Consider the following 112557-nt stretch of genomic DNA (forward strand, 5'->3'; position numbering starts at 1 on the left):
AGCTAAGCCTCACAGCGCCGATGGTACTGCAGGGGGGACCCTGTGGGAGAGTAGGACACCGCCGGACTTCCTTTAACAGAAAGGCCACCCAACGCAGGGTGGCCTTTCTGCATTTCTGGGTCTGATCGATTCAAGGCCGCCCTCACGGGCGGCCTTTTTTCGTGCGTGCGCAGGCCCGCGACCTCCGCCGCTGCGCGGCGGGATTCGCGTGCCCGCGCCCGCCCGGCGGGGCGCCGGCGCTCTCCGCCCGCCAGGCATCGACGTCGCGGCATGACGGGGCTACCCTGTCGTCAGACGGGTGGTTCGCCCGCCTTCCCGGTGGACGAAGGAGCTCGTGATGGACGCGATGATGATGGACTCGATGAAGAGCATGGACATGATGCCCGGCATGGAGGCGATGGACATGTCGCTCATGCAGGCCTGCATGGATGCGTGTTCGGCGTGCGAGCAGGCCTGCACGGTGTGCTCGACGCAGATGATGGACTGCTCGCCGGCCTGTATGAACTGCGCCGACATGTGCAACACGATGATGCGGTCGATGATGCGCATACAGGGGATGACCCCGGCGGTCATGATGTCGATGCTGGACGCCTGCATGGCGATGTGCCAGCTCTGCATGGACATGTGCATGCAGCACGAGGCGCACAGCGAGGTCTGCCGGATGTGCGCGGCCGCGTGCAAGGCGTGCATGGACGCCTGCATGGCCATGCGCGACTCGATGATCGCGGCGTGAGGCCGGGTCCTTTCGGCTCCCTGTGATCAGGGGTGCCGTAGGATCAGAGCATGCTCGTCGTTCATGACGCCCGTGCGGTGTCGAAGGAGGTCACCGGCGCTTTCCGCGCCGGTGGCAGAGGCTGACGCCCCGCCGGTGAGGTCCCTCACCGGCGCGTTCGTCGAGCCCGCGTGAGGAGATCCGCGGGTCCTTTCTCCGGTTGCGATCCGCAGCCGACCTCCGCGCCTGCCCGGCAGGCGTAACGACATCTCACAGAGAGCACGACATGCTTCCCATCGACGAGCGCGCCATCCGCGCTTCCTTCCGCAACGCCTCCCGCAAGGAGGCTTCCTCCCTGACCCTGCCGCCCGGCTTCGGCGAGACCGACTTCTCGGTTCTCGATTACCTGGGGTGGTCGGATCCCAAGATGCCCCGGCGCGCGTACATCGTCGCGCAGCGGGATGATGGCAGTTCGATGTCCGTGCTGCTGCAGCAGGCCGAGCAGCGCACGCTCGCCCGAGCCCAGTGCTCCTGGTGCGAGGACGTCACGCTCCGCAACGACGTGCAGTTCTTCGCGGCGCGCAAGGCAGGGCCGTCGGGGCGGCAGGGGAACACGCTCGGCGTGCTGATCTGCGCCAACTTCGGATGCTCTGCGAACGTGCGCCGACTCCCGGCACTGGCGTATGAGGGTTATGACCGCGAAGCGGCAAGGACGCAGCGGATCCTCCGTCTCCAGGAGCATGTGCAGGGCTTCCTGCGTGAGCTCGAGGCCTGAGCCCCGGGAGCGGGTGGCGCCGTGTCGTCGCCCGCTCCGCGGGTCGGCGCCGTGTGGGCGGAGGCGGTCAGACGCGGGCGACGTTGTAGCGCAGCGCGCCGATCGCGAGCACATCCCAGCGGGTGTGCACCGCCACGGGCTGCCCCGGCTCGACCTCGAGAGCCGCGCCGCCGGCGTTCCACAGCGACAGCGCCTCGCCGTCGAGCGTCGTGACCCGTAGGGTACCCGCTGCGCGGTCGACGTCGGTCACCAGGGCGTCGGTCCAGCCGGCAGCCGTGGCCGCCGCGAGACGCGCCTGGATGAGGTGCAGCGCGTGCCCTGGGGCGAAGGAGGAGCAGACGTCGCCGTGGTCGCACATGCACGCCACAGCCTGTCGCGCCGGAACGGGCGAGAGCTGAGCGCGGGGCGTGGTCACGGTGTTCTCCTCACAGGATCGGTCCGATCAGGCTACGTCCGGGCGTGTCGAGGCGGAAGCGGGCGTGAAACGTGCCGAAACATGGGGCGTGACACCCGTCGAACGCGAGGGCCGGATCAGCGCGTGATGAGGGTCGTCTCGATCGTGCGGGGATCCCGGTCGATGTCGTAGTCGCGCATCCACTCGGGCCGGATCGCGATGACGACGAAGCCCTCGGCGAGCGAGCGCGAGCCGGGGAACTGCGCGTCGTAGGCGGCGCCGAGCGCGCTCCGGTCGTCTCCCTCGAGCAGCTGGGTGCGTCCCTCGACCTGAAGACTGCGCACGGGTCCTGCGCCGATGACGAGGGCCGCGCGCGGCTCACGGCGCAGGTGCGCGACCTTGCGCGCCGACGAGGGCGCGTTCACGATCAGGGTGCCGTCGTCGAGGACGGCGACACCCACGAGCGCGGCCTCGGGAGCGCCGTCCGGCGCGGTGGTCGCCAGCACTCCCCGTCCTTCCCGGCGCACGGTCTCGACGAGGGTGCGCAGGGGAGCGGAGTCCATGCGCTCACGATAGCGCGGTCGCCTCCCGGCGCTCTCGGGAGCCGTCGCGGCGCCTCAGAGGCGGGGTGTGCGCGGAGGAGTCGTGCGGCGGTCGCCGGTCGCCTCGAAAGCGGCGGCGAGCTGCAGCAACCGGGTGTCGTCGTAGGCGCGACCGGAGATGGTCAGGCCCACGGGCATCGCGATGTCCGACAGCGTGCCCATCGGCACGGTCACCGAGGGGATGCCGAGGTGCCGCGGCACGATGTTGCCGTTCGCGACCCAGACGCCGTTGCGCCAGCCCTGGTCGGCGGAGGCCGGGTTGACGTCCATGTCCGCCGGGCCGATGTCGGCCATCGCCGGGTAGAGCACGGCGTCCAGGCCGAGCTCATCCATCCACTGCTCGAGGTCGACGCGACGGGTCTCCTCCAGGCCGCGCAGGCCCGCCTCCATGTGCGGGATCGCGGTCAGATCGGTCACCGGGTTCGCCCGGAACAGGTCGGGCAGCTCGTTGATGTCGTCATCGAAACCGGTGTAGCGGTCGGGCAGGGCGCCCGGGGGAGCCGGGAAGATCTCCGCCCCGTCGACCTGGGCCAGCGTGTTCAGCGCCGGATCGCCGTTGGCGCCGAGGAAGTCGTCCCAGCCCCAGGCGCAGAGCTCGATGACCTCGCTGCGCAGGAACGCAGGCGGCACGATCCCGCGGGTCGCGATCGTCGGCGCGCCGGCGCGGTCCCCCTCGTAATTGGTGACGGCGGGGAAGTCGACCTCGACGATCTCCGCTCCGGCCGCCTCCAGAGCGGCCCGGGCCGCGCGCCAGAGCTCCATGACCGTCTCGCGGGTCTCCACGCGCCGACCGGTCGGGCCGCCGATGCCGGTGCCGGTGCCCGCGTCGGGATCCGCGTTGATGTACATCTTCGGGACGCCGAACCGGACGCCGCGGAGATCCGCGGGCTCGAGTGCGACATAGGAGTCGGGTCGCACCTCGGATGCCGCCGGCAGCGGCACCCACGGCTGCGCCCGCCAGAAGTCGCCGCGCGTGGTGTGGTCGTCGGCGACGACGACGTCGAGGATCTCGAGCAGATCGGCGACCGAGCGCGCGTGCGGCACGACGACGTCCTGGGTCGGCACGAGCGGCCAGTTGCCGCGGACCGAGATGACCCCGCGGCTCGGGCAGTAGGCGACGAGCGCATTGTGGGACGCGGGGGCACGCCCGCTGGACCAGGTCTCCTCGCCCAGGCCGAAGGCCCCGAAGGACGCCGCGGTCGCGGTGCCGGAGCCGTTCGACGAGCCCGACCCGAACGCGCTGGTCAGCCAGTCGGCGTTGTACGGGCTCTCCGCGCGGCCGTAGACGCCGCGCTGCATGCCGCCGTTCGCCATCGGGGGCATGTTCGTGAGACCGAGGCAGATCGCACCGCCCGCGCGCAGCCGCTCGATCGTGAACGCGTCGCGCTGGGCGACGAGCTCGGCGAACGCGGGGGATCCGGCGGCCGCGGTCAGGCCGCGCACGAGGTAGCTGTCCTTGGCCGTGTACGGGATCCCGTCGAGCGGTCCCAGGACCTCGCCGCGGGCGCGGCGGGCGTCGGAGGCCTCGGCCTCGGCGCGCGCCTCCGGGTTGCGCACGACGACCGAGTTCAGCGCGGTCGCCGTGTCCGGGCCGTCGTAGGCGTCGATGCGCGCGAGATAGGCGTCGACCAGTTCGACCGACGTGGTCTCGCCTGCCTCGAGGGCGGCGCGCAGGCGGGCGATGGGGGTCTCGACGACATCGAACATGGGCGGATCCTTCGGGTGCGTTACCGCCTGTCCGCATCGAGGCGCCGGTCGTGCGGGCGGCCGGTCGATGCGGACGGGCGGAGAGGACGAGGGGTGAGCGGGTCAGGCGGTGAGCGTCGGCTGCTGCTGGGTGATGCAGTGGATGCCGCCGCCGCGGTCGAACAGGGGGCGGGCGTCGACGGTGACGACGCGGCGACCGGGGTAGGCGTCGGCGAGGATCTCCCGGGCGCGGGCGTCCGCGGTGTCGTCGCCGAACCCGCAGGCGATGACGCCGTCGTTCGTGACGAGGTGGTTGACGTAGCTCCAGTCGACGAAGCCCTCCGCATCCCGCAGGGTCGACGGCGCCGGAAGGTCGATGATCTCGAACGGGCGGCCGGCGGCGTCGGTCTCGGCGGACAGGTGCGCGCGCAGCGCGGCGGACACCTCGAAGTCGGGGTGATCCGGATCCTGCTGGGCGTGCAGGAGGATCTGGCCGGGGGAGGTGATCGCGGCGACGATGTCGACATGTCCGTTCGTGCCGAACTCGTCGTAGTCGCGGGTGAGTCCGCGGGGCAGCCAGACGGCCTTGGTGGCGCCGATCGTGCGGAGCATCTCCGCCTCCACGCGCCGGCGGTCGAGGTAGGGGTTGCGGCGGGGGTCGAGCTGCACCGTCTCGGTGAGCAGCACGGTTCCCTCGCCGTCGACGTGGATGCCGCCGCCCTCGTTGACGAGCGTGGACGAGACCAGTTCGGCGCCGACCTGCTCCGCGATGATCCGCGCGTGCTCGCCGGACTTCGTCCACGACGCCCAGGAGTTCGCGCCCCAGCCGTTGAACACCCAGTCGACGGCGCCGAGGACGCCGGGGCGGTCGGCGTCGACGACGAAGGTCGGACCGGAGTCGCGCATCCAGAACTCGTCGACGCCCGCCTCGAGGATCGTGATGTCGCTCGACAGCATGCGGCGCGCGCGGCTGAGCTCGCTCGGGTCCACGAGGATCGTCACCGGGGTGAACGCGCTGACGGCGTGGGCGACCGCGGTCCAGGTCGCGTAGCCCTCCTCGCGCAGGGCGTCGGTGTCGCCCAGAGTCTCGCCTTCGGCGGGGAAGGCCATCCAGACGCGGTCGTGGCGGGCGGTCTCGCTGGGCATCTGCCAGGGCATCGGTGCTCCTCGGATCGGTTCGCGGCACTTATTGAACAAGTGACCAACTAGCGATACGGTATAGCCTCATGAGCACCTCGTCAACCCCTCGGCCGAAGCGGATGCCGCCGGAGCAGCGGGAGCGCGCGATCCTCGACGCGGCGATCGCCCTCGCCCGGCAGAACGGGATCGCCGGGCTCACCGTGCGCACCGTGGCCGCCGCGGCCGGGGTGACGCCGGCGCTGGTCGCCCACTACCGCCCGAGCATGGACGCGTTCGTGGCCGACGTGTTCGGCGCGATCGTCGAGGCCGAGCGGGTGGAAGTCGTCGCGGCCGGGCGCGCGATCTCCGGCCTGCGGGGGCGCATCACGCGCATCGTGGAGACCCTCCTCGACGGCGAACGCGATGACGTGACCCTGGTCTGGGTGCAGGCCTGGGCCGACGGCGCGCGCAACGACGAGCTCGCCGCCCGGGTGCGCCGGGAGATGGACGGCTGGCAGCGCGACCTCGAGGCGATCGTCGCCGAAGGGATCGCGGCGGGCGAGATCTCCGCCGCGCACGCGGAGGGGGCGGCGTGGCTGCTGCTCGCCACGGTCGACGGCATGAACGCGCACTCGCTGGTGAAGTGGGCGCCCGAGGACCGGGCGGCGCTGGCGCGGCGCACGGTCGCGGCCGTCCTCGGGTAGCCTCCGCCTCTTTCGGTGCGGACGTCGCTCAGCGGGCGGGAGGCGTCACGGGTGCAGGATCCGCAGGGCCGCCGCCGTGTCGGACACCGTCAGCTGCGGCGGATAGAGCCCCATGACCGTGAGCGCTGCGGCGTGGTTCTCGGCAGTGGATCCCGCGCAGGCATCCGCGGCGATCGTCACGCGAGCACCCGCGTCCGCGGCGGCCAGTGCCGTGGAGACGACGCAGCAGTCGGTCGAGACCCCGGTCAGCACGATCGGAGCGGATCCGAGGATCTGCCCGATCGCCGCACCCCACTTGCCGAACGTCGGCAAGTCGAGCGTCGGGTGCGGCGAGAGCTCCCGCGCCCCGGGCACGAGATCGAAGAGCGGGTCGTCGGCCGGACGGTCGGCGAACGGCCATTCCGCGAAGTAGTCCCCCCAGGCGGTGCTCCGGTCGGCGGTGGGCAGCCAGCGGGTGACGAGCACGCGTCCGCCGGCGGCCGCCGCGAGTCGCCGGATGTTCTCGAGCGCCGCGGGGAACATCGGCGAGCCCCATGCCGAGTCCGGGGCCGCGAAGATGTTCTGCGGGTCGATCACCACCAGCCAGGGCAGCTCGGCGGGTTCCGCGCGGCGCGCCGTTTCGTCTCGGTCGCCTCCGGCGTCCTCGCTCAACGACCCCGGGGAGTCAGCCGCATCCGTCACGCCTGCTCCTGACGGCGGATCCTGCCCACCCGGCCGAACCAGGTGACGACGAATCCGAGCACGAGAGCGAAGAAGACGCCGAGGTTGGCGTAGGCCCAGTCGCCGTCCTTGCCGCCGATGAGGCCGAGGAAGTACCCCTGCCAGTTGTTCCACGGCGCCGCGTCGGCGAACCCGTTGATCACGAAGCCCCAGCCGATGATCGATGCCACGACGAGCGTGGCGATCGAGAGGACGTCCCAGGCGCCGTAGCGCCCGCTCGGGTCGAACAGCGCCGCCTCGTCGTAGTCCTTGCGACGGCGGAGGATGTCGGCGATGAGGATCCCGGCCCATGCGGCCATCGGCACGCCGAGCGTGATGAGGAACGACTGGAAGGGGCCCAGGAAGTTCTGCGCGAAGAACACCACGACGATCGTGCCGATGGTGAGGATCACGCCGTCGACCGCCGCTGCGGCCGGCCTCGGGATCCGGATCCCGAGGCTGAGCAGGGTGAGACCCGACGAGTAGATGCCGAGCACCGCGCCCGAGACCAGCGTGAGGATCGCGACGATGAGGAACGGGAACAGCGCCCAGTCCGGGAGCAGCGAGGCGAGCGCCCCGATCGGATCGGCCGCGACGGCGGCGCCGAGCTTGTCGTCCGAACCGGCGAGGAGGAGACCGAAGAACACCAGCACGATCGGGGCGACGGATCCGCCGATCGTGTTCCAGGCGACGATCTGCGTGTCCGACGCGGTGCGCTTCTGATAGCGGGACCAGTCGGCGGCGATGTTGATCCAGCCGAGCCCGAAGCCGGTCATCACCATGACGAGCGCTCCGATGGTCTGGGCGAGGGTGCCGTCCGGGTGCGAGAAGGCCTTGTCCCAGTGGATGCTCGAGAACGTCAGGATCAGGAACAGCACCGTGAACGCGCCGGTCAGCCAGGTGAGCACCGACTGGAGCCGCATGATCGTGTGGTAGCCGAGCACCGATGCGCCGACGATGAGAGCGGCCACGAGGATCGTCGCGATGATGTTCACGGCGACGTCGCCGCTCTCGCCCACCCAGCCGAGCCGGTGCAGGACCGTGGTGGTCGCGAGCACGGCGGTGATGGTGAGCGACGTCTCCCAGCCGATCGAGGTGAGCCACGACACGATGCCGGGGATCTTCTGCCCCTGCACGCCGAACGCGGCCCGCGACAGCACCATGGTCGGCGCGGATCCGCGCTTTCCGGCGATCGCGATGAGCCCGCACAGTGCGAACGACACCACGATGCCGATGATCGCGACGACCGTCGCCTGCCAGAGCGAGATGCCGAAGCCGAGCAGGAACGAGCCGTAGGACATGCCGAACACCGACACGTTCGCGGCGAACCACGGCCAGAACAGGTCGCGGGGCCGCGCGGTGCGCTCCGATTCGGGGACGATTTCGATGCCCCGGCTCTCGATGAGGGTGCCGGCTCCGGTGCTGCGCTCTGCGGACATGGCAACATCCTGGCAGGCAGGAGGGTGACGGAGGCGGATCCCGGCGGTTTTCGGGGGCGGTCTTCGTCGTACTGACGCCCCGTTCGGCGCAGACGGAGTTCCTCGAGAACCCGATCGCCGTCCGATGCGGCGAGGCGGTACGATAACGCCGACCCGTTGATCCGGCGCGGCATCTCTGCTCGTGACCGGGCGCCCGTAGGCTTCCGGGTCGGAAGGATCCGCCATGGACGCCGCGCGCATGCATGCCGCCTCGCCCGAATCCGCCGCGATCGTCGACGCCGTGCTCGACTACTCCCGCCGCCGGATGCTCGCCACCGATGTGCCGCTGGACAAACCGCAGCCCGAAGCCGAACTGCGACGCCTCGTGGGCGCGACGATCACCGACGCCGGGCTCGGCGGCCAGCGCGCGCTCAGCGTCTTCGAGCACATCCTCGCCCCGGCCTGCCTCACCACGAGCCACCCCAACTACCTCTCCTTCATCCCCAACGCGCCTACCGTGGCGGCCATGGCGTTCGACCTCGTCGTCTCGGCCTCGGGGCTCTACGGCGGCAGCTGGCTCGAGGGCGCCGGAGCGGTGCACGCCGAGAACGAGGTGCTCTCGTGGCTCGCCGCCGAGTTCGGGCTGCCCGAGAACGCGGGCGGCGTCTTCGTGCAGGGCGGCACGATCGGCAACCTCTCGGCGCTCGCCGCGGCGCGCGACAAGGCCGGACGGCGTCTCGACGCGGCCGGCACGCCCCGGCCCGCACGGTGGAAGCTGGTCTGCAGCCTGGAGGCGCACTCCTCGAACAAGTCGGCCGCGAAGATCATGGACGTCGACGTGATCGCGGTGCCCGCGGGCGCCGACGGCAAGCTGCACGCCGACGAGGTGCGCGCCGCCCTGGAGGAGCACGGGGACGCGGTGTTCGCGGTCGTGGCGACCGCCGGATCCACCAACTTCGGCATCCTCGACGACATCGCCGGCATCGCGGCGCTCAAGGACGAGTTCGAGTTCTGGCTGCACATCGACGGTGCATACGGGCTGACAGCCATGCTGGCGCCGGAGGCCAGGGCGTGGTTCGCCGGCGTCGAGCGGTGCGACTCGCTCGTCGTGGATCCGCACAAGTGGCTGTACGCGCCCTTCGACTGCTGCGCGCTGCTGTACCGGGATCCGGCCGACGGCCGTCTGGCGCACACGCAGCACGCGGAGTACCTGGACACCCTCACCGACACGGATGAGTTCAGCCCCTCGGACTACTCGATCCAGCTCACCCGGCGCCCGCGCGGACTGCCGCTGTGGTTCTCGCTCGCGACCTACGGCGTGGCGGCGTACCGGGAGGCCGTGAGCTCGACGCTCGCGCTGACCCGGCGGATCGCCGATGAGATCGCCTCCCGCCCCGAGCTGCGCCTGGTGCGCGACCCCGAGCTCTCGGTGGTCGTGTTCGAGCGCGAGGGCTGGGAGCGCGCCGACTACGACCGCTGGTCGGACGAGCTGCTGCAGTCGCAGCGCGCCCTGGTCGTGCCGAGTTCGCACGCCGGCCGGGTCAACACGCGCTTCGCGATCCTGAACCCGCTGACGACCTTCGAGGATCTCGTCGGGATCCTGGACACGATGCGCTGAGTCGCGGCGGGGTGGTTCCGCGATCGGCCTCCCCGAGCAATTCCGCAGGACGGATCCACTTCCAGAGGACGAATCGCGAGGATTCATCCTTCAGAAGTGGATCCTTCCTGCGGGTTGAAAGCGGATCCGGCAAGGGCGCCGGCTCAGCCTGCGAAGAAGGCCTTGGCGACGGCGGTGAGGTCGTGCAGGTCGCTCACACCGGCGAGCTCGCGGGCGGAGTGCATCGACAGGATCGGGATGCCCACGTCGACCGTGCGGATCCCCAGCCGGGTGGCGGTGATCGGTCCGATCGTGGATCCGCAGGGCACGTCGTTGTTCGAGACGAACTCCTGGGTCACCACACCGGCGGCGTCGCACCAGCGGTGCCACGCGGCCGCGCCCACCGCATCGGTCGCGTAGCGCTGGTTCGCGTTGATCTTCAGGATCGGACCGGATCCCAGCACCGGCTGCACGACCGGGTCGTGCCTGCCGGCGTAGTTCGGGTGCACCGAGTGCCCGACATCGCTGGACAGGCACCAGGAGGCGGCGTACGCGCGGTGCACATCGACGGCGTCGGCACCGAGCCCGGCGTAGATGCGCTCCAGCACATCCTCCAGGATGGGGCCGGCGGCCCCGGAGCGGGATCCGGATCCGAGCTCCTCGTGGTCGAAGGCGGCCAGCACCGCGATCGCCCGCGGCTCGTCGTGCGCGGCGATCTCGCCCAGCGCCACGACCCCCGCGTGCACCGAGGCGAGGTCGTCGAGTCGTCCGCTCGCGAAGAACGCGTCGTCCTTGCCGAACACCGCGCCGCGGGCACTGTCGGCGGTGACGACGTCGAAGCCGCGGATCTCGAGCGGATCCACCCCCGCTGTGTCGGCGAGCTCTCCGAGGACGTCCGCCGACTCCGGGTCGCCCAGGCCCCAGACGGGCTGGGTCTCGACCTGCTTGTCCAGCGCGAGGCCGTTGTTGACGCCGCGGTCGAGGTGGATCGCGAGCTGCGGCAGGCGCAGCAGCGGTCCGGTCGCGGCGAGCACGACCCGGCCGTCGGCGAGGGCGAGGCGGCCGGCGAGGCGCAGCTCGCGGTCGAGCCACGAGTTCAGCAGCGGTCCGCCGTAGACCTCGACGGCGGCCTGCAGCCAGCCGCGGGATCCGGTCGTCGGACGGGGCTTGAGCTTGAAGCCGGGGGAGTCGGTGTGCGCGCCGAGCACGTGCACCGGGGTGGTCGCCGTGGCCGCCGGCGGCACGACCCAGGCGATCGCCGCGCCGTCGCGCACGATCACGAACCGGCCGCCGGGCTGCGCGGGCCAGGCCTCGGTCTCGTCGAGCCGGGTGAAGCCCTGGCCCTCGAGGCGCCGGGCGACCTCCTCCGCCGCGTGGTAGCTGGAGGGAGAGGCGCTGACGAAGTCGGCCAGATCCTCGACGTGCGTACGGGGGTGGGCGGCGTGGGACATGAGGATCCTTCCGAGGGCGTCCTTCGATCGTAGCCGCGCCCTCCGAAAGCTCCCGTCGCGGAAGATGTCGCGCCGATGACGGGAAAGCGGCAGAAAATGCGACGGGAGCGGATCCTGGGGGACCGCTCCCTGCACTTCCAGGATACCGCCCGGGGTGGGGCTTGCGGCAAGGGCCCCCCGCCGAGGCAGACTAGGTGGCTTCGCCCTGGAATCGGAGGATCCGTGCGCCCTGAAACCCACCCCGACCAGCCCTTCGCCGCCGCCCCGTCGCCCCGCGCCCCGCAGCCGCCGGACACCCGGTCGGTCTTCGCCCTCCCGCCCGTGCTCGCCCGCAAGTCCGCCCCCGCGCTCATCGCCGCGGACGACGCCCACCTCGCCGCCGTCCGCGGACGGCTCGCGGAGGAGATCGCCGCGCTCGAGGATCGCCTCACCCGCCTGCGGGCCACCCACGCGCGGCTCGGCCAGGAGACTCTCGACCGCGACCTCGAGATCCACCGCACCACGTCGCGGCTGCAGCTGCTGCGCCGATTCGGCGTCGACCTCTGCCTCGGGCGGATGGTCGTCGCCGGATCCGGCGAGCGGCCCGCCGAGCGGATCTACATCGGACGCATCGGGCTGTCGGATGCCGCCGGGCGCCGGCTGCTCGTCGACTGGCGGGCGCCCGCCGCCGAGCCCTTCTTCGCCGCCACCCACGCCGACCCGGCGGGGCTGGTCAGCCGTCGTCGCTACCGCTGGAGCTCCGGCCCCGGGAACGAGCGACGCATCACCGACTACTGGGACGAGGTCTTCGACCCGTCCGCGGACGGGGCGGGGGACGCCGCGGCGGCGCTCGACGACCAGTCCGCCTTCATCGCGAGCCTCGGCGCCTCGCGCTCGCCGCGGATGCGCGACGTGCTCGCCACCATCCAGGCCGACCAGGACGCGATCATTCGCGCGTCGTCGCGGGACGCCCTCGTCGTCGACGGCGGACCGGGCACCGGCAAGACCGTGGTCGCGCTGCACCGCGCCGCCTATCTCATGCACGCCGAGCAGCGGCTCAGCCACGGGGGGATCCTCTTCGTCGGCCCGCACCGTCCCTATCTCGCCTACGTCGAGGATGTGCTGCCGAGCCTCGGCGAGGACAGCGTGCGGGTGTGCACCGTGCCCGACATGGTGCCCGAGGGACGCGACGGCGACCGCATGGCGGAGGAGCCCGACCCGCTCTGCCGCTCGCTCAAGTCCGGCTCACGTCTGCTCGATGCGGTGGCCGCCGCGGTGCGGTACCACGAGCAGGCGCCCCGCGATCCGCTGCTCGTGGAGACGCCCTGGCGGGACGTGGTCATCGAACCGGATGCGTGGGCCGAGGCGTTCGACGCGCCGGCACCGGGCACCGCGCACAACGACGCCCGCGACGAGGTGTGGGACGCGCTGATCGGAGCGCTCGTCGAGGACCACGCCGACGACGACCTGCCCGCTCGGGCCCTGGACCGGTCGCTGCGGCAGAACACGGCGCTGCAGCGGGCGTTCGTCGCGGCCTGGCCCGTGCTGGATCCGGCGGGCGTCATCGCCGATCTGTGGGCGGTGCCCGCCTTCCTGCGCGTCTGCGCGCCGTGGCTCGGCGACGCGGAGCGGGAGGCGCTGCGGCGCGAGGACGCCCGCGCCTGGACCCGTCAGGACCTCCCGCTCCTCGACGAGGCGCGCGCGCTCATCGGCGATCCGGCGGGGGCGCGCCGGCGTCGACGCCAGGAGGCGGTCACCGCCGAGGAGCGGGAGTATCGCGAGCGCGTGCTGGACGAGCTGCTGGCCGCCGACGACGACAAGGAGAGCGCGATCACCGGGTTCTTCTTCGGCGAGGACAGCGCCGGGGTGCGCGAGATGCTCCTCGACGAGGAGGCCCTGCCCCGCCGGGATCCGGATGCGCTCGCAGGCCCCTTCGCGCACGTGATCGTCGACGAGGCGCAGGAGCTCAGCGATGCGGAGTGGGCCATGCTGCTGCGCCGTGCGCCGTCGCACAGCCTGACCATCGTCGGCGACCGCGCGCAGGCCCGGCACGGGTTCGGGGAGACCTGGGCCGACCGCCTCGCCCGGATCGGCCTGCGCCGGGTCGCCCAGGCGTCGCTGCGCATCAACTACCGCACGCCGGAGGAGGTCATGGCGGCCGCCGAGCCCGTCATCCGGGCCGCGCTGCCCGATGCCAACGTGCCCGTCTCGGTGCGCGCGAGCGGCATCCCGGTGCGATACGCGTCCGCGGCGGAGCGCGACCGGATCATCGCGGAGTGGCTGGCGGCGCACGCCGAGGGGATCGCCTGCGTGATCGGCGACGACAGGCCGTACCGGGACGCCCGGGGCGCCGTCGAGCCGCGGGTGCGCCTGTGCACGCCGCTGACGGCGAAGGGCCTGGAGTTCGACCTCGTCGTGCTCGTGGATCCGGAGCTCCTCGGCGAGGGGATCGAGGGCGCCGTCGACCGCTACGTGGCGATGACCCGCGCGACTCAGGAGCTCGTCGTGCTCACCGGGGAGCGCTGACCGGCGGAAGCGAGGACGACCGCCGCGGGCTCACAGGTCGGCGCCGACGAGCGCCTCGCCCAGCGGCGTGCGCAGGTGCATCATCCGGGCGCCGTCGCGGGTGCTGTCGATCAGGCCCGCATCGCGCAGCACCGTGAGGTGGTGGGAGGCGGTGGAGACCGCGATCCCCGCCCCCACCGCCACCTGGGTCGTGGTCCGCGGCACGTGCGCGGCGAGCAGGATCCCCGCGCGCACCGGCCCGACGAGGGCCTCCAGGGCGCGCACCCGGTCCTCGGTGTCGGCCGCCCAGCCGGCCGTCACTCCGTGCGCGGGGTAGAAAAGCGTCGGCTGGGCCGGCGGCTCGGTGAGCACCATGCAGCCCCAGGACGACATGACGGAGGGGACGAGCACCAGGCCGCCGCCCCGGCAGTCCACGTCCTCGCTATGCCGTCGCAGCCGCACGCGCACGGAGCCGTCGCCCCATCCGACCTGGGGGTGCAGGGCGGATGCCATGGCGGCGAGCCCCTCGGTCGCGATCGTGCGGGACCGCACGGCGATGTCGGATCTCAGGATCCGCTCCAGCTGCGGCCAGACCGGCGCCATCGTGCAGTCCCAGACCTCCTCCCAGGCGTCGGCGATGATCGCGCGCGCCCGCGCCGGGTGCTCCTGCATGCGGCGCAGGGACTCCTGGCGACGGCCGGAGGAGCGCGCGATCATCTTGCCGAGGTCCACGCGCATGCCGGCGAGCGGGGCCTCCCGCAGCGCCGCGAGCTCGTCGTCGGGCCCCAGGTCCCAACGGGCGGTGGTCGTGACGAAGTCGGGCATGTAGCCGTCGGCGCCGATCACCGGCGCGAGCACGTCGAACGCGTGGCGGGGCAGTCGCCCGCGCACGCACTTGAGCCAGCCCCAGGCGAGCGGATAGTGCTCCGGGCGCAGCAGCACGCGCACGGCGTGGGCGAGCTCATGGCCGGGCGAGACGCCGAACCGCACGGCCTGGATGTCGCCGGGGCTCAGGCGGAAGTCGACCCGGTGGTGCTCCCACTCGACGCCCTCCATGTTTCGATCCACATCGAAACTCTACGACGTGGATCCGAACCCGGGGAGAGTGGGAGCACGCCACCGAGAGGAGCACGACATGAGCATCATCGCACCCGAGATCGCCGTGATCACGCCCGAGGAGATCCGCCTCGGCACGGGCGACGGACGGCGCTTCGAAGGCGCCGAGCACGGCGCCGCCGTCTCGTACTTCTACGTCGACAACCAGCCCGGTCAGGGGTCTCTGCTGCACTGGCACCCCTACCCTGAGACCTGGGTCGTGATCGAGGGCGAAGTCGCCTTCACCGTCGGCGACCGCATCATCACCGCGACCGCGGGCGACACCGTGACGGGGCCCGCCTTCGTGCCCCACCGCTTCGAGAACGTGGGATCGGGCACCATGCGCCTGATCGGGATCCACGCCTCGGCCGTGATCATCCAGACCGTGGTCGACTGACCACAACCGCAGAGGAGCAGAACATGTCGTTCCAGGCATATCTCGACGCCGTCGAGACCAAGACCGGGCTCACGCCGCGCCAGATCGTGGACCTCGCCGAGGCGCAGGGCTTCGGCCCCGGCACCAAGGCCGCCCCGATCCTCGAATGGCTCAAGAGCGAATACGACCTCGGACGCGGACACGGCATGGCGATCGTGCACGTGATCACCAGGGGCCCGACGATCAGCACGAAGCACGTGGGAACCGATGGCACGCACCGGGATGCCAGCGATACGCTCTGGCTCGACGGCAAGGATTCGAATCCGGACCGCGCCTGAGACCCCGTTCGTCCCCGTTCAGCAAGGAGACCGGCACATGGCCGTTCGCGCCGACCTCAACATCTCCCTCGACGGGTACGCGTCGACCACCGATCAGACCCCGGAGAACCCCTTCGGGGACGACTGGGGCCGCCTCGTCGCGGCCTACACGGCCACCCGCACGTTCCGGGAGCGCGTGCTGGGCGACCTCTCCGGCGCGGGGACCACGGGCGTGGACGACCGCTACGGCGCCGAGTACTTCGAGGACATCGGCGCCGAGATCATGGGTGCGGGGATGTTCGGCCTCCACGACTTCCCCGACGATGCGGAGTGGCGCGGCTGGTGGGGCGACGAGCCGCCTTTCCGCTGCCCGGTCTTCGTCCTGACGCACAGCGCGGGCCGGGAGCCGATCGCCTTCGACAACGGCACGGAGTTCCACTTCCTCGACGCGCCGCCGGCCGAGGCGCTGGCGCTCGCGACCGAGGTCGCCGGCGACGCGGACGTGCGCATCGGGGGAGGGGCCAGCACGGTGCGCGCGTTCCTGGCCGCCGGCCTCGTCGACCGTCTGCACGTCGGCATCACCCCGATCCTGCTCGGTCGCGGGCAGAACCTCTGGGCCGACCTGCGCGGCCTCGAGGACGGCTACACGGTCACCAGCGAGGTCGCCGAGAGCGGTGTGGTGCACGTGACGTTCGCCCGCGGCTGAGTCTGCGGGCGGCCGGGACACGACGGGTCGAGGCTGCGCTCGCGGTGTGTGCGGGGAGCGCCGGGGCCGGGCCAGGCCGCGTGACGGGATCCGGCGTCGCGTCAGGCCGCGTGCCGGGATCCGGCGTCGCGTCAGGCCGCGTGCCGGGATCCGGCGTCGCCGGTGCCGTTCGCTTCCGGCCTGTCGGCCGCGGGCTCCTCGGCGTCCTCGACGTCCTCATCGGACGGAGCGGATCCGGCCTTCGGGGGGCGCGACTCGCGCCGGGCGTAGATCGCCCTCGATGCGTCCGACAGCGGGCTGCGCAGGAACAGCAGCGAGACGCTGATCCCGATGAGCGCGGCGAACAGGGCCGCGAGCCACCAGAACTCCCGGAAGATCGGGAAGAAGAACCACAGGATCCCCAGCGGCACGAGGAACGCCAGCAGGCGCAGCACCGAGTACACGAGAAGGGGAGGAAGTTTCACGACCCCAGTCTAGGAGGGCGCGTTCGGCGCGCGCTGTGAGGGCGCTATGCCGAGCTTCTCCATCGGATGTGCGGCAGCCGGGCGTTCGCCGCACGCGGGCCGCCGGGCCGGGACACGACCTAGACTGGAACCGTGGCACGTTTCCTCGTGATCGGCGGTTTTCTGGCCGCGGTCTTCTGGGTGTTCAGCATCGTCGACTGCGTCGTGCAGCCGGCGAGCCGTCACCGCGGCGTGCCCAAGGGCGTGTGGATCGCGATCGTCGTGCTCATCCCGGTGATCGGCGGACTGCTCTGGTTCACGATCGGGCGCACCCGTCGTGGGCGCACCGCCGACGAGGAGCGGTACCTGCCGCTCGACGACGCGGATCCGGCCCGTGCGAATCCGGCCCGTCGCATCAGCGCGGCCGAGCAGGAGCGGCTCATCAAGGAGCTCCAGGACGAGCTCTCCCGCCTCGACGATCGCGGCGACACCGATTCGGCCGGCCCGCGCCCGTGACGGCGCCCTCGCACGCTCCTGCCGCCGACGCGGCCGTGCGGCTGCTGACGACGCTCGTGGAGCACGGCGTCCGCGACATCGTGCTCTCGCCGGGCTCCCGGTCTCAGGCGTTCGCGCTCGCCGCCGCCGCCCTGGCGCGCTCCGGATCGCTCCGCGTGCACGTGCGGATCGACGAGCGGGTGGCGGGGTTCACCGCCCTCGGGATCGGTCGTGAGTCCGGCGCTCCCGCGGCCGTGATCTGCACCTCCGGGACCGCGGCGGCGGGGTACCTGCCCGCGGCGATGGAGGCGTTCCACACCGGGGTCCCGCTGATCCTGCTCACCGCCGACCGACCGCCGGAGCTGCGCGGCGTCGGCGCGAACCAGGCCACGGTCCAGCCGGGGATGTTCCGCCCGTGGGCGCGGCTGAGCGTGGACGCGCCCGTGCCCGGCGACGCGGATCCCGCCGTGTACGCCGCACTCGCGGAGGAGGCCGTGACCGTCGCCCTCGGAGCCGCGGGGGAAGGACTCGACGGCGTCGCCGGTCCCGTGCACCTGAACCTGCCGGTGCGGGAGCCGCTCTCCGGCACGCTCCCGGATCCGCTGTCGGCGAGCGCCGGCCCGCTGCCGCGCCCCACCGGGGCGGAGCCGATGCGGATCGCCGCCGGCGGGCGGACCCTGGTCGTGGCGGGCGCCGATGCCGGCCCCGACGCCGAGCGCCTCGCCCGCGAGGGCGGGTGGCCGCTGATCGCCGAGGTGGTCAGCGGAGCCCGTTTCGGGCCGCACCTCGTGCCCGCGTACCGGGAGCGCCTGCGCGACGCCCCGCTCGCCGACCGGATCCAGCGGGTCGTCGTGCTCGGGCATCCGACGCTCAGTCGCGAGGTCGCGGCCCTGCTGCGCCGCACCGACCTCGAGATCATCGCGGTGCGCCGAGGCGGCGAGCGGCTGAATCCGTCGGGCACCGCGGTCGACGCGCGGGCGATCGAGGTCGAGCCGGGACCGGCGGACGCGGAATGGCTCGCGGCGTGGACGGCACCGACGGCGGTCGGCGGCGGGGCGGCGGATCCCGATGCGGGCTCCTCGGCCGACGTACCCCTGGACCGGCCCGCCCTCGTGCGGGCGGTGTGGGCGGCGACCGGCCCCGCCGACCGGCTGCTGTTCGGCTCGTCGCGGATCGTGCGCGTGGCGGACCAGCTGCTCGACGGCGCCGAGGCGCGCGTGCACGCCAACCGCGGGCTCGCCGGCATCGACGGCACGACCGGCACGGGCATCGGCATCGCCCTCGCCGCGCAGGCAGGGGGCGCCCCCGGCACGGTGCGCGTGCTGCTCGGCGACCTGTCGCTCCTGCACGACGTCGGATCCCTCCTCCTCCCGGCCGATGAGCCGGCGCCGCGGGTGCAGGTGATCGTCGGCAACGACGGCGGCGGCACGATCTTCGACGGCCTCGAGGTCGCCGTCTCGGCCCCGTCGGTCGATCTCGACCGCGCGTTCTACACGCCGCAGTCCGTCGCGCTCGGTCCCCTCGCCGCCGCCTACGGATGGACCCACGTGCGCGTCGGCACCGTCGCCGAGCTGGAGCACGCGCTCGCCGCGGAGGTCGGAGGGCCGCAGCTGATCGAGGTGCCCCTGGCCCGCTGAGCGGCGTCGCTCCGTCGAAGGCGCGCGGCTTCGTCGAGGGCTCACGGGGACCCGGGCCGGTGCGGAACTCAGTCGATTCCGCGGGCGGCGCGGTCTCCGAGGCGCGCGTTCGGTTCTGACGGAGTTCCGCACCCCGTGCCGTCGTGTCCGGCATCATGGGGGCATGAGCCAGCACTCCGCCGGGTGGACCGCCCCCGCCGCAGAAGTCCTCCGCGTCCCCTCCGCCGGACTCGCCGGGGTCGACCCCGATGCCACTCCGGGGTTCCAGGGGGAGAAGGCCGACGGTGCGGCGTCGCTGGCCACGGGGCTGGCCGCCCTCGGCGACCTGCAGGAGCGGCTGTTCGCGCGGTCCGCGGTGGGCGAGGCGCAGGCGAGCGTCCTGCTGGTGCTGCAGGCGATGGACTCCGCGGGCAAGGGCGGGATCGTCCGGCATGTGGTCGGCGGCGTGGATCCGCAGGGCGTCGAGCTCGCGGCGTTCAAGGCGCCGACCGCCGAGGAGCTGCAGCACGACTTCCTCTGGCGCATCGAGAAGCGCCTGCCCGCCGAGGGCAAGATCGGCGTGTTCGACCGCTCGCACTACGAGGACGTGCTCATCGGCCGGGTGCGCTCGCTCGCCCCGGCCGAGGAGATCGAACGCCGCTACGACGCGATCGTCGACTTCGAGAAGCGCGTCGTCGAAAGCGGGACGCGCATCGTCAAGGTGATGCTGGACATCTCCCGCGACGAGCAGAAGAAGCGCCTCATGGAGCGTCTGGCCCGGCCTGAGAAGCACTGGAAGTTCAACCCCGGCGACACCGACGAGCGCCTGCTCTGGGACGACTACATGGCCGCCTACGACACCGTCTTCGAGCGTACGTCGACCGACGCCGCGCCCTGGTACGTGATCCCCGCGAACCGCAAGTGGTACGCCCGTCTCGCCGTGCAGGAGCTGCTGCTCGCCGCCCTCCGGGACATCGATCCGCAGTGGCCCCTCGCCGACTACGACGTCGACGCGGAGCGCAAGCGGCTCGCCGCGAGCTGAGGCGGATCCTCTGCCCGCGGTTCAGGCCAGGGCGTCGACGATCGGGCGGAACTTCACCCGCGTCTCGAGCATCTCCGCCTCGGGGTCGCTGCCGGCGACGATTCCCGCTCCGGCATAGGCGGTGAGCCCGATCGGCGCTCCACGATCGGACCCGGCGACGTCGAACTGGGCGCAGCGCAGGGCGATCGCCCATTCGCCGTTGCCCTGCGCGTCGATCCAGCCCACGGGGCCCGCGTAGCGTCCCCGGTCGAAGGGCTCGAGCTCGCGGATCGCCGCGATGGCCGCGTCGGTCGGCGTCCCCGCGACGGCGGCCGTCGGATGCAGCGCCGCGGCGAGGTCGAGGGCGGACGCGCCGTCGCTGAGGCGGGCGCGCACGTCGGTGGCGAGATGGAACAGGTTCGGCAGCTCGAGGATGAACGGTCCGCCGTCGGCGTCGAGCGCGGTCGTGTGCGGGGCCAGCGACGCGACGACGCTGCGCACCGCGAACGCGTGCTCGTCGTTGTCCTTGGGGCTGTCGGCCAGCGCGGCGGCCGCGCGGGCGTCGGTGACCGCATCGGCTCCGCGCGCGGTGGTCCCGGCCAGCACCCGGGCGGTCACCACGCCGTCCTGCGCCGTCACCAGGGTCTCCGGGCTCGCGCCGATGAGGCCGTCCACGGCGAACGCCCACGTGTCGGGGTACTCGGTGCTCAGCGCCCGCACGAGCCGGCGCAGATCGGATCCGGCGGGCACCGTGCCGACGAGGTCGCGCGCGAGCACCACCTTGCCGTACCGGGCGTCGGCGATCGCGGAGAGGGCCGCCCGCACGGACGCCTGATAGCCCTGCGCGGTCTGAGCGCCCGGGCCGAGGGTGCCCGCCCAGTGCGGGCCGAGCGCGGTGGGGGCCGGGGCGGTCGCGGCGCCCGCGTCGGCGTCGGCGTCGAGGCCGGGGTCGTCGGCGTCGCGGATCCGCGTGATCCAGGTGCGTCCGCCGTGGCGCCCGATCACGGTGCGCGGCACGATCAGCACGCTGTCGGCGGCCGACGCCTCGTCGAACACCAGTGCCGCGAAGGCGACCAGCCCGGTACCGGGCAGCCGCACCCCGTCGTCGACACGGGCGGATCCGCGGATCTCATCCCAAGCGCGACTCAGGGCGGCGGTGCGGGGCTCGGCGCCCCGCGACACGCGCACGACCCGGGCGACGTCGGCGCCCGCCGCGACGATCCCGTCGCCCCGGCGCAGCCAGGCGCGGGGATCCGCTGGGTCCGCATAGCCGAGCAGGTCGTCGGCGAGGTCGAACTCTCGCGTCTGAACGACCAGGCCGGCACTCACGGATCCAGCCTATTGCGTGCCGCGCCCCCGCCGTCGCGCCCGGCCTCCGACCGCGAGACCGATGCCTCGTCACGAGACCGACGATAGGCCGCAGGGTCTCGTGACGCAGGATCGGTCTCGCGGTGACCCGCGCCGCCGGGAGGCGACCCGCGCCGGCGGGAGGGTGACCCGCGCCGGCGGGACGATGACCCGCGCCCCCGGGAGGGTGACCGCGCCGGCGGGACGGTGACCCGCGCCCCGGGAGGGTGACCCCGCCGCCTAGAGTGTGACCGTGACTGCCGAACGCCCTGCATCCGGAACCGAGATCGTCTTCCAGTGGCGCAAGTGGGACGGATCCCCGCACTGGCGCCACGAGTGCGTGTACCTCGGCGCCGACGACTGGGGGGACTGGGTGGGGCAGCCCGCGGGATGGGGCAGCGAGCGCCCCGCCCGCTCGTTCACGGCCCCGGGGCCCAACGTCACCCTGGTGCCGCCGAGCGGCGACTTCGCCCTGACGGTCAACCGCGACCACCCCCACGGCATGCGCATCTACATCGATCTCGCGTGGGACCTGCGCGCCGTCGCGGAGCAGGATCCGGAGGCGTCCACCGCCGGTGTCCCGGTGCTCTTCACCGGCATCGACATGGATCTCGACGTCGTGCGCGTCGAGGGGGAGCGCGGCACCTGGATCGATGACGAGGACGAGTGGGACGAGCACCGCGTGCACTACGGCTATCCCGCCGAGGTGCAGCAGCGGCTGGAGGCGCTCGCGGCAGAGCTCGAGCAGCGCGTGCGCGCGCAGGTGCCGCCGTTCGACGACGCGACGGCCGATGTCTGGCTGGACCGGCTCGCCGCGCTCGCTCTGCCCTCCATTCCGAGTCGTCTCCCTGAGCACGAGCTATAGGTCGTGCTCAGGGAGACGACTCGGAATGGACGGCCGCGTAGGCTGGACGGGTGAGTGCGAACGAGCAGCCCAACCGCGCCGACCTCGGCAAGGATCCGTCGCGCGTCAGCGGCATGTTCGATCAGGTCGCGGCCGGCTACGACCGCACCAACACCGTGATGACGGTCGGCAACGACGCGCTCTGGCGGGCGGCCACGACCCGCGCGGTCGCCCCGAAGAAGGGCGAGCGGATCCTGGATCTCGGGGCGGGCACGGCGTCCTCGTCCGCCTCGCTCGCGCGCAGCGGCGCCGACGTGGTCGCGGCCGACTTCTCGCCCGGGATGCTCGCGGAGGGGAAGCGCCGGCACGGCGACCTGCCGAACCTCAGCTTCGTCGAGGCCGACGCCATGAACCTCCCGTTCGAGGACGCGAGCTTCGACGCGGTGACCATGTCGTACAGCCTGCGCAACGTCCAGGAGCCGAAGAAGGCGATCGCGGAGCTGTTCCGGGTGACGAAGCCGGGCGGACGCGTCGTGATCAACGAGTTCTCCACGCCGCCGGCGAAGCTCGTGCGCGGGTTCTACAAGCTCTACAACTCCCAGGTGCTGCCGCGCGTGGCCCGCGTCGCCGGCACCAACGGCGAGGCGTACGACTACCTCAACGAGTCGATCCGGGAGTGGCCCGACCAGCGCACCCTCGCCGCGTGGCTGCGCGAGGCCGGGTGGATCGACGTGGCCTGGCGCAATCTGTCCTTCGGGATGGTGGCGCTGCACCGCGCCCGCAAGCCGCGCGCCTGACGGGCCGCGCTCACCCTCCGGCGTTCGCAGGTAGGCTGGATCCGTGACTTCGAGCTCCGCCGCCACGGGTTCGCGCCTCGCGAGCCGTCTCGGTTTCAGCGACCGCGTCTTCGTCGGTCCCGCCGCGCGCAAGCTCGCCCGCGAGGTCGAGGCGGGCCTCGACCTCGTCGAATCCGGTCTCGCCGAGGATCTGCACGTCGCCGACGCGCTGGCCGATGCGACCAGCCGCTACCTGTACGAGGCGGGCGGCAAGCGGGTGCGCCCGGTGCTCGCCCTGCTCACCGCGCAGCTCGGCGGGGGCAATCTGCCCGCCGTCGTCGACATCGCCAAGGCGCTCGAGCTGACGCACCTCGGATCGCTCTACCACGACGACGTCATGGACGGCGCCGACCGCCGTCGGGGCGTACCCGCGGCGCACGCGGTGTGGGGCAACAACGTCGCGATCCTCACCGGCGACATCCTGTTCTCCCGGGCGCTCAAGCTCATGTCCGGCCACGGCGACCGTGCGATCCGGCTGCAGGCCGACACCTTCGAGCGTCTCGTGCTCGGTCAGATGCACGAGACGGTGGGCCCGCAGGAGGACGACGACCCGATCGAGTTCTACATCCAGGTGCTCGCGGACAAGACCGGATCCCTCATCGCCGCGGCGACGCAGGCCGGCGTGATCTTCTCCGGCGCCCCCTCCGCCTTCGAGGAGCCGCTGCGGGTCTACGGCGAGAAGGTCGGCGTCGCATTCCAGCTGCTCGACGACGTGATCGATCTGTCGTCCAAGCCCGAGGACACCGGGAAGGTGCCGGGGACGGATCTGCGCGCCGGCGTGCCGACGATGCCGTCGCTGCTGCTCGGCGTCGAGACGGATCCCGTCTCGGTCGCCCTCGCCGCCGAGATCGACGAGGGCGTGCAGCGCATCGCCGCGGGCGAGGATCCGTCGATCCTCGACGACGCCCTCGCGCGCCTGCGCGATCACGACGTCACCCGCAAGACGCTCGACCTGGCCCGCAGCTGGACCCAGGGCGCGATCGACGAGCTCGACGTGCTGCCCAAGGGTCCGGTGCGCGAGGCGCTCACCCGATTCGCGCAGTCGCTCGCCGACCGCAGCAGCTGACGCACGCTCCGCCCGCATCCCGGGCAGCCGAAAGGATCCCCATGACCAAGCTCAGGCTTGCCATCGTCGGCGCCGGCCCCGCCGGCATCTATGCCGCCGACCTCCTGCTGAAGGCCGAACGCCGCTTCGACGTGTCGATCGACCTGTTCGAGAAGCTGCCCGCGCCCTACGGCCTGGTGCGGTACGGCGTCGCCCCCGACCACCCCCGGATCAAGGGCATCATCACGGCGCTCCGGGACGTGCTCGACCGCGGCGACATCCGCCTCTTCGGCAACGTGGACTTCGGCACCGACATCACGCTCGACGATCTCAAGCGGCACTACAACGCCGTGATCTTCGCGACCGGGGCCCGCCGCGACACCGACATGGACATCCCGGGCGTCGACGCGATCGGATCCTACGGCGCCGCCGACTACGTCAGCTGGTTCGACGGGCATCCCGACGTGCCGCGCGAATGGCCCCTGGACGCCGCGAGCGTCGCGGTGATCGGCAACGGCAACGTGGCCCTCGACGTGTCGCGGATGCTGGCCAAGCACGCGGAGGACCTGCTCGTCACCGAGGTGCCGGCGAACGTGTACGAGGGCATGAAGGACAGCGCCGTCACCGACGTGCACGTGTTCGGACGCCGCGGCCCGGCCCAGGTGAAGTTCACGCCGCTCGAACTGCGCGAGCTCGGCGAGCTGCGCGACGTCGACATGGTCGTCTACGACGAGGACTTCGACTACGACGACGCCTCGCGCGACGCGATCGCGAGCAACAAGCAGGTCATGGTCATCGACCGCGTCCTGCAGTCGTGGCGCAAGCGCGATTCGGTGAACAACGCCGGAGGCACCGCCTCGCGTCGGCTGCACCTGCACTTCTGGGCGCGCCCGGTCGAGGTCCGCACGGACGACGCGGGCCGCGTCGCCGCCCTCGTCTACGAGCGCACCCAGCCCGACGGCAACGGCGGTGCGGTGGGCACGGGCGAGCTGCGCGAGGTGCCGATCCAGGCGCTGTACCGAGCGGTCGGGTATTTCGGATCCCCGCTGTCGGGAGTGCCCTTCGACAAGAAGCACGGCGTGATCCCGAACCGCGAGGGACAGGTGCTCGCGAAGGACTCGAACCAGCGCGTCCCCGGCATCTACGCGACGGGCTGGATCAAGCGCGGACCCGTGGGACTGATCGGGCACACCAAGTCCGACGCGATGGAGACCGTGCGTCACCTCATCAACGACCAGGGCTCGTGGTGGCAGCCGGAGGACCCGTCGGAGGCGGCGATCCCCGCGCTGCTCGCCGAGCGCGGCGTGCGCTGGACCGACCTCGACGGCTGGCACCGCCTGGACGAGCACGAGATCGCCCTCGGCGCTCCCGAGGAGCGCGCCAGGATCAAGGTCGTGCCCCGCGAGGACATGGTCCGCATCTCCCGCGGGGAGTGACCCGCTCGCACCGCACGCCTTCCGGCCCGGGCCGGGATCGACGCGACGCTAGTTCTTCGCGGTCACCACGACCGTGAACACGACGTGCGCGCCCGATGCGCTGTTGTCGAGCGTCACCGTCGTCGTGCCCGTGGTGATCGGGGAGAGCCCGGGGTTGAACTGCGCGGATCCGTCGTCCTTGCCGGGCGTGAAGGACACGATGGTCGGATCCTCGATCTTCGCGGTCCAGCTCTTGAAGTCCTCCGTGTCGCCGGTCAGCACGATCACGTTGTCGAGCGGCACGGACACGGTGGTTCCGTCGACCGTCTTCAGATCGGCCATGATCGGCGGCAGCTGCTGAGCGCTCGGGCTGGGGCTCGCGGACGACGAAGCCGCCGGCGTCGTGGTGGCGGGGCTGCCGGCGCTCGAGCAGGCGGCGAGGCCGAGACCGGCGGAGGCGATGAGGACGCCGGCCAGCAGGGCGGACGGAAGGTGCGGACGGCTCATGGATCCTCCTCGGTGCGGTTCTGGCCCCAGCGTAGAGGACACGCCCTGCCCGGGGGAGTGGTCCGACGGCCTCCCTTCACAGGACGGCGCCCGGCCGCGTCGCTACGCTGGGGGCATGACCGTCGCATCGGATCCGCAGACGTGGATGCCCGACGTGCTCGGCGACGAGTTCGAGCAGCTCACCCTGCCGCTGGGCTCCGACGACGAGGGCGAGGTCGTCGCGACGCTGGTGCGGGCGCTGCCCGAGCGCACCGTCTGGCGGAGACTGTTCGGGGACGGGCGCGCGCTCGCCGACACCGATGTGCTGTACGTGCACGGCTGGTCGGACTACTTCTTCCAGAAGCGGCTGGCGCGGTTCTGGACGGCGCGGGGCGCGCGCTTCTTCGCCCTCGACCTGCGCAAGTACGGCCGGAGCCTGCGGCCGGGGCAGACGCCCGGGTTCATCTCGGATCTCGCGGAGTACGACGCGGACATCGCCGCGGCGCTCGCCGCGATGCAGGCGGAGCAGCCCCGGGGGGCTCCGCGTCGTCTGGTGCTGCTCGGACACTCCACGGGCGGACTGACGCTGAGCCTCTGGGCGGCGCGCAACCCCGGCATGGCGTCGGCGGTCATCCTGAACAGCCCGTGGCTGGAGTTCCAGCTCTCCCGCTTCACCCGGGAGACGCTCGCCCCGCTCGTGAGCTTGCAGGCCAAGCGGCGCCCCCTCGATCGCGCCCCGCAGGTGGACCTCGGGTTCTACACCCGCGCGCAGAACGCGGTCGCGGATCCGGACGACCCGGTGGATGTGAACCTGGCCTGGCGGCCGGAGCAGACCATGGCCGTGCACGCCGGGTGGCTGAACGCGGTCCTCGCCGGGCACGCGGCGGTCGCGTTCGCCAGGATCACGATCTTCTCGCCGCTCCACGCGATCGATGCGCCGACGCCCTTGAAGTCGTAGCGCTGCTCGATCTCCTTGCGGGCCTGGTTGAGGGCGTTGTCGGCCTCCTGGCGATCCACCTTGGACACGATGTCGAATGAGCTGTCAGCCATACAGGCAGTGTAACGAGCGGCGGCGCGGCGAGTAGCGTGAGGGAGCGTGACCGACCTCCTCCCGCACCACGACGGATCCGCGCTGCACGTCTCGGACGACGCCCCGGCCCTCGGCGACGTGGTCCGCGTGCGTCTGCGCGTGCCGGCGGGCTACGGCCCGCTCGCCGCCGTGCGCACCCGCTCGAACCCCGACCACGAGCCGGAGTGGACCGACGCCGAGCTGCTCGGATCCGCCGACGGGTGGGACTGGTGGGAGGCGCCCGTCACCGTGCGCAACCCGCGGCACGGCTACCGCTTCCTGCTGCAGCACGAGGACGGCCGGATCGAGTGGCTGAACCAGACCGGGATCCACCGGCTGGAGACCCTCGACGCCGAGGACTTCGCGCTCGTCGCCGAGCCCGCGCCTCCGGCCTGGCTGCACGGGTCGGTGATGTACCAGGTGTTCCCCGATCGTTTCGCGCGGTCGGCGCAGGCCGACGCGCACCCGACGCCGGACTGGGCCGTCCCGGCCGCGTGGGACACCCCGGTGGATCCGGTCATGCCCGGTCGCGTCCACCAGTTCTACGGCGGCGACCTGCCCGGGATCGTCGAGCACCTCGACCACCTCGTGCGGCTCGGGGTGAACCTGCTCTACCTGACCCCGGTGTTCCCCGCCGCGTCCAACCATCGCTACGACGCCTCGAGCTTCTCACGCGTGGATCCGCTGCTCGGCGGCGACGAGGCCTATGCCCGCCTCATCGCCGAGGCGCACGCCCGCGGCATCCGGGTGATCGGCGACCTCACCAGCAACCACTCCGGCGACCGCCACGAGTGGTTCCGCGCGGCGTTCGGCCACCCCGGCGCGCCGGAGGAGGAGTTCTACTACTTCACCGACGCGGACAACACCGAGTACGAGTGCTGGCTGGGCGCGAAGAGCCTGCCCAAGTTCGACTGGTCGAGCGAGGAGCTGCGCGCGCGCTTCATCACCGGCGAGGACTCCGCGGTCGCCCGCTGGCTGAAGCCGCCGTTCGGCGCCGACGGCTGGCGCGTCGACGTGGCGAACATGACCGGGCGGCTCGGCGCGATCGACCTGAACGCCGAGGTGCGCCGGCTGCTGCGCGACACCGTCCGGGGGATCAACCCCGACGCCATCCTGCTCGGCGAATCGACGAACGACGCGACGAGCGACCTGCAGGGCGACGGCTGGGACGGTGCCATGACCTACCCGTCGTTCACCCGTCCGGTGTGGGCCTGGCTCAGCGCGCCGACCGGCGCGCCGTATCTCACCGCCGAGGGCGAGGAGCGCACGGAGAGCTGGTTCTTCGGGATGCAGGTGGGCGGGATCCCGCGATACACCGCGCGCGACTTCGTCGACTCGATCACGCGCTTCACCGGGGGGATCCCCTGGCGGGTGCGGCTCGGCAACATGCAGCCGCTGGACACGCACGACACCGCGCGGTTCGCGACGAACGCGGCCGCCGGCACCGTGCCGGTCGCGGTCGGCCTGTCGGTGACGCTGCCCGGGCTGCCGGTGGTGTTCGCGGGCGACGAGTTCGGCCTCACCGGCGCGGACGGCGAGTCCAGCCGCACGCCGATCCCGTGGGGCACCGAGGACGAGGCGCACACGGCGGAGCGCATCGCGCTGTACCGCGATCTGGTGGGGCTGCGCCGTGCGCACCCGGTGCTCGGCACGGGCGGGCTGCGCTGGCTGCACGTCGACGACGAGTGCGTCGTGTTCGTGCGCGAATCGGCGGCGGAGACCGTGCTGGTGCTCGCGGCTCGCGGGGATGCCGATGTCGAGCTCCCGCCGGGTGCGCTCGCGGGTGCCTCGGCCGCCGCGCCGCTGTTCGGCGATGCGACGCTTGCGGTGGCCGGGGACGGCGCTGTCGCCCTGGTCGCGGAGGGCCCGGCGTTCGCGGCATGGGCGCTGCCCGGCGTGGCGACTCCCGGCCCCCGCTGAGCGCGCCCGACGCGCCCCGCGCGCCCTCCCGCTCGGACGCGGGAGCGCTCGTAGGCTCGAGACATGGCTCGGATCGGCGGTCGCAGCACTCCGCTCGCGTGGCTCGCCGGCGTGGTCTGCGCGGGCGTCGTGGCCGGCCTCATGTACCTCGCGGCGCCCATGGGCCCCGTGATGCTGAAGTATTTCGGAGATCTGCTGGGGCGCTGACGCCGGTCCACCGGTCGCGGAAGGAGTGCGGGGCGACGTCCGGCATCAGCGGTTCCCGGCATGCCTGCGCCCTGCGGCGACGAGCCGGAGTTAGCCTCGGAGCACCGCATCCGCGATGGAGGAGCACCCATGAGTGACCACGAGGTTTCGAAGCCGGCGCAGGCGCACGACGTCGACGACGCCGTGGCCGCCGCGTCCGAGGCGGACGCCCAGGCCGCCGCCGACGCGCAGGACGCCGCGCCGACCCCGGCAGACCCGACCGCCGAGGCGTCGCCGGAGCCCGAGGCAGAGGCCGCGCCCGTGGCCGAGCCGGTGACCGAGCCCGAGCCGGTGGCCGAGTCCGAGCCCGCGCAGCCCGACCACGCCGCTGTCGCGCAGAGCGCCAACGAGAGCCTCGCCGAAGCGGCGCGCGCCGCCGACGCCGCCTCCGAGGCGGGCGGCGCGGCGACCGAGCAGGCGCCTGCGGAGCCGAAGCCGGTGGAACCGAAGCCGGTGGATCACGACCTCGCCGCCTTCGAGGAGGCCGAGGCCGCGTACCCCGGAACCTTCGGCGGCACGTTCACCCCGCCGGCACCCACCGTGGCGGAGACGACCGTCATCGAGAGCCCGACCACCGCCGTCGGCGTCGATGACGACGCCCGCACCCAGGTGCTCGTCCCGCCGCCGGCCACCGTCGTGGCCCCCGCGGTCGTGGCCCCCGCCGCGGTGATCGACGCGCCCCCGATCTTCGTCCAGGCGCCCGAGGCGCCCCGGGAGCGCGGCAACCGCGGCGCGATCTTCGGCATCGGCCTGCTGGCCGCGATCGCGTTCGCGATCCTGTACCTGGGCACCGCGCTCGGCATCGCCGCGATCAACGGCACCGTCACGACGGACAACGTCGGCACGGTCGTGCTCGACCAGCTGAGGACCGCGGGGCTCTGGGTTCCCGTCGCCGCCTTCGCGATCGGCTTCTGGCTGCTCGGCGGCATCATCAACCGCGGACGCTGGGGCTTCTGGGTCGTCTTCGGCATCATCGTCGGCGTCTTCGCCTACGGCGGGCATGTGCTCGGCGCGATCGGATCGGTCGAGTTCTGGAAGCTCGGCGGATCCGAGATCTCGGGTCTCGCCGCCGCTCAGCTGCTGTCGCCGCTCGCGATCGCCGCCTTCGTCTTCGGGCGCGAGCTCACGATCTGGTTCGGCGCCTGGGCTGCGCGCACCGGCGCCCGCCGCACCGCTCAGAACGAGGAGGCGCAGCGCGAGTACGAGCGCGTCCTCGAAGCCGGTCCCCAGCTGCCCTAGCGGCCGGATCCGGCCCGCACGGCCAGGAGTGCATCACGGACGACATCACGCCGAACCCCCGCGAGCCGGAGCCCGCGGGGGTTCGCCCTGTCCTCGCCTGGGTGATCGGCGTCGTGTCCTTCTTCGCGCTCGTGATCATGGGCCTCGGGGCGCTGAGCCTCTTCGCCGAGCAGGACATCATCTCGGTGCCCCGGCTCGGTCAGCTGCCGGGCGTGCTGGGCATGGTGCTCGGCGTGCTCGTGTTCGCGCTCGCCCTGTGGGCCGTGCTCGCCGACCGGCGCCCGTCGTTCGTCGCGACCGTGTTCCTCGCCCTCGGGGCGGCGCTCGCGCACCTCGGCGGAGTGTGGGCGGCGGCGGTGGCCGAGGGCGCCGGTGCGGTCGGCGCGACCGCCGCCGCGGGACAGCTCGTGCTGGGAGGCGCGAGCGCGGTGATCGTCGTGGCGGCGCTCATCGCGGCCTGGCTCGCGATCGCGCTGCGGCGCACGGCGGCGCGCGCACCGCGCTGGCCCTGGGAGAAGGACGACGACGGGGCGTGAGCATCCCGCGCCCCGGGATCCGCGGCATGTCGTCATCCGCCCGGGATCAGGTCCGTTGACCGGGAGAGGGCGGATCCGGCCGGATCCCCCTGTTCTGGGTCGATCGACCTCCTCCCGGTCAAGACGTCCACCGGCCGCCGGCAGCTTGCCACCCGGTCGAGACGTCCACCGGCCGCCGGGCGCCGGGGACCGGGCAGGGGGCCGTGTCGCGGATCTCGCGTGCCGCCGCCTCCCGGGCGTGTCCGCCCCGTACGCTGGAGGCGTGGAGCGCTCGCTGGAGACGCAGGTGGACCAGGCCGTCGAGGCCTGGCTGCGCTGGGTGCCGCGCTGGGAGCCCGCGACGCATCGCGGGCGGGTCGCTCCGTGCCGTCGCTGCCTGGGATCGCCGGTGCTGTCCGCCGCAGGCATCGGGGCCAACGTGCCGCACGGCGTGCAGCACGGGCTGTCCACCCGGATCAAGGGCATCGTCGACCACGCCGTCGCCGAATACACCGCGCGGAACCTGCCGATGCTGCAGGGCGAGCTCGACCAGCAGGCGGCCCGCAACCGCGCTCGCGCCTATCGGCCCACGGAGGACCTCGAGCCGGAGTACGAGGGCATGCCGCTGGATCCGGATCCGGTGCCCGGCGCCCCGTTCCTGTTCACGCTCGCCGGGATGGCGGACGAGGACGCGGGGGAGCTGCCGCCGCTGCCGCCGCTCAGCGATGAGGCGAAGGCGGCCCTGCGCCACGAGGTCGCGCTGGCCGACGACTACGCGAACGTCGTGGGCCGCGAGATCTGCGGCCTGCTGCTGCGTCACCGGCTGCGCGTGCAGGCCGCGATCTCGGAGTACGTGGAGCCGCAGATCGAGGCGATGCTCGCCGAGCTCACCGAGGCTCTGGACTCGCCCTTCGATCCCGACACGCTCTGACGCCCTTCGATCTCGGCACGCTCTGACGCTCCGGGGTGGCGAGCGGGTCGGATCCCTCGCCCGGGTGGCGCGATCGCGCAGCCGAGCGTTCGCTGGGAGTCCGGGGTGCGGCTGGCGTCGGCGTGTTCGCATGGCTATCGTTTTTCGATAGATACAGATCGCTTTTCGATAGGAGCCCCATGCAGCCCCGGATCACCGCCTCGCTCAAGGCGCTCATCGTCGTCCTGCTCGCGCTGCTGCTCTCCACCCAGGTCTTCCTCATCCCCGGCGTCGCGCTGCTCGCCGCCGAGCGCAACCCCGACCTCGCCTACTTGGCGGTGCCGGGCATCGTCGGAGGCATCGTGCTCGTCGCCCTCATCGAGATCGTGCTGATCTGCGTCTGGCGGCTGCTCTCACTCGTGCGCGAGGACCGGATCTTCAGTCAGGACGCGTTCCGGTACGTGGACGTCATCATGGCGACGATGGCCGCGTCCGCGGTGCTCATCGCCGGTGCGGTGGTGGTGCTCGCCTTCGGCCGGGCCGTCAACCCGTCGATCCTCCTGCTCGGCGTCGTCGGAGTCGTGATCGGCATCGCCCTGGCCCTCCTCGTCGGCGTGATGCGCGGTCTGCTGCGCAAGGCCCTCGAGCTCGAGCAGGATCTCTCCGAGGTCGTCTGATGCCCATCGTGATCGATCTCGACGTGCAGCTCGCGAAGAAGAAGATGAGCGTGCAGGAGTTCGCCGACGCGATCGGGATCACTCCCGCGAACGTCGCCGTGCTCAAGAACGGTCGCGCCAAGGCCGTGCGCTTCACGACGCTCGACGCGATCTGCCGGGTGCTGGAGTGCCAGCCGGGTGAGATCCTGCGCTGGATCCCCGAGGAGGACGCATGACCGCGCCCTGGGCGGCCGACGCGATCTCGCGGCTGGACGACGACACCCGCTGCCCGGTCTGCGGCGCCGGGGTGACCGGATCCTCATGCACCGTCTGCGGGGCCGACTTCCGCGGGCCCGAGGCGCTGGGCGTGTGGCGGGCGTCGCGCGACGCGGCGGAGGCGCTGCGGCGCCGGGAGCTTCTCGTCGCCGGCCTGCCCCGGGTGAGTCCCGCGGACCGAGACGCCCGGGCAGGCGCCCCGGGAGGCGCAGCGCAGGTCCAGGGCGTCGACTCCGTCGCGGGCGGAGCCGGTGGCGAGGTCGGTGGGTCGTCGCCGTCGCCGTCGCCGTCGGCGTCGGCGTCGACGATGCTCGGGCCGCGGCCTGCTGCGAGCGGCGACTCCGGGGGAGATGCCCCGCTGCAGTCGCTGCTCTCGCTCGCGGGCGCGGGACTGGTCAGCACGGCGGCGATCGTGTTCAGCTTCTTCACGCCGGATCTGCTCGAGGCGGTGCGCACCGCGATCGTCGCGGCGACCGGGGCGCTGTTCGCTCTCGGCGCCGTCGTGCTCGCCCGTCGCCGGCTGCGCTTCTCGGCCGAGACCGTCGCCGGCCTGGCCCTGGTGTTCGTCGCGCTCGCGGCGCACGGGGTGGTGACCGCGGCGACGGGCATGGACCCCTGGATCCTCGGCGCGCTGCTGACCGCGGCGGCGTCGGGGACGCTTCTCGCGTTCGCCGGACGCGCCGGCCTGCGTCTCTGGCTCTGGGCGGGGGTGGTCGGGCTCTCGCTGGCTCCCGCGATGCTCGCCGGCGTCGCCGGGGCCGGAGACTGGGCGCCTCTCGCGTTCATCGCCGCCGCGTTCGTGGCGAGGGGAGAGGTCGCCCTGCTGCCGCGGATCGGGGCGCGCTTCCCGGATCCGCGCGCCGAAGGCTCTGCGGCGGCGATCGTCGACGATGCCGCGACACCGCCGGGCGCACGGAAGGAGCCCGCGCCGGCGGATCCGGCGCGGGAGGAGCTCCCCTCGTCGCCGTCCGCCGAGACGGCGCCCTCGCGCCGCCCCACGGCCCCGTTCGCTGTCGAACGCGGCTCGCTGATCGCCGTCCAGGCCTTCGCGATCGCCACCGTGCTCGCGATCAGCGCGGGGCGCCTGGTGCTGTTCTCGGGCGGTGTGCCCGTGCTCGCGCTCGCCGCGGTGCTCGTCTGCGTGCATGCGCTGCTCTCCGCCCGGCAGGGGGCTGCGGCGGGATGGAGCATCGTGGCCGGCGTCGCCGGTTCCGGCGCACCGGTGCTCGTCGCCCTGAGCGTCGCGCCCGGGATGAGTGTCCCCTGGTTCCTCGTGATCTGCGCCGCCGGCGTCGGACTCGGGCTCGTGCTGCTCGGCGCGGTGCTGCCGCTGCCGCGCGGGGTGCGGCCGGTCGCGGTCGCCGCCGGGGCGACGGGGGTGCTGGCGGTGGCGCTGCTTCCCGGGGTGATGTTCGCGGCGTTCGCCGGCGTGACCACGCTCTCGCGACTCGCCGTGCGGTCCGAGTCCCCCGCCGCCGTGCCGGTGCCGGAGGGCGGGTGGGCGTTCGTCGCGAGCCTCGCCATCGGGGCCGCGGCGCTGGGGGGCGTCGCGGTGCTGTCCGGGCGCCGGAGGAGCGCGATGTTCCGGAGGACCTTCGCGACCCTGGCGATCCTGCCCGCGGCGCTCGCCGTGCTGGCCGTCGGAGGGTCGGGACTGCTTCCCGCCTGGTTGCGCATCGGCATCCTCCTGGCCGCCGGGGTCGCGATCGCGCTGGCCGTGCGCGTGCCGCGGCCGCGGGTCGGCGAGCTCGCCCGGGCGCTGCTGATCCTGGTCGCCCATCTCGACGTGCTGCTCGCCGCTCTCGTCGGCGCCGCGGATCCCGTCCTCATGCCGCTGGCCGGGACGGTCACCATCGCGGCGCTCTTCGCCCTCGGCGCCGCACTGCCGCCGGGCTGGCGGTTCGGGCTGGTCGGCGTCGGGTTCGGCTACGCGCTGGTCGTGCTCGCGGCGGCCCTCGGCCAGGCGGGGCTCGACGGCGTCGCGCTGCTCAGCCTCACCGCGACCGCGGGGCTGCTCGCCGTCGCGGTCATCACGGTGCTGCCCTTCGTCCCGGCGCGCTCGTGGCTGGCGGCGCTCGTGGTCGCCGCGGCGCCGTTCGCGATCGGGGTCGCCCAGGTGGTCGTGGAGCGCAGCGGATGGACGGCTCTGCCGACGGCCGCCATGGCGGTGCTCGCGGTGCTGCTCATGGCCACGGGGCGCGACGGCGCCGTGCCGGCGGTGCGGCTGCTCGCTGCCGCGGTGCTGGTGCCGTCGCTCGCCGTCTCCGTGCTGTGCCTGGGGGCGCAGCTGCTGCCGACGAGCGCCTCGCCCGTGGTGCTGCCGCTCATCGCCGCGCTGGTCGCCGGCGTGCTGCCGTGCACGCGCCGGATCCGCGTCGTGCTCGCGGAGCGCGGGGTGGGACGGATCCTCGCGGCCCAGCTGCAGCACGCGCTCGAGGCGGGGACGCTGCTCACCGGCGCGGTCGCCGTGCTGCTGGCGGTGGTGCGGCCGGCGGCGGGATTCGGCACGGCCTGCCTCGTGCTCGCCGTGCTGGCGGCGGGGGCCGGCCTCGCCGCGATCACCACGCGACGGCGCCACCTGCGCGCGGTCGCGGCGGCGGCCGCGACGGGCGCGCTCTGGTCGGCGTGCGCCGCGGCGGGGGTGACGCTCGCGGAGGCGTATCTGCTGCCGCCGTCGCTCGTGGCGATCGCGCTGGGGATCGTCCGGGCGCTGCGCGGCGGACGCGGGGGAGCGCTGGTCGCGGCGGGGGCGGGCGGCGCGGTGCTGCCGATGCTGGTGCTCATCAGCGTGGGCGATGCGGCCGGCTCGGCCTGGCGCACCGGTCTGCTGATCGCAGCGTCCTGGGGGATCGCCGCGGCGGGGCTGCTGCTCCGGCGCCGCCTGCGGACCGACGACGGGGACGGAGCCGCCGAGGGGACGTCGATCGTGGCACGACGGCTGCGGTCGGCGGGGTCGTGGCTGTGCGCGGCGGCGATGGCGGCCGGTCTCGCGGGGACGTCGCAGGCGATCCTGCTGGCGCGGGGGAGGGGAGTCGCGCCGCTGCTGCCGGAATCGCTGCCGCCGGCGCCGCTCTTCCTCGCCTGCCTCGCCCTCTCCGCGGCGGGCGGGACCGGGATGGCGATGGCCGCCGCCGGGCTGCGCGGCATCGCCTCCGATGCCGCCGTGCGCGGCGCGCGATGGCTGTCCGTCCCCGCGGCGCTGGCCGTGACGGCCGGCGTCTGGCCGGCGATCCGGCGCGACTGGTTCTCGATCTGGGGGATGTGGGCGCTGATGATCGTCGTCCTCGTCGCCCTGGTGATCGCCGCCCGACGGGCCGCACGCGGGGACCGCGCCGCGGTGCCGGTGTGGGTGCTCTTCGGGCTCGCCTTCGTGACCGCCGTCGTCGCGTGGAGCCCCCGCGATCTGCGGGTCGAGTGGTTCTCCCTCCCGCTGGGGCTGTTCCTGCTTGCGGCGGGGATGCAGGCCGGATCCGCGCGCGCTGCGTCGACGGCGGCGGCCTCCGCACCGGCGGGGCCCTTCGCGGGCCTGCACGACTGGCCGAGCCGAGCCCGCGGATCCTGGGCGCTGCTCGGACCCGGGATCGTCGTCACCCTGCTCGCATCGGTCGTCTCGACCTTCACGGATCCGCTCACCTGGCGGGCGATCCTGGTGATGGGCCTCGCCCTGGTCGCGATCCTCGTGGGGGCGACGCGGCGGCTCGCCGCCCCGTTCCTCATCGGCCTGATCGTGCTGCCGATCGAGAACGTCTTCGTGTTCGCGGTGCAGATCGGGCGCGGGATCGAGTCGATGCCGTGGTGGATCACGCTCGCGGTGATGGGCGCGGTGCTGCTCATCATCGCGACGACGGCGGAATGCCGCGCCGAGCACGCCACGATGACCGCGCGGCTGCGCGATCTGCGCTGAGCGGAGCGGACGCCCCGGGACGCCGGCGGGGTCGGGAGACGGCCCGGCCGGCACGGGTTCGCCGCGACCCGGCGCGCCGTGTCCCGTCCATTTGACCGCCGTGTTACCGCGCATTACCATAGAGCGGGTATGCGTGCGTCTTGACGCGCGCGTACCGGGCACCGGCATTCGCCGGTTCCGCCCCCACGGCATACCCACCATCCAAACGCGCACCGTCATCCGGCGTGCGGGTGGGTCTGATGTGAAACCCATCACGCTGTCACCGTGCAGCACAACAAGGAGAAGCAGTGCCAACTATTCAGCAGTTGGTTCGCAAGGGTCGTTCGCCGAAGGTCACCAAGACCAAGGCTCCCGCCCTGAAGTCGAACCCGCAGCAGGCCGGCGTGTGCACCCGCGTGTACACCACCACCCCGAAGAAGCCGAACTCGGCGATGCGCAAGGTCGCTCGTGTGAAGCTCCGCAACGGCACCGAGGTCACCGCGTACATCCCCGGTGAGGGCCACAACCTGCAGGAGCACTCGCTGGTGCTCGTGCGCGGTGGTCGTGTCAAGGACCTCCCCGGTGTCCGCTACAAGATCGTCCGTGGCGCCCTGGACACCCAGGCCGTCAAGAACCGTAAGCAGGCTCGTTCCCGCTACGGCGCGAAGAAGGGTTGAGTTAGATGCCTCGTAAGGGCCCCGCCCCCAAGCGCCCCGTCGTCAACGACCCGGTCTACGGCGCACCGATCGTCAGCCAGCTGGTCAACAAGATCCTCATCGACGGCAAGAAGTCGCTCGCTGAGGCCATCGTCTACGGCGCCCTCACCGGTGTCGAGGCGAAGAACGGCCAGGATGCCGTCGCGACGCTGAAGAAGGCTCTCGACAACATCCGTCCGACCCTCGAGGTCAAGAGCCGCCGCGTCGGCGGTTCGACCTACCAGGTCCCGGTCGAGGTGAAGCCGCACCGCGCGAACACCCTCGCCCTCCGCTGGCTCGTCAGCTACGCCAAGAGCCGTCGTGAGAAGACCATGACCGAGCGTCTCCAGAACGAGATCCTGGACGCCTCGAACGGCCTGGGTGCCGCGGTCAAGCGCCGCGAGGACACTCACAAGATGGCCGAGTCGAACCGCGCCTTCGCGCACTACCGCTGGTAATCACCAGTCGGGCCGGGATCGGATCCGCAGAGGATCCGGTCCCGGCACCCCACACTTTCCTTCGTCGCGTGACGACAGCAAGAAGATAAGGACACCCCGTGGCACAAGAAGTGCTCACCGACCTGAGCAAGGTCCGCAACATCGGCATCATGGCGCACATCGATGCCGGTAAGACCACGACGACCGAGCGCATCCTGTTCTACACGGGTGTGAACCACAAGCTCGGCGAGACCCACGACGGCGCCTCGACGACCGACTGGATGGAGCAGGAGAAGGAGCGCGGCATCACGATCACGTCCGCCGCCGTGACCTGCTTCTGGAACAAGAACCAGATCAACATCATCGACACCCCGGGTCACGTGGACTTCACGGTCGAGGTGGAGCGCTCGCTCCGCGTCCTCGACGGTGCCGTCGCCGTCTTCGACGGCAAGGAGGGCGTCGAGCCCCAGTCCGAGACCGTGTGGCGTCAGGCCGACAAGTACAACGTCCCCCGCATCTGCTTCGTCAACAAGATGGACAAGCTCGGCGCGGACTTCTACTACACCGTCGACACCATCGTGAAGCGCCTGGGCGCCAAGCCGCTCGTGCTGCAGCTGCCGATCGGCGCGGAGAACGACTTCGTCGGCGTCGTCGACCTCATCGAGATGCGTGCGCTGGTCTGGCCCGGCGACGCCAAGGGTGACGTGACCATGGGCGCCTCGTACGAGGTGCAGGAGATCCCGGCCGAGCTCAAGGACCGCGCTGAGGAGTACCGTCAGCAGCTGCTCGAGACCGTCGCCGAGACCGACGACGTGCTGCTCGAGAAGTTCTTCGGCGGCGAGGAGCTCACGATCGCGGAGATCAAGGGCGCCATCCGCAAGATGGTCGTCGCGAGCGAGATCTACCCCGTGCTCTGCGGCTCCGCGTTCAAGAACCGCGGCGTGCAGCCGATGCTCGACGCGGTCGTCGACTACCTCCCGTCCCCGCTGGACGTGCCCGCCATCGAGGCGCACGACCCCAAGGACGAGGAGAAGGTCATCGAGCGTCACCCCGACGCCAACGACCCCTTCGCCGCGCTGGCCTTCAAGGTCGCCGTGCACCCGTTCTTCGGTCGCCTCACCTACGTGCGCGTCTACTCGGGTCACCTCGACTCCGGCGCCCAGGTCATCAACTCGACCAAGGGCAAGAAGGAGCGCATCGGCAAGATCTTCCAGATGCACGCCAACAAGGAGAACCCGGTCGACTCGCTCACCGCGGGCAACATCTACGCCGTCATCGGCCTGAAGGACACCACCACCGGTGACACCCTCGCCGACCCGGCGCAGCCCGTCGTCCTCGAGTCGATGACGTTCCCGGAGCCGGTCATCGAGGTCGCCATCGAGCCGAAGACCAAGGCCGACCAGGAGAAGCTGGGCACCGCGATCCAGAAGCTCGCCGAAGAGGACCCGACGTTCCGCACGGAGCTCAACCCGGAGACCGGTCAGACGACCATCAAGGGCATGGGCGAGCTGCACCTGGACATCCTCGTGGACCGCATGAAGCGCGAGTTCAAGGTCGAGGCCAACGTCGGCAAGCCGCAGGTGGCCTACCGCGAGACGATCAAGAAGGCCGTCGAGAAGCACGACTACACCCACAAGAAGCAGACGGGTGGATCGGGCCAGTTCGCCAAGATCCAGTTCACCATCGAGCCGCTCGAGGTGACCGCGGAGCAGACCTACGAGTTCGTCAACAGCGTCACCGGTGGCCGCATCCCGCGCGAGTACATCGAGCCGACCAACCAGGGCTTCCAGGACGCCATGGCCACCGGAGCCCTCGCGGGCTACCCGATGGTCGGTGTCAAGGCGACCCTGATCGACGGCGCGTCGCACGACGTCGACTCCTCGGAGATGGCGTTCAAGATCGCCGGCTCGATGGGCTTCAAGGAGGCCGTCCGCCGCGCGAACCCCGTGCTGCTCGAGCCGCTCATGGCCGTCGAGGTCCGTACTCCCGAGGAGTACATGGGCGACGTCATCGGCGACCTGAACTCGCGTCGTGGCCAGATCCAGTCGATGGAGGACGCCCAGGGCGTCAAGGTCGTGCGCGCGTCGGTCCCGCTGTCCGAGATGTTCGGCTACATCGGCGACCTGCGTTCGAAGACCTCCGGTCGTGCCGTCTACTCCATGGAGTTCGACAGCTACGCCGAGGTCCCGCGCGCCGTCGCCGACGAGATCATCCAGAAGACCAAGGGCGAGTAAGCCCTAGGAGCCTGGCGGATCCGGGCCCCGGTCACGGGTCCGCCAGGCACTCAGACAACTTCACATCGTCTCTCTACTAAACTGAGAATCACACCCGTAGGAAAGCGGTCACAATCCAGTGCCCGGTGCCCCTACATGACGTCCTGAGGAGGACCCAGTGGCTAAGGCCAAGTTCGAGCGGACCAAGCCGCACGTGAACATCGGAACGATCGGTCACGTCGACCACGGCAAGACCACGCTCACCGCTGCGATCTCGAAGGTGCTCGCCGACAAGTTCCCGTCGGCCACCAACGTTCAGCGCGACTTCGCGTCGATCGACTCCGCTCCCGAGGAGCGTCAGCGCGGTATCACGATCAACATCTCGCACGTCGAGTACGAGACCCCGAAGCGTCACTACGCTCACGTCGACGCGCCCGGTCACGCCGACTACATCAAGAACATGATCACCGGTGCGGCGCAGATGGACGGCGCGATCCTCGTGGTCGCGGCCACCGACGGCCCGATGGCGCAGACCCGTGAGCACGTGCTGCTCGCCAAGCAGGTCGGCGTGCCGTACCTGCTCGTCGCGCTGAACAAGGCCGACATGGTCGACGACGAGGAGATCCTGGAGCTCGTCGAGCTCGAGGTCTCCGAGCTGCTCGCCAGCCAGGGCTTCGACGAGGCGGCTCCGGTCGTCCGCGTCTCCGGCCTGAAGGCCCTCGAGGGTGACGAGAAGTGGACCCAGTCCATCCTCGACCTCATGGAGGCCGTCGACAACTCGATCCCCGACCCGGTGCGCGACAAGGACAAGCCGTTCCTGATGCCGATCGAGGACGTCTTCACGATCACCGGTCGTGGCACCGTCGTCACGGGCCGCGCCGAGCGTGGCACCCTCGCGATCAACTCCGAGGTCGAGATCGTCGGCATCCGCCCGACGCAGAAGACCACGGTCACGGGTATCGAGATGTTCCACAAGCAGCTCGACGAGGCGTGGGCCGGCGAGAACTGCGGTCTTCTCCTCCGTGGCACCAAGCGCGAGGACGTCGAGCGCGGCCAGGTCGTGGTGAAGCCGGGTTCGATCACCCCGCACACCGAGTTCGAGGGCACCGCGTACATCCTGTCCAAGGACGAGGGTGGCCGCCACAACCCCTTCTACACGAACTACCGCCCGCAGTTCTACTTCCGCACCACGGACGTCACCGGCGTCATCTCGCTGCCCGAGGGCACCGAGATGGTCATGCCCGGCGACACCACGGACATGAAGGTCGACCTGATCCAGCCGATCGCCATGGAAGAGGGCCTCGGCTTCGCGATCCGTGAGGGTGGCCGCACCGTCGGCGCCGGCACGGTGACCAAGGTCATCAAGTGAGTCGGGCCGGCTCAATGCGTCAGCGTTGAGCCGGCATCGACTCAGGTTGAGCGAGCACTGCGAAGCAGCGCGAGTCGAAACCTGCGTCAAACCGCAAAGGGGTCGGGCCTTCGGGTCCGGCCCCTTTGTCGTCCCCGCCGTGCGTCGGCTCCCTCCCTCGGCGCCACTCGGATCCTGCGTCGGATCGGGTCTTGTCGACGCCCTGGTCCGCCGTGCAGAATGGCCACGTGCGGGCCGACAGTCGGCTCGATCGAGGGAGGGAACCCCATGGGTCTCGGAGACGCCATCAACGACGCGGTGAACAAGGGCAAGGAGTTCTTCGAGGAGAACAAGGAGAAGGTCGAGGAGCTGCTGCACAGCGAGCAGGCCGAAGGCATCAGCGACACCGTTCTGGGTGGCGCCGCCGACCTCGCCAAGAAGGTCGCTCCGGGTGCCTCCGAGCAGATCGACGGGGTGCGCGACAACCTCGACAAGCAGGTCGGCAACGAGTGACGCGTTCCGCGCAGCACTGACATCTCGCGAAGGGCGGGGAGCTTCGGCCCCCGCCCTTCGTCGTGCCCGCGAGCGTGCGACACGCCGGACACGCCGTCCACGACACGCCCGAGTTTGCGACACGCCCGGGCTGCACGTAGACTGTTGAGGTTCCACATTCCGGTGTGCGTCCCGATGCGCGCCGGATCACTGTCAGGGCAGTGCACAGACGGCGCCCTTCCTCCGGGAAGCGAGCGCAGGGATCTGGGCCGCGGGCAGCAGAACACACAACCGACACCTCCTCACCGAGGCCTCGCCATGTGCGGGGGTCGGCTTCCGCGAGTCGTGAGGCTCCGGGCTGACAGCAGAACAGTGGTGCGCCCCTTCGACGGGCCCAGGGAACGGATCCTCGGATCCGCGACACGGGCCGGGAGGAGGAGTGCGAAGGCGCAGACCGCGCCGTCGCGCGTCCAATGCCCCCGGACCACCGGGTCCGGGCAGGTAAGACGCTTGAAGAGAGAGAGCAGACAATGGCGGGACAGAAGATCCGCATTCGCCTGAAGTCGTATGACCACGAGGTCATCGACACGTCGGCCCGCAAGATCGTCGACACCGTGACCCGTGCGGGCGCGACCGTCGTCGGCCCGGTGCCGCTTCCGACCGAGAAGAACGTCGTGTGCGTCATCCGGTCGCCCCACAAGTACAAGGACAGCCGCGAGCACTTCGAGATGCGCACCCACAAGCGTCTGATCGACATCGTCGACCCGACGCCGAAGGCCGTTGACTCGCTCATGCGTCTCGACCTTCCTGCTGACGTCAACATCGAGATCAAGCTGTAAGGGGATCACGATGGTCGACATCAACGCAAAGATTTCCAAGGGCCTGCTCGGCACCAAGCTCGGCATGACCCAGGTCTGGAACGAGAACGGCAAGCTGGTCCCGGTCACCGTGATCGAGCTGGCCCCGAACGTGGTCACCCAGATCCGCACCCCCGAGAAGGACGGCTACAACGCCGTGCAGATCGCGGCCGGTCAGATCGACCCGCGCAAGGTCACGCAGCCCCTCGCCAAGCACTTCGAGGCCGCCGGGGTCACCCCGCGCCGCCACGTCACCGAGATCCGCACCGCGGACGCCGGCGACTACACGCTGGGCCAGGAGCTCACCGTTGAGGGCACCTTCGAGGCCGGCCAGCTGGTCGACGTCGTCGGCACCAGCAAGGGCAAGGGCTTCGCCGGTGTCATGAAGCGCCACAACTTCAAGGGCGTGTCCGCTTCGCACGGTTCGCACCGTAACCACCGCAAGCCCGGTTCCATCGGTGCTTCCTCGACCCCGAGCCGTGTCTTCAAGGGCATGCGCATGGCCGGTCGTATGGGTGGCGAGCGCGTGACCGTCCTCAACCTCACGGTGCACGCCGTCGACGCCGAGAAGGGTCTGCTGCTCGTCAAGGGCGCCGTCCCCGGTGCCCGCGGCCGCATCGTCTACGTCCGCAACGCAGTGAAGGGTGCCTGAGTCCCATGGCTGACACCACTCTGACGCTCGACGTGTTCGCCGGCGGCAAGAAGACCGGTACGGTCGACGCCCCCGCCGCGATCTTCGACGCCAAGACCAACGTTCCGCTGATCCACCAGGTCGTCGTCGCGCAGCTCGCCGCGGCGCGCCAGGGCACCCACTCGACCAAGCGTCGCGGTGAGGTCTCCGGTGCCGGTCGCAAGCCCTTCAAGCAGAAGGGCACGGGTAACGCCCGTCAGGGCTCCATTCGTGCGCCGCACATGACCGGCGGTGGCATCGTCCACGGCCCGAAGCCGCGCGACTACTCGCAGCGCACCCCCAAGAAGATGATCGCCGCCGCCCTCGTGGGTGCGCTGAGCGACCGCTTCCGCGGTGAGCGCCTGCACGTCGTCGAGTCCTTCGGCATCGAGGGCAAGCCGTCCACCAAGACGGCCGCCGCCTACCTGAAGTCGCTCCCGGGCAAGAACCTCCTCGTGGTCATCGACCGCGAGGACGACCTCACCGCCCTGAGCGTCCGCAACCTGGCCGCCGTGCACGTGCTGTACGCCGACCAGCTCAACGCCTACGACGTGGTCAACTCCGACGACATCGTCTTCACCAAGGCGGCCTTCGACGCGTTCGTCGCGCTGAAGTCCGGCGCAACCGAGGAGGTCTCCGCATGAGCGACAACATCCTCGCCGCGGCTGCCAACAAGGACCCGCGCGACATCATCCTGAAGCCGGTCGTCTCCGAGAAGAGCTACGGCCTGATCGACGAGGGCAAGTACACCTTCCTGGTGGACCCCCGCGCCTCCAAGACCGAGATCAAGCTCGCCATCGAGAAGATCTTCGACGTCAAGGTCGCGAGCGTCAACACGATCAACCGCGTCGGCAAGGCCCGCCGCACCCGCTTCGGCACGGGCAAGCGCAAGGACACCAAGCGTGCCATCGTCGCCCTGAAGTCGGGCACCATCGACATCTTCACGGCAGTGAACTGACCGGGGGATAAGGACAGAACATGGCTATTCGCAAGTACAAGCCCACGACCCCGGGTCGCCGCGGCTCGTCGGTGGCCGACTTCGCCGAGATCACCCGATCGACGCCGGAGAAGTCGCTGCTGCGTCCGCTCAGCAAGACCGGTGGCCGCAACAACCAGGGCCGCATCACGACCCGTCACATCGGTGGTGGCCACAAGCGCCAGTACCGCGTCATCGACTTCCGTCGCAATGACAAGGACGGCATCGACGCCAAGGTCGCTCACATCGAGTACGACCCCAACCGCACCGCGCGCATCGCGCTGCTGCACTACTTCGACGGCGAGAAGCGCTACATCATCGCCCCGAACAAGCTGAAGCAGGGCGACGTCGTCGAGTCGGGTGCCGGCGCCGACATCAAGCCGGGCAACAACCTCCCGCTGAAGAACATCCCGACGGGTACCGTCATCCACGCCATCGAGCTCCGCCCCGGCGGCGGCGCGAAGATGGCCCGTTCGGCCGGCGCCTCCGTGCGTCTGGTCGCGAAGGACGGCCCCTACGCCCAGCTGCGTCTGCCCTCGGGCGAGATCCGCAACGTCGACGCGCGCTGCCGTGCGACGATCGGCGAGGTCGGCAACGCCGAGCAGTCCAACATCAACTGGGGCAAGGCCGGCCGCAAGCGCTGGAAGGGCGTCCGCCCGACCGTCCGCGGTGTCGCGATGAACCCGGTGGACCACCCGCACGGTGGTGGAGAGGGCAAGACGTCCGGTGGACGTCACCCCGTCTCCCCGTGGGGCCAGGCTGAGGGGCGCACCCGTCACGCCAACAAGGAAAGCGACAAGTACATCGTGCGTCGTCGTAACGCCGGCAAGAAGCGCAAGTAGGAGTAAGAGAAGATGCCTCGCAGTCTTAAGAAGGGCCCCTTCGTCGACGAGCACCTGCTTCGCAAGGTGGTCGGTCAGAACGATGCCGGTACCAAGAACGTCATCAAGACCTGGTCGCGCCGGTCGATGATCATCCCCGCCATGCTGGGACACACCATCGCCGTGCACGACGGACGCAAGCACATCCCCGTGTTCGTGTCGGAGAGCATGGTCGGTCACAAGCTGGGCGAGTTCGCGCCCACCCGCACCTTCCGCGGCCACGTGAAGGACGACAAGAAGGGGCGGCGCCGCTAATGGTCGAATCCATCGCACGCGTGAAGCACATCCGCGTGACCCCGCAGAAGGCTCGTCGTGTCGTCGCCCTCATCAAGGGCAAGCAGGCGCAGGAAGCCCTCGCCATCCTGAAGTTCGCGCAGCAGAGCGCCTCCGAGCCGATCTACAAGCTCGTGCACTCCGCCATCGCCAACGCCCAGGTGAAGGCCGACCGCGACGGCGAGTTCCTCGATGAGCAGGACCTCTACGTCAAGAACGCCTTCGTGGACGAGGGGACGACGCTGAAGCGTTTCCAGCCCCGCGCCCAGGGTCGCGCGTTCCAGATCAAGAAGCGCACGAGCCACATCACGGTCGTGCTGGCAACCCCCGAGGTCGCCAAGAACGAGAAGGCGAGCAAGTAATGGGACAGAAGGTAAACCCCTACGGCTTCCGCCTCGGCATCACCACGGACCACGTGTCCCGGTGGTTCTCTGACTCGACCAAGCCGGGTCAGCGCTACGCCGACTACGTCGCCGAGGACATCAAGATCCGCAAGCTCCTGCAGACGCAGCTCGACCGCGCCGGCGTGAGCAACATCGAGATCGAGCGCACCCGCGACCGCGTGCGTGTGGACATCCACACCGCGCGTCCCGGCATCGTCATCGGCCGCCGCGGCGCCGAGGCGGAGCGCATCCGTGGCGACCTCGAGAAGCTCACGGGCAAGCAGATCCAGCTGAACATCCTCGAGGTGAAGAACCCCGAGGCCGACGCTCAGCTCGTCGCCCAGGGCATCGCCGAGCAGCTCTCTGCTCGTGTCGCGTTCCGTCGTGCCATGCGCAAGGGCCTCCAGGGCGCCCAGCGCGCCGGCGCGAAGGGCATCCGGATCCAGGTCTCGGGCCGCCTCGGCGGCGCGGAGATGAGCCGGTCGGAGTTCTACCGCGAGGGTCGTGTGCCGCTGCACACGCTGCGCGCGAACATCGACTACGGCTTCTACGAGGCCAAGACCACCTTCGGCCGCATCGGCGTGAAGGTCTGGATCTACAAGGGTGACCTCACCAACAAGGAGCTTGCCCGCGAGCAGGCCAACGCACCGAAGTCCCGTCGTGACGACCGTGGTGGCGACCGCCGCCGCGGCCCGCGCAACGAGGCTCCCGTCGCAGAAGGAGCGTCTGCCTGATGCTTATCCCTCGTAAGGTCAAGTTCCGCAAGCAGCATCACCCCAAGCGTGATGGTGCGGCCACCGGCGGCACGAAGGTCTCCTTCGGCGAGTTCGGCATCCAGGCCCTCACCCCCGCTTACGTGACCAACCGTCAGATCGAGTCCGCTCGTATCGCAATGACGCGTCACATCAAGCGTGGTGGAAAGGTGTGGATCAACATCTACCCCGACCGTCCGCTCACGAAGAAGCCGGCCGAGACCCGCATGGGTTCCGGTAAAGGTTCCCCCGAGTGGTGGGTCGCCAACGTCAAGCCGGGTCGCGTCCTCTTCGAGGTCGCGGGCGTCAACGAGGAACTCGCTCGTGAGGCCCTGACCCGTGCCATTCACAAGCTGCCGCTCAAGGCACGCATCATCAAGCGCGAGGAGGGCGACGCGTAATGGCGATCGGCACCAAGGAGCTCGGTGTGACCGAGCTCGACACGTTCGAAGACCAGCGCCTCGTCGAGGAGCTGCGCAAGGCCAAGGAGGAGCTGTTCAACCTCCGTTTCCAGTCGGCCACCGGCCAGCTGGAGAGCCACGGCCGCATCCGCGCCGTCAAGCGCGACATCGCGCGCCTGTACACCGTGATCCGCGAGCGCGAGCTGGGCATCCGTGCGACGCCCGCTCCGGTCGAGGCTCCGGCCAAGAAGGCGTCCAAGGCAAAGGCGAAGAAGGCCGAAGAGGCTGACGCGCCGAAGGAGGAGGCCGAGTAATGGCTGAGAAGAAGGCTGCTGCCGCAGAGGCAGAGGTCGTCTCGCACGACGTGCGCGACGCCGACGCCCGTGGCTACCGCAAGTCGCGCCGCGGCTACGTCGTCAGCGACAAGATGGACAAGACCATCGTCGTCGAGGTCGAGGACCGCGTGAAGCACCCGCTCTACGGCAAGGTCATCCGCCGTACGACCAAGGTCAAGGCGCACGACGAGAACAACACCGCCGGCATCGGCGACCTCGTTCTCATCAACGAGACCCGCCCGCTGAGCGCCACGAAGCGCTGGCGTCTGGTGGAGATCCTGGAGAAGGCAAAGTGATCCAGACCGAGTCCCGACTCAAGGTCGCCGACAACACCGGCGCCAAGGAGCTGCTCACCATCCGCGTGCTCGGCGGCTCCAGCCGCCGCTACGCGGGCCTGGGCGACATCATCGTCGCGACGGTGAAGGACGCGATCCCCGGTGGGAACGTGAAGAAGGGTGACGTCGTCAAGGCCGTCATCGTCCGCACCAAGAAGCAGACCCGCCGTCCCGACGGCTCGTACATCAAGTTCGACGAGAACGCCGCCGTGATCCTGAAGAACGACGGGGAGCCCCGCGGCACCCGCATCTTCGGCCCGGTGGGTCGTGAGCTCCGTGACAAGAAGTTCATGAAGATCGTCTCGCTCGCCCCGGAGGTGCTGTAACTCATGGCGAACATCAAGAAGGGTGACCTGGTCCAGGTCATCACCGGCCGCAAGCAGGAAAAGGGCGGCGACCGCGGCAAGCAGGGCAAGGTCCTCGAGGTCCTCGTCGAGCAGAACCGCGTGATCGTGGAGGGCGTGAACTACGCCACCAAGCACACCCGCGTCGGCCAGACGCAGCGCGGCACCAAGACGGGCGGCATCGAGACCATCGAGGCCCCCATCCACATCTCGAACGTCGCCCTGGTCGACCCCGAGACGAAGAAGCCGACCAAGGTCGGTCACCGCGTCGAGGAGCAGGTCAAGGACGGCGTGAAGCGCACGGTCCGCGTGCGCTACGCGAAGAAGAGCGGTAAGGACCTCTGATGGCGGCTGCTGACGCCGCGGGCGCTGTCAAGGTGCAGCCCCGCCTGAAGGCGAAGTACAACAACGAGATCAAGAAGGCTCTGCAGGACGAGTTCGGCTACGAGAACGTCATGCAGATCCCCGGCCTGGTCAAGGTCGTCGTCAACACCGGTGTCGGTGAGGCGGCTCGCGACTCCAAGGTGATCGATGGTGCGGTCGACGACCTCACCAAGATCACCGGCCAGAAGCCGATCGTCACGAAGGCCCGCAAGTCCATCGCGCAGTTCAAGCTGCGCGAGGGTCAGCCCATCGGCGCGCACGTCACCCTCCGCGGTGACCGCGCCTGGGAGTTCGTGGACCGCCTCGTGAACCTCGCACTGCCCCGTATCCGCGACTTCCGCGGACTCTCGGACCGGCAGTTCGACGGCAACGGCAACTACACCTTCGGTCTCACGGAGCAGAGCGTGTTCCACGAGATCGATCAGGACAAGATCGACCGCGTCCGCGGTTTCGACATCACTGTCGTCACCACGGCGAAGAACGACGACGAGGGCCGGGCGCTGCTCCGCCACCTCGGCTTCCCGTTCAAGTCGAACGACGCGCAGGCGTAAGTCACGCACCGAAGGCCGGATCCGACAGGATCCGGTCTTCGGGCGTGTCTCGCTTGACGTACAATTGAAAATTGCGTGCTCATCGCAGGCCGTCTGCCGTGTAACGGCAGCCGGAACCTCATGAACGAAAGAAGACAACTATGACGATGACAGACCCGGTCGCAGATCTGCTGACCCGTCTGCGCAACGCGAACTCGGCGCACCACGACTCCGTGACCCTGCCGTCGAGCAAGCTGAAGACCCACATCGCCGAGATCCTCCAGCAGGAGGGCTACATCGCCGGCTGGGAGGTCTCCGACGCCCGTGTCGGCAAGAACCTCACCATCTCGCTGAAGTACGGCCCGAACCGCGAGCGGTCGATCGCCGGCATCAAGCGCGTCTCCAAGCCCGGTCTCCGCGTGTACGCGAAGTCGACCGAGCTGCCCAAGGTTCTCGGTGGCCTCGGCGTCGCGATCCTGTCCACCTCCTCGGGGCTCCTCACGGACCGCCAGGCAGAGCAGAAGGGCGTGGGCGGAGAAGTTCTCGCCTACGTGTGGTGATCTGAAATGTCGCGTATTGGACGACTTCCCATCGAGATCCCCGCGGGCGTGACCGTTTCGGTCGACGGCCGTGAGATCACGGTGAAGGGCCCGAAGGGCGAGCTCTCGCTCACCGTGGCCTCCCCCATCGAGGTGTCGGTCGAGGAGAACCAGGTTCTCGTCACCCGTCCGGACGACGAGCGCGCTTCGCGTTCGCTGCACGGTCTGACCCGCACGCTCATCAGCAACGACATCATCGGCGTGACCCAGGGCTACTCCAAGGGCCTCGAGGTCGTCGGCACCGGTTACCGCGTGCAGCAGAAGGGCGGCTCGGTCGAGTTCGCCCTCGGCTTCTCGCACCCGGTCCTGATCGACCCGCCCGCCGGCATCACCCTGACGGTCGAGGGCACCAACAAGCTCACCGTCAGCGGCATCAGCAAGCAGGCCGTCGGCGAGGCGGCTGCGAACATCCGCAAGATCCGCAAGCCCGAGCCGTACAAGGGCAAGGGTGTGCGCTACGCCGGCGAGGTCGTGCGTCGCAAGGCCGGAAAGAGTGGTAAGTAACCATGGCTATCAAGACGAAGTCCGACGCCCGCTCGCGTCGTCACGCCCGCCTTCGCAAGAAGGTCCAGGGCACCGAGGCGCGTCCGCGCCTGGTCGTCACCCGTTCGGCCCGCCACGTCTTCGTGCAGCTGGTCGACGACAGCAAGGGCCACACCGTGGCCAGTGCCTCCACCCTCGAGACCGACCTGCGCGCGTTCGACGGTGACAAGACCGCCAAGGCCCGCAAGGTCGGCGAGCTCGTCGCCGAGCGCGCGAAGGCCGCCGGTGTCTCGGAGGCCGTGTTCGACCGCGGTGGCAACCGGTACGCCGGTCGCGTCGCGGCCATCGCCGATGGCGCCCGTGAAGGGGGGCTGGCACTGTGAGTGACATCAAGGAGAACGAAGTGACCGAGACGGCTCCTGCCGCCGAGAACGCGGCCGGTTCCGAGGCTCCGCAGCGCGACGAGCGCCGCGGCGGCCGTGGTGGCCGCGACCGCGGCCAGGGCGGTCGCGACCGCAACTCCCGCGACCGGGGGGACAACCAGTTCCTCGAGCGCGTGGTGACCATCAACCGCGTGTCGAAGGTCGTCAAGGGCGGCCGTCGCTTCAGCTTCACCGCGCTCGTCGTGGTGGGTGACGGCAACGGTCTCGTGGGCGTCGGCTACGGCAAGGCCCGCGAGGTCCCCCTCGCCATCTCGAAGGGCGTCGAGGAGGCCAAGCGCAACTTCTTCCGCGTGCCGCGCTCCGCGTCGACCATCCCGCACCCGGTGCAGGGCGAGGCCGCTGCCGGCGTCGTGCTGCTGCGTCCGGCCGCTGCCGGTACCGGTGTCATCGCCGGTGGTCCGGTCCGCGCCGTGCTCGAGTGCGCCGGTATCCACGACGTGCTGTCGAAGTCGCTCGGTTCGTCGAACACGATCAACATCGTGCACGCGACGGTGGAGGCCCTGAAGCAGCTCGAGGAGCCCCGTGCGGTCGCCGCGCGTCGTGGCCTCGAGTTCGACCAGGTCGCCCCGGCGCGTCTCGTCCGCGCAGAGGCTGAGGCCATCGCTGCGCAGAAGGCAGGTGCCTGATGGCTGCGCGCCTCAAGGTCACGCAGGTCAAGTCCAAGGTGAGTGAGAAGCAGAACCAGCGCGACACGCTGCGTTCGCTCGGCCTCAAGCGGATCGGCGACTCGGTCGTCCGTCCCGACGACGCCCAGACCCGCGGTTACGTCCGCGCGGTCGCTCACCTCGTCAAGGTTGAGGAGATCGACTAATGGCTGAGAAGAAGGAAGCGGCCACCAAGACCGCAGCCAAGAAGCCGGCCGCCAAGAAGGCCGAGGAGACCACGGTCTCCCGTCCCGGCGTCCTGAAGGTGCACCACCTGCGTCCGGTCCCCGGCGCCAACACCGCGAAGACCCGTGTCGGTCGCGGTGAGGGCTCCAAGGGCAAGACCGCCGGTCGCGGCACCAAGGGCACCAAGGCCCGCAACACCGTCCGCGTCGGTTTCGAGGGTGGGCAGATGCCGCTGCACATGCGCACCCCGAAGCTCCGCGGCTTCAAGAACCCGTTCCGCGTGGAGTACCAGGTCGTGAACCTGGAGAAGCTCGCCGAGCTCTACCCGAAGGGCGGGGACGTCACCGTCGCCGACCTCGTGGCCAAGGGCGCGGTTCGCAAGAACGAGAAGGTCAAGGTCCTGGGCAACGGCGACATCGCCGTGGCTCTGACCGTGTCGGTCGACAAGGTCTCCAGCTCCGCGGAGCAGAAGATCGTCGCCGCCGGCGGATCCGTCAAGTAACAAGCGTCGAGAGGGGCCGGAGATTTCTCCGGCCCCTCTTGCGTTACCCTGGGTAATTGACTGTCCCTCGTCGGGCATCATCCCTTTTCAGGAAGGCAAGCTTTTGTTCAGCGCCATCGCGCGGATCTTCCGCACGCCGGATCTTCGTCGGAAGATCGGCTTCACGATCGCGATCATCGCGATCTACCGCCTCGGATCCACCGTGCCCGCTCCGTTCGTGAGCTTCCCGAACGTCTCCGAGTGCCTCGCCCAGAACAGCGGCACCGAAGGCCTGCTCGGGCTCGTCAACCTCTTCTCCGGCGGCGCGCTGCTGAAGCTGTCGATCTTCGCCCTCGGCGTCATGCCGTACATCACCGCCTCGATCATCACCCAGCTGCTGCGCGTGGTCATCCCGCACTTCGAGGCGCTGCACAAGGAGGGCCAGGCCGGTCAGGCCAGGCTCACCCAGTACACCCGCTACGTGACGATCGCGCTCGCACTGCTGCAGTCCACGACTCTCGTCACCGTCGCCCGCACCGGCCAGCTCTTCGGCCAGACCGGCGTCGCCGCGTGCAACCAGCTGCTCACCAACGACGTGTGGTGGGCGCAGCTGCTGCTCATCATCACCCTCACGGCCGGTACCGGCCTCATCATGTGGTTCGCCGAGCTCGTCACCGAGAAGGGCATCGGCAACGGCATGTCGCTGCTGATCTTCACCTCGATCGCGGCGACCTTTCCCGGCGCGATGTGGGCGATCTGGCAGACCAAGGGCTTCGAGGTCTTCCTGCTCGTGCTGCTCGTCGGGATCATCGTGATGACGCTCGTCGTCTTCATCGAGCAGTCGCAGCGCCGGATCCCGGTGCAGTACGCGAAGCGGATGGTCGGCCGGCGCACGTACGGCGGCACCAACACCTACATCCCGATCAAGGTCAACATGGCCGGTGTGATCCCGGTGATCTTCGCCTCGTCGCTGCTGTACATCCCGATGCTGATCGCGCAGTTCAACATCCCTCAGGACGGCAAGACCCCGCCGGCGTGGGCGACCTGGATCATGACGTACTTCGTCAAGGGCGACCACCCCATCTACATGGCGGTTTACTTCCTCCTCATCATCGGGTTCACCTACTTCTACGTCGCGATCACGTTCAACCCGACCGAGGTCGCCGACAACATGAAGAAGTACGGCGGATTCATCCCCGGGATCCGCGCGGGCCGCCCCACGGCGGAGTACCTCGACTACGTGCTCACCCGCATCACGCTCCCGGGCTCGCTCTACCTCGGTCTCATCGCGCTGATCCCGCTGATCGCGCTGGCGACCGTCGGGGCGAACCAGAACTTCCCGTTCGGCGGCGCCTCGATCCTCATCATCGTCGGCGTCGGGCTGGAGACGGTCAAGCAGATCGACGCGCAGCTGCAGCAGCGACACTACGAAGGGCTCCTACGATGACGGCATCCGCTCACTCCACCGCACGCCTGCTGATCGTGGGCCCGCAGGGCTCCGGCAAGGGCACGCAGGGAGTGCGGATCGCCGAGGCCTACGGCATCCCCGTGGTCTCGACCGGCGACATCTTCCGCGCCAACATCAAGGAGGGCACGGACCTCGGCAAGCAGGTGACGGCCATCCTCGACGCCGGGGATCTGGTGTCGGACGAGCTCACCGGCGCGCTCGTGCGCGACCGGCTGTCGCAGGCCGACGCCGCGAACGGCTTCCTGCTCGACGGCTATCCGCGCAACGCCGCCCAGGTCGAGCACCTCGACGCGTTCCTGGGGGAGCAGGGCACGGCGCTCGACGCCGTGATCCTCCTCGACGTCCCGCGCGAGGAGAGCATCGCCCGGCTGGCGCTGCGCGCCACCGAGCAGGGCCGCGCCGACGACACCCCTGAGGCCATCGCGCACCGTCTGGACATCTACGAGGCTCAGACGGCGCCGATCCTCGACGCCTACGGCGCCCGGGGCATCGTCGACACGATCGATGGCGTGGGCAGCCTCGACGAGATCACCGAGCGCATCTTCACCGCGCTGGCCCTCCGCGGCCTCGTGCGCACGGCTGCGGTCTGACGTGGCGTTCCGCCGCTCGATCTACAAGAGCCGCGCACAGCTCGAGGCGATGGTCGAGCCCGGGCTCATCACGGCCGCCGCGCTCGAGGCCGTGCGCGGCGCCGTGCGTCCCGGCATCACGACGGGCGAGCTCGACGCCATCGCCGACCGCGTGATCGTCGACCGCGGTGCGGAGTCGAACTTCAAGCTCGTGCGCGGCTACCGCAACGCCACCTGCATCTCCGTGAACGACCAGGTCGTGCACGGGATCCCCGGATCCCGCGTCCTGCAGCCGGGCGACATCGTGTCGATCGACGCCGGTGCCCAGTATCGCGGCTGGAACGGCGACAGCGCCATCACCGTCGTGGTGCCCGATGAGGCGCAGACGGCGCGCGTGCAGGCCCGGCAGCAGCTGTCCGACGTGACCGAGGGTTCGATGTGGGCGGGGATCGCCGCCATGGCGTCGGCGAAGCACCTCGGCGACATCTCGGCCGCCATCGAGGACCACATCCTCGCCGCCGGCCCTTCGGGCGTCTCCGGCAAGCCCTACGGGATCCTGCGCGAGTACGTGGGGCACGGCATCGGCCGAAAGATGCACGAGGCGCCGAGCCTGTTCAACTACCGCACCCCCGACCGCGGCGCCGAGGTGCGCCCGGGACTGGTGCTGGCGATCGAGCCCATGGTGACCGCGGGATCCGACCAGACCTACGTCGAGGACGACGACTGGACCGTCACCACGACCGACGGCTCGGACGGCTCGCACTGGGAGCACAGCGTCGCCCTGCACGACGGCGGCATCTGGGTGCTCACCGCGCCTGACGGCGGTGCCGCGGGCCTCACCGCGTTCGGCGTCACCCCCGCCCCGCTCGCCTGATCCGCCGAGACACCACTTCCTGCACGAGACCTCGTGCCTGGCGTGATGTCTCGTGCAGGAAGTGGTGTCTCGCGGTGACGGGACGGCTCCCACGGACCTCAAAGGCTGGACACGGCACAATGGGAAGACACAGCTGAGCGGATCCACGGCACGGATCCCGAAGAAGGAGACACACACATGGCCGCTGCCAAGGGCAGGACCAACGGGTTCGCCATCGGAATCACCGCCGCGGTCGTCGCCGTGCTCATCGCGCTCGTCGGCGTCGTCGTCTGGCTGAACAACAAGGCGACGGATCCGGGCGCCGCCCCCAAGAGCGCGATCATCAACTCCGAGACCGGGGCCGTGACCACGGGATCCGGCAAGGAGAAGGTCGCGGTCTTCGTCGACTTCCAGTGCCCCGTGTGCAAGAGCTTCGAGACCCAGTTCGGTGCGGACCTGCAGAAGCTCGCGAAGGAGGACAAGATCACGCTCGAGTACCACCCGATCGCGATCCTGGACCGGTTCTCGCAGGGCACCAACTACTCCTCGCGCGCGGCGGCCGCCTCGTACGCCGTCGCGCAGGAGAATCCGGACAAGTTCCTGGACTACCTCAACATCCTCTTCGAGAACCAGCCGACCGAGAACACCCCCGGTCTCACGGATCAGCAGCTGATCGACTTCGCGAAGCAGGTCGGCGCCGACAAGGCCGAGGCGACCATCAAGGCGGGAACGTTCTTCAAGTTCCCGACCGCCCAGGCCACGGCCCACAAGATCCAGGGCACACCGACGGTCGAGATCAACGGCGAGCGTCTCGACCTGACCAAGCAGGCCGATCTCGCCAAGGTCGCGGCGATCGCCGGGCAGAAGTAACCTCCGCATTTTGCGGATCCGCGGATCCGGACTACCATAGATCCTTGGTGCTTTGCGCCTTGGTCCGGCGTGTCCGGATCCGCACAGTTCCACCACCACCCACCCACCGCAGATCGACCGGTCTGCAGAAGCGTCAGCGAGGCTATGGCTAAGAAAGACGGTGTCATCGAGATCGAGGGCGTCGTGTCCGAGGCGCTGCCCAACGCGATGTTCCGCGTTGAGCTCTCCAACGGACACAAGGTGCTTGCAACGATCTCCGGAAAGATGCGGCAGAACTACATCCGCATCATCCCCGAGGATCGCGTCGTCGTGGAGCTCTCGCCCTACGACCTCACGCGCGGTCGCATCGTCTACCGCTACCGCTAGGCCGGTCGAGAAGTAACACCCCAGGCGCTCGCGCCTGCCCGGTGAAGACAGCGATAAGGAAGCAACATGAAGGTCAACCCCAGCGTCAAGCCGATCTGCGACCACTGCAAGGTGATCCGCCGCCACGGCCGCGTCATGGTGATCTGCAAGAGCAACCCGCGCCACAAGCAGCGCCAGGGCTGAGCGTCCGGGCCGCGGCCCGGATCTCTCGCGATCTCACAACTCAACATCTGAAAGGCAGGATCAGAACCCGCAAGGGGGACACCTCGGGCGGAGGCCCGGGCACCGATCCTGCTCCACACCTCCACAACACTCCAGGAGTTACCGCATGGCACGTCTTGCCGGCGTCGACATCCCGCGCGACAAGCGCGTGGTGATCGCCCTCACGTACATCTACGGCATCGGCCGTACCCGTTCGGTCGAGATCCTCAAGGCCACCGAGATCGACGAGTCGATCCGCGTCAAGGACCTCTCCGACGACCAGCTCGTCGCCCTCCGCGACTACATCGAAGGCACCTACAAGGTGGAGGGTGACCTCCGCCGCGAGGTCGCCGCCGACATCCGCCGCAAGGTCGAGATCGGCTCCTACGAGGGTCTTCGTCACCGCCGTGGCCTGCCGGTCCGCGGTCAGCGCACCAAGACCAACGCGCGCACCCGCAAGGGCCCGAAGCGCACCGTCGCCGGCAAGAAGAAGGCCCGCTAAGCGGCGGCCAGGGAATAGGAGAACACTTTCATGGCTGCACCTAAGGCCGCCGCGCGCAAGCCGCGCCGCAAGGAGAAGAAGAACATCGCGCTGGGCCAGGCCCACATCAAGTCGACGTTCAACAACACCATCGTCTCGATCACCGACCCGTCCGGCGCCGTCATCGCCTGGGCGTCCTCCGGTGGCGTGGGCTTCAAGGGCTCGCGCAAGTCCACCCCGTACGCCGCCGGCATGGCCGCGGAGTCGGCCGCCCGCCAGGCCGCCGAGCACGGTGTGAAGAAGGTCGACGTCCTCGTCAAGGGTCCGGGCTCGGGCCGCGAGACCGCGATCCGCTCGCTGCAGGCCGCCGGCCTCGAGGTGGGCTCGATCCAGGATGTGACGCCGCAGGCGCACAACGGCTGCCGCCCGCCGAAGCGCCGCCGCGTCTGACGCACTCTGAGGATCCCCGGTCGTTCGAGACCGGGGATCCTCACCCGCGTTCTTCCACAATTCAAGACCTCACCCACACGTGTCATATAGCGGGCACGTGATCGAAAGGAACACACAGTGCTCATCGCACAGCGTCCCACTCTCACCGAGGAAAAGATCTCCGAGAACCGCAGCCGGTTCGTCATCGAACCGCTGGAGCCCGGCTTCGGCTACACGATCGGCAACGCGCTGCGTCGCAGCCTGCTGTCGTCGATCCCCGGCGCGGCCGTCACGAGCGTCCGCATCGACGGCGTCCTCCACGAGTTCAGCACCATCCCCGGTGTGAAGGAGGATGTCACCGAGATCATCCTCAACATCAAGCAGCTGGTCGTCTCCTCGGAGCGCGACGAGCCCATCACGGCCTACCTGCGCAAGACGGGTGCCGGCGAGGTCACCGCGGCGGACATCTCCGCTCCGGCCGGCGTCGAGGTGCACAACCCCGAGCTGGTCATCGCGACCCTCAACGACACCGCCAAGTTCGAGCTCGAGCTCACCATCGAGCGCGGCCGCGGCTACGTGTCGGCGGCGCAGAACCGCAGCGAGTACGCCGAGGCGGGCCAGATCCCGATCGACTCGATCTACTCGCCCGTGCTCAAGGTCAGCTACCGCGTCGACGCCACCCGCGCCGGCGAGCGCACCGACTTCGACAAGCTCGTGCTGGACGTCGAGACCAAGAACTCGATCATCCCGCGCGACGCCGTCGCCTCGGCCGGCCGCACGCTGACCGAGCTGTTCGGCCTCGCCCGCGAGCTGAACGTCGAGGCCGAGGGCATCGAGATCGGCCCCGCGCCGGTCGAGGCGGTGCTCTCGAACGAGCTGTCGATGCCGATCGAGGACCTCGATCTGTCCGTCCGCTCGTACAACTGCCTCAAGCGCGAAGGCATCAACACGGTTTCGGAGCTCGTCGCCCTCTCGGAGACGCAGCTCATGAACATCCGCAATTTCGGACAGAAGTCGGTGGACGAGGTGCGCGACAAGCTCGTCTCGCTCGGCCTGTCGCTGAAGGATTCGGTGCCCGGTTTCGACGGCGCCCACTTCTACGGCGGCTCCGAAGACGAGTCCTTCTGATACCCGAACCTTTCCGATCCAGGAGCTAGAGAACAATGCCCAAGCCCACCAAGGGTCCCCGCCTCGGAGGCGGCCCCGCCCACGAGCGTCTGCTGCTCGCGAACCTCGCCGCCCAGCTGTTCGTGAACAAGTCGATCAAGACCACCGAGACCAAGGCCAAGCGCCTGCGTCCGCTGGCCGAGCGCCTCGTCACCTTCGGCAAGCGCGGCGACCTGCACGCGCGTCGTCGTGTGCTGTCCGTGCTGCGCAACAAGGAGGCGACGCACGTGCTGTTCGCCGAGATCGCGCCGCTGGTCGCCGAGCGTGAGGGCGGCTACACCCGCATCACCAAGGTCGGCAACCGCAAGGGCGACAACGCGCCCATGGCCGTGATCGAGCTCGTGCTCGAGCCCGTCACGCCGAAGGTGAAGAAGGCCGCCGCGAAGCCCGCCAAGGCGGAGAAGGCTGCCGCTGCCGAGGTCGTCGAAGAGGCCGCCGCGGTCGTCGAGGCCGAGGTCGCCGAAGAGGTCGCCGCCGAGGCTGAGGTCGTCGAGGAGGCCGAGGAGATCACCGAGGCCGCCGCCGACGCTCCCGCCGAGGAGAAGGCTGCCGAGTAAGGCACCACATCGTTCGAAGCCCGTCGCCCCCTGTGGGGCGGCGGGCTTCGTCGTTTCCCCGGGTTCGTCGTCCTTACCGTCGCAGAAGATGTCGGTGTGACCCGCTCAGAACGACATCGTCTGCGACGTGAGTGGAGGGGATGCTCGACGTCGCGCGTCTCCACCGAGAGAGAGGCAGGATCCGAGGCGGCGCGCTGCAGGCGGGGAATCAGGGAGCGGGGCAGATCACGATGCCGGAGGCTGCGGCGAGGGGGGATCCGGTGCTGCACACTCCGTACTCGAGGGTCGGCGTCCGTCGCATCGCGGGGGCGTCGAACAGGCCCACATGGGCGCCGGTCAGCACGACGGACGACACCGGCCCGCCCCAGGGCTTGGCCGCCAGCCACGCCGCATCGTGCTCCCGGACCCAGTCGGCGAGCGGCGCGACGGCGGCCCGCTGCTGGGCGAGGGTCTCCGTCGTCGGCGGCCGCACCGCGCGCGCGGCGTCGCCGACGGCCCCGGCAGCCACCACGACGCCCAGGACCACCGCGGAGACGACCGCGAGGATCCGGGCGGGGCTCTGCGCCCCCGAGGGTGCGCGGCGACGCCAGAGGGCCGTCACGGCGCGGACGGCGATCGCGGCGAGCACGGGGGCGAACGCGAACACCCCGACCGCGGGGTGGCGCACCCACAGCGGCAGCTGGGAGGCCTGCGCCCACCAGCCGACGAAGGAGAGCAAGCCGACCGCGGAGCCGAAGCCGAGGGCGAGCAGCTGCGGATCGCGCTGCCACCAGCGCTGCGCGGGAGCCTCCCCTTCCGTACCGCGCGGGGGTACGGCCGCCCAGACCACGGCGGCGACCGCCAGGGCCACGGCTGCCGCCATCAGCCACCACGGCACGAACCACGCGCCGGCGAGCGTGCCGAGCTTCTCCGGCACCGTCGTGGGCGCGATGTGCTGACCGCCGCTGAGCAGGAAGCCGCCCAGCGCGCGGACGTGCCGGGCGTAGCCGGTGACGCCGAGAGACACGAGGGCCGTGAGCTCGACGAGCAGCGTCGGCGCGGCGACCAGCACCAGGGGCAGCACGCTGCGGCGCAGCGCCGCGACCAGGCGCCGCCCGAACGGGACCGGCGGGGTGAGCAGGAAGAGGGCGACGGCGAACGCCGGCAGCGCGAGCAGCGCGATGAGCTTCGCCTGCACCGCGAGTCCCAGGAGCAGCCCGGCGAGCCAGCTGCGGCGCGGCAGCACGATCAGCGCCCAGACGAGGAGCGCCGCCGCCGGGATCTCGCCGAGCAGGTCGGCCGGGCCCTGGATGGGCGAGACGCTCTCGGCGGTGTTGAACGCGAGCGGAAGGGCGACGGCGACCAGTGCGCCGGAGCGGCCGGCGAGACGGCGTCCGAGCACGGCGCACCCGGCCAGCAGCAGCACCCAGGAGGCGAGCGGGACGAGCCGGGCGCCGATCACCGGATCCATGCCCAGCATCAGCACTCCCGCGACCGGGAGCAGCACCACGGGTCCGGTGGAGATGCGCGGATCGAACGGGGTGAGCGTCGACCCGGACAGGGTGCCGTCGCTCGTGTAGCCGAGCCCGGCGACGAGGTTGCGCGGCACGGTGAGGTTGAACGCCTCGTCCTCCCAGAGCCTCAGCACGGTCAGGCTGTGCCACATCACGATCGCGTTCGCGATGACGAGCAGCGCGAGCAGGATCCAGAAGGCGGCGCCGGCGAGGCGGCGGGTCATGACGATCGGGATCCGTCGGGGGCGGGCACCCGGCCGGGTGCCTCGAGCGCGAGCGCGCGCAGTGGTGCGCCCGGTCGCAGCGACCAGCTCCAGACCTCGCGCAGCGCGTCGATGGCGAACATCACCAGCTTCTTCGGCGGCAGCGACGGCCGTGACACCCGGCCCCACATCGTGCCGGTGCTGGACGTGCCGCGCCGCGGGATGCTGCGCACCCGCAGGTAACGCACGGCGAGACCGGCCCGCACCTCGGCGAGGGAGAAGTGCACATGGGGGACGAGGGCGTCGGAGGGCACGGCGTTCACGAGGATCTGCAGCGCCTCGGGGCGGTACACGCGCAGAGGAGTGTTCACGTCGGGCACGCCGCGCCCGACGAAGGTCGCGATGAGCAGCCGCACGCAGGCGGTGAGCACGCGCCGGTACCAGGCGTCGGTGCGGGAGTGCCGTACCCCGTGCACCACGTCGGCTCCGGAGCGGGAGAGCGCGCGCACGGCGGCCGCGATCTCGGATCCGAGGAACTGACCGTCGCCGTCGACGTGCACGACGGCGTCGGGGGAGAGTGCGAGACCTGCGCGATAGGCGGCCAGCGCGGTGGGGCCGTGCCCGCGGTTCGCGGGCTGGGTCTGCACGTCGACGTCGGCGATGCCGGCGAGCGCCGCCGCGGTGCCGTCGGTGGAGCGGTCGTCGGCGACGACGAAGGTGATCCGGTCGGCGAGCGGGGCGACGGCGGAGCGGATCTCGTCGATGAAACCGCCGATGCCCTCGGCCTCGTTGTAGGCCGGCATCACAACGGCCAGGTGGGCGTACTGCACTCGAACCTCAGGTGTCGGCGGAAGGGAAGACGTCACAGGCCGCGCCTCCCCCCGGGTATTCTAGTAGGGCTATGGATCGCCGCTCCCGGTTGCGCCGTCTGGCGGGAGTCGGCACCCGGTTCCTGATCGTCGGCGGGATCAGCACCCTCATCGAGGTCGGGGCGTTCAACCTCTTCGTCTACGTCTTCGGGTGGGATCTCGTCGTCGGCAAGATCGCCGCGTCGCTCGTCGCGTTGATCAACGCGTACTTCGGCAACCGCGAGTGGGCGTTCCGCGGCCGGGACCGGCGTGGACGCGGCGCCGAGATCGTGCTCTTCCTCGGCGTGAACCTCGTGTGCACCCTGCTCGGCGCCGGCATCGTCTGGCTCGGCGCCGAGGTGATCGAAGGGGTCACCGGCCACGGGCCGGGGCCGGCCCTGGTCAACATCGTGAACCTCGCGAGCATCGCGGTGATCGTCGTCGTGCGCTTCGTGCTGTATCACTACGTCGTTTTCCGGCACTCACCCCAGGACGCGCCGACCGACGCGCGGGCCTGAGCGCGAGACCTTCTCCGACGGGACGGGATCCCGAGCACTCGAACCCGCAGGTCAGGACCGGGCGCGGAGGTCCTTGCGCAGGATCTTGCCCGAGCTGGACTTCGGGATCACGTCGATGAACTCGACCATCCGCACCTTCTCGTGCGGGGCGACGTGGGACGCGACGTGCGCCTTGACGCCCTCGTCGTCGAGGGACGCGCCCTGCTGCAGCACCACGAACGCCTTGGGCACCTCCTGGCCGTCCTCGTCCGCCGCGCCGATCACCGCGGCATCGGCGATCGCCGGATGCTCCAGGAGCACCGCCTCGAGCACGGCGGGGGCGACCTGGTAGCCCTTGTACTTGATGAGCTCCTTGAGGCGGTCGACGATCCGGAACACGCCTCCGGCGGTCGCCGTGGCGACGTCTCCGGTGTGCAGCCAGCCGTCCTCGTCGAGCATGTCGGCGGTCGCATCCGGACGGTTGAGGTAGCCCTTCATGACCTGGGGCCCTCGGATGAGCAGCTCGCCGGGCTCGCTCGCCCCCTCGGCGGGCACCACGACGTCAGATCCGTCTTCCGCGAGCAGCCGCGCCTCGGTGTTCGGGATGAGCAGGCCCACCGAGGAGAGGTCGATGTCGTCGCGCTCCACGGGGATCGTGTGCGTCACGGGGCTCGTCTCGGTCATGCCGTAGCCCTGCCGCACCACGCAGTCGAGGCGCTCGGCGACGGCATGGGCGAGCGCCCCGTCCAGCGGCGCCGCGCCCGAGAACACGACGTTCACAGAGCTCATGTCGTATTGCTCGACGAGCGGATGCTTGGCGAGGGCGACCGCGATGGGCGGCGCGATGAACAGCCAGCTGGTGCGCTGCTCCGCGATGATGCGCAGGAACTCGACGAGGTCGAACTTCGGCATCGTGACGAGCGTCGCGCGCAGGCGCACGGCCAGGTTGAGCAGCACCGTCATGCCGTAGATGTGGAAGAACGGCAGCACCGCGAGGATCCGGTCCTCGTCGTTCAGGTCGATCGAGACCGTGCTCTGGGCGACGTTGGCGACGAGGTTGCGGTGCGTGAGCATGACGCCCTTGGGGCGGCCGGTCGTGCCGGACGAGTAGGGCAGCACGGCCACGTGCGTGGCGGGGTCGAAGTGCACGTCCGGCGCGTGGTGTCCCTCGGCGAGCAGGCTCCGCAGCGAGGGGTGGCCCTCGGCGCCGTCGAGCACGATCAGCTGGTCGGCGGGGAGGCCGAGCTGCTCTGCGGCCGCCTGCGCCTGCGGCAGCAGGGGGCTGACGGTGATGAGCCAGAACGCCGAGGCGTCGCGCAACTGGTTCGCGATCTCGTCGGCGGTGTAGAGCGCGTTGATCGTGGTGGCCGTGGCGCCCGAGCGGAGGATCCCGTGGAACACCGTCGCGAAGGCGGGCACGTTCGGGCAGAGGAGTCCCACGGCGTCGCCCACGCCGATGCCCCGCGCGGCGAGCGCACCGGCGAAGAGGTCGATCTGCCCGATGAGCTGTCGGTAGGTGGTCTCCGCGCCGGACATGCCGTCCACGAGCGCTGTGCGGTCGAGGTCGTGCTCGGAGATGCCGTCGAACAGGTACTCGTGGATCGGGACCGCGGGGATCTCGACCTCGGGGAACGTGCTGCTGACCATGGGATCTCCTTCGATCTCGGTCTGACTCGATGCCGCTGCGCCGCCGACTCGGGTGCCGGCGTCGGCCACCTGGCATTCAGTGTCGCACAAAATGAGACTGAGTCCCAGGGTGATCCCGGATCCGGCCCGCTCCGGGCGGACTGTGACACACACCCTACTCCGCGGGCGGATCCCCGCTGGGGCCCGGGCCGGCACGGGACCGGTGCCCGGGATGGGGTCGGTACCCTGGATCCGTGCGCATCCGTCTCGACATCGCCTACGACGGCACCCATTTCCGGGGCTGGGCGAAGCAGCCCGGACTGCGGACCGTCCAGGGCACGATCGAGGCCGCCCTCGCGCGGATCGTCGGACCGGGGGCGGACTCCGACGGCGGGGATCCGGGGGCATCCGGCCCTCGTCTCGTCGTCGCCGGGCGCACCGACGCGGGCGTGCATGCCACCGGCCAGGTCGCGCACGTCGATCTGGACGAACGCCAGTGGGCGCGCGTGGTGACCCGCAACGGCCGCGCGGCCGACGACCCGGCGGCGTCGCTGGCGTCGCGGATCCGCGGGGTGCTCGGTCAGTACCCCGACGTCACCGTGTCACGCACGTCGCTCGCCCCGGAGGGGTTCGACGCCCGCTTCTCGGCCGTGTGGCGCCGCTACCGGTACCGGCTCGCCGACGCCCGCGCCGGATACGACCCGCTGCTCCGCCACGACACCACGACGGTCCGCGCGGCCCTGGACGAGGGCGCCATGGACGCCGCCGCGCAGACGCTGATCGGCCTGCACGACTTCGCGGCGTACTGCAAGCCGCGCGAGGAGGGCACGACGATCCGCACCCTGCTCGACTACCGCTGGACACGGGACGCCGCGGGGGTGCTCGTCGCCCAGGTGAAGGCCGACGCGTTCTGCCACAGCATGGTCCGCGCGCTCGTGGGCGCCTGCGCGGCCGTCGGGGAGGGGCGTCTCGAGATCGCCGATCTGGCGCGGCTGCGCGACGACCTCACCCGCACCAGCGCGTTCAAGGTGCTCGCCGCGCGCGGCCTCACGCTCACCGAGGTCGGGTATCCGTCGGACGACCTGCTCGCGGCCCGCGCCGAGCAGACCCGCAACCGTCGCGACCAGGACGACTGAGCCGGATCCGGATCCGCAACATCCGATGAACTCGTGCGTCCGCTCAGGCTGGCGAGAGGGCGCGCCGGTACGGTGGGGGCGTGCGGATCATCTCCTACAACCTGCGCAAGCATCGTGCGGCGCATGAGCTCGACGACCTCGTCGACGCGCATGACCCCGACGTGCTGTGCCTGCAGGAGGGGGACACCGCGTCGCTGCCGGAGCAGGCGGGGGATCTGGTGCTCGCGCACACCACGCAGCGCAACCGGCTGGGCCTCGCGATCTACTACCGCTCCAGCGCCTTCCGCCTCGTCGACTCGGCGGCCGTCTCGGTCAAGAAGTCGCTGCACGACCATGTGCTGCGTCCCGCGCACGAGCGGCTGCTCGGCGTGCGCCTGCGCGACATCGACGCGGGCCGCGACTTCCTCGTCGCGTCGCTGCACGCGGCGCCGCTCACCGCGCGCAACGCGCTGCGCCGGGACCAGATCCGCGCCGCGCTCTCCGAGCTCTCCGAGCTCGGCTGGGGTCTGCCGCAGCTCATCGTCGGCGACTTCAACTACCCGGTGTTCAAGGAGCGGCTCAGCGAGCACATGCGCGACGTGGGCTACGAGCTCGTGATGAGCGACCAGCACACCTACACGCGCTATCGGGTGTTCCGCGGCTTCTACGACTTCGCCGCGGCGTCGGGCTTCGTCGTGGAGTCCGTGCGCACCCTGCCGCAGGGGGAGTCGGACCACCTGCCGATCCTCGTGACCGCGACGCCCACGTAGGGGGCGTCACCGAGTCCGGGGCCACGCCACGGACCTTCGACGGAGGCCCCGGCGGTGCACCTGTGCTCGGGTCGCTGTGCTCGGGTCCCGGCGCCTGATTCAGGTTGGATCGGCGATGCGGGTGGTCGGCGGGCCGATTTCGTGTGGATCCGTGAGATCCAGCCTGAGTTCGGTGCCTGGCTGTTATGAGTCGGGTGGTGGTTCGAGGTGGGGAGCCGCGGGGCCGGCCGCCCCTCTGTGCTCGGGTCGTTGTGCTCGGGTCCCGGCGCCTGATTCAGGTTGGATCGGCGATGCGGGTGGTCGGCGGGCGGATTTCGTGCGGATCCGTGAAGTCCAGCCTGAGTTCGGTGCCTGGCTGTTATGAGCGGGGGTGGCGATTCGAGGTGGGGAGCGGCGGGGCCGGCCGCCCCTCTGTGCGCGGGTCGCTGTGTTCGGGTCCCGGAACCTGATTCAGGTTGGATCGGCGATACGGGCCGGTGGCGGGCGGATTTCGTGTGGATCCGTGAAGTCCAGCCTGAATACGGTGCCTGGCTCTCGTGAGCCGGGGCGGACGCGCCGGAGGGAAAGCCTCGGTTCCAACCGTTCACCCGTCCGTCGCGGACACGTCGCCCGGAGGTCGCCCGCCGGTGAGGCGGCCGGGGTGTCGTGTCCTCATGAGGATGTCTGTGATCGGCTGCGGGTATCTCGGCGCCGTGCACGCGGCGGCCATGGCGTCGATCGGGCACGAGGTCATCGGGATCGACACGGATCCGGAGAAGATCGCCGCGCTCGCCGCTGGGCGTGCCCCGTTCTTCGAGCCCGGGCTGGACGAGCTGCTGGCGAGCGGCGTCGCGAGCGGGCGGCTGACGTTCTCCGTCGACATCGCCGACGCGCGCGGCGCCCAGGTGCACTTCGTGGCCGTGGGCACCCCTCAGCAGCCCGACGGATCCGCGGCGGACCTGCGCTACGTGCACGGCGCCCTCGATGCGCTGCTTCCGCACCTGCGGCCGGGCGATGTGGTGGCGGGCAAGTCCACCGTGCCCGTGGGCACCGCCGCCGCCCTCGCCGAACGGGTGGCCGACGCCGGTGCGACCCTGGTGTGGAACCCGGAGTTCCTCCGGGAGGGCTGGGCCGTGCACGACACGCTGCACCCCGATCGGCTTGTGGTCGGCACCGCCGGCGGCGAGGCGGGGGAGCGGGCGGTCGAGGTGCTGCGCGAGGCATACGCCGACGCGATCTCCGGGGGGAGCCCCTTCCTCGTCACCGACCTCGCCACCGCCGAGTTGGTGAAGGGCGCGGCCAACGCGTTCCTCGCCACGAAGATCTCGTTCATCAACGCGATGGCGGAGATCGCCGAGGCCGCGGGTGCCGACGTCACCCGGCTCGCCGAGGCGATCGGCCACGACGAGCGGATCGGACGTCGCTTCCTCGGCGCCGGGATCGGGTTCGGCGGCGGCTGCCTGCCCAAGGACATCCGGGCGTTCGCGGCGCGCGCGGAGGAGCTGGGCCGCGGAGCGTCGGTCGGGTTCCTGCGCGAGGTCGACGCGATCAACCTGCGCCGCCGCGAGCACGCCGTGCGCCTCGTCGTCGACGCGTTCGGCGGCAGCGTCGTCGGACGCCGCATCACCATGCTCGGCGCCGCGTTCAAGCCGCACAGCGACGACGTGCGGGACTCGCCCGCGCTCGAGGTCGCGGTCCGCCTGCGCGGAATGGGGGCGAAGGTGCGGGTGACGGATCCCGAGGCGCTCGCCAATGCCGCCGCGGTGCACCCGCAGCTGAAGTACGTCGCGGATCGCGACAAGGCGCTCACCGGCGCGGATGCGGTGGTACTCGTCACCGAGTGGGACCTGTACCGGCGCGAGCTCGCGCCGGAGCACGCGTCCACGCTCGCCCGCGGCCGGATCATCGTCGACGGACGCAACTGCCTGGATCCGCAGGCGTGGCGGGCCGCGGGCTGGACCTACCTGGGCATGGGGCGGCCCTAGCCCGGCCTCGGCCCGAGCCGCGGCAGAGCCGGTCTCGTCCCGCGCCGGTTTGTCGCTAGAGTCCCTAGTGACCGCGTCGGCTGGGAGAGGCGGAACCATGTCTGATGAGCGCACCCACCGGGAGGGCGCCGGCGAACCGGATCCGAGATCCGGCCTTTCGCGTGCCGAGATCTCGGCATGGTTCACCGGGGCTGAGGAGTCCGATTCGAACTCCGTCGTCGACGCCGAGCGCGATCACGACCTGGACGAGCTCTTCGCTCGGTTCGATCAGCCGGAGCCGGGTGCCGCGGAGCCGGGCGTGGCAGGGCTGTTCGCCGATGACCCGGTCGCGGAGGACCCGCCTGTCGGTGAGCTGTTCACGGCAGAGCCGGACGCGGCGGCACCCCCGGCGGTGGATCCGACGGTGCCGGCTCCGCTCGCAGAGGAGCCGCTGACCCCCGCCACGCCTGCGCCCGGCGAGCCGGCAGCCGCGGAGACGCCCGCACCGCCCGCGCCGCAAGCGCCCGCCCCGCCCGCAGAGGAGCCGCACGCGCCGCCCGCAGAGGAGCCTCAGGCGCCCGGCGAGCCGGCAGCTGCGGCGACGCCCGAAGCCGACGGCGGACTACCGCGTGGAGGGGCCGGCGCCGGGCTGTCCCGGTCGCAGCTCATCGCGATGGGCGTGGGCGTGGCGATCACCCTCGCCGGTGCGGGCTGGGCGCTCGCGGCCCCAGGCGCCCCGGCGTCGGCGCCGACCTCGGTGCCCTCGCCGACGCCCGACGCCGCCCGCGTGGCCGCGGCGATCGACGCGATCGACCAGCTGTCCGCCCGGGTGACGACGGCGAAATCCACGGCCACGGCGTTCGCGGCACCGCTGGCGGCGCTGCAGGGGGCGAGCGACGAGGCGGCCCGTGCTGCGGCGGAGACGGCGCGGCAGGCCTACGAGGGGGCGCTCGCGGCGGTCGTCGTGCCCGGCAAGCCGGGGCGGAACATCGATGCCGCGGCGCTCGCCGCCGTGGAGAAGGGCACCGCCGACGCGGGGTCCGCGCTCGATGACGCGTCGATGACGTTCCACGCGGCGATCTCGGTATTCATCGGCACGATGCCCGGCTATTCGGTGACAGCCGTGGCCGCGAACTCGGACGGGTCGGCGGAGCTGCGGGATGCGGTGACGCGGGCGGCATCCGCGATGGCGTCGTCGGATCCGTTCACGCCTCCGGGGTTCGCGCCCTGGGACCGCTGGCGTGCCGCGCTCGCCGCGCTCATCGCGGACGCGACCGGCACGACGGACACGACCTTCTCGGACGAGCCGGCCGCGCCGCCCAGCGCGCCTCCTGATGTGCAGCCGAGCGCCCCGCCCTCAGTTGTGGACCCGCCGTCAGTGGAACCGTCTCCCGAGCCGAACTCGCCCGACCCGACGTCGCCTCCGCCGGCTCCGTAGCAGCCGCTCGGGGACCGGCGTCCTCTGCTCCGGGCGTCCTCGCTCTTCACTGTTCGGCCGATGGTCATGAGGGCTGCATTGACGTCCGGAGCGACACCGCCTTCGAAACCGGCCGCGACCGCCGTGGCCCATGCTCGGTTGATCCATGACACAAGGCCGGGCGTCTTTCACACACCCCCTATGCTTTGTCGTAAGCACGGGGGGTGCGATGGGTGAACGTGAACATCGTTCGTTCTGGCGGTGGATCCGGGGGACGTTCTGGGGTCGGCTTTGTCTGGTCGCCGGTGGACTGGCGACGTTCCTGACGATCTTCGGTTTCGTCACCGGCAAGGCCCTACCCGACTTCTTTCCGCAGCCTGCCGTCAGCAGCGAGTCATCGGCATCGCGCACCGCGCACCCGGAGGACGAGGCGCCTGGCGGTTCGACCGCGGTCCTCTCGCCGGCCCCGCGACCGATGACGGTCAGCCTGGACGGCCGGCTTCAGGCGGTGACCGCCTATGAGATCGAGTCGTCGGGCTGTACGGGGGACGTTGCGAAGATCTCGGTCACCTCTCCCGGACGCTCGGTCGTGCTGATCCAGCTTGCACTGGATGAGCTGTCTCCCAGGGGACGGGCCGTCGTCGCTCGGGAAGGCTCAGGATCCGCCGTCACGGTACCAGCCGTCGGCGCGACGTCGCTGCGAGTGCAACTGACCGGGGGAGAGGGGATGTTCTCTCTCGAGGCGACGCCGGTGGCCGGCGCGGATTGCGCCTCGCCCCCGGTATTAGTCGTCGTCCACTAACCGGAGGAGAACAACAAATGGAACGGAACCGCAGGGGGAGCGCGGCTGTACTGGTGGCGTCCATGCTGCTGATTGCAGGGTGTGCGCCGTCCGGTGGAGCTGCCACGAGCTCATCGTCGTCGCAGGTCGCGGAACACGACGGCACGATGCCCACGGTCGTGAATCTCTCGGAGAAGGAAGCACGCGACACCGTCCTCCGCGCCGCGCCCAACGCGCGGATCAAGATCGTCTCGCGGCAGGACTCCGGGCCTGACGGCGTGGTTCTCGAGCAGAGCCCGAGCGTCGGCAAAGCGATCGATGGCGAGGTCACGTTGACCGTCTCCGCCGGTGCGCTCGCGGTGCCGGACGTGAGGGGCAAGACGTTCGGCGACGCGAAGTCGGATCTCGAGTCCGCTGGCTTCAAGGTCAAGGAGCACGCCGTTGCCGATCCGGCATCCGCCGATGGAACCGTGATCGGGCAGAACCCCGCGGCCGGCGCGCGCAACGTTGCTGAAGTGACGCTCGATGTCGCAAGGAAGGACGCAGCCACCTATTTGGCCGACCTCAAGGCAGTGGAGTCCAAGAGCGTCACCGTCGATGTGGGCCCGGCTGCAACCAACGGGGTGGACTATGCGCAGGCGCTGGTGATCAAGCCGTCCTGGGGTGACGGGAAGTCGAGCTTCGCCTACAACCTCGGCCGTGGGTATCGGCAGTTCGACGCCGTGATCGGCGTCTCCGACGTCGCGTCGACCGACACCCACGCCACGATCGAGATTCAGGCCGAAGACGGACGCTCTCTGTTCCATTCCGCAGACCTGGTGCTCGGTCAACCGGTTATCGCGAAGTTCGATGTCACGGATGTCCTGCGGATGACGATCGTCGTCACCATGACCGGCTCGGAGCCGCGCCTCGTCCTCGGAGATCCGCGGTTGTCGAATCCGCGATGAAGGGTAGGTGACGCGGCAGCCGATCGGCGTTCCCCCCGCTCGTGCCGTCGCCCTGTGGCCGTACTCAGCAACCGCGAACTCGCGACCCGTGGCCGCCGCGACCTCACGCCCGGGATCCGGCTACTTCTTCGCGGCGCAGCCGGGGGCGTCGATCGTCACCGGAGTCTCGGCGACCATGGGCGTGTGCCGCACCTCGAGCGGGCCGAAGGATCCGGCCGGTGCGGTGAACGTCGCCTCGATCGTGACCGCCTCGCCCGGGTGGGTCAGTACGTTCACCTTCACCGCGGTGCGGCCCAGATGCGGCATCCCGGCGCTGGCGTAGGGCTGGCCGTTCACGGTCACCCCGGTGAGGGTGGATCCCACCGGACCGTACAGGTACATGTCGGTCGAGACGTCGCCCTTGGCGAAGAACCGCCCCGGCGCGATGTAAACGGGAAGGCCGGCGACGGCGCCGGGATCGAGCGTGTTCTTCAGGGTGACCGTGCTCGTGAACGTGGGGGATGCGTCCGCCTGGCACTGCGTGCTCTTGGCCGCGATGCTCATCCGCATGTAGTAGTCGAGCTTGCCCTCGGTGATGTCGTCGAGGTACACGCCGAGGTCGGTCGACGTGGCGTTGTCCGTGGGCATGGTGCCGCCGACCGGGGTGCCGGCCAGCAGCGCGGCCTGCTCCTTGACCCCGGGGGCGTACATCAGACGACCTTCGTTCGCTGCTTTGCTGAGCGCGTCGAGCAGGGTCTTGGGGTCGGGATGTGACGAGAGCAGCCCGTCGAACACGGCCTTCGCGGTCGCGGCGAAGAAGGCGTCCTGCTCGGCGCCCTCGGGATATCGCGCGTAGACCTCGTTGAGCAGCAGCGGCACCGCATTGTCGGCGGTGAGCACGTCGCCCGTGGGCAGGGTCACCGGGCCGATGGCCCGCAGCAGGTAACTGAGCGCCACGGGGTCGAAGGAGGCGACCGCATCGACCGGGGTGCCGAACGACTCGGCCCAGTAGGCGCGCACGATGGCCGCCGTGTCGGTGAAGTCGGGCGAGAGGGTGGAGTCCTGGATCCAGCGTCCGATCTTCGTGCCGTAGAGGGCTTCCAACTGCGGATCGAGCGGGATGATCGGGGTGTCGCGGGCGTTGTGGAAGTCGCCGGAGCCGGCCTGCTGGGTGAGCGTGATCCGCCCGTTCTCGGCGGTCAGCATCGCGACCGCCGCCGGGTTGCCGCCGGTGCCCCGGGACTCGGCGTTGTTCTGGAAGATGAGCAGATAGTGCTGCGGCGCATCGGATCCGAGAGCCTTCGACAGGATCGTGAGCGCGTTGTGCGCGGGAGTGAGCACCGGGCCGACCTTGGCGAGCTCGTCGTCGAGCTTCGTGATGCCGGAGGCCACCGGCGGGATCAGCGCCGAGCGGTCGAGGCCGGCGAGGTCGTGCTGGATGCGCTTCACGGTCTCGTCGGCGCGCGTCACGTCGCCGGCGAGCGCCGTGAGGTGCTTCACGTCGAAGGCGCCGTCCTTCGGCATCAGCGCCTGGAGGTCGATCGCGGTCAGCGGGCTCACGGCGTCGCGCACGAGCGCATCGGCCGAGTCGGCGGCGACACGCACGGCGGTGAGGTTGGGCCCCGCCACGGGCACCCACTCGGAGCCGCGCCACAGGTCGGTGCTGGTCTTCTTCTTGGCCTCGGCGGTGAGGGCGGTGATCTGCGCGATCGTCGTCTTGGCCTTCGCGGTGTCGCCGGCGAGCATGCTCTGCTGCACCTGTCCGACGAGCGGGATGGCCTGCTCGAGATCGGACTTCGCCGACATCGCCTGGTCGTACAGCTTCTTGGCGGCGACCCCTCCGGCGACCCCGGCGACGATGAGCACGAGCAGCACCGAGACGGGCACCCAGAACCGGGCGCTCTTGAGCAGCGGGCGCCGTCTCCTGCGAGGCGGTCGGCCGGATCCGGATCCGTCGTCGCCGCGTCCGGATGAGGCGTCGTCGAAGAACGCGGCCAGGGAGTCGGTCTGCTCGGAGGACACGTCCTCCGAAGCCTGGCGGGCTTCGCGTGCTTCGCGTCGAGAGGTCACGCGACGAGTCTAGGGATGCGGGCTGAGGAAAGACCCTGGTGAGGCGCACTTCTGGGGCCTTCGACGGTATATCGCGGAGCGACGGCCGCATCGCCGGCGACCCACTTTGTCCCCCAAATGGGGGACAAAACGGCTGCTGGTGGGTTACCCTCAAGGCCTGGGGAAATGCGGCCGAACCCGATCTTCGGCCGCCCTCCTGCTCGAGGGGTCGAGCGGGAGGCGATCTGGAGGCGTTGCGCCCTCCATCAGCTGGGGACATCGAACATGACACGTCCAAGTGACGTCCGCCGTACGCAGGGACCGAACATCACTCGTCGATCGCTGGTGCGCGGAGCCGCGTGGGCGGTGCCGGCCGTCATCGTGGCATCGGCCGCACCGGCCTTCGCCGCGAGCACGCCGCCCCCCACCACGACGCCCACCTTCACCTCGTCGGCGGGGTGCGGCACGACGGGCAGCGGAGGCGGGTGTGCGGGCCTGTCCAAGGCTCCGCAGATCCCCTTCGTCGTCAAGAACACGACGGCGCAGGCGCTGTACTTCCAGGTCACGGGCGTGAAGAGCTGGCAGGGCGGCACGGCACCGGCGAACTGGGACACGAACTACGGCACCTCGTTCCGGCTGTTCACTCAGCACGCCGGGTCGACGAGCAACTGCACGCCCGAGATCACGACCGTCAAGGACTGCGGTGGCACGAGCTCCCTGAGCGTCCTCGTGCAGCCCGGTCAGACGCTCTCGCTGTGGCTGGTCGGTAAGCAGAACGGCGCGGCGAGCTCGTTCACCATGGCCGTGCGCTCTCGGTGGGTGGACGCGGCCTGCACCGTGGTGGTCGCGGAGACCAGCGCGGCCTCGACCCAGATCTCCTCGAGCGCCAACTGCTGACCGTCTCCGGCAGCGGTGCGACCCCCACGCAGGGTCAGCGCCGGACGACCATCCCGCGCTCCTCGAGCCCGTCGAGGAAGCCCTGCAGGCCCTGCTCGCCGAAGTCGATGGTGGCGCCGAGCTCTGCGGCCTCGGCCGCGATCCGCTCCGGATCCCCGACCCCCTCCGCGATGAGCACCCACACCAGCCAGCCGGCGTCGCGCAGCTCGAAGAGGTCGGCGGTGTCGAGCCGGGCGATCCACACCGTGCTCTCCTGACGACCGCCGTCGGTGCCGTCGACCCAGGCGACCTCGGGGGCCAGGGCGTAGAACCCGCTCATGACCGGTGTCCCTTGGCGCGGCGCAGCACCGAGACGGCGCCGTGGGCGATCCGCGCGCACTGCTCGCGGAACACCTCGATCGGGCCGGGCTCGTGGCCCAGCCGGATCCGCAGGTGCGTGCGGTTCACGTGCATCGCCTGCCGCAGCACCCGCCAGCGCTCGGCGAATCCCTCGGCCGACCGGTAGCGTGCGGCCCACTCGTCCAGGCGGTCGTTGTCGGAACTGGACCAGTACTCCCACAGCGCGTGGTCGGGGGCGTCCCGATGGGCGTCGAGCTCGCCGATCGCCGCGGCCAGGGCGGTCTCCGCCTGCAGTTCGCGGGCGAGCGCTCGGGTCTCGGCCTGCACCTCGGGGGAGGAGAGGTCCCAGGCATCCGCGTGCTCCGTGCCGTGCGACCGGGCGGAGTGCAGCGTCTGCACCGCGACCTGCCCGGCGAGCGAGGGGACGGCGCACGGGCGGTGGCCGATCTCGGCCCGCTCGCGGTCGCGCCACAGCACGTCGAACACCTCATCCGCGTCTCGCCGAGGCCCGGGCAGGTTCCGATGCACGTCGGCGTACGTCCACGACGTATGCGTGTAGTTGGCGGCGTGCCCGAACGGGGAGCCCTCGTCGAAGCCGGTGAACAGCGTCCAGCCGTCGGCGGCGAGCGCCGCGAGGAAGCGGTCGAGGTGCGCGGGGCGCACCAGGACGTCGGTGTCGGAGGAGTCGTGCCGGCCGGCGCGCAGCGACGAGCGGGTGGCGGGACCCTTGATGTGCAGCAGGTCCACGTCGGCGCGGTCGGCGGTGCGCTGGAGCGCTGCGTGAGTGAGGTGCACCAGCGCCCAGATCGGGACTTCCGGTGCCGCCATAGCCTCTACCCTAGGGGAGAGGGGCGGGGTGGGACCCCGGAGGAAGGTGGAGCGTGGTCGATTCCCTTGTGCTGCGGCTGTTCGGGGAACGGTGGCAGGTGGATCTCGGGCGCTACGCGGATCCGGAGGGGCACGTCACCCGGTTGCGGGAGCTCTGGTCGCGCGTCGTGGACGATTCGGCGGGCGAGGTCGATGTCGTGTTCCGGCCGGATCCGGACGAGGCCCAGTCGACGCTGACGCCCTGTCTTCCCGACCGCACCGACGGATCGTTCCCCTACTCGTTCTCGCGGGCCGTCACTCAGGCGGCGATCGACCGCCTCGCCGGAACCGCCCTACTGCTGCACGCCGCCGGACTGGTCTCGGACGACGCGCGCCGCGGAGTGGTGCTCGTCGCGTCTTCCGGCACGGGCAAGAGCACGGCCGCACGACGGCTTGGGCAGCGGCTCGGCTACCTCAGCGACGAGCTCATGCTCGTCGACGAGCGCGAGGAACTGCACGGACTCACCAAGCCGATCTCGTTGATCGTGCCGGAGTTCCCCGGCGGCAAGGACGAATCGTCGCCCGATGAGCTGGGTCTGGGTCCGACGCCGGCCATGCCGCCGCGGCTCGCCGCGCTCGTGTGCCTCGCGCGCACGCAGGAGGCGGTGCCGCCCCGACTCGACCTGATCAGCGTGCATGAGCTGATCGCCGAGGTGGTGCCGCAGACGTCGTCGCTGTGGCGGGTGGATCGCCCGCTGCGGCGACTGGCCGATGCCGCGCTGCGCGGGGGAGGGCCGTTCCGGCTCTCGTACGCGGAGATCGTCGATGCGGAGCCGCTCGTGCGCGGCCTGCTCGAGGCCGAACCGATGCCGGACGGCGTCCGCGACTGGATCGAGCACGGGCCTTCCGAGGACGAGCGCTGGCAGGAGAGAGCCGGAGCGACCACGGCCGTCGGTGACCTGGACGACGACGCGCTGATCTCCCGCGCCCCGTGGACCGACGCGATCGAGCAGGACGGCGAGGTGTCGGTGCTCGTCGGCCCGGCGTTCACGCGCATCGCCGGGATCGCCGCCTCGATCTGGCTGGCGTGCGCCCGGCCGCTCACCGTCGCCGAGCTGAGCGACGAGCTCGCGCGGGAGCACGGTCCGCACCCCGAGGCCGATGCGCTGGTGCAGGCGGCGCTGCGGGAACTCGGCCAGCGCGAGCTGATCGACGTCGTCTCGATCGGGGGCGCGTCGTGAGCGCGCCGCACATCTGGATCGCCACGAACCACGGCGCGATCGGGGGCGGCGAGGTCATGCTCCTGCAGATCGCCGAGGCCTTGCGCGAGCTCGGCCGCGAGGTGACGGTGGTCGCGCCCAGCCACCCGCCGGCCCTCGCCGAGGCGGCGCGGGCGAAGGGGCTCGACGTGGTGGTCCTCGGCGCGGACGACCGGGCGAGCTGGATGCTCGCGCTCCGGCGCTGGCGCAGAAGGCACCGCGAGGGGATCCTGTGGTGCAACGGGCTGGTCCCGGCGGCGGCGACCGCCGGGCAGCCGAATCGCATCGTGCACCTGCACCAGTACGCCACTGGGAAGAAGGCCATCCTCGCGCGAATCGCGCGTATGCGCGCGCTTATGACGGTCGTCCCCTCGCAGCATTTCGCCGGCACGGTGCCGGGATCTTTCGTGTTGTTGAACTGGACAGGTGCGTTCGAACCAACGTCACGTCACCATGTGCCAGGCGAGCCGTTCGTGGTCGGTTATCTGGGGCGGCTCGGGACGGACAAGGGAGTACATGTCCTCACGGACGCCGTTGGAGAGCTGGACAGGCGGATGCCGGGCGGCGTGCGTCTGCGTCTGGCCGGGGAGTCGCGCTTCGTGAATCCGCGGGCGGCCCAGGTCGTGGAACGGGCGCTGACCGAGATCGAGCCGTTGATCGACCGGGTCGGCTGGGTGCCACCGCAAGAGCTGTTCGACGCCATCGACGTGCTCGTGGCGCCTTCCGTGGCTCCAGAACCGTTCGGGCTCGTCGCAGCAGAGGCGATGTCGGCCGGCGTGCCGGTGATCGTCAGTGACGCGGGCGGGCTCCCCGAGGTCGTTGGCACGGAGAACGGCAGGATCCTGCCCGCTGGTGATGGTCGTGCTCTTGTCGAAGAGATCGCCGCACTGATGCAACCGGGGGCCGAAGCCGGTGTCGTCGAGCAGCAGGAGCGCTGGGCACAGCGCTTCTCGCCGGCCGCGGGGCGCGAGCGCGTTGCAGCGCTGATCGCTTTGGCGGATCGAGCGCCGTCGCGCGCCCGCCGCTGAAGGGTTAGCGCGACGCCGACGCGAAGTGTTCACCTTTCCGTGCGACGGGCGCCAGAAGCCGAGCCAACCCGATGCCCAGCACCAGGAACCCGACCGGAGCGAAGAACACCTCGCCGAGGCGCAAGGCGCACATGCAGACGATCGCCGTCGCCGCGGTGATCGCCCGCGACTGGAAGCTCAGGGCGTCGATCTGGACCCGGGTGCTGAGCCCCAGCCCGGTGACGAGGTAGATCGCGAGCATGACGACGAGCAGCACGATCCCGCCCTCGACGATGAGGCCCTCGTAGGAGTTGTGGAAGAACCAGGTGCCCGAGTCGAGACGGACGGTGGCTGTGCCCAGGCCGTCGCCGTACCACGGCGCCCCTTGGGCCTTCAGCGAGGAGGCGGCGTCGATGCGCAGCCGGAACGCGTCGGATCCCTCACGCGAGACGGCATAGTCGCCGAGCTTGCTCAGGTTGTCGTCGGCCCAGAGGAAGACGAAGACGCCGATGGTCAGCGCCAGCAGCTCGACGGCACGGTGCATACGGCCGGAGAGTAGTAGGAACACCACTGCGACGGCGTACGCGGCCATCGTCGTGCGGGAGTCGGTCGCGACCACGGCCGCGACGCCTGCGGCGAGGATCAGCATGCGCCACAGCACCTTGCGGGCGACCATCGCCAGCAGCACGGCGCCGACCGCATAGACGAGGGCGGCCGCGTTCTTGTCCTGCAGGAAACCGGTGAGGCGCCCTTGATAGTCGTCGGGGGTGAGACGAAGGTAGAACAGCGCCGCGTTCAGAACGAGTCCGACGCCGAGGCCCTTGATCACCGAGCCGACGTCGATGCGGCCGGTCGCGAGGAACGCCGCGAACAGCATCAGCGAGGCGATGTTCAACCCGCGCCGCAGCGGATCGATGTCGTTGATCAGGGTTTCGACAGCGAGGAAGCCGAACAGCGCGATCGCGACGACCGGGTACCAGGAGGCTGCGGAGAAGGATCGCGTCGGGGTGCGGAAGAGCCCGATCGCCACGAGCGTGATCGCGGCGAGCTGCGGAATCGGGAGCGGCACCCCGGGAACCGAGAGCCGGTACACCAGGAGCATGGCGAGCAGGGCATCGATGATCCGCGCCGAGTGGCCGGGTGGCACGAGGACCACCGGCGGGAAGCGTCGAGGACGCGTCTCGCCTGCGGGGGAGGCAGCCCGAGGGGCCGACGGTGCGGTGGTCACAATCTCATTCTGAGGCACGCACGCGCGTTGACCCACACCGGCGGCCGTGACCCCCAGTCGGGAAGTGCGCAGGAGCGATCGCCGTCCTCCCGATAAGATCGGTGTCGATGCCGTGTCCGCGGCATGGACGCCGTGCGCGCAGATCCTTGCGGCGAAAGAGATCTATGGGGGATCCGAGACGTGACCTTTCTCGACTTCATCGCGATGACGCGACGCGGATGGAAGATCCTCGTCGTGCTCATCGTGCTCGGTGCCGCCGCCGGGTTCGGCTACGCGTTCCTCTCGCCGAAGGTCTACCAGGCCAGCTCCACCGGCTTCATCGCCGCCGAGGGATCGTCGGCCATCGCCGGGTCCGATGAGGCCGTCGCACGAGCCGGGGCCTATGTCACGCTGATCTCGAGCCAGCAGGTGCGCGATGCGATCGTCAAGGACGCGAAGGTCGATCCGGGGCAGCTGAGCGGCAGCCTCGGCGCCAAGGTCGTGCCCGGCAGCACGCTCATCGAGGTGACGGCCAGCTCCGCATCGCCGGAGGCGGCGCTGAAGCTCGCGAACGGCGCCCTGCACGGTCTTGTGTCGGTCATCGACGACATCGAGTCGAAGACGAACAACACGACCGGCACCAAGGTCATCATCGTCCCGATGGACAACGCGGTCGCGCCGACAGCACCGGTCTCGCCCAACACCAAGCTGAACGTCGGCGTGGGCGCCGCGGCGGGCCTGGTGCTCGCCTACCTGATCCTGTTCGCCCGTCGCGCCCTGGATGTGCGCGTGCGCGTGCACACCGACATGCGCGAGCTCATGGGCACCGGCGTGCTCGCCCGCGTGCCGAAGCTCGGACGCAACGGCACGCCTGAGGGCGACTCGCACAACGAGACCATCGCGAGCGAGGCGTTCCGGCAGTTGCGCACGGGGCTGCGGTTCTCGAGCGTCGACAACGAAGTGCGCGTCGTCATGATCACGAGCGCGAGTCAGGGCGAGGGCAAGTCGATGACGGCGGCCTCGCTCGCACGCGTCATGGCGGAGTCGGGGCAGCGCACGCTCATCATCGACGCCGACCTGCGCCGCCCGAAGGTGGGGCGCAACTTCGGGATCGACGGATCGGTCGGCCTCAGCGAGGTGCTCAGCGGCCAGGTGCCGGTGCGCAGCGCCATCCAGCCCACTGCGGATCCGAATCTCTTCGTGCTGCCGTCGGGCGGCACACCGCCGAACCCCTCCGAGATGCTCGGTTCGGTCGCGTTCACCAGCCTGCTGAACGAGTTCCGCAAGGACTTCTTCATCGTCATCGACGCGCCGCCCGTGCTGCCCGTGACCGACGCGACCGTCGTGAGCACGCTCGTGGACGGCGTGGTGTTCGTGCTTGCGGTCGGCAAGACGCGCCGGGCGGAGGGCGCCGCCGCGCGCACCCAGCTCGAGCAGGTGAACGCGCGCATCCTCGGCGTGGTGCTGAACATGGTGCCGCTCAAGGGCGCCAACAGCTATGGCGGCGGCTACGGCTACTACCGGCAGAACAAGAGCTACTACGTGAAGCCGAAGAAGACGGGCGAGAAGCGCGCCTCGGCGGCATCCGCCGTCGTGCCGAACGTGCCCAACCGGCAGCCGGCCGCGCCGCTTCCCGGCGCGTCGCCGGTTCAGGACCCGCGGCCCGCTGCCGCGGCTGCACCCGTTGCACCCGCTGCGCCCGCACCGGCCCTGACAGCGCCGGTTCAGCCGTCGTCCGCGGAGGCGCACTCCGCCTCTGTCGGTGCGCGGGGTCTGCGCCGCAGCTCGCGGAACTGACATGACACGGCCGAAAGCTCCCTCTGGGGAGGGTGAGCGACGGCCCGATCCGAGTACGCCTCGCATCACGGGGCTCTCGATCGTGGTGCCGCACTATGGCGACCCTGCCACAGCTCAGAAGCTGATCGCGCGGCTCAGACGTCAGATCGAGGCGCCGCTGCTGGAGATCATCGTCTCGGACGACCTCTCGCCGCAGCCGTACCCCGAGGCGAACGACGTCACGGTGGTGCGCCGCACCGTCAACGGCGGATTCGGGGCGGCGGTGAACTCCGGCGCTGCGGTCGCGCGGCATTCGCATCTGCTCGTGCTCAACAGCGACCTCGAGATCGATGAGCGGTTCCTCGCGTCGATCGTGCGCGAGTCCGAGCCGTGGCAGCCCGCCGTCTGCGCGCCGATGCTGGTCGGCCATGACGGCGCTACGCAGTGGGGCGGCCGGCATTTCCCGCGGCATCGGCATCACATCATCGAATGGCTGACGCCGCTGGCCCGGTTCCGATCCCGGCTGCACGAGGCGGTCGGACATGACACCCGATGCGTCGCGGGCGCGACGGTGCCGGTCGATTGGCTGGTGGGCGCCGCGTTGCTCATCCCCCGTGACGAGTTCGAGGCCGTCGGAGGCTTTGACGAGGACTACTTCATGAACTCGGAGGAGGTCGATCTCCAGCGGCGGCTTCGCGCGCGCGGCGTTCCCTCGATCTTCCTCGGACGCGTCGCGGTGGCACATGAGGGCGGCGGATCGTCGGATTCGGACCGCAGGGTTCGCTGGGTGACGCAGTCGCGCATCCGGTACGCCCGGGTCTGGCGTGAGCATCCGACGATGCTGGTCGCGGGCCTCCGTACCGCCAGCGTCGTCAACCTCTTCTTCAACGCGATGCGAAGGCTCTCCGGTCGCCGCATCGCGCCGCTGCAGACGTTCCGGCGAGAACTCGCCGCGATCGCGCCCGGGAGGGTCTCATGAAGGTTCTGATCACGGGAGGCGCCGGGTTCATCGGCCAGCACGTCGCGTCGCTGCTGGTGTCGCGCGGCGACCAGGTGCTCGCTCTGGACTCGTTGCTTCCGCAGGTGCACTCCCACCCGGAGTCGGCCCGCGCACGCTTCCCGGGCGAGGTCATCGTGGCGGACGTCGCAGACGACGCCGCGTGGGACGCGCTGCCGTCCTTCGATGCGCTGGTCCATCTGGCGGCCGAGACCGGAACGGCGCAGTCGATGTATGAGACGGCCCGCTACGAGCGCGTGAACGTGCACGGGACCCGTCTCGCCGCGCGGGCGGCGGTGCGGGCAGGCGTGCCGATCGTGTCGCTGAGCTCCCGGGCTGTCTACGGGGAGGGCCTCGTCGATGAGAACGGCGCCCCGCGCGCGTCTCGCGAGGATGATCCGCACGCGCCGGTGTCGTTCTACGGCGAGACCAAGTCCTGGGCGGAACGCGAACTCCTCGATGAGGTCGGGTACTCGGCGCCTGCAGTGATCATCCGGCCGCAGAACGTCATCGGCCCCGGTCAGGCCCTGCACAATCCGTACACGGGTGTTCTGGCGGCGTTTCTCGCACGTCTCCGTGAGGGGCGACCGCTGTCGATCTACGGCGACGGACGGCAGACCCGCGATTTCGTCCATGTGGCCGACCTCGCCGAGCTCATCGTCTGGAATCTGCAGAACCCGCCGCAGCCGTCCGCGCCGCGGATCCTCAATTGCGGCACCGGAGTGCGGACGTCGCTCACGCAGCTCGCCGAGTGCTCCGCAGCGGCGGCTCCCCACGGCGCATCGCCGATCGAGTACGTCGACGTGCATCGGGCCGGGGACATCGAGCATGCCTGTGCTGATCTCAGCCGTCTGCGAGCGCTCCGGGCTCCCTTGCCTACGCGCACGTCGGCGCAGGCGGTGGCCGACTTCGTCGTCAGCTCCTGGGCGGTCGACGGCGCGCCGTCGAGCCTGTGGGACGACGCCTTGGACGAGCTCAGCCGTCGGGGTCTGGCGGGCGAATCTTGAATCTGGCAGGGGACGATTCGTGAGGGTGCTGGTCGTCAGCCCTGGATTCCACGGGTATGCGTCCTCCCTGGGCCGCACGCTGGCCTCGCTCGGGCATGATGCGCACGTTCATGTCTACGACTCGCCGCGAACGCCGGTCGGTCGCCTGGGAATCCGGCTGCTGCATCGCGCACCGGAACACGTCCTGGCTCAGCGAGCCCGGCGAGATCTGACGGATCGTGCGATGTCCGCGCTGCGTCTGTTCCGGCCGGATGCGGTACTCGTCGTCCGCGGTGATCTCCTGGACGAGCGCTGGTGGGATGCCCTCGATGCCAGCCGTGCCCACCGGGTGACCTGGATGTACGACGAACTGCGGCGGATGTCCTACGGCACGGACACGCTTGGCCAGATCGGAGCCGTGGCCACCTACAGTGCTCTCGACGCCGAAGATCTGAAGAGACGCGGAGTGGATGCGCATCACGTCCCGCTCGGGTTCGACGCGCTCGAGGCGGTCGTGCCGCGACCGGTGCGCGGGATCAGCCTCATCGGCGCGCGCTACCCCAGTCGCGAGGCGGTGCTCCGCATGCTGGCGAGAGCCGGCCTCGACGTGTTGGCCTTCGGCAGGGACTGGTCCCGGCATCCGATCGATGTGATCCGCACCGGTGCCTGCGCAAGCCCCGGGGTTCCCGCCCGCCGGGAGCTTTCGCGCGGCGAGGCGTACGGAGCCATGCGTGACTCGGCGGCGACGCTGAATCTCCACGGCGATCAGGACGGCTTCACCATGCGCACCTTCGAGGCGCCCGGGGTCGGCGCGGTCGAGATCTGTGATCGCCCGGAGGTCGACGGACTTTATGAGGTCGGCAACGAGGTGCTCGCCTACTCATCGGAGGACGAGCTCGTGGAGCTCTGCCGCAGGGTCGTGCGCGATCCTCGCTGGGCGGACGGGATCCGGGCGCGAGGGCGGGCGCGAACGCTGGCGGAGCACACCCTGGGACATCGTCTACGGCGATTGGAGCAGCTGTGGGGCTGAACATCCCGGAACACATTCGCGAGTGGCAGAGGTGGCAGGCGCGTCAGCGTCGCCTTCAAAGATGGAACGCACGGTTGTCGGGCAGAGGTCTGGCGCAGCCGTTGCTCAGCAGCGCCGTCCGCGGTGAGAATCCCGCCGTCCTCGTGGCGATCGACTCCCGCTCGCCGTCGGGGATCGCCTCCCTGCACGGGTTGATCGATCGGATCCCCGCACTGGCCGTCATCAGTTCGGTGCACACTCCTGAGCAGATCGTGGAGCTGCTGGGCGGTGATGTGCAGGGCAACCGAGTCGTCGAGCCGGAAGCCCTGCCGCGTTCCCTCAGCGCCGTGGTCGGCGGGGGGCACTATCTTCCTGCGGGTGCGGCAGCCTCGCGTCTTGCGGAGGAGCGGGGCATTCCGAACGTCGTCGTCCAGCACGGCTTGCTGACCCCGTTCGCTCCGCCGCTGCCTCCGCGCGCGCACCTTCTCGCGTTCAGCGATGCGGACGGCGCCTTCTGGGCGTCGAATCGCTCCGATATCGCGTGGACCGTCGTCGGAGCCCAGCTGCTCTGGGAAGCGGGGGCAACACCCAGAACAGAACCGGCGACAGGCACGCCGACCTACCTCGGCCAGCTGCACGGGGCCGAGCTGCCCCGTCACGGCATGGCACGGGCGACGACACGATTCTGGCGCGAGACAGGGGCCGTATACCGCCCGCATCCTTCGGAAGCAGATCGGCTGTCGCGCCTCCAGCACGGGATCTGGGAGCGCCAGGGGATGCGGATCGATCGCCGCGCGCGTGCACTGGCGGAGTCGAGGGGGCCCGTCGTCGCGGCGTTCTCGACCGGCATCCTCGAGTCCGCAGCGGCCGGACTGCCGTCCTGGGCCTTCTACCCGAACCCGCCGCGCTGGCTCGGCGAGTTCTGGGAGCGCTATGGCATCCGGCGTTGGGATGCGGATGACTCTCCCACTCCGCCGCCCGCCCGTCCCGCCCTCGAGCCCGCCCAGGCGATCGCCGACGCCGTGCTCACCCTGGCCGAAGGAGCATCATGAACATCCTGTGTGTGATCCCCGTGCGCGGCGGATCCAAGGGCGTGCCCGGCAAGAACGCCCGGCTCGTCGCGGGCAAGCCGCTCGTGGCCTGGAGCATCGAACAGGCTCTCGCCGCGGGACTCGACGTCCTGGTGTCGACCGACGATGAGGAGCTGGCGGAGATCGCGCGCGGTGCGGGAGCCGATGTCCCGTTCCTGCGTCCGGCCGAGCTCGCTCAGGACACCACGCCCACCGAGCCCGTGATCGAGCATGCGATCGCGCACCGCGTCGCCGAGGGGCGGCGGCCCGATGCGGTGATGCTGCTGCAGGCGACCTCGCCCGTGCGGTTGGCGGGAACGATCGAGCGGGCGGTGCGGGAGTTCGAGGAGACCGGCGTCGACAGCCTCGTGGGCGTGGTCGCGCAGACGCCCTTCTTCTGGCATCCTGCAGACTCCGGCAGCGCGACGGCGGAGTACGACCCCGCCGCGCGACCGCGCCGGCAGGATCTCACGGCCGAGGACTACTTCTACAAGGAGACCGGCTCGCTGTACCTCACCCGCACCGAGATCTACGAGCGGGAGCGCAACAGGATCGGAGGCCGGGTGGGGCTGTTCGTGATGGACGAGGCGGAAGGCGTCGACATCGATACGCTGGTGGATCTGCGCATCGCAGAGCAGGTTCTGGGGGACCTGTATGGTTCGGCCCCCGGGGCGCACGGACCGGAAGAGACGGGGGACATTTCATGATCATCGAACGCGACCTCGCGCCGTACATCGTCTTCGGCGAGGACCCCGTGCTGGTCGGTCTCGGCAAGATCAACGCCAACAAGCAGCGCATCGTGTTCTGCGTCGACGAGCACGGGATCCTGCAGGGATCCCTGTCCGACGGAGACTTCCGCCGCTGGATCATCCAGAACCCCACCGCTTCGCTGGACGTGTCGTGCGCGACCGTGGCGAACCGCAGTGTGCAGACGGCCCCGCACACCGCCGCGCCGGCCGACATCGCCCCGCTGCTGGGCCGCGACGGCGTGCATCATGTGCCGCTCGTCGACGAGCGCGGCCACCTGTGGGCGATCGCCCTCGACGAGACGGGCACGCTGCGGATCGGGTCCCACGAGATGGGGCCGGGTCACCCGGTGTTCGTGATCGCGGAGGTCGGCAACAACCACAACGGATCCGTCGACCTCGCCAAGCACCTCGTCGACCTCGCCGTGGAGGCCAACGCCGATGCGGTGAAGTTCCAGCTCCGTGACATGGATGCCCTCTACCGCCAGCGCGGTGCGGCGACCGGAGGGGAGGATCTGGGCGTGCAGTACACGCTCGACCTCCTGCGCCGGTTCTCCCTGCCCGCGGAGAAGCTGTTCGAGGTGTTCGATCACGCCCGCGACGCCGGCATCGACGTCATGTGCACGCCGTGGGACGCACCGAGCGTGCAGGCGCTCGCCGACTACGGGATTCCGGCGCTGAAGATCGCCTCGGCCGACCTCACCAACCACGAGCTCATCGCCGACGCGGCGGACAAGGGCCTGCCGCTCGTGCTCAGCACGGGAATGTCGCGCGAGAGCGAGATCCTCGAGACCGTCGCGCTGCTGCGCGGCAAGGGCGCGCCCTTCGCGCTGCTGCACTGCCAGTCGACGTACCCCGCGCCGTACAAGGACCTCAACCTGCGCTACCTCGACCGGCTCGCCGAGATCGGCCAGTGCGTGGTCGGCTACTCCGGGCACGAGCGCGGCTGGCACGTGCCGGTCGCTGCCGTCGCCCGCGGTGCGCACATCATCGAGAAGCACTTCACGGTCGACCGCGCGATGGAGGGCAACGACCACACCGTGTCGCTGCTGCCGGACGAGTTCCGGATCATGGTCGAGCAGATCCGCGACATCGAGACCTCGATGGGGACGGGCGAGACCCGCGTGGTGTCGACCGGCGAGCAGATGAACCGGGTGACGCTCGCGAAGTCCCTCGTCGCTGCGCGTCCCCTCACCGGCGGAGCGGTCATCACTGCCGAGGACGTGATGGTGAAGAGCCCGGGACGTGGCCTGCAGCCGAATGCGCTGCCGCAGCTGCTCGGCCGGACCCTCAAGCGCGACATGGCCGAGGGTGAGTTCTTCTTCGACGGCGACCTTCGCGACGCGGCCCCCGAGGGGCGGCCGTTCACGTTCCGCCGGCCCTGGGGGCTCCCGGTGCGCTATCACGATGCGGCGGCTCTGTTGAAGCAGTCCAACCCCGACTTCCTCGAGTTCCATTTCTCGTACAAGGATCTCGACGTCGACATGGACGAGTTCTTCACCGAGAAGCTGCCCATCGGGTTCACCACCCACCTGCCGGATCTGTTCGCCGGTGACTTCCTGGTGGACCTCGCCTCCGACGACGAGGAGACCTGGGAACGCTCGATCCGCGAAGTGCAGCGCACCATCGACGTGACCCGCGACCTGCGCCGCTGGTTCACCGTCGAGGAGGATCCGATCATGGTCGTGACCATGGGCGGGTTCACGAAGGACAAGCACATCGCTCCCGAGCAGCGCGCGCACAAGTACGCGCGGGTCGCGGCCGCGCTGAAGCGCCTGGACTCCACCGGAGTGCGGATCGCGGCGCAGACCCTGCCGCCCTACCCGTGGCTGATGGGCGGGCAGCAGTTCCACAACCTGTTCCTCGACCCGCGCGACACCGTCCGGTTCGCCGAGGAGACGGGCACGGCTCTGTGCTTCGACGCCTCGCACACCAAGCTCGCCGCCAACTGGCTGGGCATGGCGTTCTCCGAGGCGGTCGACCTGCTCGCACCGCACACCATCCACTGGCACCTGGTCGATGCGACCGGCGTCGACGGCGAGGGCGTGCAGGTGGGCGAGGGTGACATCGACTGGCCGGAGTTCGCGGAGCGGATGGACCGGCTCTCGCCGGGCACGCCGTTCATCCCCGAGATCTGGCAGGGCCACGTCGACAACGGTGCGGGCTTCTGGACGGCGCTGGACCGCATGGAGGCCTGGTTGTGACCGATCCTGACGGGTCGTCGAGTGAGTCGCGTCTTCCGGGGTCGCCGAGCGAGCCGGGTGCTCTGGGGTCGTTGAGCGAGCGAAGCGAGACGAAACGCCCTGCCCTGCAGGCCTCCGTCATCATCCCTTCCTATCGCGGAGAGCAGCGACTCCCCGAGCTCCTGGAACGCCTCACGCGTCAGGACTTCGAGGGTGCGTGGGAGGTCGTAGTCGCTCTCGACGGCGAAGACGACGGATCCCGGGCCGTGCTCGAGACCTACCGGGACCGCCTCCCGCTGACGGTCATCGCATCGACGCAGAGCAGAGGGGTTGCCGAAACGCTCAACGGCGCGTACGAGGTGGCGCAGGGCGAGGTGCTGATCCGGTGCGACGACGATCTGAGCCCGGAACCGCACATGGTGCGACGGCACGTCGAACTGCATGCGTCGAGCGACGTTCCGCTCGGCGTCATCGGTGCCACCCGGGATGTTTTCGCGGACACACCCTATGCGCGGGCCTACGGCATCCCCGCCAATCGTCGGCATCTCGCCACGGCCTACAAGCGCGACGAGACCGAGACCTGGGTGCATTGGGCTGCCCACAATTCTGTGACTCGGGAGACCTGGGACCGCTTCGGCCGATTCGACACGAGCTTCGCCTATGGCGAGGACGGTGAACTCGGCTTCCGTCTGAGAGAAGCCGGTGTGCGCATCGTGATCGCCCCGGAGCTGGAGATCGTGCACCGCGGACCCGCGCCGAGCGCGGGGGCGCGTATCACCCGTGCCTTCGTCTCGGGCGCCAGCAGGCACGAGCTCGAACGTTCGCACCCGGGAACGGTGCGGCCGGCCGCAGCACCCGGCTCGCTCGCCGGGAATCTGTGGAACGGCGCGGTGGGTGCGCTGGCGGCGTCGGTGCGGTCGCAGGGCGGCTATCGCCGCTACGGCCGCGCGATCGACGGACTTCCCTCCGCCGTCCCGGCGGGGCTGCGAGGTCGCCTGATCGCACTCGGCGTCGAGGCCGCAGGCCGCTCGGGCTACCGCAACGGCGCGGAGGACCTCCGCTCCGAGTCGTGGCGCGACGCACATCGCTCCCCGGGGTTCGACGGTCGGATGCACCGCGAAGCCGTGCCCGCGCCGAACCGCGGTGTCCTCCCGGAGCAGCCGATGCGCACAGCGCTCTGGATCGTCCCCGTCGCGGATCTCGGCGGGGTCGCGCGCCATGTGCTCGACGCCACCCGGGTCGGCATACCGGGCTGGAGGGTGGTCGTGCTGTGCCCCGAAGGGCCGCTCGCCGAGCGCCTTCGGGAGCAGGGCGCTGCCGTCACGACGGGACGCTTCGGACCCGATGCAGGGCCTGTGGCGTCGATGCGCACGCTGCGCCGGACCGCGGCTGCGCTCCGCCCCGAGATCGTGCATTCGCACCTCGCCTACGCCGACATCATCAACGCTTGGACTCGCCTGCCCCGTGGCACTCGTCGCTTCACGACCGAGCACGGCATCGCCGGCGACGACGGCGTCTACCACCCGTCCTCGCTGCAGTCGCGTGTCATGGCCTTCGTGCACCGCGCCCGGTTCCCCCGCTTCGACGGCGTCATCGCCGTCGCCGAGGCGACGAAGCGCGCCATGATCCAGAAATGGCATGTGACTCAGCCGATCACCGTGATCCTCAACGGCGTCGACCTGCCCGAGGGTGTCGAACCGCGGGATCCCTCGACGGTCACGGGGACGCGAATCCTCTCGCTGTCCCGTCTCGCCCCCGAGAAGCGGATCGACAAGCTCATCGAAGCGTTCGCACTGGTGAAGAAAGCGCGCCCGGAAGCGACCTTGACCGTCGCAGGCGAGGGGGCATTGCTGTCAGAGCTCGAGGCGTTGGCCACGCGCCTGGGCATCGCAGACGCTGTTCAGTTCCCGGGTTTTGCGGACCCGGAGAAGGCCATGAGGCAAGCGGACATCGTTGTTCAGCTTTCGGTATGGGAGAACTGCTCCTATACACTGCTCGACGCGGCAGCGCGGGGACTGCGGATCGTTGCATCGGATGTAGGCGGGAATCGAGAGATCCTTGGGCCAGTCGGTCTCGTTGGCCGGCTATCGCCCACCAGCGTTGCTGAAGCGATCTCAACCTGCGGCGTGACTTCGCAGAATCGTGTCCATGAGTCCGGATCCGCTATGTGTCACCGGATCTCCATCGAGTACAGCAGGAAACGAGCACTGTGACCGACCAGAATCATGCCTCCCTCCGGCGTCGCCTCGTTGAGTTCGTTCGGCTTGCGGGAGTCGCATCGTGGGGATGGCTGGTTGTTGCCATCTTCGGTGCGATCGTGCTCGCGGCTCTCGATATGCTCGGTGTCGCTGCCATGGTGCCCCTGATGACGTTATTCACCGGGGCAGACCCGAATAGTGGATCGACAGCGATCTTCGTTCGGTTGTTCGGGATCGATGACGTCGCCACGTTGACACTGCTCATCGCGGGGTTCGTCGCAATGCTATTCGTGCTGAAGAGCGCGTGCACGATTCCGTTCCGATGGTGGCTGCTCGGTCGTACCACCCGAATCTCGGCAGATGCGGCGACCGAGCTGATGAGGCGGTACGTGCTTTCGCCCTTCGCCGCGCATCGGGTACGCAGTTTGCCGGAGATCTACCGCAACATCGGTGACGCCACCACGGCATCGGCGTCCGTGTTGCTCAACATTGTGACGGTCACTTCAGATCTGCTCGTCATGGTGGGGATCCTCGGAGTGCTCTTGTTCGCTTCGCCGCTGGTGACCCTGTTCACCCTCGCCTTCTTCGGTTTGGTGGTGGGCGGTACACAACGCGCACTTCGCCGAAGCCAGGCGCGGCTGGGCGAAACGCTGGCTGATGCGAGCCTGCGGACCTGGCAGTTCCTTCTGCCGTCATTCGACGGCTTCCGAGAAGCGCGGCTGTCCTCCAGTGGAGGCGCGTTCGTACAAGGGTACGGTGAGGCGCGCCATGCCAGCGCTCAGGCCTCGAGAACGATCACTCTCATCTCGGAGTTGCCGAAGTACATCCTGGAGATCGCATTCGTCATTGCGATCGCAGGTATCGCCGGGATCCTCTTTGCGACGGGGCCCAAGGAGCAGGCTCTGACCGTGCTCGGCGTCTTCGCGGCAGCATCCCTGCGTGCGCTGCCGACCCTGAATCGAGTGACTGCCACATTCGCTACGGTGCGCAGCAGTCAGTGGGGGCTCAATGTCCTGCATGAAGCGGTTGCGGAGCTCTCTACGGAGCCAACCCACGACGAGATCCCTGTCGTGGCGGGAGGATATGACGGTGATATTCGTCTCGAGTCCCTGACATTCCGCTACCCCGATGCGGATGAGGACATCGTCCAGGGGATTGATTTGACGATTGCCCAGAGCACCACGATGGCGTTCGTTGGATCCAGCGGTGCGGGTAAGAGCACGGTGCTCGATCTCATCCTCGGCCTGTTGAGCCCCACTCGGGGTGCGGTGACGTGCGGTGGACGGCCGATTGGGGAAGACCTTGCCGGCTGGTACTCCGGACTCGGCGTGGTTCCTCAGGATGTATTCCTGCTCAACTCGACGCTGGCCGAGAACATCGCCTTCGGTGAGCCGGCGGCGGACGTGGATCTTGACCGGGTGACGGAGGTACTCAGACTCGCCGAGCTCTATGACTTCGTGACCGAGCTTCCGGACGGGGTGCAGACCGTCGTGGGAGAGCGGGGCGTGCGTCTCTCCGGCGGGCAGCGTCAGCGGATCGGGCTGGCGAGGGCGCTCTACCGTCGACCGAAGGTCTTGGTCCTCGACGAGGCGACCAGTGCGTTGGACAACGAGACCGAGCATCAGATAGCAAATACGCTGCAGCGCCTCAGCGGGAAGTTGACCCTCATCATCGTGGCGCATCGCCTCTCGACCGTCCGGAGAGCAGATCACCTCGTCTTCTTGGAAGATGGCCGTATCGCCGCGCAGGGAACGTTCGACCAGGTGCGAAAGTCGAACGAGCACTTCGCCCGTCTGGTCGAGCTCGGTGAGTTGAACTGAGAGTTTTCGCCGGCGGGCGCCGCGGCTCGGTCCCGCGCTATGTCCCCGTCACGTGATCAGGATCCCAGGTGCGCCACGGCGCGGGATCCAGGCTGAGGAACGGTCCTGCGGGATTCCACCCGAGCAAGGGGGATGGCTGTCCCACGAGCAGGCGGCTCCATGCGTTGCGGAGCGTCTCCTCCTCCGCCCCGCCAAGTGAAGTCCAATGGGTCTGATGGCGGCCGGTCTTCGCCACATCGGTCTCGGCGAAGGCGCGCGCTCCTTGGCGCAGCTTGCGGATCAGTTGATCCTCATTTCGCCACGGAGCGTGGATGATCTTCAGCCCCCCTGAGATCAGCCCAGGCCGCACCACTCCGTGATTGCCTGCTTCGACCCAGAGCAGCGGATGCGAGCGCGCCGCAGTCTTCGGGAGTTTGTGGGGATGAAGGTCGAACCGGATCGGCCCTGAAAGGTCGGCGATCGCCGACTTCTGCTCGGTGGGAAAGATGTTGAACATCTGCGCCTCGACCTGTGTCCCATCGGTAGCGCGGATAAATTCGGCCACTGTGGTGCCGGGCGCGAACCAGAACTCGTCCGCGTCGAAGGGGACGACCCAATCGGCTCCTGCCCGTCGCACGTGGGCCGCGAGGGCCGTCATCTTGTGTTCTTGCAAGTATCCGACCTCGGAGTCAGTCCCGATGTCGATGGGAAAGCGCCGTGCGAGGTCATGCAGGAGTGCCAGTGTGCCATCGGTCGACCCGTTGTCGACGATCAATAGCCGATCCAGACCCTGCGCGAAGTTGTGCTCGATCACGCTGCTGATGATGTCGGCCTCGTTCTTGACCATCGCGATCCCCCAGACAGCACCCGGGGTCCGTGGCAATGGGGGCAGACGCAGGCCGCGAGCGACTTTCGAACGATTGCGCCAATGCGAGGTCGACGACCAACGGCGGGCGGCCATGCGGAGCACGCCGGGCAGAGAACGTCGCCAACCTACGACCATGCTTTGTGCTCACCGTGGGGACGAACTCGCCAATAGCGCTCCGAGGGGGGAAGGAGCGTGGCTTCATGCAATCGACCTGAAGGGTCGATCGACGTCAACTGACTCGCGTAGTTGCTAAGCGCTTGCTGCTTCAATCTCTGATCGATGTCGATCTCGAATGAGTCCGCCGAGAAATGCTCATGCTCGCCGAGCGCCGCCACTTCGCCGTCCGCCTTCGACGACCACAGGTAGGGAAGCTCCTCGTAGAGCAGCACGCTGATGGAGCCGAAGCGCTCACGAGTGTTCAGCACCGTGTCACGCACGAAGAGATGGTCGGGGTGTACAGGGGCCATGTCGCCGAGTACGCGTCGACGTCGGCGTACGGCGAACTGGTGCTTCAGTGCGCGTAGCCATGCGAACGCAGCGCCTCCGCGCGGAGGGCGCCCGGACGGACGCCGCGATGACGCATGCGGTGCGCGTATTCCCGCGCCGGCGGGTACGGCGATGGCGAGTTCTGCATCAGGTGAACCGTACTCATCAACCCACGCCATGACGGCCTGCACCAGAACCTGAGCGTCTGATTCGTCCCGAGGGGCGTGGAGATATTGCGAATCGACGAGCGGCAGCCATCCGTGCCACGAAGCGACGACGCTGAGAGCATTCTCGTCCTCGCGGCGGCGGGCGGACACGGCCTCCTCGCTGTCGATGAATCCACAGGCCCGGTCTGCCTTCGTCGTGACGGTCGGCACGGGAACACCGCCGCAGACCGTCAGCACATCCGTAGGGCAGTTGGGCAGTGAGAGCAGCGCCCAAGCCGAAAGCACCGCATCGTCGAAGTGCGGGGAGATCACCAGTACTCGGGTTGTGGACTCCATCTCCAGTACGGGACTTGTCATGGTTCGATTCCTTGCGCGTGAGAGCTCGCTTGCCACCAAGGTCGGAACTGCTCGCGCCCCTCACGGATCCGCCGGATCAAGGCGCCCCATTCGCCGACGATGGAGGATGTCGAGTACTTCTCGCTGTGCTGCCGTGCGCGCTCGCCGAGTTGCCCGAGGTGATCCGGCGAGGAGAGCAGCCGCCGGAGCTCCACGGCGAACGCCGCGTCATCGTCCGCGGCGACGAGTACGCCATCGAGATCGGTGACAAGGTCGATGATGCCCGGCGAGCACGCGAACGCCAGAGTAGGGGTGGCGTACTGAGCGGCTTCGAGCACGTTCATCCCGAACGACTCGAAACGAGACGTTGACAGCAGCAGCGAGGCTCCGTCGAATACTTCGTCGCGCTGGTCAGCCCACCCCATGAGCCGGACTCGGTCGCCTCCGCCACTGGTCTGAGCGATCACCTCTTCGAGGTGCGATCGCTCATCCCCGTCGCCGTAGATGTGGAGCCGCCAGTGCCGAAGCCCGTTGATGTCCGTGGCTCGCACGAAGCTCCGGATCATCCTGTCGATCTGCTTCTCGCCTGACAGACGCGACAGCGACACCACGGTCGAGCTCGAAGCACGTCCGTCAGACGTCTCCGATGGGATCCGTGGAGCTTCGGCGGGATTCGGGAGGCGAGCGCAGCGAGTTCCCAAGACAGCGGTGAAGAGTTGCGCGTCTTCATTGCTCAGCGCGACGAACGCGTCCACATCGATGCTGCGGCTCACCGGCAGTCCGACGCCCTCCACCTCGACCTGGGCCTCGAATGGAATGTGATACTGCGAGACGACGATGGGCCGGTTCCGCTGGTCCGTCGAGCGTGCGGTGGGCAGAAGTGCTGCGACCCGGGCGCTCGTCGCGATGACGAGTGTTTCGGCACCCAGGGAGCTGAAGATGCGCGCGAGCTTGCGGCGACTGCGAACGATGTCCCATCGCTTGGCGACAAGCATCGGAATGCGGCTCAGGGTGCCGAGGCTGATACGCCGACCCGTTATCGACCGAGTCTGGAGATCAGCGCGCCGATCGAAGAGCGTCGTTGTCGTCGTAACCGGCTGAGCGGAGCCGACACTCGGGTAGACCGAGATCACCTGCACCTCGGCACCGACTGATTGAAACATCGGGATGAGATTCGCCACGACCGTCTCTGTCCCGCCTCGCCCCGGATAGTGCGGGGTAGCGATGACGACATTGGTGCACCATCCAGGCCAAGTGTCGTTGTCGTGGGTGGAGGGCGCGTCAACGGTGGCGCTCTCATCGGGGAACGGTTCAGGTGAACTCATTGCAGGTGGTCCTCGTCGGTCTCGGGTACGCCAACTCGGCTGGACCCCAGTGCTCCGAGAAGTGCTGTGGTGACGCGTTCCCAGGTGTACTCGGCGCTGCGCCGCTGTGCGCGTGCTCCCACAGTGGCCGCGACGACAGGATCGGAGTATGCCAGCATCGCACGCGTCAGCTCGTCGAGGTCACTGGGATCGACGGCGACGCCGGCGTCGCCGATGATATCGGCGGCGCCACCGTTTCTCGTGCCGATAGACGGAATGCCGGCATGCATCGCTTCCACGTAGATGATGCCAGCGGGCTCGAATCGCGAGGGGACGACGCAGCACGTCGACGTCTGCCAGAGATCGAGCATCTCGGCACGATCATCCAGGTCGCTGAGGTCGAGATGCCCGTGGTCGATGACTCCAGGCTGCTCAATGCGAGGGTGGTGTCCAGCAAGGTGCAGCTCTGCTTGAGGGAACGCCCTCTGCACCTCGGCGAAGGCTTCCAGCACCATGGGGCCATTCTTGCGCGACCATTCGCGCCCGGCGAAAAAGAAGCGAGGCGTAGACCAGTCGCGCTCCAGACGCCTTGCCGTCAGGAAGTTCGCTCCGATGCCGACGACATGCGCCTTGTCCGGGGGGCACCCGAGTTGAGCGACTGCTGACTCCGCCGCCCAACTCGTGCAGAAGGCAGCTCCTCGTTGCCGCTGGTAGGCGAACGACTGCTGTCGAACCCGCGGGCGGACCATTCGGCGAGGAACGTCGCCCCAAAAGGTTTCGGGCCAGTCGAGGGCTTGAGGAATGGTCATGTCCTCGTAGGAGATCGTGTTCGGATGTCCCAAGTCATATCCGGTGCCGATCTGAATGATGCCATCGACGGCGCCATGGTGTTCCAACAGCTCTCTACCGGCACGCGAGCGCGCGCGTGAGAGCAACATGGACTGCTGAGCAACTCTTCGCTCGCGGTCCAATCCGGCGTGGATCCCGCGCCGGGCGAGGCCAATCGCGGTCAATGGCAAGGCAACAGAGTCGACGATGAACTTGTCGCGGGAAGACCTGACATCGATTGGTACGACTTCGATGTCGAAGTTGCGCAGCGTGTTCACGACGTTGCTCGGGGTGCCTGACCACAGGGAGGGGTTAGTCGGGTCGCCGATGGCGGCGACGGCAACGCGCAACACGGCCCGACTCATGTCGACGGGACCGGGTCATCAATGCCTTCGCCCACCGCGACGGCATCTCTTGATCTCATCCTGAAGGCCTCCCCAAGCAGCTTCACCGGATCATTCTCCCCTGCCACGATATCGGACACGTGGATCGAACCAGCACTCCCTGCTGTCCCGTCGTCGGCTTGACCACGGTTCATGCGATGCTCTCGCACGGCCTCAGCCGTGGGGCTGAACCCGACTCCATTGTGTTGTCGCTCGGATGCGGCGGTCCATCCGTCAGAGGATGCCGCGCCGCCGGGCTTCGCGCACGGCCTGAACCGCGCCCGACACATCGAGTTTTCGGTAGAGGGCGCGCTGATGGGTCTTGACCGTGTTCTCAGAGATGAACAGGGCCTCGGCGATCGCTGCGCGCTTCTCGCCCTGGGCGAGTTCTTCGAGCACGCGGAGCTCGCTCTGGCGCAGTGCGGGTGCGTCGAGCGGATCGCATTCGCCCGCTGCGGCCGCCGGCCAGCCGGCGACGAGCTCGGCGGCCAGCGCCGCGAGTCGTGGGGCGAGGGCGTCGAGTACCGCGGCGATCTCGGGCGGGACTCCGCCCGCGAAAGCGGAGAGCGTCTCGACGGCTGCGGCTTCGTCACCGCTCTGGAACTGGGCGAAGCCGAGCAGCCCGAGCCTCCGGTTCTCGGCCTGGCGCAGGCCGGAGGTCTGATCGGCGATCCCCTCGGCGATCCGGATCGCGCGCTGCGGGTCGGTGCCGTCGACCAGCGTGAGCAGACCCTCGAGGATCCGACTGCGCCAGTGCGTGCGATCGGTCGTGTCGAGTTCGAGGCCTGCCTGAACGGTGTCGTCCTGGTAGAGCGCGTCGAGGGCCATCGTCTGACCGAAGACGCTGCCGGCGAACCCCACGCCCGCGAAGCCTCCCAGTCCGGTGGAACGGAGCAGCTGAATCCTCTCGCGTGCTTCGTCGCTTCTCCGGGACATCGTTCCCAGCCGACTCAGTGCGTCGATGTAGAGAGGCCAGGTCTCGCCGGTGTTCTGGAAGCTGAGCGCGAGGACGATGTCGAACGCGGCCGAGACGTCGGCGGGCCCTGCGAGCAGCGCTGCGACGAGGTCTCGCTCCGCATCGAGCTGCTCTTCGATCCAGCTGGAGGATCGCGGCACGGATGCCGCCTGTTCCTGATGCAGGCGCGCGACGGCCCGATCGCCGCACATGGCGTGCACCAGCGCCGCGCGCAGATGGGAACCGCGCACGAGGAAGTGCATCCCCCCGGCCGGAGGGATCAGCAGCGCCCGCTCGAAGAACGTCAACGCCTCCTGGAAGTCGCCGGCAAGAGCCGCGCTCAGACCGGCCTGGCCCAGGATGAGTGCCCAGCTGCCGTTGGACCGATCGAGTGGCATCGTCACCGTGGGGATCGCTGCGACGAGATCCTGCATCTCCTGATGCGCGGTGACGACGTCGCCGATGCGGCGCTGACGCCATGCCGCCGCGAAGCGTTTCCACAGCTCGGGTTCGTCTCCGGCCCACGGAGTCGTGCGCAGGGTGCGCGCGGGGAGCTTCTCGCCGGCGTCGCGCGCGGTGAAGGTCACGGCAGCGAGCAGGGCGCGCGGGTGCCGGCGCAGTTCATCGTCGGGGATGCCGGCGATCATCGCGCCCAGCTCGGCGTTCGGGATGCCGAAGTACATCTCCAGCGTGTACACGTCGAAGAGTTCTGCCAGGCGTCGGGCATCGCCGTCCGAGGTGCTCCGCCGCGCTTGCGCGACGACGTCATCCATCAGCATGCTGCTCGACACTCCTCCTGAAAAAGGGCGACGTCACCCTGGGTCGGGTGGGGTCGCCTGAGCGGGTGACCATCGGGTGTCACCCGCGCGGTTCGGGTAAGCGCTGGGACGCCCGAGAGGCTCCGGGGAGTATAGGCACGCCTCCGTGGGAGAAGGGCGGAGAGCGCACAGAAACGCACATCCTGTCGCGTGATGGACCGCGTCTGGGCGGCTATTTCACCCTCTCCGGCCGCAGCGAACGCACATCTGAGCACTTCTGCGACGTCATCGAGATTGCTTTTGCGGCCGCGGCTAGGCCACACTGGGTGACGTATGCGGGATCATCGGGTGATCCTGGGGATGATTTATCGACCTTCGGGGGTTAATTAAATGAGCATCGAGAACGACCCGGCTGCGCCGGTGGGCGACTCCACCGAGACCCGGGCGGGCCTTTCCCGTCGCACGATCATGAAGGGCGCGGCCTGGACCGTGCCCGCTCTGATGGTCGCGACCTCCGCGCCGATGGCGGCCGCGAGTTGCTGGCCCGGAGGCACGATCTTCAACTCCCATGGTCTCGGCAAGTTCCTCAGCGGCACCATCGGCAATCAGAATCTCGATCTGCTCGCGTCGATCAACGCGGCGAAGGCTGACACGCCTGGCCCCGCCACCCCGCAGCAGGTCGTCGACTTCAACTCGCTGGACGTGAGTGTGCTGAGTGCCATCAACGTCGATCTCTCCGGCACCGGTGCGCTGCTGTCCAACCTGCTCGGATTCCTCGTGCCGGCGAACACGGGCGTGTACAACCAGTACGCGAAGGCCGACTCGAACGGCCAGTCGATCGGTGCGAGCGGTCTCGTCTCGAACAACGGCGTGATCGACACCGGCGCCGCTGCGGGCAACGTCGACGTCGGCTCCCTGGACCTCAAGGTCATCCTGGAGAGCCTTGTGGGCTCCTCGCTCGGCGGAGCGCTCTCGAACGTCTCCGACCTCAAGCTCAAGGTGGGAGCGGTCGGAGGCCGTGCGTCCGTCGACAACACGAACTGCACGCCCGGCAATGACGACATCGTCACCCGTGACTACCTGCTGGCGTACCTTCGCCTGCTGATCTCATCGAATGTGGTCGGATCGCTGGCCACGGCACTCTCGACGCTCCTGAATACGCTTCCGGCTAATATCTCCTTGGCAGCGATCAAGTCTGCTCTCACAGCCGGGCTCGGCCCCCTGGGTCCAGTCGTCAGCGCCATCCTCACCCCGCTGGTGAACGCGGCGAACGTCACGGTCACGATCGACACGAGTCCCCTGCTCACCCAGCCCATCCCGGCGGGGACGGGCAAGGCGCTCCAACTCGACCTCGGCGCCGGCACGGCGCTCCTCGACCTGGGCGCAGTGCTTGGCGGTGCGTACACGGGCAATGTCGACGCGTTCCTGAACTCGCGCGGCCCGAACACCAGGCTTTTCGTCGACGCGCCTTTGCCCACGGACGCAGTGACGACGATCCTGAACGACTGGGTCACAGCGCTTATCGAGGTGCTCAAGCCCCTGATCACGATCACGGTCACATCGCACATCGACCTCCGCGTCGCGGGAAACGGTATCGTGGCCGACCTCAACCTCAGCGGCTCGCTCGCGCAGTTCCTCAGTGGTACCGCGACCGCGAGCCTCCAGACGGTCCTGTGGGCGCTCGGCTCGCCCGGGACTCCCGTCAACATCGACCTCAGCCCGGTGCTCAACACGCTCCTCTCGGGCGTCGGAAACGTGGTTCTCACGGCGCTCGACGCCCTCCTCCGTCCTGCCGGCACGCTCAACGCCCTCTTCGGCGGTGTCAACACGTTGCTGTCGGGGATCTTCGGGATCCTCCAGAACATCCTGGTGCTCACCGTCAACGCGCAGAACGCGCCGACGAACGGCGGAGGCCGGCCGATCCCGCTGCCGCTCCAGGGGCTCCCCGTCGGTCGCTACGACGTGGCGGCGCTGCATCTCGGCCTCGTCCAGACCGCGCTTCTCAACCTGTTGCTCGCCCGAGGCAGCGTCGGACCGAACCGTCCGCGCTGACCGTTCACCGGTCGATGAAGAGGCCGGCTGCTCTCAGAGATCTGAGGGCGGCCGGCCTCTTTGCGTGCGGGCCGGAATGGCTTGCGGTCAGGTCGCCCCATCACTCGACCAGGCCGTCTTCGTGGGCGCGGCGGGCGAGGTCGAGGCGGGTCTTCGCCGGGCGGCCGAGGGCGACGTACTTCTCCTTCACGCGGCTCAGATACTTGCGGGCGGTGTCGGGCCGGACGCCGATCTGTGCGGCGATGTCGTCGATGGGCTGACCGACCGCATAGAACTCGAGCACCTTCGTCTCCTGCTCCGAGAGGCGGGGCGCGGTCGGAGCCATCCGCAGCGCCGCGAGGGCTCGTTCGGTGATCGCGGGCTCGCCCGCGAGCACCCGCCCGGCGGCGCGCAGCAGCTCGACCTCCTCGTCGATCTTCGACACGACGCCGTCGACGCCCTCGTCCAGGATCCGCTGGGTTGCCCCGCGCGGATGCAGTGACGACATCAGCAGCACACGCACCCCCGCATCCCGCAGCGCGCCGACCGCCGCGCGATCCCGCGCCCCCAGCCCCGGCCCGAGCAGCTCCGTGACGAGCAGGTGCGGCCAGCCGGAGCGTTCCCGCGCGCTCATCCACGCCATGAGGGCGAGCACCGACTCCCCGGCGAACACCACATCGAGACCTGCGTCGCGGTGCAGCAGCTCCACCGTGCGATTGCGTTGCAGCACGTGGGGTTCGACGACCGCCACCCGCCGCGCCTTCGCCGCGGTGCTCCTCCTCGCCGCCATGCGACTCCTTTCGTGAATTCGGCCTGTCCGCGCATCGTGCGGGGAGAGCGCCGCGGACCGCAGCATCCCTCCTCATGAAGGAGGACCTCTCCTCATGAAGGAGGACCTCATGAGGAAGGAGTGACTCGCGGGCCGAACGTGACGCGACGCTCTCGCGATTCGTCTCGCCGTTGCGCGGAGAGCGAGCGAGCAGGCCCGGGTGTCGTCGGCGTGAGTCGATGAGGTCGGTGAAGTGACGCGGATCGGCGGAGAATCCGCCCCACGACCCCGCCAAGGGGTCAGCGCTCGAAGCTGAGCGAGTGCTCGTCTAGCCTTTTCCTGCTCACCCCGAAGCACACCTCCGTCGGTACCGGGATATCCCCGGTTCTGCGGGATCCGAGTTCTGGGTGGATCCCGTTCTCGTCACGACGGCCTGCGGCGAGTGCGACCCCCGGTCGCGACGGTCGGTGCGCGGGGGCGTGCGCTCACCGGAACGGCGAGAGGCCGGACTGGGGAGAGCCATGGGCACCGACGCGGCAGAGCGCATCCGCCGCCGGACTCACGCGGGACGGCGTCCTGCGCGGCGTGCCCCGATCCTCGCGCCGGTCATGCCGTCCATCGATTACGCTCCCTCCCATGTCCTCCGGTTCGTCGCGTCGCCGTCGCCGCGGCTGGATCCTGGGGATCGTGCTCGGACTCGTGGCCCTCTACGCCGCGGCGTACATCTCCGTCTACGCGACTCCGTCCGACTCCTACGACGTGCACGACGTCGATGCGGTCTTCATCCTCGGGCCGCCGACCGACGACCGGATCGCGGCGGGGGAGCGGATCGCCCAGGAGGCCGGGGGAGTGCCCGTGTACCTCTCCGTCTGGCACGGCGTGGTCTGCAAGCCGCAGTTCGTCTGCGTGCACGCCGCTCCCTGGACCACCTCGGGCGAGGCGGCCGCCCTGTCCGAAGCGGTGGCCTCGGACGGACTGAAGCATCCGGTCGTGGTCACCGGGGACGAGCACGTGATGCGCTCGCGCTACATCTTCGGTCGATGCGTTCCGATCCCCGCACCGGTCGTCGGCATCTCCGAGCCGATGGATCTCGGCATGCGGCTCTGGCAGCCGATCTACCAGTGGGCCGCCATGGTGAAGGCCGTCGTCGGAGGCTGTTCGGCGGACTGATCGCCGCGGATCCGATCCGGTCCCGCCGCTATCCTGAGGACGGCAGCGCGTCCCCCGAGGATGCGGGTGCCCGCCCTCGGCGCCGATCGCCGGAGAACCTGATTCCTGGGGAGGGTTCGTGGTCGACTCACGCACCGACGCAGAGCTGCTGAGCTCGCTGCGCGCCGGCGACAACAGCGCCTACGAGGTGCTGTGGCACCGTCACGCCCCGGCCGCGCATCGCTATGCGCAGCGGCTCCTCCCGGCGCGGGCGGAGGATCTCGTCTCGGAGTCGTTCCTGGCGATCTACCAGCAGGTCACCACGACCGACGCGGGCCCGCAGTTCGCCTTCCGGTCGTACCTGAAGGCCGTCCTGCGCAACACGGCCATTCGGTGGCGCAAGGACGCCGAGCAGTTCGTCGACGTCGAGGCCGAGCCGGCCGACGAGCGCGACGCGCTCAGCATCGCGGAGCAGGACAGCGAGGCGACCGATGTGCTGGCCGCGCTGCAGGCGCTGCCGGAGCGGTGGCAGCGCGTGCTGTGGCTCGCCGAGGTCGTCGAGGCCGGCCGGCCGCAGATCGCGCAGGAGCTGCAGATCCGCCCGAATGCGGTGTCGGCGCTGCAACGGCGTGCGCGGGCGGGACTGAAGTTCCAGTGGCTCACCCGGCAGATCCCGTTCGACCTGCGGGACGATCCCTCGCACGTCGCGCGACTCTTCCCGCAGTACCTGACGGAGACCGGAGGCGGCGCGCTCGCCGTCGAGGTGAGCCGTCACGTGGCGGACTGCCGCGACTGCGCGGATCTGCTGATCGGTCTTCGAGGAGCGGCCTCCCGCCTGCAGCGCAACACTCTCGCGGTGCTGCTCGGCTCCGCCGGAGTCGGCACGGCCTCGGCGACTCTGTCGTCGGGCACCACCGCGGCGGCCCTCGCGGTCGTCGCGGGTGGCGCCACCGTCAGCTGGCTGATCGGAGGCGGAGTCGCCGCGGTCACGGCCGGCAGCCTGATCATCTCGTCGCTGTTCACCGTGGGCCCCGCCGACGCGGCCCCCGATCGGCCTGTGCCGTCGAGCACGCAGGCCGAGGCGCCGCAGCCCGCGCCGTCCGGGCCGCAGGCCGGAGCGACGCCCGATGCGGGGGAGCCCGCACCGGCGCAGATCCCCGCCGTCGAAGGGGACTACGGGCGCCACGTCGACGATCCGGGGGTGCCCGTGATCGACTTCACGGCCGCCCAGCCCGCACCGAGGCCGGATCCGCCCGCTCCGGCGACGGGACCGGGGACCCCATCGCCGGGCACCGAGACCCAGCCCGCGCTGTCTCCGGGCCTCACGACGCCGACGACCGCGTCCGGCTACGCCGCACCGATCATCGCGGGCCGCACGCAGCCGGACAACGCGATCGCGGTCGAGTTCGATTCGGGCACCTATCTCCCCACCGTCGCGGACGACGGCAGCTGGAGCTACGACCTGCGCCAGGTGGTGTGGTCGACCGGCACCTATGACTACCGGGTGTGGGCCTACGACGCCACCGCGCAGGGAGCGCCGTCCACTGGATCCTTCACCGTGCTCCCCGTCGCCGTCCGCGGGTTCGAGGGCATGACCGGCGTGAACGACATGACCACGACCGAGGCGACGAGCACGGGAATCGTGATCACCCTGAACGGCCCCGCGAACGGGAACGTCCTGCTGTCCCTGTTCGGCGGCAACACCGCGACGATCGCTCTGGACGGCAACGGCCAGGCGCGGGGCAGGATCCTGATGAAGGACCGGGGGTTCTACTCCTACTCGGTGCAGCTGCTCTACGACGACGGTGTCTGGGGGCCGGAAGCCGAGGCGGGACCGGCGGTCGGCGTCTATGACGCGGCCCATCCCGATGCGCCCATGCCGCGCGGAGTGCCGCTGGAGTTCACGCTCACCGAGCCCTGACGTCGCGCACGCGTCACTTCCGTGGGGCGCGCGACTCCTCAGAAGAGAGAGCACACGGGCCCTTCTCCCCCTGCCCTGGGCTCTCGCCGGCGCAGTCCGGCCGCGGAGGAGTGCCAGACCGGGGACGTCGGCGCTCTCTGGGACCGTGGCGGGCTGCGCCGCCCCCGTCGTCTGTCGTTCCTGCTCCGCCGCTGACCGATCCGGCCGTGGGGAGGACAGCGAGACGCCGCATCAGCGGCCGCACGGTCCCTCCGGCGCGGTTTGGGAAACCGCGCCGGATCCCGTAAACTTTCTCCTTGGTGTGCGATCACTGCTGGTCGCACGCACGAACGTGAGCCCTCCACTGGCGTGTTCCTGTTCGGCGTTTCGTCTCGCTCCGCCTTCGGCGGTGCTCGCTCAACGTCCAACTCGAACCACCCCGGAGTGGGATTCACGAACCTCTCCGTTCGATCAAGAAAGCAGCACTATCGTGACGCGCACTTACACCCCCAAGGCCGGGCAGGTCCAGCGTGACTGGGTCGTCATCGACGCCACCGACGTCGTTCTCGGCCGCCTCGCCTCGCACGCTGCAGCGCTCCTGCGCGGCAAGCACAAGGCCACCTTCGCCAACCACATCGACTCGGGTGACTTCGTCATCATCGTGAACGCCGACAAGGTCGCGCTCACCGGTCAGAAGCTCCAGAAGAAGATCGCCTACCGCCACTCGGGTCACCCGGGCGGGCTCAAGGCCGTCGCCTACTCCGAGCTGCTCGAGAAGAACCCGGTCCGCGCCGTCGAGAAGGCGATCCGCGGCATGCTCCCGAAGAACAGCCTGGGCCGCCAGCAGCTGGCGAAGCTCAAGGTCTACACCGGCTCCGAGCACCCGCACGCCGCTCAGCAGCCCAAGACGTACACCCTCGACCAGGTCGCCCAGTAAGCGCCGTTACGAACAAGGACATACTCGTGGCTGACATCGACACCACCGAATTCCCGCAGAACTTCTCGACCGAGACCCCTGAGGCCGCCGCCGTCGAGACCGCTCCGCGCCCCGTTCTCAACGTCCCCGGCGCTGCCGTGGGTCGTCGCAAGCAGGCCATCGCCCGCGTGCGCCTCGTCCCGGGTGCCGGCACCATCACGGTGAACGGCCGCGCGATCGAGGACTACTTCCCGAACAAGCTGCACCAGCAGCTCATCAACGACCCGTTCACGGTGCTGAACCTCGCCGGTGCGTACGACGTGATCGCGCGCATCTCCGGCGGTGGCCCCTCGGGCCAGGCCGGCGCCCTGCGCCTGGGCATCGCCCGTGCGCTGAACGAGATCGACGCCGAGAACAACCGCCCGACCCTGAAGAAGGCCGGCTTCCTCTCGCGTGACGCCCGTGTGAAGGAGCGCAAGAAGGCTGGTCTCAAGAAGGCCCGCAAGGCTCCTCAGTACTCGAAGCGCTAAACCCTACAGTCCCTCTATGGCTCTGTTCGGTACGGACGGGGTGAGGGGGCTGGCCAACGGCCCCCTCACCGCCGATATCGCGCTCACCCTGGCCCAGGCGACTGCCGTCGTCCTGGGCCAGGGCCGTATTGCCGAGGCCCGCAAGGCCGCCGGCAAGCGTCTCACCGCCGTGGTCGCCCGCGACCCGCGGATCTCGGGACACTTCCTCAGCGCCGCTGTCGAGGCGGGGCTCGCGTCGTCCGGAGTGGACGTGCTCGATGCGGGCACGCTGCCCACCCCGGCCGCAGCGTTCCTCATCGCCGACATCGACGCCGACTTCGGTGTCATGATCTCGGCGTCGCACAACCCGGCGCCGGACAACGGCATCAAGATCTTCGCCCGCGGCGGCGTGAAGCTGCCCGACGTCGTCGAAGAGCGCATCGAAGAGGCGATGAGCGGCGAGAAGCTGCGGCCGACCGGTGCCGACGTCGGCCGGGTGAGCCGGTTCTCCGACGCTGAGGACCGCTACGTCATCCACCTCCTGGCCTCGCTGCCGCATCGGCTCGACGGCATCCATGTCGTGCTCGACTGCGCGAACGGCGCGGCCTCCGGCGCTTCGCCGGAGGCGTTCCGCAACGCCGGCGCCAAGGTGACGGTGATCGGGGCGGATCCCGACGGCATCAACATCAACGACGGTGTCGGATCCACGCATCTCGACAAGCTGGCGGCCGAGGTCGTGCGCGTCGGCGCCGACGTCGGCATCGCGCACGACGGCGACGCCGACCGCTGCCTCGCGGTCGACGCGAACGGCACCGTCATCGACGGCGACCAGATCATGGCGATCCTCGCGGTCGCGATGAAGCAGCGCGGACGGCTCGCGGAGGACACCCTCGTCGCCACGGTGATGAGCAACCTCGGTCTGCACGTCGCGATGCGCGAGCACGGCATCACCGTGCGGCAGACCGCCGTCGGCGACCGCTACGTGCTCGAGGACATGAACGCCGGCGGGTACTCGCTGGGCGGCGAGCAGTCGGGGCACGTGATCATGAGCGACTTCGCCACCACGGGCGACGGCGTGCTGACCGGTCTGCACCTCGTGGCCGAGATGGCACGGCAGCGCAAGACGCTGGCAGAGCTCGCCTCGATCATGACCGTGTATCCGCAGAAGCTCGTGAACGTCAAGGACGTCGACCGCACCAGGACCGACGATGAGCACGTGCAGAAGGCCGTCCGCGCCGTCGAGGCCGAGCTCGGCGACACCGGCCGCGTGCTGCTGCGCCCCTCGGGCACCGAGCAGCTCGTGCGCGTGATGGTCGAGGCCGCCGACGAAGCGTCGGCGCACGCGCATGCCCACGCGCTCGCCGAGGTGGTGCGTGAGCGACTCGCTCTCTGAGGATCGAGGTTCCTCTTCGGACGGTACCGAAGAGCAGCAGAGGCTGCATCCCGCCGCGGATGCAGCCTCTCGCGCTCCTCTGGCCCGGGCCGCGCGGATCCTGCTGGTGCCGTACTCGATCGGGGTCCTGCTGCTCACGTGGCTGCCCGCGGCGGACGCCGGAAAGGTGACGGGTGTCGTCGCGGTCCTCGCGCAGGTCCTCGCCGCGTGGGGTGTGCCCTTCCCCGTCGCGTACACCGTGCTCGAGTTCACGGCGAACATCGCGCTCTTCGTGCCGCTCGGGCTGCTGCTGCCGATCGCCTGGCGCGGGCTGCCGACGTGGTCCGTCGTCGCGGCGGGGTGCGCGGCGAGCGTGATGATCGAGCTCGTGCAGCTGACGATGCCGAGCCGCTATTCGACGATCTCCGATGTGGTCGCCAACACCCTCGGAACCGCGGTCGGGATCGGCATCGTGCGGGCGGTCAGCAAGGCGCGGCGCACAGGCTGAGCCTGCCGATGCGCCCGGTCCGCGATAGCCGGACTACTTGCAGGCGGGCTCCACGGTCGTGGAGGTCGCCCGGGACATCGGGGTCGTCCAGATCTTGAGCGGTCCGCCCGGACCCGGGGCCGTGAACGCGACGTCCACGGTGTGCGAGTCGTTGTAGCGGTTCAGGATCTCGATCTTCACGGCGGGGCGCCCGAGATGCTCGCCCTGGCTCATCGGCGCCACAGGCTGCCCGTCGAGGGTGATGCTCGACAGGGTGCCGCCGGCCGGCCCGTAGAACACGAGGTAGCTGCTGATGTCGCTGCGGGCGAAGTAGGGACCGGTGATGTACGGCGGCAGCTTCGCAGCCTCGGCCTCGGTGAGGTTCGAGGTCAACGTCATCGAACCCTTGACCATCTGATCGGTGCGGCACGCGTCGATCTTCATGTCGAGGTAGTAGCTCTTCTTGGATCCGGTGTTGTCGTTCAGATAGACCCCGAGGACGCTCTGGTCCTTGTCGGTCGTCGGCATGATGCCGCTCATCCGGGAGGCGTCGATCAGGGTGGTCTGCTGAGGATCCGTGCTGACGTAGAGCAGGCGTCCCTCGTCGGCGGCGCGGAACAGCGCCTGGACGAGCTTCACCGGGGACGCCTTGCCGCTCGTGACGGCGGCGAGGATGGTGTCGGCGGCGGAGGCGAAGAACGCGTCCTGCTCGGGGCCGGTCGGGTAGGTGAAGTACACCTGGTTCAGCAGCAGGGGGACCGCGTTCTGGGACGTCAGCTGATCGCCCGTCGCGAGGGTCACCGGTCCCGTGGCCTCCAGGATGTAGGAGAGCGTGACGGGGTCGATCGACAGAACCGCGTCGACGGGGGTGCCGATGTCCTCCGCCCACCATGCGCGCAGGATCCGCACGGCCTCCGGGAAGTTCGGCACCATCGTGAAATCGGGGGTGTAGCGCCCGATCTTGTCGCCGAAGATGTTCACGGCCTGAGGGTCGAGGGTCGTGACCGGAACCGTTCGTCCCTGTTGCGGGAAGTCGGAGCTGCTGACGACCTTGCCCGGCGTGATCGATCCGTTCTCGACGGTGATCGGCAGGAACTGGGCCGCGTTGCCGCCGAGGCTGCGCGCCTCGGAGTTGCCCTGGAACATCAGCAGGTAGGTGCGCGGGCCCTTCGCGCCGAGGGCGTCGGGCAGCACGCCGAGCACCTCGCGGGCCGTCTTCATGGTGGGCTGCAGGGCGCTCAGCTCGGTGTCGAGCTTGCGCACGCCGTCGGCGACCGGGCCGACGAGGGCGGCCTTGTCGACCTTCCGGAGGTCGGCGGTGGCCTTCTGGATCCCCTTGTCGACGGAATCGAAGGTGGTCGCGAGCGTGATCAGAGCGGCCGGATCGATGCGCCCGTTCGAGATGTTGAGGTCGCTGAGCTTCACGCTCGCCGCCGGGGTGACGACATCGGTCGCGAGGCCATCGGTCACCTCGGCGACAGTGCGCACCGCGGAGAGGTTGGAGCCGACGACCGGGAGCGACTCGGCGAAGCCCCACTGCCAGCCCTTGGTCGCGGCGACCGCGGCCGTGGTGTGCTCGGAGACCGTGCGGGCGCTCTTCGCCGCGGTGTCGAGGTCGCCGACGAGCACCGCCTTCTGCACCTGCTGCACGCCGGTCATCGCGGCCTCGAGCTGCCCGCGCGCGGACAGGGCCTGGTCGTAGACGTGCTTGCCGATGATGCCGCCGCCGACAGCCAGCACAATGATGACCGCGAACACGCCTCCGACGATCCACGGCCAGATCCGGCGCTTGCGGCGGTCGGATCCGTCCTGCTCCGTCTTCCGTGACGCGTCGCGTCTGCGGTGTTCCCGGCGCGAGGAAGGCGTGCTCATCATGTGTCCATCCAATCAGGGGCGAGCCTGTGAAAAGGCCCGTGGTGCGGGGTGCGAGCGCCGTGCCGAGGACCTCCGGATGCAGTCCGACCTGCGCAACGAAGTCACGTCGTCCAGCGCAGGGCGAAGCGATCCATCGTGCGCTGGACCGAGTCGAACGGCCGCCGAAGCATCCCGAACCCGCGGTACAAAAAGCTCTTCCCCTTGACCTCAACGCACCAATGCAGAAGCCATGCTGCGATCATGAGCCCGATCAGCATCAACGGATAGACGAGCCAGAGGTCGCTGGCCGTTCCCAGTTGCTGCAGGACCGTGTATCCGATATGCGCGTGCAGCAGGTATATCGGATAGGTCAGGTCGCTGACCGGCCGAGAGAGCGGGATCGTGAGGGTTCCGACGCGGGGAATCCAGAGGAGGCACAATGCCACGTAGAAGCCGGCGATGAGCCCGAATACGACGACGGGTGATGCGCGGAAGACGTGCGCATCGTTGAAGTCGATCAGATTCCGTCCTACGAAGGTGAAGGCTGTGATCATCGCCGCGCTCAGGCCGAGCGCCCGGAGCAGGCTGAATCCGCGCCTCCGGATCGTTGCGATGATCGCTCCGGACGCGAAGAACGCGTAATAGCCGCCAAGGTAGGGGAGGGACGACACATGAGGCGCGAACATCAGGACCAGGAGCATGAGAACGGCCCACACGGGGAACACTGAATCGAGGTGTCGGCCCTGCCCGAGCAGCAGGATGACCAGGACGAGCAGATAGAAGGTGAGCTCGATGGTAAGGGTCCAATACACGCCGTCGACGGCAGGCTGCTTGAAGAGAGAAGGGACCATCGTGAGATTCGCCAGGAACTGTCCAACGGAGACGTGCAGCTCAGTCGTGCCCCACGCATTAACGACAACCGTTGTCGCCAACATTGCAGCCCAATAGGCGGGAAACAGGCGGACACCGCGGCTCACCACAAATTGGCCGGAACTCTTACCTCTTGCCGATTCGGCGATTACGAAGCCGCTGATCAAGAAGAACAGGTGAACCCCATACAGGCCGTAGACGGCAATCGGTGCCAACGGTGTGAAAGGCACGCTGTCGATCTTGCCATTACTGATTCCGTTGAACAGCCAGTGGAAGCAAACGACCATGAGGGCGGCGACGAATCGCAGCACGTCCAATAGTTCAAGGCGGCGATGCCTGGCCGGCTCGCCCGACACGAGTGGCTCTGCCATCCGCCGTCCTCCGCTCGTTACCCATCCAGGCGTGACGTGTCGAGCCGATGAAGGCGAGATGGTCACGGTGTTGCAGCGGCCAGTCGGGGCAGGTGTCCCGCCTCAAACAAGTCGAGCAGCCATGCTGCATCGCGACACCAAGTCCTTGGAGCTGACTGCTGGTCGCGCGATGCTGCGGTCGTGCTGACGCGTACTGGCATATCAGGATAACGCGCTAGCCTGGTCAGGGAAAACGCGGAGATTCGATGGGGCAACGCTTCTCCTGGAAGCCTGCCGGGATGTGGCATCGCTCTGAGGGCCAAGAGGCCTGAAGGTAGCCGGCTAGTCAGGCTGTAACTACCCTTGATCCAAGCAAGGCAGGTAATGAGACGCATCAACGCCATCGGCTATTACGGATGGGACAACTTCGGCGATGAGTTGTTTCGTGCGGCGATCCAACGGAATCGTGAGCTCCTCTGGGGGCCGGGTGCCCGAGTGAGGTCCTTCATCACGCCCGTGCCCGCGCTACATCAGAACCTGGGAGTACTGGGCCGTGCCACGCGACTGATCGAGGCGATCATCGGGGCAGTGTGGTGCGACACGATTGCCCTCTGTGGGGGCTCAGTGCTCGAAGACGTCAGGGGGACTCAACGCACTCGGAGCGGCGCGTTCCGGAAGCGGAGGTCGATCGAGGGCATAGGCATCTCGCTCGGTCCGTGGGCGACGCCGGCTGCGAAAGAGCGCGTTCGCGACTACGTCGCAAAGATGGACCGCGTCGTTGTCCGGGACATCGCCTCTCGAGGCCGCATCGGAACGGACGTGACCGTAGGCGGCGACCTCGCCGCCCTCTATCCAATGCCCATCGTGCCGGCGTCGCAGCGTGAGTACCTGACGATCTGCGTCTCGAACGACTCCAAGGAGTCGGTCGATGACGTCGTTGAGTTCTTCTCCCGTCTGCTACCCAGTGTGGACATGCCCGTCAAGCTTCTCGCGCTCAATGTGCGCCCGAGGCTTGGCGACGTGGAGTTCGCCCAAGAAATTCATCGTCGGCTGAACGCGTATCATCCCGACATCGAACTTCATCGGTACGAGACGATTGATCAGACCATCGCTCTCATCGCTTCTTCGCAGGCGGTGTGGTCACAGCGTTTGCACGGCCTGATTGTCGCCTACTTGTGCGACGTTCCGATTCTTGCTCTCAGTCATCACCGCAAGATCTCGGATTTCTCCGCCCATATCGGCCTCCCCGCCCGGTTTCTATGCGAGTCGCTCGTCTTCGATGAAGCGATCGGCCTTGCCGCACGCGAATCCCTGACAGGTATCCGAGCCTGGGCGATTACGCCCTCCGAGTACAAAGAAGCTACGAGGGCGGCTTTCGACATGACGAGGGCGCCCGTCATGCGGGAGTAGGTCTTGCGATGAAGCCGTCGCCCGAAGATCGCTTACGCGTCGTCTGGGCGCGGGGCTCCGCGTGCTGTCAGGCTCGCACTCTCTGCACCGCATGTCCGAATCGTTCCGCCAGGAACAGCACGCACGAGAATCGGGTCCACGCGGAGGTCGCCGCGACCGCAAGCGCAATCAGTAGAGGATCGACACCGAGCGCTGCCAGCGCTATGCCGGCGGCAACACCAAGAACGATGGTTCCGGCCCAGATCCATGCCTGCCCGACGAAACGGTTGAACACATTGAGAGTCGTGCTGTAGATGTAAGAAGGCGCCAGCGGCACGGCCGCGACACTCAGCAACCCCAGCTCCGCATACGACATCACGAACTCGGGCCCATACATGGCTCGGATGACCGCTCCGCCAAGCAAGACGACTGGCACTGCGCCGGCGATGCCGACAAGTGCGCATACGATCGCCATACGTCGAGACCGCCGAAGCAGAGCGTTTGAGCCTTCAGCTTCGAAGGTGTGTCTAAACGGTGTGATCAGCACGTTCTTCAGGATCGCCCCGCTCAGGTTGGCGAACGTCAGGACGTAGGAAGCAACCGCGTATATTCCCACGCGGGATTCTTCGGCGATCTTGGACAAGATGAGTACAGGGAGGTACGTCGACGCGGATGCCAGAGCCTCGGCGAGCATGACCGGGAATCCTGCGCGAATGATCTCGCCGTACCCGCGTTCGCGTGGCACCGACACGGGCGCTGCATCTCGGGCCAGCCACCAAGCAGTGAGCGCGACACCGAACGAGACCACCGCGGATCCCAGCACGGCCAGGGCGACCGACCGGGTAAGCCAGATGAGAACCAAAGCGAGCACGACCGTCATCCCGCTGTTCAGGAGGTTGAGCACGCCAAGCGTCAGCAGACGGCCAACCCGCTGCAACCTAGCCTGGAGCAGGTCGAACCAGAGGTCGGCGGCCTTGAGGATTAGGACACTGATCCAGAGTGCGGCGTCATCAGCATGGGTGACGCCGAAATAGGGAGCGAGGAAGGCCCACGCCGCTGCGATGCCGCAGAGCCGCAACGACAGGTAGGACCACCACGGGAACTCCTGGCGCAGGCTCAGATAGACGGTTCGGAGGCCGAACTGGGCAAGCGCGAAAACAGGCGTCGCGATCGAAAGGACCAGCGTATAGGTGCCGACAGCTGCGGCGCCTCCTCCAAGGCGTGCGAACATCCAGACCAGCAGCCACTGAGAGACCGCCCAACTCAGCGAGCCGAGGGTGAACAGTGGAACGCCGAGGCGCCTCAACGGTCACGCGCAATCTTGCGCAGGGCAATCCTCACCAGACGAGTGGCAGAACGAACGGTAGAGAAGCCGATACCGGCTGCCATCTCGGTTCGTGTGAGTGCTCCAGCACGTCTGGCGCCGACGTACGCGAAGTACTCTCCGGCGATCATCCGGAATGTGTGTGAGGACAGGCCGCTGGCGCCATACGCAGGCTTGAAGATTCCGGTTAGCGATTGGTCCACCATGAGGGCCGAGTGCCCCTTGCCGGTGACAGTAAGCCAGAGCTGGTAGTCCTCGGAGAACTTTCGTCCTTCAGCGAACCTCTCCGAAAGTTGCCGTCGCGCGATAACGCTTGGCGTCGACATTCGGTTCTTGATGAGCAAGTCCCTTTTGCGGACCCAATGGCTTGAGACCGGGGTCGTCGGCGTGATCGTGGAGAGCTCCTCCCAGCTGTTCACGGTGACGGTGACACAAGCGATCAAGTCTGGTCGCGGAGCACTCGCACTCGCGGCCGCCATCTGAATCTCGAGTTTCCTGGGGTGCCAGGCATCATCGCTGTCGAGGAATGCAACCCACTCGCCTACGGCCGTGTCCCATCCCACGTTGCGTGCATTGGCGGGCCCCTGATTCACTTCAAGGCTGATCAACCGAACGTTCGCGAACTTCTCCGCGGTGGCACGCGCCGCGGCTCGCTCCGGAGCGGCCGACCGGTCATCGACGACGATGACCTCGGTGACGGGCAGCGACTGCATAGCGACGGATTCCAGCGCCCGGACAAGAGTCTGGGATGAGTTGTAGTGCGGGATCACCACACTGATCGATGGCGCCGTCCCGTCTGAGTGCGTCTCTTTGGATGGCTCGCTCATGCGGGACCCGACCCGCGCGAAAGATCCCGGAAAGCCGGAGCGCCCCCATCCGACAGGGCGGGCTCGAAGAGGCGGTGAGACGGATCTGCGCCCGTGGAGTTCCTTGCCCGGTCGAGCACCAGGAAGATGAGAATCCCGAGGAAAAGCCAGAACATCCGTGCGTTGTTGAGAGACAGCGAAAAGGATCCGGCAAGAAAAGTGATCACCATGTTGCGGACGACGAGGATGTCGCCGACTGTGCTCCGCTCTCGCATCGAGGCGCGAAGGAGGAGGCTGG

General features: G+C 69.6%; 115 protein-coding genes, 1 rRNA gene and 1 pseudogene (1 of these 117 only partly in view). 86 read left to right on the plus strand and 31 right to left on the minus strand.

The annotated features are described in order from the left end of the window. Positions 1-67: ribosomal RNA gene (rrf, locus tag WFJ17_RS18715) — 5S ribosomal RNA — on the plus strand; the annotation flags it as partial. A 212-nt stretch (positions 68-279) separates the two neighbouring features. Here the strand turns inward: rrf and WFJ17_RS12665 are convergent. Beyond that, positions 280-708 carry a hypothetical protein gene (locus WFJ17_RS12665; protein WP_336648611.1) on the minus strand — a complete coding sequence of 143 codons (429 nt, stop codon included), beginning with the start codon at positions 706-708 and terminating at the stop codon, positions 280-282. Positions 709-998: 290 nt separating this feature from the next. Between WFJ17_RS12665 and WFJ17_RS12670 the strand changes: the two genes are divergently transcribed. Then, on the plus strand, positions 999-1487 hold the full coding sequence (locus WFJ17_RS12670) for an FBP domain-containing protein (protein ID WP_251445436.1): 489 nt from the start codon (positions 999-1001) through the stop codon (positions 1485-1487). Between the two features lie 67 nt (positions 1488-1554). Here the strand turns inward: WFJ17_RS12670 and WFJ17_RS12675 are convergent, their stop codons facing one another. The 4 genes from WFJ17_RS12675 to WFJ17_RS12690 form a co-directional block, all read right to left on the minus strand. Further along, positions 1555-1902 (minus strand): hypothetical protein, encoded by a 348-nt coding sequence (locus WFJ17_RS12675; RefSeq protein ID WP_251445439.1) that lies wholly within the window; start codon positions 1900-1902, stop codon positions 1555-1557. A gap of 116 nt (positions 1903-2018) precedes the next feature. Next, positions 2019-2444 carry a pyridoxamine 5'-phosphate oxidase family protein gene (locus WFJ17_RS12680; protein WP_251445442.1) on the minus strand — a complete coding sequence of 142 codons (426 nt, stop codon included), beginning with the start codon at positions 2442-2444 and terminating at the stop codon, positions 2019-2021. Between the two features lie 54 nt (positions 2445-2498). Continuing rightward, on the minus strand, positions 2499-4190 hold the full coding sequence (locus tag WFJ17_RS12685) for an amidase (protein WP_336628889.1): 1692 nt from the start codon (positions 4188-4190) through the stop codon (positions 2499-2501). A 102-nt stretch (positions 4191-4292) separates the two neighbouring features. Next, complete coding sequence (locus WFJ17_RS12690) at positions 4293-5327, minus strand: agmatine deiminase family protein (RefSeq protein ID WP_336648612.1); 1035 nt, start codon at positions 5325-5327, stop codon at positions 4293-4295. Positions 5328-5395: 68 nt separating this feature from the next. Here WFJ17_RS12690 and WFJ17_RS12695 point away from each other — a divergent pair, with 68 nt between their 5' ends. Continuing rightward, positions 5396-5992 carry a TetR/AcrR family transcriptional regulator gene (locus tag WFJ17_RS12695; RefSeq protein WP_251445451.1) on the plus strand — a complete coding sequence of 199 codons (597 nt, stop codon included), beginning with the start codon at positions 5396-5398 and terminating at the stop codon, positions 5990-5992. Positions 5993-6037: 45 nt separating this feature from the next. On the opposite strand, the gene WFJ17_RS12700 is transcribed toward WFJ17_RS12695, so the two are convergent. Further along, the gene (locus WFJ17_RS12700) at positions 6038-6571 is read right to left on the minus strand and encodes a cysteine hydrolase family protein (RefSeq protein ID WP_336648930.1); all 534 of its coding nucleotides are present in this window, start codon (positions 6569-6571) and stop codon (positions 6038-6040) included. 98 nt (positions 6572-6669) lie between these two features. Next, positions 6670-8130 (minus strand): purine-cytosine permease family protein, encoded by a 1461-nt coding sequence (locus WFJ17_RS12705; RefSeq protein WP_336648613.1) that lies wholly within the window; start codon positions 8128-8130, stop codon positions 6670-6672. A gap of 223 nt (positions 8131-8353) precedes the next feature. Between WFJ17_RS12705 and WFJ17_RS12710 the strand changes: the two genes are divergently transcribed. Further along, complete coding sequence (locus WFJ17_RS12710) at positions 8354-9727, plus strand: pyridoxal phosphate-dependent decarboxylase family protein (RefSeq protein ID WP_336648614.1); 1374 nt, start codon at positions 8354-8356, stop codon at positions 9725-9727. Positions 9728-9870: 143 nt separating this feature from the next. Here WFJ17_RS12710 and WFJ17_RS12715 read toward each other — a convergent pair whose 3' ends face one another. Further along, positions 9871-11157 (minus strand): M18 family aminopeptidase, encoded by a 1287-nt coding sequence (locus tag WFJ17_RS12715; RefSeq protein WP_336648615.1) that lies wholly within the window; start codon positions 11155-11157, stop codon positions 9871-9873. Positions 11158-11379: 222 nt separating this feature from the next. Between WFJ17_RS12715 and helR the strand changes: the two genes are divergently transcribed. After that, entirely contained in the window at positions 11380-13662 is a 2283-nt protein-coding gene (helR, locus tag WFJ17_RS12720) for an RNA polymerase recycling motor ATPase HelR (protein ID WP_336648616.1), read from the plus strand. A gap of 30 nt (positions 13663-13692) precedes the next feature. Here helR and WFJ17_RS12725 read toward each other — a convergent pair whose 3' ends face one another. Beyond that, positions 13693-14709, minus strand: a complete 1017-nt coding sequence (locus WFJ17_RS12725; RefSeq protein ID WP_336648617.1) for an ArsR/SmtB family transcription factor — start codon at positions 14707-14709, stop codon at positions 13693-13695. A 67-nt stretch (positions 14710-14776) separates the two neighbouring features. On the opposite strand from WFJ17_RS12725, the gene WFJ17_RS12730 reads away from it, so the two are divergent. From WFJ17_RS12730 to WFJ17_RS12740, 3 genes are read left to right on the plus strand one after another with little or no spacing between them, the layout of a single operon-like run. Next, positions 14777-15133 carry a cupin domain-containing protein gene (locus WFJ17_RS12730; RefSeq protein WP_251445466.1) on the plus strand — a complete coding sequence of 119 codons (357 nt, stop codon included), beginning with the start codon at positions 14777-14779 and terminating at the stop codon, positions 15131-15133. Between the two features lie 23 nt (positions 15134-15156). Then, complete coding sequence (locus tag WFJ17_RS12735) at positions 15157-15450, plus strand: DUF4287 domain-containing protein (RefSeq protein WP_336648618.1); 294 nt, start codon at positions 15157-15159, stop codon at positions 15448-15450. A 37-nt stretch (positions 15451-15487) separates the two neighbouring features. Continuing rightward, positions 15488-16135: a dihydrofolate reductase family protein gene (locus tag WFJ17_RS12740; protein ID WP_336648619.1), complete on the plus strand. Its 648-nt coding sequence runs from the start codon at positions 15488-15490 to the stop codon at positions 16133-16135. A 131-nt stretch (positions 16136-16266) separates the two neighbouring features. On the opposite strand, the gene WFJ17_RS12745 is transcribed toward WFJ17_RS12740, so the two are convergent. Beyond that, positions 16267-16599: a DUF4229 domain-containing protein gene (locus tag WFJ17_RS12745; RefSeq protein ID WP_251445475.1), complete on the minus strand. Its 333-nt coding sequence runs from the start codon at positions 16597-16599 to the stop codon at positions 16267-16269. Between the two features lie 132 nt (positions 16600-16731). Here WFJ17_RS12745 and WFJ17_RS12750 point away from each other — a divergent pair, with 132 nt between their 5' ends. The 3 genes from WFJ17_RS12750 (at position 16732) to WFJ17_RS12760 (ending at position 19731) form a co-directional block, all read left to right on the plus strand. After that, positions 16732-17094, plus strand: a complete 363-nt coding sequence (locus tag WFJ17_RS12750) for a PLD nuclease N-terminal domain-containing protein (RefSeq protein ID WP_251445478.1) — start codon at positions 16732-16734, stop codon at positions 17092-17094. Next, entirely contained in the window at positions 17091-18710 is a 1620-nt protein-coding gene (gene menD, locus WFJ17_RS12755; RefSeq protein WP_336648620.1) for a 2-succinyl-5-enolpyruvyl-6-hydroxy-3-cyclohexene-1-carboxylic-acid synthase, read from the plus strand. Before WFJ17_RS12750 ends, menD begins: the two co-directional genes overlap by 4 nt. A 163-nt stretch (positions 18711-18873) precedes the next feature. Then, positions 18874-19731, plus strand: coding sequence for a polyphosphate kinase 2 family protein (locus WFJ17_RS12760; protein ID WP_336648621.1), 858 nt, complete (start codon positions 18874-18876; stop codon positions 19729-19731). 21 nt (positions 19732-19752) lie between these two features. Here WFJ17_RS12760 and WFJ17_RS12765 read toward each other — a convergent pair whose 3' ends face one another. Continuing rightward, positions 19753-21039, minus strand: coding sequence for an isochorismate synthase (locus WFJ17_RS12765; RefSeq protein WP_336648622.1), 1287 nt, complete (start codon positions 21037-21039; stop codon positions 19753-19755). A gap of 271 nt (positions 21040-21310) precedes the next feature. Here WFJ17_RS12765 and WFJ17_RS12770 point away from each other — a divergent pair, with 271 nt between their 5' ends. Genes WFJ17_RS12770 through WFJ17_RS12785 form a run of 4 tightly spaced genes read left to right on the plus strand, consistent with a single transcriptional unit; the run spans position 21311 to position 25218 of the window. Continuing rightward, the gene (locus WFJ17_RS12770) at positions 21311-21922 is read left to right on the plus strand and encodes a hypothetical protein (protein WP_251445491.1); all 612 of its coding nucleotides are present in this window, start codon (positions 21311-21313) and stop codon (positions 21920-21922) included. Positions 21923-21972: 50 nt separating this feature from the next. Beyond that, a complete protein-coding gene (locus tag WFJ17_RS12775; protein WP_292883677.1) occupies positions 21973-22698 on the plus strand; it encodes a class I SAM-dependent methyltransferase in 726 nt (241 codons plus the stop codon). 43 nt (positions 22699-22741) lie between these two features. After that, positions 22742-23803, plus strand: a complete 1062-nt coding sequence (locus tag WFJ17_RS12780; protein WP_251445494.1) for a polyprenyl synthetase family protein — start codon at positions 22742-22744, stop codon at positions 23801-23803. 41 nt (positions 23804-23844) lie between these two features. After that, a complete protein-coding gene (locus WFJ17_RS12785) occupies positions 23845-25218 on the plus strand; it encodes an FAD-dependent oxidoreductase (protein ID WP_251445497.1) in 1374 nt (457 codons plus the stop codon). 48 nt (positions 25219-25266) lie between these two features. Here WFJ17_RS12785 and WFJ17_RS12790 read toward each other — a convergent pair whose 3' ends face one another. Beyond that, the gene (locus tag WFJ17_RS12790; RefSeq protein WP_251445500.1) at positions 25267-25704 is read right to left on the minus strand and encodes a hypothetical protein; all 438 of its coding nucleotides are present in this window, start codon (positions 25702-25704) and stop codon (positions 25267-25269) included. Between the two features lie 145 nt (positions 25705-25849). Here WFJ17_RS12790 and WFJ17_RS12795 point away from each other — a divergent pair, with 145 nt between their 5' ends. Further along, entirely contained in the window at positions 25850-26641 is a 792-nt protein-coding gene (locus tag WFJ17_RS12795) for an alpha/beta hydrolase (RefSeq protein ID WP_336648931.1), read from the plus strand. Here the strand turns inward: WFJ17_RS12795 and WFJ17_RS12800 are convergent. Continuing rightward, positions 26572-26733 (minus strand): annotated as a pseudogene (locus WFJ17_RS12800) (DUF520 family protein); the annotation flags it as partial. The gene WFJ17_RS12795 and the pseudogene WFJ17_RS12800 sit on opposite strands and share 70 nt — an antisense overlap. A gap of 46 nt (positions 26734-26779) precedes the next feature. On the opposite strand from WFJ17_RS12800, the gene WFJ17_RS12805 reads away from it, so the two are divergent. The 43 genes from WFJ17_RS12805 (at position 26780) to rplQ (ending at position 58500) form a co-directional block, all read left to right on the plus strand. Continuing rightward, the gene (locus WFJ17_RS12805; RefSeq protein ID WP_336648623.1) at positions 26780-28672 is read left to right on the plus strand and encodes a glycoside hydrolase family 13 protein; all 1893 of its coding nucleotides are present in this window, start codon (positions 26780-26782) and stop codon (positions 28670-28672) included. A gap of 63 nt (positions 28673-28735) precedes the next feature. Next, a complete protein-coding gene (locus WFJ17_RS12810) occupies positions 28736-28879 on the plus strand; it encodes a hypothetical protein (RefSeq protein ID WP_251445512.1) in 144 nt (47 codons plus the stop codon). 129 nt (positions 28880-29008) lie between these two features. After that, positions 29009-30157, plus strand: coding sequence for an ABC transporter (locus WFJ17_RS12815; protein ID WP_251445515.1), 1149 nt, complete (start codon positions 29009-29011; stop codon positions 30155-30157). A gap of 101 nt (positions 30158-30258) precedes the next feature. Beyond that, positions 30259-30693, plus strand: coding sequence for a hypothetical protein (locus WFJ17_RS12820; protein WP_292883702.1), 435 nt, complete (start codon positions 30259-30261; stop codon positions 30691-30693). Between the two features lie 262 nt (positions 30694-30955). Continuing rightward, positions 30956-31603 carry a spermidine/putrescine ABC transporter substrate-binding protein gene (locus tag WFJ17_RS12825; RefSeq protein ID WP_251445521.1) on the plus strand — a complete coding sequence of 216 codons (648 nt, stop codon included), beginning with the start codon at positions 30956-30958 and terminating at the stop codon, positions 31601-31603. Positions 31604-31782: 179 nt separating this feature from the next. Beyond that, positions 31783-32259 carry a DUF2975 domain-containing protein gene (locus tag WFJ17_RS12830; protein WP_251445524.1) on the plus strand — a complete coding sequence of 159 codons (477 nt, stop codon included), beginning with the start codon at positions 31783-31785 and terminating at the stop codon, positions 32257-32259. Then, positions 32259-32474: a helix-turn-helix domain-containing protein gene (locus tag WFJ17_RS12835; RefSeq protein ID WP_251445528.1), complete on the plus strand. Its 216-nt coding sequence runs from the start codon at positions 32259-32261 to the stop codon at positions 32472-32474. Before WFJ17_RS12830 ends, WFJ17_RS12835 begins: the two co-directional genes overlap by 1 nt. Next, positions 32471-36418 (plus strand): SCO7613 C-terminal domain-containing membrane protein, encoded by a 3948-nt coding sequence (locus tag WFJ17_RS12840; RefSeq protein WP_336648624.1) that lies wholly within the window; start codon positions 32471-32473, stop codon positions 36416-36418. The genes WFJ17_RS12835 and WFJ17_RS12840 overlap by 4 nt, the downstream gene beginning before the upstream one ends. A gap of 287 nt (positions 36419-36705) precedes the next feature. Then, positions 36706-37074 carry a 30S ribosomal protein S12 gene (rpsL, locus tag WFJ17_RS12845; RefSeq protein WP_017201609.1) on the plus strand — a complete coding sequence of 123 codons (369 nt, stop codon included), beginning with the start codon at positions 36706-36708 and terminating at the stop codon, positions 37072-37074. Between the two features lie 5 nt (positions 37075-37079). Beyond that, positions 37080-37550 (plus strand): 30S ribosomal protein S7, encoded by a 471-nt coding sequence (gene rpsG, locus WFJ17_RS12850; RefSeq protein ID WP_251445535.1) that lies wholly within the window; start codon positions 37080-37082, stop codon positions 37548-37550. A 98-nt stretch (positions 37551-37648) separates the two neighbouring features. Beyond that, entirely contained in the window at positions 37649-39763 is a 2115-nt protein-coding gene (gene fusA / locus WFJ17_RS12855) for an elongation factor G (protein ID WP_292883716.1), read from the plus strand. A gap of 157 nt (positions 39764-39920) precedes the next feature. Next, entirely contained in the window at positions 39921-41111 is a 1191-nt protein-coding gene (gene tuf, locus WFJ17_RS12860) for an elongation factor Tu (protein WP_251445538.1), read from the plus strand. Positions 41112-41378: 267 nt separating this feature from the next. Then, positions 41379-41603, plus strand: a complete 225-nt coding sequence (locus WFJ17_RS12865; protein ID WP_251445541.1) for a hypothetical protein — start codon at positions 41379-41381, stop codon at positions 41601-41603. 509 nt (positions 41604-42112) lie between these two features. Beyond that, on the plus strand, positions 42113-42421 hold the full coding sequence (gene rpsJ / locus WFJ17_RS12870; protein ID WP_017201594.1) for a 30S ribosomal protein S10: 309 nt from the start codon (positions 42113-42115) through the stop codon (positions 42419-42421). 10 nt (positions 42422-42431) lie between these two features. Next, a complete protein-coding gene (gene rplC, locus WFJ17_RS12875) occupies positions 42432-43091 on the plus strand; it encodes a 50S ribosomal protein L3 (RefSeq protein ID WP_251445543.1) in 660 nt (219 codons plus the stop codon). Between the two features lie 5 nt (positions 43092-43096). Further along, positions 43097-43753, plus strand: coding sequence for a 50S ribosomal protein L4 (gene rplD / locus WFJ17_RS12880; protein WP_292883721.1), 657 nt, complete (start codon positions 43097-43099; stop codon positions 43751-43753). Beyond that, entirely contained in the window at positions 43750-44067 is a 318-nt protein-coding gene (rplW, locus tag WFJ17_RS12885) for a 50S ribosomal protein L23 (protein WP_045249924.1), read from the plus strand. The genes rplD and rplW overlap by 4 nt, the downstream gene beginning before the upstream one ends. A gap of 20 nt (positions 44068-44087) precedes the next feature. After that, positions 44088-44927: a 50S ribosomal protein L2 gene (gene rplB / locus WFJ17_RS12890; RefSeq protein ID WP_251445550.1), complete on the plus strand. Its 840-nt coding sequence runs from the start codon at positions 44088-44090 to the stop codon at positions 44925-44927. Between the two features lie 12 nt (positions 44928-44939). Beyond that, positions 44940-45221 carry a 30S ribosomal protein S19 gene (rpsS, locus tag WFJ17_RS12895; RefSeq protein WP_251445553.1) on the plus strand — a complete coding sequence of 94 codons (282 nt, stop codon included), beginning with the start codon at positions 44940-44942 and terminating at the stop codon, positions 45219-45221. After that, positions 45221-45601 carry a 50S ribosomal protein L22 gene (gene rplV, locus WFJ17_RS12900; RefSeq protein WP_159574850.1) on the plus strand — a complete coding sequence of 127 codons (381 nt, stop codon included), beginning with the start codon at positions 45221-45223 and terminating at the stop codon, positions 45599-45601. Before rpsS ends, rplV begins: the two co-directional genes overlap by 1 nt. Next, positions 45601-46356 (plus strand): 30S ribosomal protein S3, encoded by a 756-nt coding sequence (gene rpsC / locus WFJ17_RS12905; protein ID WP_233312362.1) that lies wholly within the window; start codon positions 45601-45603, stop codon positions 46354-46356. Before rplV ends, rpsC begins: the two co-directional genes overlap by 1 nt. Continuing rightward, entirely contained in the window at positions 46356-46775 is a 420-nt protein-coding gene (gene rplP, locus WFJ17_RS12910) for a 50S ribosomal protein L16 (protein WP_251445556.1), read from the plus strand. The genes rpsC and rplP overlap by 1 nt, the downstream gene beginning before the upstream one ends. Beyond that, complete coding sequence (gene rpmC / locus WFJ17_RS12915; protein ID WP_251445559.1) at positions 46775-47089, plus strand: 50S ribosomal protein L29; 315 nt, start codon at positions 46775-46777, stop codon at positions 47087-47089. Before rplP ends, rpmC begins: the two co-directional genes overlap by 1 nt. Beyond that, positions 47089-47406, plus strand: coding sequence for a 30S ribosomal protein S17 (gene rpsQ, locus WFJ17_RS12920; protein WP_052674221.1), 318 nt, complete (start codon positions 47089-47091; stop codon positions 47404-47406). Before rpmC ends, rpsQ begins: the two co-directional genes overlap by 1 nt. Beyond that, complete coding sequence (rplN, locus tag WFJ17_RS12925; protein ID WP_045271048.1) at positions 47403-47771, plus strand: 50S ribosomal protein L14; 369 nt, start codon at positions 47403-47405, stop codon at positions 47769-47771. The genes rpsQ and rplN overlap by 4 nt, the downstream gene beginning before the upstream one ends. A gap of 3 nt (positions 47772-47774) precedes the next feature. Beyond that, a complete protein-coding gene (gene rplX / locus WFJ17_RS12930; RefSeq protein ID WP_233312360.1) occupies positions 47775-48134 on the plus strand; it encodes a 50S ribosomal protein L24 in 360 nt (119 codons plus the stop codon). After that, positions 48134-48724 (plus strand): 50S ribosomal protein L5, encoded by a 591-nt coding sequence (gene rplE, locus WFJ17_RS12935; protein ID WP_251445562.1) that lies wholly within the window; start codon positions 48134-48136, stop codon positions 48722-48724. Before rplX ends, rplE begins: the two co-directional genes overlap by 1 nt. Positions 48725-48864: 140 nt before the next feature. Next, a complete protein-coding gene (gene rpsH, locus WFJ17_RS12940; RefSeq protein WP_251445565.1) occupies positions 48865-49263 on the plus strand; it encodes a 30S ribosomal protein S8 in 399 nt (132 codons plus the stop codon). 6 nt (positions 49264-49269) lie between these two features. After that, on the plus strand, positions 49270-49806 hold the full coding sequence (gene rplF, locus WFJ17_RS12945) for a 50S ribosomal protein L6 (RefSeq protein WP_251445569.1): 537 nt from the start codon (positions 49270-49272) through the stop codon (positions 49804-49806). Between the two features lie 2 nt (positions 49807-49808). Further along, positions 49809-50168, plus strand: a complete 360-nt coding sequence (rplR, locus tag WFJ17_RS12950; RefSeq protein WP_285814326.1) for a 50S ribosomal protein L18 — start codon at positions 49809-49811, stop codon at positions 50166-50168. Continuing rightward, a complete protein-coding gene (gene rpsE / locus WFJ17_RS12955; protein ID WP_374208780.1) occupies positions 50165-50854 on the plus strand; it encodes a 30S ribosomal protein S5 in 690 nt (229 codons plus the stop codon). The genes rplR and rpsE overlap by 4 nt, the downstream gene beginning before the upstream one ends. Next, positions 50854-51039, plus strand: a complete 186-nt coding sequence (rpmD, locus tag WFJ17_RS12960) for a 50S ribosomal protein L30 (RefSeq protein WP_045249910.1) — start codon at positions 50854-50856, stop codon at positions 51037-51039. Before rpsE ends, rpmD begins: the two co-directional genes overlap by 1 nt. Beyond that, the gene (rplO, locus tag WFJ17_RS12965; RefSeq protein ID WP_082072167.1) at positions 51039-51560 is read left to right on the plus strand and encodes a 50S ribosomal protein L15; all 522 of its coding nucleotides are present in this window, start codon (positions 51039-51041) and stop codon (positions 51558-51560) included. Before rpmD ends, rplO begins: the two co-directional genes overlap by 1 nt. Positions 51561-51663: 103 nt before the next feature. After that, positions 51664-52986 carry a preprotein translocase subunit SecY gene (gene secY, locus WFJ17_RS12970; protein ID WP_336648625.1) on the plus strand — a complete coding sequence of 441 codons (1323 nt, stop codon included), beginning with the start codon at positions 51664-51666 and terminating at the stop codon, positions 52984-52986. Next, positions 52983-53597, plus strand: coding sequence for an adenylate kinase (locus WFJ17_RS12975; RefSeq protein WP_336648626.1), 615 nt, complete (start codon positions 52983-52985; stop codon positions 53595-53597). The genes secY and WFJ17_RS12975 overlap by 4 nt, the downstream gene beginning before the upstream one ends. A gap of 1 nt (position 53598) precedes the next feature. Beyond that, a complete protein-coding gene (gene map, locus WFJ17_RS12980) occupies positions 53599-54450 on the plus strand; it encodes a type I methionyl aminopeptidase (RefSeq protein WP_336648627.1) in 852 nt (283 codons plus the stop codon). A 177-nt stretch (positions 54451-54627) separates the two neighbouring features. Then, positions 54628-55299: a DsbA family protein gene (locus tag WFJ17_RS12985; RefSeq protein ID WP_251445580.1), complete on the plus strand. Its 672-nt coding sequence runs from the start codon at positions 54628-54630 to the stop codon at positions 55297-55299. Between the two features lie 144 nt (positions 55300-55443). Continuing rightward, complete coding sequence (gene infA / locus WFJ17_RS12990; protein ID WP_018171468.1) at positions 55444-55665, plus strand: translation initiation factor IF-1; 222 nt, start codon at positions 55444-55446, stop codon at positions 55663-55665. 66 nt (positions 55666-55731) lie between these two features. After that, positions 55732-55848, plus strand: coding sequence for a 50S ribosomal protein L36 (rpmJ, locus tag WFJ17_RS12995; protein ID WP_005050492.1), 117 nt, complete (start codon positions 55732-55734; stop codon positions 55846-55848). Positions 55849-55993: 145 nt separating this feature from the next. Next, positions 55994-56368, plus strand: coding sequence for a 30S ribosomal protein S13 (gene rpsM / locus WFJ17_RS13000; RefSeq protein ID WP_045249906.1), 375 nt, complete (start codon positions 55994-55996; stop codon positions 56366-56368). Positions 56369-56398: 30 nt separating this feature from the next. Beyond that, positions 56399-56797, plus strand: coding sequence for a 30S ribosomal protein S11 (gene rpsK, locus WFJ17_RS13005; RefSeq protein WP_017829189.1), 399 nt, complete (start codon positions 56399-56401; stop codon positions 56795-56797). Between the two features lie 117 nt (positions 56798-56914). Then, positions 56915-57904 (plus strand): DNA-directed RNA polymerase subunit alpha, encoded by a 990-nt coding sequence (locus WFJ17_RS13010; protein ID WP_045249904.1) that lies wholly within the window; start codon positions 56915-56917, stop codon positions 57902-57904. 35 nt (positions 57905-57939) lie between these two features. After that, positions 57940-58500, plus strand: coding sequence for a 50S ribosomal protein L17 (gene rplQ, locus WFJ17_RS13015; protein WP_251445583.1), 561 nt, complete (start codon positions 57940-57942; stop codon positions 58498-58500). 208 nt (positions 58501-58708) lie between these two features. Here rplQ and WFJ17_RS13020 read toward each other — a convergent pair whose 3' ends face one another. Further along, positions 58709-60217, minus strand: coding sequence for a hypothetical protein (locus tag WFJ17_RS13020; RefSeq protein WP_336648628.1), 1509 nt, complete (start codon positions 60215-60217; stop codon positions 58709-58711). After that, on the minus strand, positions 60214-61026 hold the full coding sequence (locus tag WFJ17_RS13025; protein ID WP_336648629.1) for a glycosyltransferase family 2 protein: 813 nt from the start codon (positions 61024-61026) through the stop codon (positions 60214-60216). Before WFJ17_RS13025 ends, WFJ17_RS13020 begins: the two co-directional genes overlap by 4 nt. A gap of 71 nt (positions 61027-61097) precedes the next feature. On the opposite strand from WFJ17_RS13025, the gene WFJ17_RS13030 reads away from it, so the two are divergent. Then, complete coding sequence (locus WFJ17_RS13030; protein WP_336648630.1) at positions 61098-61562, plus strand: GtrA family protein; 465 nt, start codon at positions 61098-61100, stop codon at positions 61560-61562. Positions 61563-61613: 51 nt separating this feature from the next. Here the strand turns inward: WFJ17_RS13030 and WFJ17_RS13035 are convergent, their stop codons facing one another. Further along, positions 61614-63188 carry an AMP-binding protein gene (locus WFJ17_RS13035; RefSeq protein ID WP_251445596.1) on the minus strand — a complete coding sequence of 525 codons (1575 nt, stop codon included), beginning with the start codon at positions 63186-63188 and terminating at the stop codon, positions 61614-61616. Positions 63189-63421: 233 nt separating this feature from the next. On the opposite strand from WFJ17_RS13035, the gene truA reads away from it, so the two are divergent. The 6 genes from truA to WFJ17_RS13065 all read left to right on the plus strand — a co-directional run bounded on the left by truA (position 63422) and on the right by WFJ17_RS13065 (position 70140). Then, positions 63422-64303, plus strand: a complete 882-nt coding sequence (gene truA, locus WFJ17_RS13040) for a tRNA pseudouridine(38-40) synthase TruA (RefSeq protein ID WP_251445599.1) — start codon at positions 63422-63424, stop codon at positions 64301-64303. Between the two features lie 80 nt (positions 64304-64383). Next, a complete protein-coding gene (locus WFJ17_RS13045; RefSeq protein WP_251445602.1) occupies positions 64384-65052 on the plus strand; it encodes an endonuclease/exonuclease/phosphatase family protein in 669 nt (222 codons plus the stop codon). Between the two features lie 653 nt (positions 65053-65705). Then, positions 65706-67016, plus strand: a complete 1311-nt coding sequence (locus WFJ17_RS13050) for a UDP-glucose dehydrogenase family protein (protein WP_336648631.1) — start codon at positions 65706-65708, stop codon at positions 67014-67016. A gap of 97 nt (positions 67017-67113) precedes the next feature. Continuing rightward, positions 67114-68433, plus strand: a complete 1320-nt coding sequence (locus WFJ17_RS13055; protein WP_336648632.1) for a hypothetical protein — start codon at positions 67114-67116, stop codon at positions 68431-68433. A 208-nt stretch (positions 68434-68641) separates the two neighbouring features. Continuing rightward, positions 68642-69214, plus strand: coding sequence for a hypothetical protein (locus tag WFJ17_RS13060; protein WP_251445611.1), 573 nt, complete (start codon positions 68642-68644; stop codon positions 69212-69214). Positions 69215-69276: 62 nt separating this feature from the next. Next, positions 69277-70140, plus strand: a complete 864-nt coding sequence (locus tag WFJ17_RS13065) for a PASTA domain-containing protein (protein WP_336648633.1) — start codon at positions 69277-69279, stop codon at positions 70138-70140. A gap of 120 nt (positions 70141-70260) precedes the next feature. On the opposite strand, the gene WFJ17_RS13070 is transcribed toward WFJ17_RS13065, so the two are convergent. Next, on the minus strand, positions 70261-72189 hold the full coding sequence (locus tag WFJ17_RS13070) for a DUF4012 domain-containing protein (RefSeq protein WP_251445617.1): 1929 nt from the start codon (positions 72187-72189) through the stop codon (positions 70261-70263). Between the two features lie 264 nt (positions 72190-72453). Here WFJ17_RS13070 and WFJ17_RS13075 point away from each other — a divergent pair, with 264 nt between their 5' ends. Then, the gene (locus WFJ17_RS13075) at positions 72454-73065 is read left to right on the plus strand and encodes a hypothetical protein (RefSeq protein ID WP_336648634.1); all 612 of its coding nucleotides are present in this window, start codon (positions 72454-72456) and stop codon (positions 73063-73065) included. Between the two features lie 34 nt (positions 73066-73099). Here the strand turns inward: WFJ17_RS13075 and WFJ17_RS13080 are convergent, their stop codons facing one another. Next, positions 73100-73384 (minus strand): hypothetical protein, encoded by a 285-nt coding sequence (locus WFJ17_RS13080; protein ID WP_336648635.1) that lies wholly within the window; start codon positions 73382-73384, stop codon positions 73100-73102. Further along, a complete protein-coding gene (locus WFJ17_RS13085; RefSeq protein WP_336648636.1) occupies positions 73381-74232 on the minus strand; it encodes a nucleotidyltransferase family protein in 852 nt (283 codons plus the stop codon). Before WFJ17_RS13085 ends, WFJ17_RS13080 begins: the two co-directional genes overlap by 4 nt. A gap of 53 nt (positions 74233-74285) precedes the next feature. Here WFJ17_RS13085 and WFJ17_RS13090 point away from each other — a divergent pair, with 53 nt between their 5' ends. Then, positions 74286-75452 (plus strand): hypothetical protein, encoded by a 1167-nt coding sequence (locus tag WFJ17_RS13090; RefSeq protein WP_336648637.1) that lies wholly within the window; start codon positions 74286-74288, stop codon positions 75450-75452. Then, a complete protein-coding gene (locus tag WFJ17_RS13095; RefSeq protein WP_336648638.1) occupies positions 75449-76498 on the plus strand; it encodes a glycosyltransferase in 1050 nt (349 codons plus the stop codon). The genes WFJ17_RS13090 and WFJ17_RS13095 overlap by 4 nt, the downstream gene beginning before the upstream one ends. Before the next feature lie 4 nt (positions 76499-76502). Here WFJ17_RS13095 and WFJ17_RS13100 read toward each other — a convergent pair whose 3' ends face one another. Next, entirely contained in the window at positions 76503-77705 is a 1203-nt protein-coding gene (locus tag WFJ17_RS13100) for a hypothetical protein (protein ID WP_336648639.1), read from the minus strand. Between the two features lie 180 nt (positions 77706-77885). Between WFJ17_RS13100 and WFJ17_RS13105 the strand changes: the two genes are divergently transcribed. The 9 genes from WFJ17_RS13105 to WFJ17_RS13145 all read left to right on the plus strand — a co-directional run bounded on the left by WFJ17_RS13105 (position 77886) and on the right by WFJ17_RS13145 (position 90469). Then, entirely contained in the window at positions 77886-79481 is a 1596-nt protein-coding gene (locus WFJ17_RS13105) for a polysaccharide biosynthesis tyrosine autokinase (RefSeq protein ID WP_336648640.1), read from the plus strand. An 82-nt stretch (positions 79482-79563) separates the two neighbouring features. Beyond that, positions 79564-80439, plus strand: coding sequence for a glycosyltransferase family 2 protein (locus WFJ17_RS13110; RefSeq protein WP_336648641.1), 876 nt, complete (start codon positions 79564-79566; stop codon positions 80437-80439). Then, positions 80436-81464 carry an NAD-dependent epimerase/dehydratase family protein gene (locus tag WFJ17_RS13115; protein ID WP_336648642.1) on the plus strand — a complete coding sequence of 343 codons (1029 nt, stop codon included), beginning with the start codon at positions 80436-80438 and terminating at the stop codon, positions 81462-81464. The genes WFJ17_RS13110 and WFJ17_RS13115 overlap by 4 nt, the downstream gene beginning before the upstream one ends. A gap of 223 nt (positions 81465-81687) precedes the next feature. Then, positions 81688-82473, plus strand: coding sequence for a CgeB family protein (locus WFJ17_RS13120; RefSeq protein WP_336648643.1), 786 nt, complete (start codon positions 81688-81690; stop codon positions 82471-82473). Positions 82474-82616: 143 nt separating this feature from the next. Then, on the plus strand, positions 82617-83504 hold the full coding sequence (locus tag WFJ17_RS13125) for an RNA-binding protein (protein ID WP_336648644.1): 888 nt from the start codon (positions 82617-82619) through the stop codon (positions 83502-83504). Continuing rightward, positions 83501-84229, plus strand: a complete 729-nt coding sequence (locus WFJ17_RS13130) for an acylneuraminate cytidylyltransferase family protein (RefSeq protein WP_336648645.1) — start codon at positions 83501-83503, stop codon at positions 84227-84229. Before WFJ17_RS13125 ends, WFJ17_RS13130 begins: the two co-directional genes overlap by 4 nt. Further along, positions 84226-86472 (plus strand): N-acetylneuraminate synthase family protein, encoded by a 2247-nt coding sequence (locus WFJ17_RS13135; RefSeq protein ID WP_336648646.1) that lies wholly within the window; start codon positions 84226-84228, stop codon positions 86470-86472. Before WFJ17_RS13130 ends, WFJ17_RS13135 begins: the two co-directional genes overlap by 4 nt. Continuing rightward, positions 86469-88664 (plus strand): glycosyltransferase, encoded by a 2196-nt coding sequence (locus WFJ17_RS13140; RefSeq protein ID WP_336648647.1) that lies wholly within the window; start codon positions 86469-86471, stop codon positions 88662-88664. Before WFJ17_RS13135 ends, WFJ17_RS13140 begins: the two co-directional genes overlap by 4 nt. After that, entirely contained in the window at positions 88661-90469 is a 1809-nt protein-coding gene (locus WFJ17_RS13145) for an ABC transporter ATP-binding protein (protein ID WP_336648648.1), read from the plus strand. Before WFJ17_RS13140 ends, WFJ17_RS13145 begins: the two co-directional genes overlap by 4 nt. A 37-nt stretch (positions 90470-90506) precedes the next feature. Here the strand turns inward: WFJ17_RS13145 and WFJ17_RS13150 are convergent, their stop codons facing one another. The 5 genes from WFJ17_RS13150 to WFJ17_RS13170 all read right to left on the minus strand — a co-directional run bounded on the left by WFJ17_RS13150 (position 90507) and on the right by WFJ17_RS13170 (position 96554). Continuing rightward, positions 90507-91295 (minus strand): glycosyltransferase family 2 protein, encoded by a 789-nt coding sequence (locus tag WFJ17_RS13150; protein WP_336648649.1) that lies wholly within the window; start codon positions 91293-91295, stop codon positions 90507-90509. A 146-nt stretch (positions 91296-91441) separates the two neighbouring features. Beyond that, positions 91442-92326, minus strand: coding sequence for a hypothetical protein (locus WFJ17_RS13155; RefSeq protein WP_336648650.1), 885 nt, complete (start codon positions 92324-92326; stop codon positions 91442-91444). Further along, on the minus strand, positions 92323-93630 hold the full coding sequence (locus tag WFJ17_RS13160) for a glycosyltransferase (RefSeq protein ID WP_336648651.1): 1308 nt from the start codon (positions 93628-93630) through the stop codon (positions 92323-92325). Before WFJ17_RS13160 ends, WFJ17_RS13155 begins: the two co-directional genes overlap by 4 nt. After that, positions 93627-94715, minus strand: coding sequence for a glycosyltransferase family 4 protein (locus WFJ17_RS13165; protein ID WP_336648652.1), 1089 nt, complete (start codon positions 94713-94715; stop codon positions 93627-93629). Before WFJ17_RS13165 ends, WFJ17_RS13160 begins: the two co-directional genes overlap by 4 nt. Before the next feature lie 339 nt (positions 94716-95054). Continuing rightward, positions 95055-96554, minus strand: a complete 1500-nt coding sequence (locus tag WFJ17_RS13170) for a helix-turn-helix transcriptional regulator (RefSeq protein WP_336648653.1) — start codon at positions 96552-96554, stop codon at positions 95055-95057. Positions 96555-96923: 369 nt separating this feature from the next. Here WFJ17_RS13170 and WFJ17_RS13175 point away from each other — a divergent pair, with 369 nt between their 5' ends. Then, positions 96924-98585, plus strand: coding sequence for a choice-of-anchor G family protein (locus WFJ17_RS13175; RefSeq protein ID WP_336648654.1), 1662 nt, complete (start codon positions 96924-96926; stop codon positions 98583-98585). Between the two features lie 100 nt (positions 98586-98685). On the opposite strand, the gene WFJ17_RS13180 is transcribed toward WFJ17_RS13175, so the two are convergent. Continuing rightward, on the minus strand, positions 98686-99354 hold the full coding sequence (locus WFJ17_RS13180; RefSeq protein WP_336648655.1) for a helix-turn-helix transcriptional regulator: 669 nt from the start codon (positions 99352-99354) through the stop codon (positions 98686-98688). Positions 99355-99969: 615 nt separating this feature from the next. On the opposite strand from WFJ17_RS13180, the gene WFJ17_RS13185 reads away from it, so the two are divergent. The 6 genes from WFJ17_RS13185 (at position 99970) to WFJ17_RS13210 (ending at position 105687) form a co-directional block, all read left to right on the plus strand. After that, positions 99970-100503 carry a hypothetical protein gene (locus tag WFJ17_RS13185; protein WP_336648656.1) on the plus strand — a complete coding sequence of 178 codons (534 nt, stop codon included), beginning with the start codon at positions 99970-99972 and terminating at the stop codon, positions 100501-100503. Positions 100504-100621: 118 nt separating this feature from the next. Beyond that, positions 100622-102403: a sigma-70 family RNA polymerase sigma factor gene (locus WFJ17_RS13190; protein WP_336648657.1), complete on the plus strand. Its 1782-nt coding sequence runs from the start codon at positions 100622-100624 to the stop codon at positions 102401-102403. A gap of 469 nt (positions 102404-102872) precedes the next feature. Beyond that, positions 102873-103319 (plus strand): 50S ribosomal protein L13, encoded by a 447-nt coding sequence (gene rplM, locus WFJ17_RS13195; RefSeq protein WP_045249783.1) that lies wholly within the window; start codon positions 102873-102875, stop codon positions 103317-103319. Between the two features lie 26 nt (positions 103320-103345). Next, complete coding sequence (rpsI, locus tag WFJ17_RS13200; protein ID WP_251445695.1) at positions 103346-103828, plus strand: 30S ribosomal protein S9; 483 nt, start codon at positions 103346-103348, stop codon at positions 103826-103828. Positions 103829-103844: 16 nt separating this feature from the next. After that, a complete protein-coding gene (glmM, locus tag WFJ17_RS13205) occupies positions 103845-105200 on the plus strand; it encodes a phosphoglucosamine mutase (RefSeq protein ID WP_251445698.1) in 1356 nt (451 codons plus the stop codon). A gap of 106 nt (positions 105201-105306) precedes the next feature. Then, entirely contained in the window at positions 105307-105687 is a 381-nt protein-coding gene (locus tag WFJ17_RS13210; protein ID WP_336648658.1) for a VanZ family protein, read from the plus strand. Positions 105688-105720: 33 nt separating this feature from the next. On the opposite strand, the gene WFJ17_RS13215 is transcribed toward WFJ17_RS13210, so the two are convergent. Together WFJ17_RS13215 and WFJ17_RS13220 are read right to left on the minus strand one after the other, a co-directional pair. After that, positions 105721-107541, minus strand: coding sequence for a DUF4012 domain-containing protein (locus WFJ17_RS13215; protein WP_336648659.1), 1821 nt, complete (start codon positions 107539-107541; stop codon positions 105721-105723). A 101-nt stretch (positions 107542-107642) separates the two neighbouring features. Further along, positions 107643-108761 (minus strand): acyltransferase family protein, encoded by a 1119-nt coding sequence (locus WFJ17_RS13220; RefSeq protein WP_336648660.1) that lies wholly within the window; start codon positions 108759-108761, stop codon positions 107643-107645. A gap of 363 nt (positions 108762-109124) precedes the next feature. Here WFJ17_RS13220 and WFJ17_RS13225 point away from each other — a divergent pair, with 363 nt between their 5' ends. After that, entirely contained in the window at positions 109125-110150 is a 1026-nt protein-coding gene (locus WFJ17_RS13225; protein ID WP_336648661.1) for a polysaccharide pyruvyl transferase family protein, read from the plus strand. A gap of 67 nt (positions 110151-110217) precedes the next feature. On the opposite strand, the gene WFJ17_RS13230 is transcribed toward WFJ17_RS13225, so the two are convergent. From WFJ17_RS13230 to WFJ17_RS13240, 3 genes are all read right to left on the minus strand, one after another. After that, positions 110218-111360: a lipopolysaccharide biosynthesis protein gene (locus tag WFJ17_RS13230; RefSeq protein WP_336648662.1), complete on the minus strand. Its 1143-nt coding sequence runs from the start codon at positions 111358-111360 to the stop codon at positions 110218-110220. Between the two features lie 71 nt (positions 111361-111431). Continuing rightward, positions 111432-112280 (minus strand): glycosyltransferase family 2 protein, encoded by an 849-nt coding sequence (locus WFJ17_RS13235; RefSeq protein WP_336648663.1) that lies wholly within the window; start codon positions 112278-112280, stop codon positions 111432-111434. After that, positions 112277-112557, minus strand: the 3' portion of a protein-coding gene (locus tag WFJ17_RS13240; protein ID WP_336648664.1) for an O-antigen ligase family protein. 1030 nt of this gene lie beyond the right edge of the window; 281 of the gene's 1311 nt are visible here — the last part of the coding sequence; its start codon lies off the right edge, out of view; its stop codon occupies positions 112277-112279. Before WFJ17_RS13240 ends, WFJ17_RS13235 begins: the two co-directional genes overlap by 4 nt.

Source organism: Microbacterium sp. MMO-10 (genome assembly GCF_037148715.1).
Lineage (GTDB): Bacteria > Actinomycetota > Actinomycetes > Actinomycetales > Microbacteriaceae > Microbacterium.

What these genes read in the sequence shown, in the direction of transcription:
- WFJ17_RS13155 (WP_336648650.1), bottom strand. Translation starts at nt 92,326, where the DNA reads ATGACAAGTCCCGTACTGGAGATGGAGTCCACAACCCGAGTACTGGTG.
- rpsS (WP_251445553.1), top strand. Translation starts at nt 44,940, where the DNA reads ATGCCTCGCAGTCTTAAGAAGGGCCCCTTCGTCGACGAGCACCTGCTT.
- WFJ17_RS12685 (WP_336628889.1), bottom strand. Translation starts at nt 4,190, where the DNA reads ATGTTCGATGTCGTCGAGACCCCCATCGCCCGCCTGCGCGCCGCCCTC.
- WFJ17_RS12760 (WP_336648621.1), top strand. Translation starts at nt 18,874, where the DNA reads ATGAGCCAGCACTCCGCCGGGTGGACCGCCCCCGCCGCAGAAGTCCTC.
- WFJ17_RS13235 (WP_336648663.1), bottom strand. Translation starts at nt 112,280, where the DNA reads ATGAGCGAGCCATCCAAAGAGACGCACTCAGACGGGACGGCGCCATCG.
- rplD (WP_292883721.1), top strand. Translation starts at nt 43,097, where the DNA reads ATGGCTGACACCACTCTGACGCTCGACGTGTTCGCCGGCGGCAAGAAG.
- WFJ17_RS12795 (WP_336648931.1), top strand. Translation starts at nt 25,850, where the DNA reads ATGCCCGACGTGCTCGGCGACGAGTTCGAGCAGCTCACCCTGCCGCTG.
- WFJ17_RS12695 (WP_251445451.1), top strand. Translation starts at nt 5,396, where the DNA reads ATGAGCACCTCGTCAACCCCTCGGCCGAAGCGGATGCCGCCGGAGCAG.
- WFJ17_RS13220 (WP_336648660.1), bottom strand. Translation starts at nt 108,761, where the DNA reads ATGGCAGAGCCACTCGTGTCGGGCGAGCCGGCCAGGCATCGCCGCCTT.
- rpsM (WP_045249906.1), top strand. Translation starts at nt 55,994, where the DNA reads ATGGCACGTCTTGCCGGCGTCGACATCCCGCGCGACAAGCGCGTGGTG.
- WFJ17_RS12830 (WP_251445524.1), top strand. Translation starts at nt 31,783, where the DNA reads ATGCAGCCCCGGATCACCGCCTCGCTCAAGGCGCTCATCGTCGTCCTG.
- infA (WP_018171468.1), top strand. Translation starts at nt 55,444, where the DNA reads ATGGCTAAGAAAGACGGTGTCATCGAGATCGAGGGCGTCGTGTCCGAG.
- WFJ17_RS13175 (WP_336648654.1), top strand. Translation starts at nt 96,924, where the DNA reads ATGAGCATCGAGAACGACCCGGCTGCGCCGGTGGGCGACTCCACCGAG.
- rplR (WP_285814326.1), top strand. Translation starts at nt 49,809, where the DNA reads ATGGCTATCAAGACGAAGTCCGACGCCCGCTCGCGTCGTCACGCCCGC.
- rpmC (WP_251445559.1), top strand. Translation starts at nt 46,775, where the DNA reads ATGGCGATCGGCACCAAGGAGCTCGGTGTGACCGAGCTCGACACGTTC.
- rpsC (WP_233312362.1), top strand. Translation starts at nt 45,601, where the DNA reads ATGGGACAGAAGGTAAACCCCTACGGCTTCCGCCTCGGCATCACCACG.
- glmM (WP_251445698.1), top strand. Translation starts at nt 103,845, where the DNA reads ATGGCTCTGTTCGGTACGGACGGGGTGAGGGGGCTGGCCAACGGCCCC.
- WFJ17_RS13170 (WP_336648653.1), bottom strand. Translation starts at nt 96,554, where the DNA reads ATGCTGATGGATGACGTCGTCGCGCAAGCGCGGCGGAGCACCTCGGAC.
- WFJ17_RS13150 (WP_336648649.1), bottom strand. Translation starts at nt 91,295, where the DNA reads ATGGTCAAGAACGAGGCCGACATCATCAGCAGCGTGATCGAGCACAAC.
- WFJ17_RS12985 (WP_251445580.1), top strand. Translation starts at nt 54,628, where the DNA reads ATGGCCGCTGCCAAGGGCAGGACCAACGGGTTCGCCATCGGAATCACC.
- WFJ17_RS12690 (WP_336648612.1), bottom strand. Translation starts at nt 5,327, where the DNA reads ATGCCCTGGCAGATGCCCAGCGAGACCGCCCGCCACGACCGCGTCTGG.
- WFJ17_RS13215 (WP_336648659.1), bottom strand. Translation starts at nt 107,541, where the DNA reads ATGATGAGCACGCCTTCCTCGCGCCGGGAACACCGCAGACGCGACGCG.
- WFJ17_RS13085 (WP_336648636.1), bottom strand. Translation starts at nt 74,232, where the DNA reads ATGGCGGCACCGGAAGTCCCGATCTGGGCGCTGGTGCACCTCACTCAC.
- WFJ17_RS13030 (WP_336648630.1), top strand. Translation starts at nt 61,098, where the DNA reads ATGGATCGCCGCTCCCGGTTGCGCCGTCTGGCGGGAGTCGGCACCCGG.
- WFJ17_RS12810 (WP_251445512.1), top strand. Translation starts at nt 28,736, where the DNA reads ATGGCTCGGATCGGCGGTCGCAGCACTCCGCTCGCGTGGCTCGCCGGC.
- WFJ17_RS12840 (WP_336648624.1), top strand. Translation starts at nt 32,471, where the DNA reads ATGACCGCGCCCTGGGCGGCCGACGCGATCTCGCGGCTGGACGACGAC.
- WFJ17_RS13160 (WP_336648651.1), bottom strand. Translation starts at nt 93,630, where the DNA reads ATGAGTTCACCTGAACCGTTCCCCGATGAGAGCGCCACCGTTGACGCG.
- rpsH (WP_251445565.1), top strand. Translation starts at nt 48,865, where the DNA reads ATGACGATGACAGACCCGGTCGCAGATCTGCTGACCCGTCTGCGCAAC.
- rplP (WP_251445556.1), top strand. Translation starts at nt 46,356, where the DNA reads ATGCTTATCCCTCGTAAGGTCAAGTTCCGCAAGCAGCATCACCCCAAG.
- rplQ (WP_251445583.1), top strand. Translation starts at nt 57,940, where the DNA reads ATGCCCAAGCCCACCAAGGGTCCCCGCCTCGGAGGCGGCCCCGCCCAC.
- WFJ17_RS13115 (WP_336648642.1), top strand. Translation starts at nt 80,436, where the DNA reads ATGAAGGTTCTGATCACGGGAGGCGCCGGGTTCATCGGCCAGCACGTC.
- WFJ17_RS13120 (WP_336648643.1), top strand. Translation starts at nt 81,688, where the DNA reads ATGTCCGCGCTGCGTCTGTTCCGGCCGGATGCGGTACTCGTCGTCCGC.
- WFJ17_RS13050 (WP_336648631.1), top strand. Translation starts at nt 65,706, where the DNA reads ATGAGGATGTCTGTGATCGGCTGCGGGTATCTCGGCGCCGTGCACGCG.
- rplO (WP_082072167.1), top strand. Translation starts at nt 51,039, where the DNA reads ATGGCTGAGAAGAAGGAAGCGGCCACCAAGACCGCAGCCAAGAAGCCG.
- WFJ17_RS13230 (WP_336648662.1), bottom strand. Translation starts at nt 111,360, where the DNA reads ATGTTCGCACGCCTTGGAGGAGGCGCCGCAGCTGTCGGCACCTATACG.
- rplF (WP_251445569.1), top strand. Translation starts at nt 49,270, where the DNA reads ATGTCGCGTATTGGACGACTTCCCATCGAGATCCCCGCGGGCGTGACC.
- rpsK (WP_017829189.1), top strand. Translation starts at nt 56,399, where the DNA reads ATGGCTGCACCTAAGGCCGCCGCGCGCAAGCCGCGCCGCAAGGAGAAG.
- rpsQ (WP_052674221.1), top strand. Translation starts at nt 47,089, where the DNA reads ATGGCTGAGAAGAAGGCTGCTGCCGCAGAGGCAGAGGTCGTCTCGCAC.
- WFJ17_RS12835 (WP_251445528.1), top strand. Translation starts at nt 32,259, where the DNA reads ATGCCCATCGTGATCGATCTCGACGTGCAGCTCGCGAAGAAGAAGATG.
- WFJ17_RS12740 (WP_336648619.1), top strand. Translation starts at nt 15,488, where the DNA reads ATGGCCGTTCGCGCCGACCTCAACATCTCCCTCGACGGGTACGCGTCG.
- WFJ17_RS13135 (WP_336648646.1), top strand. Translation starts at nt 84,226, where the DNA reads ATGATCATCGAACGCGACCTCGCGCCGTACATCGTCTTCGGCGAGGAC.
- WFJ17_RS13130 (WP_336648645.1), top strand. Translation starts at nt 83,501, where the DNA reads ATGAACATCCTGTGTGTGATCCCCGTGCGCGGCGGATCCAAGGGCGTG.
- WFJ17_RS12785 (WP_251445497.1), top strand. Translation starts at nt 23,845, where the DNA reads ATGACCAAGCTCAGGCTTGCCATCGTCGGCGCCGGCCCCGCCGGCATC.
- WFJ17_RS13055 (WP_336648632.1), top strand. Translation starts at nt 67,114, where the DNA reads ATGTCTGATGAGCGCACCCACCGGGAGGGCGCCGGCGAACCGGATCCG.
- WFJ17_RS13225 (WP_336648661.1), top strand. Translation starts at nt 109,125, where the DNA reads ATGAGACGCATCAACGCCATCGGCTATTACGGATGGGACAACTTCGGC.
- rpsJ (WP_017201594.1), top strand. Translation starts at nt 42,113, where the DNA reads ATGGCGGGACAGAAGATCCGCATTCGCCTGAAGTCGTATGACCACGAG.
- rpmJ (WP_005050492.1), top strand. Translation starts at nt 55,732, where the DNA reads ATGAAGGTCAACCCCAGCGTCAAGCCGATCTGCGACCACTGCAAGGTG.
- rpmD (WP_045249910.1), top strand. Translation starts at nt 50,854, where the DNA reads ATGGCTGCGCGCCTCAAGGTCACGCAGGTCAAGTCCAAGGTGAGTGAG.
- WFJ17_RS12715 (WP_336648615.1), bottom strand. Translation starts at nt 11,157, where the DNA reads ATGTCCCACGCCGCCCACCCCCGTACGCACGTCGAGGATCTGGCCGAC.
- WFJ17_RS12665 (WP_336648611.1), bottom strand. Translation starts at nt 708, where the DNA reads ATGGCCATGCAGGCGTCCATGCACGCCTTGCACGCGGCCGCGCACATC.
- rplC (WP_251445543.1), top strand. Translation starts at nt 42,432, where the DNA reads ATGGTCGACATCAACGCAAAGATTTCCAAGGGCCTGCTCGGCACCAAG.
- WFJ17_RS13065 (WP_336648633.1), top strand. Translation starts at nt 69,277, where the DNA reads ATGCTGCTGATTGCAGGGTGTGCGCCGTCCGGTGGAGCTGCCACGAGC.
- WFJ17_RS13035 (WP_251445596.1), bottom strand. Translation starts at nt 63,188, where the DNA reads ATGGTCAGCAGCACGTTCCCCGAGGTCGAGATCCCCGCGGTCCCGATC.
- WFJ17_RS12710 (WP_336648614.1), top strand. Translation starts at nt 8,354, where the DNA reads ATGGACGCCGCGCGCATGCATGCCGCCTCGCCCGAATCCGCCGCGATC.
- WFJ17_RS12670 (WP_251445436.1), top strand. Translation starts at nt 999, where the DNA reads ATGCTTCCCATCGACGAGCGCGCCATCCGCGCTTCCTTCCGCAACGCC.
- WFJ17_RS12735 (WP_336648618.1), top strand. Translation starts at nt 15,157, where the DNA reads ATGTCGTTCCAGGCATATCTCGACGCCGTCGAGACCAAGACCGGGCTC.
- WFJ17_RS13185 (WP_336648656.1), top strand. Translation starts at nt 99,970, where the DNA reads ATGTCCTCCGGTTCGTCGCGTCGCCGTCGCCGCGGCTGGATCCTGGGG.
- WFJ17_RS13020 (WP_336648628.1), bottom strand. Translation starts at nt 60,217, where the DNA reads ATGACCCGCCGCCTCGCCGGCGCCGCCTTCTGGATCCTGCTCGCGCTG.
- rplW (WP_045249924.1), top strand. Translation starts at nt 43,750, where the DNA reads ATGAGCGACAACATCCTCGCCGCGGCTGCCAACAAGGACCCGCGCGAC.
- WFJ17_RS13080 (WP_336648635.1), bottom strand. Translation starts at nt 73,384, where the DNA reads ATGAGCGGGTTCTACGCCCTGGCCCCCGAGGTCGCCTGGGTCGACGGC.
- rpsG (WP_251445535.1), top strand. Translation starts at nt 37,080, where the DNA reads ATGCCTCGTAAGGGCCCCGCCCCCAAGCGCCCCGTCGTCAACGACCCG.
- rplE (WP_251445562.1), top strand. Translation starts at nt 48,134, where the DNA reads ATGGCGGCTGCTGACGCCGCGGGCGCTGTCAAGGTGCAGCCCCGCCTG.
- WFJ17_RS13060 (WP_251445611.1), top strand. Translation starts at nt 68,642, where the DNA reads ATGGGTGAACGTGAACATCGTTCGTTCTGGCGGTGGATCCGGGGGACG.
- WFJ17_RS12790 (WP_251445500.1), bottom strand. Translation starts at nt 25,704, where the DNA reads ATGAGCCGTCCGCACCTTCCGTCCGCCCTGCTGGCCGGCGTCCTCATC.
- WFJ17_RS13075 (WP_336648634.1), top strand. Translation starts at nt 72,454, where the DNA reads ATGACACGTCCAAGTGACGTCCGCCGTACGCAGGGACCGAACATCACT.
- WFJ17_RS12975 (WP_336648626.1), top strand. Translation starts at nt 52,983, where the DNA reads ATGACGGCATCCGCTCACTCCACCGCACGCCTGCTGATCGTGGGCCCG.
- WFJ17_RS12705 (WP_336648613.1), bottom strand. Translation starts at nt 8,130, where the DNA reads ATGTCCGCAGAGCGCAGCACCGGAGCCGGCACCCTCATCGAGAGCCGG.
- WFJ17_RS12730 (WP_251445466.1), top strand. Translation starts at nt 14,777, where the DNA reads ATGAGCATCATCGCACCCGAGATCGCCGTGATCACGCCCGAGGAGATC.
- rplB (WP_251445550.1), top strand. Translation starts at nt 44,088, where the DNA reads ATGGCTATTCGCAAGTACAAGCCCACGACCCCGGGTCGCCGCGGCTCG.
- WFJ17_RS12680 (WP_251445442.1), bottom strand. Translation starts at nt 2,444, where the DNA reads ATGGACTCCGCTCCCCTGCGCACCCTCGTCGAGACCGTGCGCCGGGAA.
- rplX (WP_233312360.1), top strand. Translation starts at nt 47,775, where the DNA reads ATGGCGAACATCAAGAAGGGTGACCTGGTCCAGGTCATCACCGGCCGC.
- WFJ17_RS12865 (WP_251445541.1), top strand. Translation starts at nt 41,379, where the DNA reads ATGGGTCTCGGAGACGCCATCAACGACGCGGTGAACAAGGGCAAGGAG.
- rplV (WP_159574850.1), top strand. Translation starts at nt 45,221, where the DNA reads ATGGTCGAATCCATCGCACGCGTGAAGCACATCCGCGTGACCCCGCAG.
- WFJ17_RS12815 (WP_251445515.1), top strand. Translation starts at nt 29,009, where the DNA reads ATGAGTGACCACGAGGTTTCGAAGCCGGCGCAGGCGCACGACGTCGAC.
- WFJ17_RS13180 (WP_336648655.1), bottom strand. Translation starts at nt 99,354, where the DNA reads ATGGCGGCGAGGAGGAGCACCGCGGCGAAGGCGCGGCGGGTGGCGGTC.